Source organism: Inquilinus sp. KBS0705, assembly GCA_005938025.2.
In the GTDB taxonomy this organism is placed as follows: domain Bacteria; phylum Bacteroidota; class Bacteroidia; order Sphingobacteriales; family Sphingobacteriaceae; genus Mucilaginibacter.
In genome coordinates this window covers 228,564-343,906 of sequence record VCCI02000002.1, presented here as the reverse complement: position 1 = coordinate 343,906, position 115,343 = coordinate 228,564, and the positions used below count along the sequence as shown (strand labels likewise).

General features: G+C 42.9%; 111 protein-coding genes and 2 tRNA genes (1 of these 113 only partly in view). 56 read left to right on the top strand and 57 right to left on the bottom strand.

The features are described from left to right. Positions 1-490 carry the beginning of a DUF5009 domain-containing protein gene (locus tag FFF34_012950; protein TSD64802.1) on the bottom strand. The gene continues 692 nt to the left of window position 1, outside the view, so only the first 490 of its 1,182 coding nucleotides appear in the window; its start codon is at positions 488-490; the stop codon falls past the left edge of the window. Positions 491-572: 82 nt separating this feature from the next. Beyond that, positions 573-1,628 (bottom strand): 4-hydroxythreonine-4-phosphate dehydrogenase PdxA, encoded by a 1,056-nt coding sequence (gene pdxA, locus FFF34_012945; protein ID TSD64801.1) that lies wholly within the window; start codon positions 1,626-1,628, stop codon positions 573-575. 207 nt (positions 1,629-1,835) lie between these two features. On the opposite strand from pdxA, the gene rsmA reads away from it, so the two are divergent. Beyond that, positions 1,836-2,615 (top strand): 16S rRNA (adenine(1518)-N(6)/adenine(1519)-N(6))-dimethyltransferase RsmA, encoded by a 780-nt coding sequence (rsmA, locus tag FFF34_012940; protein TSD64800.1) that lies wholly within the window; start codon positions 1,836-1,838, stop codon positions 2,613-2,615. On the opposite strand, the gene FFF34_012935 is transcribed toward rsmA, so the two are convergent. Beyond that, the gene (locus tag FFF34_012935; protein ID TSD64799.1) at positions 2,616-3,176 is read right to left on the bottom strand and encodes a hypothetical protein; all 561 of its coding nucleotides are present in this window, start codon (positions 3,174-3,176) and stop codon (positions 2,616-2,618) included. It abuts the gene before it with no gap. Positions 3,177-3,313: 137 nt separating this feature from the next. On the opposite strand from FFF34_012935, the gene FFF34_012930 reads away from it, so the two are divergent. The 3 genes from FFF34_012930 (at position 3,314) to FFF34_012920 (ending at position 5,422) form a co-directional block, all read left to right on the top strand. Then, positions 3,314-4,249, top strand: a complete 936-nt coding sequence (locus FFF34_012930) for a phosphoglycerate dehydrogenase (GenBank protein TSD64798.1) — start codon at positions 3,314-3,316, stop codon at positions 4,247-4,249. Between the two features lie 225 nt (positions 4,250-4,474). Continuing rightward, entirely contained in the window at positions 4,475-4,948 is a 474-nt protein-coding gene (gene greA, locus FFF34_012925) for a transcription elongation factor GreA (protein TSD64797.1), read from the top strand. Between the two features lie 69 nt (positions 4,949-5,017). Beyond that, positions 5,018-5,422: an HIT family protein gene (locus FFF34_012920; GenBank protein TSD64796.1), complete on the top strand. Its 405-nt coding sequence runs from the start codon at positions 5,018-5,020 to the stop codon at positions 5,420-5,422. A gap of 1 nt (position 5,423) precedes the next feature. Here the strand turns inward: FFF34_012920 and FFF34_012915 are convergent, their stop codons facing one another. The 4 genes from FFF34_012915 to FFF34_012900 form a co-directional block, all read right to left on the bottom strand. Next, a complete protein-coding gene (locus tag FFF34_012915) occupies positions 5,424-6,359 on the bottom strand; it encodes a LysR family transcriptional regulator (protein TSD64795.1) in 936 nt (311 codons plus the stop codon). 101 nt (positions 6,360-6,460) lie between these two features. Next, the gene (glmS, locus tag FFF34_012910) at positions 6,461-8,296 is read right to left on the bottom strand and encodes a glutamine--fructose-6-phosphate transaminase (isomerizing) (GenBank protein ID TSD64794.1); all 1,836 of its coding nucleotides are present in this window, start codon (positions 8,294-8,296) and stop codon (positions 6,461-6,463) included. A 99-nt stretch (positions 8,297-8,395) separates the two neighbouring features. Beyond that, positions 8,396-9,763, bottom strand: coding sequence for a DUF4270 domain-containing protein (locus FFF34_012905; GenBank protein ID TSD64793.1), 1,368 nt, complete (start codon positions 9,761-9,763; stop codon positions 8,396-8,398). Between the two features lie 15 nt (positions 9,764-9,778). Further along, positions 9,779-10,603, bottom strand: a complete 825-nt coding sequence (locus tag FFF34_012900; protein ID TSD64792.1) for a starch synthase — start codon at positions 10,601-10,603, stop codon at positions 9,779-9,781. 153 nt (positions 10,604-10,756) lie between these two features. On the opposite strand from FFF34_012900, the gene FFF34_012895 reads away from it, so the two are divergent. From FFF34_012895 to FFF34_012880, 4 genes are all read left to right on the top strand, one after another. After that, on the top strand, positions 10,757-11,590 hold the full coding sequence (locus FFF34_012895; GenBank protein ID TSD64791.1) for a pantoate--beta-alanine ligase: 834 nt from the start codon (positions 10,757-10,759) through the stop codon (positions 11,588-11,590). A 124-nt stretch (positions 11,591-11,714) separates the two neighbouring features. After that, entirely contained in the window at positions 11,715-12,065 is a 351-nt protein-coding gene (locus FFF34_012890; protein ID TSD64790.1) for an aspartate 1-decarboxylase, read from the top strand. Between the two features lie 26 nt (positions 12,066-12,091). Beyond that, complete coding sequence (locus FFF34_012885) at positions 12,092-13,039, top strand: TonB family protein (GenBank protein ID TSD64789.1); 948 nt, start codon at positions 12,092-12,094, stop codon at positions 13,037-13,039. 99 nt (positions 13,040-13,138) lie between these two features. Then, positions 13,139-14,107 (top strand): TonB family protein, encoded by a 969-nt coding sequence (locus FFF34_012880; GenBank protein TSD64788.1) that lies wholly within the window; start codon positions 13,139-13,141, stop codon positions 14,105-14,107. On the opposite strand, the gene FFF34_012875 is transcribed toward FFF34_012880, so the two are convergent. Further along, complete coding sequence (locus FFF34_012875) at positions 14,108-14,632, bottom strand: hypothetical protein (GenBank protein ID TSD64787.1); 525 nt, start codon at positions 14,630-14,632, stop codon at positions 14,108-14,110. Positions 14,633-14,905: 273 nt separating this feature from the next. On the opposite strand from FFF34_012875, the gene carB reads away from it, so the two are divergent. Then, on the top strand, positions 14,906-17,722 hold the full coding sequence (gene carB, locus FFF34_012870) for a carbamoyl-phosphate synthase large subunit (protein TSD64786.1): 2,817 nt from the start codon (positions 14,906-14,908) through the stop codon (positions 17,720-17,722). Positions 17,723-17,808: 86 nt separating this feature from the next. Then, a complete protein-coding gene (locus tag FFF34_012865) occupies positions 17,809-18,504 on the top strand; it encodes a hypothetical protein (GenBank protein TSD64785.1) in 696 nt (231 codons plus the stop codon). A gap of 55 nt (positions 18,505-18,559) precedes the next feature. Here the strand turns inward: FFF34_012865 and FFF34_012860 are convergent, their stop codons facing one another. After that, on the bottom strand, positions 18,560-19,024 hold the full coding sequence (locus FFF34_012860) for a DUF4920 domain-containing protein (GenBank protein TSD64784.1): 465 nt from the start codon (positions 19,022-19,024) through the stop codon (positions 18,560-18,562). A 125-nt stretch (positions 19,025-19,149) separates the two neighbouring features. Between FFF34_012860 and FFF34_012855 the strand changes: the two genes are divergently transcribed. The 4 genes from FFF34_012855 to FFF34_012840 all read left to right on the top strand — a co-directional run bounded on the left by FFF34_012855 (position 19,150) and on the right by FFF34_012840 (position 22,945). Beyond that, positions 19,150-19,746 carry a ribonuclease HII gene (locus FFF34_012855; protein TSD64783.1) on the top strand — a complete coding sequence of 199 codons (597 nt, stop codon included), beginning with the start codon at positions 19,150-19,152 and terminating at the stop codon, positions 19,744-19,746. Between the two features lie 58 nt (positions 19,747-19,804). Next, positions 19,805-21,001 carry a glycosyltransferase family 4 protein gene (locus FFF34_012850; protein ID TSD64782.1) on the top strand — a complete coding sequence of 399 codons (1,197 nt, stop codon included), beginning with the start codon at positions 19,805-19,807 and terminating at the stop codon, positions 20,999-21,001. A gap of 54 nt (positions 21,002-21,055) precedes the next feature. Next, positions 21,056-22,135: a glycine cleavage system aminomethyltransferase GcvT gene (gene gcvT, locus FFF34_012845; GenBank protein TSD64781.1), complete on the top strand. Its 1,080-nt coding sequence runs from the start codon at positions 21,056-21,058 to the stop codon at positions 22,133-22,135. Positions 22,136-22,225: 90 nt separating this feature from the next. Then, positions 22,226-22,945, top strand: a complete 720-nt coding sequence (locus tag FFF34_012840; protein ID TSD64780.1) for a 2-phosphosulfolactate phosphatase — start codon at positions 22,226-22,228, stop codon at positions 22,943-22,945. Here the strand turns inward: FFF34_012840 and FFF34_012835 are convergent, their stop codons facing one another. The 4 genes from FFF34_012835 to rsgA form a co-directional block, all read right to left on the bottom strand. Further along, complete coding sequence (locus FFF34_012835; GenBank protein ID TSD64779.1) at positions 22,946-23,863, bottom strand: DUF4349 domain-containing protein; 918 nt, start codon at positions 23,861-23,863, stop codon at positions 22,946-22,948. A 1-nt stretch (position 23,864) separates the two neighbouring features. Then, the gene (locus FFF34_012830; GenBank protein ID TSD64778.1) at positions 23,865-24,194 is read right to left on the bottom strand and encodes a nucleotide pyrophosphohydrolase; all 330 of its coding nucleotides are present in this window, start codon (positions 24,192-24,194) and stop codon (positions 23,865-23,867) included. A gap of 23 nt (positions 24,195-24,217) precedes the next feature. Next, positions 24,218-24,676 carry a D-tyrosyl-tRNA(Tyr) deacylase gene (locus tag FFF34_012825; protein ID TSD64777.1) on the bottom strand — a complete coding sequence of 153 codons (459 nt, stop codon included), beginning with the start codon at positions 24,674-24,676 and terminating at the stop codon, positions 24,218-24,220. Positions 24,677-24,782: 106 nt separating this feature from the next. Beyond that, on the bottom strand, positions 24,783-25,700 hold the full coding sequence (gene rsgA, locus FFF34_012820; GenBank protein ID TSD64776.1) for a ribosome small subunit-dependent GTPase A: 918 nt from the start codon (positions 25,698-25,700) through the stop codon (positions 24,783-24,785). A 252-nt stretch (positions 25,701-25,952) separates the two neighbouring features. On the opposite strand from rsgA, the gene thrA reads away from it, so the two are divergent. The 4 genes from thrA to FFF34_012800 are packed head-to-tail and all read left to right on the top strand — an operon-like array spanning position 25,953 to position 31,081. After that, positions 25,953-28,403, top strand: coding sequence for a bifunctional aspartate kinase/homoserine dehydrogenase I (thrA, locus tag FFF34_012815; protein ID TSD64775.1), 2,451 nt, complete (start codon positions 25,953-25,955; stop codon positions 28,401-28,403). Positions 28,404-28,405: 2 nt separating this feature from the next. Then, on the top strand, positions 28,406-29,338 hold the full coding sequence (locus FFF34_012810; protein ID TSD64774.1) for a homoserine kinase: 933 nt from the start codon (positions 28,406-28,408) through the stop codon (positions 29,336-29,338). Positions 29,339-29,375: 37 nt separating this feature from the next. Continuing rightward, on the top strand, positions 29,376-30,683 hold the full coding sequence (gene thrC, locus FFF34_012805; GenBank protein ID TSD64773.1) for a threonine synthase: 1,308 nt from the start codon (positions 29,376-29,378) through the stop codon (positions 30,681-30,683). Positions 30,684-30,685: 2 nt separating this feature from the next. Further along, entirely contained in the window at positions 30,686-31,081 is a 396-nt protein-coding gene (locus tag FFF34_012800) for a hypothetical protein (protein ID TSD64772.1), read from the top strand. Between the two features lie 47 nt (positions 31,082-31,128). On the opposite strand, the gene FFF34_012795 is transcribed toward FFF34_012800, so the two are convergent. Next, positions 31,129-31,311, bottom strand: coding sequence for a hypothetical protein (locus FFF34_012795; GenBank protein ID TSD64771.1), 183 nt, complete (start codon positions 31,309-31,311; stop codon positions 31,129-31,131). A 127-nt stretch (positions 31,312-31,438) separates the two neighbouring features. On the opposite strand from FFF34_012795, the gene FFF34_012790 reads away from it, so the two are divergent. After that, on the top strand, positions 31,439-32,959 hold the full coding sequence (locus FFF34_012790; GenBank protein ID TSD64770.1) for a glutamate--tRNA ligase: 1,521 nt from the start codon (positions 31,439-31,441) through the stop codon (positions 32,957-32,959). Positions 32,960-33,481: 522 nt separating this feature from the next. Here the strand turns inward: FFF34_012790 and FFF34_012785 are convergent. The 4 genes from FFF34_012785 to FFF34_012770 form a co-directional block, all read right to left on the bottom strand. Further along, positions 33,482-33,679: a hypothetical protein gene (locus tag FFF34_012785; GenBank protein ID TSD64769.1), complete on the bottom strand. Its 198-nt coding sequence runs from the start codon at positions 33,677-33,679 to the stop codon at positions 33,482-33,484. A 327-nt stretch (positions 33,680-34,006) separates the two neighbouring features. After that, complete coding sequence (locus FFF34_012780; GenBank protein TSD64768.1) at positions 34,007-35,590, bottom strand: M1 family metallopeptidase; 1,584 nt, start codon at positions 35,588-35,590, stop codon at positions 34,007-34,009. A 368-nt stretch (positions 35,591-35,958) separates the two neighbouring features. Continuing rightward, entirely contained in the window at positions 35,959-36,738 is a 780-nt protein-coding gene (locus tag FFF34_012775; GenBank protein TSD64767.1) for an energy transducer TonB, read from the bottom strand. Between the two features lie 84 nt (positions 36,739-36,822). Further along, complete coding sequence (locus FFF34_012770; GenBank protein ID TSD64766.1) at positions 36,823-38,148, bottom strand: signal recognition particle protein; 1,326 nt, start codon at positions 38,146-38,148, stop codon at positions 36,823-36,825. A gap of 167 nt (positions 38,149-38,315) precedes the next feature. Between FFF34_012770 and FFF34_012765 the strand changes: the two genes are divergently transcribed. After that, complete coding sequence (locus FFF34_012765) at positions 38,316-40,769, top strand: carbohydrate binding family 9 domain-containing protein (GenBank protein ID TSD64765.1); 2,454 nt, start codon at positions 38,316-38,318, stop codon at positions 40,767-40,769. 15 nt (positions 40,770-40,784) lie between these two features. On the opposite strand, the gene FFF34_012760 is transcribed toward FFF34_012765, so the two are convergent. The 8 genes from FFF34_012760 to ruvX form a co-directional block, all read right to left on the bottom strand. Further along, positions 40,785-41,819 (bottom strand): DUF3078 domain-containing protein, encoded by a 1,035-nt coding sequence (locus tag FFF34_012760; protein ID TSD64764.1) that lies wholly within the window; start codon positions 41,817-41,819, stop codon positions 40,785-40,787. Between the two features lie 63 nt (positions 41,820-41,882). Next, positions 41,883-42,206: a hypothetical protein gene (locus FFF34_012755; GenBank protein ID TSD64763.1), complete on the bottom strand. Its 324-nt coding sequence runs from the start codon at positions 42,204-42,206 to the stop codon at positions 41,883-41,885. Then, positions 42,203-42,940 carry a hypothetical protein gene (locus FFF34_012750; GenBank protein TSD64762.1) on the bottom strand — a complete coding sequence of 246 codons (738 nt, stop codon included), beginning with the start codon at positions 42,938-42,940 and terminating at the stop codon, positions 42,203-42,205. Before FFF34_012750 ends, FFF34_012755 begins: the two co-directional genes overlap by 4 nt. A gap of 62 nt (positions 42,941-43,002) precedes the next feature. Further along, positions 43,003-43,833 (bottom strand): LysM peptidoglycan-binding domain-containing protein, encoded by an 831-nt coding sequence (locus tag FFF34_012745; protein TSD64761.1) that lies wholly within the window; start codon positions 43,831-43,833, stop codon positions 43,003-43,005. A 51-nt stretch (positions 43,834-43,884) separates the two neighbouring features. After that, complete coding sequence (locus tag FFF34_012740) at positions 43,885-44,442, bottom strand: hemagglutinin (GenBank protein ID TSD64760.1); 558 nt, start codon at positions 44,440-44,442, stop codon at positions 43,885-43,887. 3 nt (positions 44,443-44,445) lie between these two features. Next, complete coding sequence (locus FFF34_012735) at positions 44,446-45,087, bottom strand: O-methyltransferase (GenBank protein ID TSD64759.1); 642 nt, start codon at positions 45,085-45,087, stop codon at positions 44,446-44,448. 15 nt (positions 45,088-45,102) lie between these two features. Beyond that, positions 45,103-45,531 (bottom strand): GxxExxY protein, encoded by a 429-nt coding sequence (locus tag FFF34_012730; protein ID TSD64758.1) that lies wholly within the window; start codon positions 45,529-45,531, stop codon positions 45,103-45,105. A gap of 73 nt (positions 45,532-45,604) precedes the next feature. Continuing rightward, the gene (ruvX, locus tag FFF34_012725; protein TSD64757.1) at positions 45,605-46,015 is read right to left on the bottom strand and encodes a Holliday junction resolvase RuvX; all 411 of its coding nucleotides are present in this window, start codon (positions 46,013-46,015) and stop codon (positions 45,605-45,607) included. Positions 46,016-46,167: 152 nt separating this feature from the next. Here ruvX and FFF34_012720 point away from each other — a divergent pair, with 152 nt between their 5' ends. From FFF34_012720 to gldH, 3 genes are read left to right on the top strand one after another with little or no spacing between them, the layout of a single operon-like run. Further along, positions 46,168-47,313 (top strand): hypothetical protein, encoded by a 1,146-nt coding sequence (locus FFF34_012720; protein ID TSD64756.1) that lies wholly within the window; start codon positions 46,168-46,170, stop codon positions 47,311-47,313. Positions 47,314-47,315: 2 nt separating this feature from the next. After that, complete coding sequence (locus FFF34_012715; protein TSD64755.1) at positions 47,316-48,674, top strand: hypothetical protein; 1,359 nt, start codon at positions 47,316-47,318, stop codon at positions 48,672-48,674. Between the two features lie 4 nt (positions 48,675-48,678). Beyond that, on the top strand, positions 48,679-49,158 hold the full coding sequence (gene gldH / locus FFF34_012710) for a gliding motility lipoprotein GldH (GenBank protein ID TSD64754.1): 480 nt from the start codon (positions 48,679-48,681) through the stop codon (positions 49,156-49,158). A 1-nt stretch (position 49,159) separates the two neighbouring features. Here gldH and FFF34_012705 read toward each other — a convergent pair whose 3' ends face one another. Then, positions 49,160-49,531 carry a hypothetical protein gene (locus FFF34_012705; protein TSD64753.1) on the bottom strand — a complete coding sequence of 124 codons (372 nt, stop codon included), beginning with the start codon at positions 49,529-49,531 and terminating at the stop codon, positions 49,160-49,162. A gap of 22 nt (positions 49,532-49,553) precedes the next feature. Then, positions 49,554-49,937, bottom strand: coding sequence for a hypothetical protein (locus FFF34_012700; protein TSD64752.1), 384 nt, complete (start codon positions 49,935-49,937; stop codon positions 49,554-49,556). Positions 49,938-50,015: 78 nt separating this feature from the next. On the opposite strand from FFF34_012700, the gene FFF34_012695 reads away from it, so the two are divergent. Both FFF34_012695 and rmuC read left to right on the top strand, forming a co-directional pair. Continuing rightward, positions 50,016-50,258, top strand: a complete 243-nt coding sequence (locus FFF34_012695) for a hypothetical protein (GenBank protein ID TSD64751.1) — start codon at positions 50,016-50,018, stop codon at positions 50,256-50,258. A 71-nt stretch (positions 50,259-50,329) separates the two neighbouring features. Further along, a complete protein-coding gene (rmuC, locus tag FFF34_012690; protein TSD64750.1) occupies positions 50,330-51,706 on the top strand; it encodes a DNA recombination protein RmuC in 1,377 nt (458 codons plus the stop codon). A 110-nt stretch (positions 51,707-51,816) separates the two neighbouring features. Here rmuC and thiL read toward each other — a convergent pair whose 3' ends face one another. Together thiL and nadA are read right to left on the bottom strand one after the other, a co-directional pair. Further along, positions 51,817-52,857, bottom strand: a complete 1,041-nt coding sequence (gene thiL, locus FFF34_012685; GenBank protein ID TSD64749.1) for a thiamine-phosphate kinase — start codon at positions 52,855-52,857, stop codon at positions 51,817-51,819. A gap of 97 nt (positions 52,858-52,954) precedes the next feature. Next, a complete protein-coding gene (nadA, locus tag FFF34_012680) occupies positions 52,955-53,947 on the bottom strand; it encodes a quinolinate synthase NadA (GenBank protein ID TSD64748.1) in 993 nt (330 codons plus the stop codon). A 407-nt stretch (positions 53,948-54,354) separates the two neighbouring features. On the opposite strand from nadA, the gene nadB reads away from it, so the two are divergent. Further along, positions 54,355-55,947, top strand: coding sequence for an L-aspartate oxidase (gene nadB / locus FFF34_012675; protein ID TSD64747.1), 1,593 nt, complete (start codon positions 54,355-54,357; stop codon positions 55,945-55,947). A 143-nt stretch (positions 55,948-56,090) separates the two neighbouring features. On the opposite strand, the gene FFF34_012670 is transcribed toward nadB, so the two are convergent. Next, positions 56,091-56,163 (bottom strand) — tRNA-Gly (locus tag FFF34_012670). Between the two features lie 77 nt (positions 56,164-56,240). Between FFF34_012670 and FFF34_012665 the strand changes: the two genes are divergently transcribed. Continuing rightward, positions 56,241-56,753, top strand: coding sequence for a gamma carbonic anhydrase family protein (locus FFF34_012665; GenBank protein ID TSD64746.1), 513 nt, complete (start codon positions 56,241-56,243; stop codon positions 56,751-56,753). Here the strand turns inward: FFF34_012665 and FFF34_012660 are convergent. From FFF34_012660 to FFF34_012640, 5 genes are all read right to left on the bottom strand, one after another. Next, complete coding sequence (locus FFF34_012660; protein TSD64745.1) at positions 56,743-58,386, bottom strand: hypothetical protein; 1,644 nt, start codon at positions 58,384-58,386, stop codon at positions 56,743-56,745. The two genes, FFF34_012665 and FFF34_012660, sit on opposite strands and share 11 nt — an antisense overlap. Before the next feature lie 115 nt (positions 58,387-58,501). Next, positions 58,502-60,364, bottom strand: coding sequence for a tRNA uridine-5-carboxymethylaminomethyl(34) synthesis enzyme MnmG (gene mnmG / locus FFF34_012655; protein ID TSD64744.1), 1,863 nt, complete (start codon positions 60,362-60,364; stop codon positions 58,502-58,504). Positions 60,365-60,402: 38 nt separating this feature from the next. Beyond that, entirely contained in the window at positions 60,403-60,609 is a 207-nt protein-coding gene (locus FFF34_012650; GenBank protein ID TSD65069.1) for a hypothetical protein, read from the bottom strand. 43 nt (positions 60,610-60,652) lie between these two features. Further along, on the bottom strand, positions 60,653-62,518 hold the full coding sequence (locus tag FFF34_012645; GenBank protein ID TSD64743.1) for an ABC-F family ATP-binding cassette domain-containing protein: 1,866 nt from the start codon (positions 62,516-62,518) through the stop codon (positions 60,653-60,655). Further along, entirely contained in the window at positions 62,518-63,171 is a 654-nt protein-coding gene (locus tag FFF34_012640; GenBank protein TSD64742.1) for an NAD-dependent epimerase/dehydratase family protein, read from the bottom strand. The genes FFF34_012645 and FFF34_012640 overlap by 1 nt, the downstream gene beginning before the upstream one ends. A gap of 104 nt (positions 63,172-63,275) precedes the next feature. Here FFF34_012640 and FFF34_012635 point away from each other — a divergent pair, with 104 nt between their 5' ends. The 4 genes from FFF34_012635 to FFF34_012620 all read left to right on the top strand — a co-directional run bounded on the left by FFF34_012635 (position 63,276) and on the right by FFF34_012620 (position 66,410). Beyond that, positions 63,276-63,986: a pirin family protein gene (locus tag FFF34_012635; GenBank protein ID TSD64741.1), complete on the top strand. Its 711-nt coding sequence runs from the start codon at positions 63,276-63,278 to the stop codon at positions 63,984-63,986. Positions 63,987-64,067: 81 nt separating this feature from the next. Next, positions 64,068-64,844, top strand: a complete 777-nt coding sequence (locus tag FFF34_012630) for an ABC transporter permease (protein TSD64740.1) — start codon at positions 64,068-64,070, stop codon at positions 64,842-64,844. A 1-nt stretch (position 64,845) separates the two neighbouring features. Further along, a complete protein-coding gene (locus FFF34_012625; GenBank protein ID TSD64739.1) occupies positions 64,846-65,631 on the top strand; it encodes an ATP-binding cassette domain-containing protein in 786 nt (261 codons plus the stop codon). Then, positions 65,628-66,410: an MCE family protein gene (locus tag FFF34_012620; protein TSD64738.1), complete on the top strand. Its 783-nt coding sequence runs from the start codon at positions 65,628-65,630 to the stop codon at positions 66,408-66,410. Before FFF34_012625 ends, FFF34_012620 begins: the two co-directional genes overlap by 4 nt. Positions 66,411-66,583: 173 nt before the next feature. Here FFF34_012620 and FFF34_012615 read toward each other — a convergent pair whose 3' ends face one another. The 4 genes from FFF34_012615 to FFF34_012600 are packed head-to-tail and all read right to left on the bottom strand — an operon-like array spanning position 66,584 to position 71,317. Beyond that, a complete protein-coding gene (locus tag FFF34_012615; GenBank protein TSD64737.1) occupies positions 66,584-67,099 on the bottom strand; it encodes a glutathione peroxidase in 516 nt (171 codons plus the stop codon). A 48-nt stretch (positions 67,100-67,147) separates the two neighbouring features. Next, on the bottom strand, positions 67,148-67,573 hold the full coding sequence (gene ybeY / locus FFF34_012610; protein TSD64736.1) for an rRNA maturation RNase YbeY: 426 nt from the start codon (positions 67,571-67,573) through the stop codon (positions 67,148-67,150). Beyond that, a complete protein-coding gene (locus tag FFF34_012605) occupies positions 67,573-67,995 on the bottom strand; it encodes an ATP-binding protein (protein ID TSD64735.1) in 423 nt (140 codons plus the stop codon). The genes ybeY and FFF34_012605 overlap by 1 nt, the downstream gene beginning before the upstream one ends. Before the next feature lies 1 nt (position 67,996). Beyond that, a complete protein-coding gene (locus FFF34_012600; protein ID TSD64734.1) occupies positions 67,997-71,317 on the bottom strand; it encodes a DUF4175 family protein in 3,321 nt (1,106 codons plus the stop codon). A gap of 211 nt (positions 71,318-71,528) precedes the next feature. Here FFF34_012600 and FFF34_012595 point away from each other — a divergent pair, with 211 nt between their 5' ends. Both FFF34_012595 and FFF34_012590 read left to right on the top strand, forming a co-directional pair. Beyond that, a complete protein-coding gene (locus tag FFF34_012595; GenBank protein ID TSD64733.1) occupies positions 71,529-71,963 on the top strand; it encodes a MarR family transcriptional regulator in 435 nt (144 codons plus the stop codon). Between the two features lie 29 nt (positions 71,964-71,992). Continuing rightward, complete coding sequence (locus FFF34_012590; GenBank protein ID TSD64732.1) at positions 71,993-73,252, top strand: MFS transporter; 1,260 nt, start codon at positions 71,993-71,995, stop codon at positions 73,250-73,252. Positions 73,253-73,268: 16 nt separating this feature from the next. Here the strand turns inward: FFF34_012590 and FFF34_012585 are convergent, their stop codons facing one another. Next, positions 73,269-74,291, bottom strand: a complete 1,023-nt coding sequence (locus FFF34_012585) for a hypothetical protein (GenBank protein TSD64731.1) — start codon at positions 74,289-74,291, stop codon at positions 73,269-73,271. A gap of 194 nt (positions 74,292-74,485) precedes the next feature. Between FFF34_012585 and FFF34_012580 the strand changes: the two genes are divergently transcribed. Next, positions 74,486-74,562: transfer RNA gene (locus tag FFF34_012580), tRNA-Pro, on the top strand. 399 nt (positions 74,563-74,961) lie between these two features. Further along, positions 74,962-75,408, top strand: a complete 447-nt coding sequence (locus FFF34_012575; GenBank protein ID TSD65068.1) for a phosphatase PAP2 family protein — start codon at positions 74,962-74,964, stop codon at positions 75,406-75,408. Positions 75,409-75,454: 46 nt separating this feature from the next. Here FFF34_012575 and FFF34_012570 read toward each other — a convergent pair whose 3' ends face one another. Continuing rightward, on the bottom strand, positions 75,455-76,117 hold the full coding sequence (locus tag FFF34_012570) for a hypothetical protein (GenBank protein TSD64730.1): 663 nt from the start codon (positions 76,115-76,117) through the stop codon (positions 75,455-75,457). 246 nt (positions 76,118-76,363) lie between these two features. Between FFF34_012570 and FFF34_012565 the strand changes: the two genes are divergently transcribed. Further along, positions 76,364-76,837, top strand: coding sequence for a rhodanese-like domain-containing protein (locus tag FFF34_012565; protein TSD64729.1), 474 nt, complete (start codon positions 76,364-76,366; stop codon positions 76,835-76,837). 15 nt (positions 76,838-76,852) lie between these two features. Here FFF34_012565 and FFF34_012560 read toward each other — a convergent pair whose 3' ends face one another. Both FFF34_012560 and FFF34_012555 read right to left on the bottom strand, forming a co-directional pair. Beyond that, a complete protein-coding gene (locus tag FFF34_012560) occupies positions 76,853-77,047 on the bottom strand; it encodes a hypothetical protein (GenBank protein ID TSD64728.1) in 195 nt (64 codons plus the stop codon). A gap of 78 nt (positions 77,048-77,125) precedes the next feature. Continuing rightward, on the bottom strand, positions 77,126-77,473 hold the full coding sequence (locus tag FFF34_012555) for a hypothetical protein (GenBank protein TSD64727.1): 348 nt from the start codon (positions 77,471-77,473) through the stop codon (positions 77,126-77,128). Between the two features lie 156 nt (positions 77,474-77,629). Here FFF34_012555 and FFF34_012550 point away from each other — a divergent pair, with 156 nt between their 5' ends. From FFF34_012550 to FFF34_012535, 4 genes are all read left to right on the top strand, one after another. After that, complete coding sequence (locus FFF34_012550; protein TSD64726.1) at positions 77,630-78,013, top strand: VOC family protein; 384 nt, start codon at positions 77,630-77,632, stop codon at positions 78,011-78,013. A gap of 54 nt (positions 78,014-78,067) precedes the next feature. After that, positions 78,068-80,818: a DNA ligase D gene (gene ligD / locus FFF34_012545; protein TSD64725.1), complete on the top strand. Its 2,751-nt coding sequence runs from the start codon at positions 78,068-78,070 to the stop codon at positions 80,816-80,818. A gap of 133 nt (positions 80,819-80,951) precedes the next feature. Beyond that, complete coding sequence (locus FFF34_012540) at positions 80,952-81,314, top strand: BlaI/MecI/CopY family transcriptional regulator (protein TSD64724.1); 363 nt, start codon at positions 80,952-80,954, stop codon at positions 81,312-81,314. Further along, complete coding sequence (locus FFF34_012535; GenBank protein ID TSD64723.1) at positions 81,311-83,530, top strand: M56 family metallopeptidase; 2,220 nt, start codon at positions 81,311-81,313, stop codon at positions 83,528-83,530. The genes FFF34_012540 and FFF34_012535 overlap by 4 nt, the downstream gene beginning before the upstream one ends. 57 nt (positions 83,531-83,587) lie before the next feature. Here the strand turns inward: FFF34_012535 and FFF34_012530 are convergent, their stop codons facing one another. The 3 genes from FFF34_012530 to FFF34_012520 form a co-directional block, all read right to left on the bottom strand. Next, complete coding sequence (locus tag FFF34_012530; GenBank protein TSD64722.1) at positions 83,588-83,953, bottom strand: response regulator; 366 nt, start codon at positions 83,951-83,953, stop codon at positions 83,588-83,590. Between the two features lie 194 nt (positions 83,954-84,147). Next, positions 84,148-84,777, bottom strand: a complete 630-nt coding sequence (locus tag FFF34_012525; GenBank protein TSD64721.1) for an NAD(P)H-dependent oxidoreductase — start codon at positions 84,775-84,777, stop codon at positions 84,148-84,150. Positions 84,778-84,877: 100 nt separating this feature from the next. Beyond that, positions 84,878-87,133 (bottom strand): penicillin-binding protein, encoded by a 2,256-nt coding sequence (locus FFF34_012520; protein TSD64720.1) that lies wholly within the window; start codon positions 87,131-87,133, stop codon positions 84,878-84,880. Between the two features lie 121 nt (positions 87,134-87,254). On the opposite strand from FFF34_012520, the gene FFF34_012515 reads away from it, so the two are divergent. The 3 genes from FFF34_012515 (at position 87,255) to FFF34_012505 (ending at position 89,367) form a co-directional block, all read left to right on the top strand. Further along, the gene (locus FFF34_012515; protein TSD64719.1) at positions 87,255-88,343 is read left to right on the top strand and encodes an Mrp/NBP35 family ATP-binding protein; all 1,089 of its coding nucleotides are present in this window, start codon (positions 87,255-87,257) and stop codon (positions 88,341-88,343) included. A 26-nt stretch (positions 88,344-88,369) separates the two neighbouring features. Further along, the gene (locus FFF34_012510; protein TSD64718.1) at positions 88,370-88,648 is read left to right on the top strand and encodes a NifU family protein; all 279 of its coding nucleotides are present in this window, start codon (positions 88,370-88,372) and stop codon (positions 88,646-88,648) included. Between the two features lie 98 nt (positions 88,649-88,746). Next, positions 88,747-89,367, top strand: coding sequence for a carboxypeptidase-like regulatory domain-containing protein (locus tag FFF34_012505; GenBank protein ID TSD64717.1), 621 nt, complete (start codon positions 88,747-88,749; stop codon positions 89,365-89,367). 97 nt (positions 89,368-89,464) lie between these two features. On the opposite strand, the gene FFF34_012500 is transcribed toward FFF34_012505, so the two are convergent. After that, positions 89,465-90,037, bottom strand: coding sequence for a peptide deformylase (locus FFF34_012500; protein ID TSD64716.1), 573 nt, complete (start codon positions 90,035-90,037; stop codon positions 89,465-89,467). An 18-nt stretch (positions 90,038-90,055) separates the two neighbouring features. Continuing rightward, positions 90,056-91,288 carry an insulinase family protein gene (locus tag FFF34_012495; protein ID TSD64715.1) on the bottom strand — a complete coding sequence of 411 codons (1,233 nt, stop codon included), beginning with the start codon at positions 91,286-91,288 and terminating at the stop codon, positions 90,056-90,058. A gap of 154 nt (positions 91,289-91,442) precedes the next feature. Between FFF34_012495 and hpt the strand changes: the two genes are divergently transcribed. After that, on the top strand, positions 91,443-91,982 hold the full coding sequence (gene hpt, locus FFF34_012490) for a hypoxanthine phosphoribosyltransferase (protein ID TSD64714.1): 540 nt from the start codon (positions 91,443-91,445) through the stop codon (positions 91,980-91,982). On the opposite strand, the gene mfd is transcribed toward hpt, so the two are convergent. Beyond that, a complete protein-coding gene (mfd, locus tag FFF34_012485; protein ID TSD64713.1) occupies positions 91,983-95,333 on the bottom strand; it encodes a transcription-repair coupling factor in 3,351 nt (1,116 codons plus the stop codon). It abuts the gene before it with no gap. 137 nt (positions 95,334-95,470) lie between these two features. On the opposite strand from mfd, the gene FFF34_012480 reads away from it, so the two are divergent. The 6 genes from FFF34_012480 to FFF34_012455 all read left to right on the top strand — a co-directional run bounded on the left by FFF34_012480 (position 95,471) and on the right by FFF34_012455 (position 99,859). Then, positions 95,471-95,884, top strand: a complete 414-nt coding sequence (locus tag FFF34_012480) for a DUF4199 domain-containing protein (GenBank protein ID TSD64712.1) — start codon at positions 95,471-95,473, stop codon at positions 95,882-95,884. Then, positions 95,880-96,185 (top strand): DUF2752 domain-containing protein, encoded by a 306-nt coding sequence (locus FFF34_012475; GenBank protein ID TSD65067.1) that lies wholly within the window; start codon positions 95,880-95,882, stop codon positions 96,183-96,185. Before FFF34_012480 ends, FFF34_012475 begins: the two co-directional genes overlap by 5 nt. A gap of 130 nt (positions 96,186-96,315) precedes the next feature. Next, positions 96,316-96,681 (top strand): TM2 domain-containing protein, encoded by a 366-nt coding sequence (locus tag FFF34_012470; GenBank protein ID TSD64711.1) that lies wholly within the window; start codon positions 96,316-96,318, stop codon positions 96,679-96,681. Positions 96,682-97,017: 336 nt separating this feature from the next. After that, entirely contained in the window at positions 97,018-97,968 is a 951-nt protein-coding gene (locus tag FFF34_012465) for a nitrilase (GenBank protein ID TSD64710.1), read from the top strand. A gap of 47 nt (positions 97,969-98,015) precedes the next feature. Further along, a complete protein-coding gene (locus FFF34_012460) occupies positions 98,016-99,113 on the top strand; it encodes a Nif3-like dinuclear metal center hexameric protein (protein ID TSD64709.1) in 1,098 nt (365 codons plus the stop codon). Then, a complete protein-coding gene (locus tag FFF34_012455) occupies positions 99,113-99,859 on the top strand; it encodes a hypothetical protein (GenBank protein TSD64708.1) in 747 nt (248 codons plus the stop codon). Before FFF34_012460 ends, FFF34_012455 begins: the two co-directional genes overlap by 1 nt. Positions 99,860-100,017: 158 nt before the next feature. Here FFF34_012455 and FFF34_012450 read toward each other — a convergent pair whose 3' ends face one another. Both FFF34_012450 and FFF34_012445 read right to left on the bottom strand, forming a co-directional pair. Then, positions 100,018-101,493: an MBOAT family protein gene (locus tag FFF34_012450; protein TSD64707.1), complete on the bottom strand. Its 1,476-nt coding sequence runs from the start codon at positions 101,491-101,493 to the stop codon at positions 100,018-100,020. 38 nt (positions 101,494-101,531) lie between these two features. Then, a complete protein-coding gene (locus FFF34_012445; protein ID TSD64706.1) occupies positions 101,532-102,557 on the bottom strand; it encodes a hypothetical protein in 1,026 nt (341 codons plus the stop codon). A gap of 275 nt (positions 102,558-102,832) precedes the next feature. On the opposite strand from FFF34_012445, the gene FFF34_012440 reads away from it, so the two are divergent. Then, a complete protein-coding gene (locus FFF34_012440) occupies positions 102,833-103,063 on the top strand; it encodes a hypothetical protein (GenBank protein ID TSD64705.1) in 231 nt (76 codons plus the stop codon). A gap of 1 nt (position 103,064) precedes the next feature. Here the strand turns inward: FFF34_012440 and FFF34_012435 are convergent, their stop codons facing one another. Further along, positions 103,065-104,135 (bottom strand): PA0069 family radical SAM protein, encoded by a 1,071-nt coding sequence (locus FFF34_012435; GenBank protein TSD64704.1) that lies wholly within the window; start codon positions 104,133-104,135, stop codon positions 103,065-103,067. 84 nt (positions 104,136-104,219) lie between these two features. Here FFF34_012435 and FFF34_012430 point away from each other — a divergent pair, with 84 nt between their 5' ends. Further along, complete coding sequence (locus FFF34_012430) at positions 104,220-105,308, top strand: metallophosphoesterase (protein TSD64703.1); 1,089 nt, start codon at positions 104,220-104,222, stop codon at positions 105,306-105,308. A gap of 31 nt (positions 105,309-105,339) precedes the next feature. Here FFF34_012430 and FFF34_012425 read toward each other — a convergent pair whose 3' ends face one another. The 3 genes from FFF34_012425 to rsfS form a co-directional block, all read right to left on the bottom strand. Then, the gene (locus FFF34_012425) at positions 105,340-105,978 is read right to left on the bottom strand and encodes a hypothetical protein (GenBank protein TSD64702.1); all 639 of its coding nucleotides are present in this window, start codon (positions 105,976-105,978) and stop codon (positions 105,340-105,342) included. Positions 105,979-106,055: 77 nt separating this feature from the next. Further along, positions 106,056-108,161: an ATP-dependent zinc metalloprotease FtsH gene (gene hflB / locus FFF34_012420; protein TSD64701.1), complete on the bottom strand. Its 2,106-nt coding sequence runs from the start codon at positions 108,159-108,161 to the stop codon at positions 106,056-106,058. A 52-nt stretch (positions 108,162-108,213) separates the two neighbouring features. Beyond that, on the bottom strand, positions 108,214-108,588 hold the full coding sequence (rsfS, locus tag FFF34_012415; protein TSD64700.1) for a ribosome silencing factor: 375 nt from the start codon (positions 108,586-108,588) through the stop codon (positions 108,214-108,216). Positions 108,589-108,636: 48 nt separating this feature from the next. Here rsfS and FFF34_012410 point away from each other — a divergent pair, with 48 nt between their 5' ends. The 4 genes from FFF34_012410 (at position 108,637) to pfkA (ending at position 112,680) form a co-directional block, all read left to right on the top strand. Continuing rightward, complete coding sequence (locus tag FFF34_012410; protein TSD64699.1) at positions 108,637-109,407, top strand: biotin--[acetyl-CoA-carboxylase] ligase; 771 nt, start codon at positions 108,637-108,639, stop codon at positions 109,405-109,407. A gap of 1 nt (position 109,408) precedes the next feature. Next, positions 109,409-109,861 carry a sugar transporter gene (locus FFF34_012405; protein TSD64698.1) on the top strand — a complete coding sequence of 151 codons (453 nt, stop codon included), beginning with the start codon at positions 109,409-109,411 and terminating at the stop codon, positions 109,859-109,861. A 25-nt stretch (positions 109,862-109,886) separates the two neighbouring features. Continuing rightward, positions 109,887-111,587, top strand: coding sequence for a DUF255 domain-containing protein (locus tag FFF34_012400; GenBank protein TSD65066.1), 1,701 nt, complete (start codon positions 109,887-109,889; stop codon positions 111,585-111,587). A 115-nt stretch (positions 111,588-111,702) separates the two neighbouring features. Then, positions 111,703-112,680, top strand: a complete 978-nt coding sequence (gene pfkA, locus FFF34_012395) for a 6-phosphofructokinase (protein ID TSD64697.1) — start codon at positions 111,703-111,705, stop codon at positions 112,678-112,680. 170 nt (positions 112,681-112,850) lie between these two features. Here the strand turns inward: pfkA and FFF34_012390 are convergent, their stop codons facing one another. Beyond that, positions 112,851-114,758, bottom strand: coding sequence for a flotillin family protein (locus FFF34_012390; protein TSD64696.1), 1,908 nt, complete (start codon positions 114,756-114,758; stop codon positions 112,851-112,853). Between the last annotated feature and the right edge of the window lie 585 nt (positions 114,759-115,343).

The following is a 115,343-nucleotide window of genomic DNA, read 5'->3' as shown; positions in this document are numbered from 1 at the left end:
CCGGGTCGGAGCTTTTGTATACCGCACAAACGGCTATTAGCAGTGCTACGCCAAAACCTTGTAGTAAATAGCGCTTTAGCGGTGTGCTTTTACCATAATCTAAAAAGATAAAAAAGAAGCTAAAGGTGGCCAGGCTTTCCCACACGGGCCGCGGCAAAAGGGTGGTTGCTTCGTTATAGGTTTCCATATTAGCGTGAAAAAAGCCGATAAATACCAGCGCGAAAGAACGGGATATGATGCGGATGGGTATTTGCGTATCATTCTTTTTTAATCGTTTTTCGAAGGCATAGGGGATGGACAGGCCCACTATAAATAAAAAGGCCGGGAATATGGTATCGGCTAAGCCCAATGCATCTTCCATTACGCCGGCGTGTTTGAGCCATTGGGGCGTATTTGGCACCCCATCAAGATCGTTAACAAAGATCATCAGGAACATGGTAACCGCACGAAAAGCGTCAATTGACCGTATACGGTTAATTAAATTACTCATTAAACAGGCTAATGTATTTTACAGATAAATGTTTTAACTAAACGGAAATTTTTTTAAAACATTATGCTGCAAGGCGATATACTTAGTCCCTGTCTCTGCTCAGCTTCGAAAATACTAAGGGGTTTTCGTTTAGGTCGGCTGTTTCGCGGCGGTGTTTTATAATATGTATGGCTGTAAATAATGCCTCACGGAAAGATATATCCGACGCTACATTTTTTCCGGCAATATCATAGGCTGTTCCATGGTCGGGCGATGTACGCACAAAACTTAATCCAGCTGTATAATTTACGCCCGATTCAAAAGCTATTTGTTTAAACGGAATAAGTCCCTGGTCGTGATACATGGCTAAAACAGCATCAAACTGCAAATAGGTGCCATTGGCAAAAAACCCATCAGCAGGGTACGGGCCAAAGGCCAGTATGTCGTTATTTCTTGCTTCTTCTATAGCGGGTATTATAGTTTCGTTCTCTTCGTTACCTATCAGGCCGTTATCGCTTGCGTGCGGGTTTAAACCAAGCACGGCAATTTTGGGCTTACGTATCCAAAAATCATTTTGCAAACTGGCATTCATTAACTTAAGCTTGTTAACAATTTTTTCGCCGGTAATGCTTGCCGCAATTTTTGATACCGGTATATGCCCGGTAACTACGCCAACGCGCAGCGTATCGCTCACTAAAAACATTAACGATTCGTCCTTATTGTCCCTATGCTGCAAATATTCGGTATGGCCCGGGAAGCTAAACTCTTCGTTTTGTATATTGTCTTTATTTATAGGTGCGGTAACCAGCCCATCAATATTGCCGCTCAATAGATCATCAGTTGCTTTTTGCAAGGATATGTAGGCATACTTTCCGCCTTCGGCAGTTACCCGGCCCGGCTCAATGCGTACATCTTCTTCCCAGCAATTGATCATGTTGGGTTTGCGGTGTTGGGCATTTGACGCGTGGTCTATCACATTAAAGCTAAACTCGTTAATATGCGTTAAGCGCCTGTGGAACGATGCAACCTTGGTATGCCCGTAAACAACCGGTGTGCAGTAGTCGTATATCTTACTATCCGATAAGGTTTTAATAATTATTTCTAATCCTATCCCGTTAACGTCGCCTATACTTATGCCTATTTTAGGTTTATCGCTCATGATTATATTTATGGTTGCACCGATATAGTATATGATTACACCGAATTTTGATCGATGGAAAACAAAATAACAACCGGCGGTTTATCTAATTGCCTTATGCTTTGGCTTTGAGCCTTAAGCTAATAACTGCAAATAAAAAGATTTTAAGTTTATAATTCCTTAATAAAGCACAAATATGCCTTAATTTGCTTAAATAACTAAGGGATAATGACATTAGTAAGAGCAAAAAAACATTTAGGGCAACACTTTCTTACTGATAAAAATATAGCTCAAAAAATTGTAGAGAGCCTGCGGCCAGCCGGTAAATATAAACAAGTGCTTGAGGTTGGCCCGGGAATGGGCATCCTGTCTGACTTTTTATTGCAAAAGGCTGAATACGAAACCTTTTTGATAGATATTGATACCGAGTCGTACACGTTTCTCAAAAAAAAATATCCCGATCTGCGCGACCGCTTGATTAACGCCGATTTTTTAGAGCTCGACTTTAAGGCCAAGTTTGATGCCCAAATGGCGGTAATTGGTAATTTCCCTTACAACATATCATCGCAAATACTTTTTAAGATATTAGACCACCGCGACCAGGTGCATGAGGTGGTTGGCATGTTTCAAAAGGAGGTTGCCGAGCGCTGCTCCGCTAAAGCCGGTAGTAAGGAATACGGCATACTCACCGTGTTTTTGCAGGCCTATTATAAGGTAGAATATTTATTTACCGTGAAAGCCGGAGTGTTTAACCCGCCGCCCAAGGTGCTGTCGGCCGTTATACGCCTTACACGCAATGGAACCGAAACTTTGGGTTGCGACGAAAAGCTATTTTGGCAAGTGGTTAAAGCCGGCTTTAATCAGCGCCGTAAAACACTGCGAAATGCGCTTTCATCTTTGATCAATAAGGAAAAAATGACCGATAACAAAACCCTCGACCTGCGTGCCGAACGCTTAACGGTAGACGATTTTGTTAAATTAACCAACGAGATAGTAGCCAACCGCTAATTAATTTATAGGTATAACTACATATTTATCGGCATTCATTTTTTTAACCTGCTCGGCCATACGTTTTACAAACAGGTAATTTGCCGTACCACCAATTACAGCACCCACAACCGGCACTAATCTTTCGGCTGTGCGGACACCAAATGCCAGCAATAGCTTTTCGGCAATGCCTTCCATCATGGTTTTTGTTATCGCTACACCGGCTTCAACCTTAAAAGAGGTGGCAACCAGTACCATAAATTCCTCAAAACCTATTTTATAAGTACCCTTTGTGTGATACATTATAGCCATGGTAACCCGAAATTGTTGGGTTATAAGATTTATAAAATCAACGGGCATACCTACCACCATGGTTAATATACCACCGCTGCCGGCTATAGCCCCTGAGGTTGCCGCCATATAAGCACATTGGCTTATAAATTTATCTACACCCATTTTATCAACCCCTTTTTTAATGCTAAGCTGATCTATATGGTCAAATATTTGTTTAAAGCCATCGTGCGATAGCTTTTCGGTATATGTTTTAATATCTGTACGGGCTTTTTTAAATGGTAATATCATCTGATATAATATTTTAGTTATATGCCATGCTATTTGCGTGCCAGTTATATGTTGCAGGCAATGTGGCAGCGATATTACTTACCCGCCGGAATGCGGCTGTATAAAATTTTGTAATTTCGCCCTAAAATTATCCGGCATTGAAAAAGAGTATTTTAATTGTTGATGACCTGCACCCTATATTTATAGAACAGGCGGAAGCCCTTGGTTACGCTTGCGATTATCAACCCACTATAACACCACAGGCCGCTTATAGCTTGCTTAACAATTATACAGGGCTGGCTATACGCTCGAAATTTCAGGTATCTAAAGAGATAATTGATAGCGCACCCAGCCTGCAATTTGTTTGCCGGGCCGGTGCCGGTATGGATAACATTGACGAGGCCTATGCGCAGCAGCGTAACATACAGCTAATTAACGCACCCGAAGGCAACATGGATGCCGTGGGCGAGCACGCGATTGGCTTATTACTTAATTTAATGAACCATATTAATACTGCCGATGCCGAGGTGAGGGCCGGTAAATGGTTGCGAGAAGCTAACCGCGGGCACGAGTTAAAGGGCAAAACAGTTGGCATTATTGGTTACGGCCATATGGGCAGTAGCTTTGCTAAAAAGCTTTCGGGCTTTGGGGTAAGTATTATTGCTTACGATAAATATAAAACCGGCTTTAGCGACCGAATTGCCCGCGAAGTAAGTATGGAGGAGATAGTTAAACATAGCGATGTACTTAGTTTGCATGTACCGCTAACCGCCGAAACCAACGGCCTGGTAAACGACGAGTACTTGTTTCATTTTAAAAAGCCTATATTTTTTATCAATACATCGCGTGGCAAGGTGGTAGAAACCAGCGCTGTTTTAAATGCCATTAAACAAGGTAAAATTTTAGGTGCCGGGCTTGATGTACTTGAAGTTGAAAAATTTCCGCAATTAACTGAGCAGCCCTGGTTTGAAGAATTGAGCAAAAGCGGCAAGGTTATTTTAAGCCCCCATGTAGCCGGCTGGACCTTTGACAGTTACCGTAAAATAAGCGAAGTAATGGCACGTAAGCTTGCTGATTTGGTTGTTAGTGAGTAGTTGATAGGTGAATGGTTTCATATTTGAGATCAGCCTAAACTCGTGAAATCCTGACATAAAATTTGGATATTAAAACTTAATTCACTTATCTTCGTTTTACACTAAACAAGACTATGCAGGCACAGCCCACGTAGTCTTGTTTGTTTTTAAGGCCATTCGCTCTTCTATAAAAAGTAGTAGGGCGGTTTTTTTTGGCCCTTAATGTATTATATTAATAATTGTATTATGGCAGAGGTATCTTACTACACCAAAGAAGGTTTAGAAAATTTAAAAGAAGAATTACAACGACTAAAAACAACCGGCAGATCTGATATATCAAAGCAAATTGCCGAGGCCCGCGATAAAGGTGACCTTTCGGAAAATGCCGAGTACGATGCTGCAAAAGAAGCGCAGGGATTACACGAAGCTAAAATAGCCAAGATGCAGGAAATGCTTTCGAACGCGCGCCTGCTTGATGAGTCTAAACTGGATGTGTCAAAGGTTTTAGCGCTATCTATCGTAAAAATAAAGAACACTAAAAACGGTGCTACCATGAGCTATCAATTAGTATCAGAAAGCGAAGCCGATTTAAAATCGGGCAAAATATCAGTACTATCGCCAATTGCACAAGGCCTGTTAGGCAAAAAAGTAGGCGATAAAACCGAAATAGCAGTGCCGGCAGGCAAAATGGAATTTGAAATACTGGAGATATCCAGGTAATTATTGAATTATAGAATTATTGATTTTGGTATTCAGTAATTCTATAACTCACCAATTCAAAATTATACTATGAGCATATTCTCAAAGATAATAGCAGGCGAAATACCGGCGCATAAGGTTGCTGAAACCAATGAATTTTTGGCTTTTTTGGATATAAGCCCCTTAGCCGAAGGACATGTGTTGGTTATACCCAAAAAGGAAGTTGATTATATATTTGATATAGACGACGAAACCTACATGGGCCTGCAAATGTTTGCCAAAATTGTAGCCACCGGCATAAAAAAAGCCATTCCTTGTAAAAAGGTTGGCGTAGCTGTTATAGGTTTAGAAGTGCCCCATGCCCACATCCATTTAATACCGATGAACAGGGTGGATGATATGAATTTCGCGCGCCCCAAGCTTAACCCTACTAAAGAGGAACTGGAGGCAACCGCACAAAAAATTGTAACTGCTTTAAGGGAAGTAACCCATTAGGCTATATTTCCATTATCTCTTTTTTCTTTTTGGTACGTAGCCTTTTTGGTACAAATTCAATTATCTCATTTTTTAAGGCTTCTATCATGCGGCGCTTTAAAAAGTTGCGGTGTATCACCAGGCTTATTTCGCGTGCCGGCTCGGGGCTTTTAAAATAGCGCACGCGGTCGCGTTGTTTCTCATTCATGTCTGCAAGTGCAAGCTCCGGCAAAATAGTAGCGCCGTTGTTAGTGTCTACCATGCGCTTTAGTGTTTCTACACTGCCTGTATTATACTCAAAATGCTGAAAACCCTTGGTGGCTTTACGGCGCTGGCATATATTTAGTACCTGCTCGCGCATACAATGCCCCTCGTTAAGCACCCATATTTCTTCCATATCTATATCATCGGGTGTAATGGTTTTCTTTTTAAAAAGCTTGCTGTTTTTTGATGCATAGGCAACAAAATTCTCATAAAATACGGGTATTTCGGTCAAGGTGCTTTCGTGCAATGGAGTGGATAGTATGCCGCAATCTAATGTGCCTTGCTTTAACTGCTGAATTATGTTTTCGGTAGTTTGCTCCCATACTACCAGTTTAACCTGGGGGAATTTGACCATGAAGCCCTGTAATATCTTTGGTAATATGTAAGGAGCTACTGTTGGAATGATACCAACCTTTAATTCGCCTGAAAGATCTTTTTGCCTGTCGGATATAATTTCTTTTATCTTTTCACTTTCGGCCAGCAAAACACGCGCCTGGGCTATTATTTCGGCGCCAATTTCGGTAGGTACTACAGGCTGCCTGCCCCTGTCAAATAGCTTTACGCCCAGCGTTTCTTCCAGCTTATGTATCTGCATACTTAAGGTAGGTTGGGTAACAAAGCACTTTTCGGCAGCAGCCACAAAGCTACGGTAGGTATCTACCGCTATAGCGTATTCAAGCTGAGTTATGGTCATATCAATTAAATCTATATAAAGATAGTAATTAATTGATTTTTCCTATGGCTATTGCCAAACAAATTGTTAATTACGCTTGCTTATACCAGCCTGTGTATAGCCTATTCTACTGTTACGGATTTGGCAAGGTTGCGGGGCTGATCGACATTACAGCCACGTAGCACCGCTATATGATAAGCCAGTAACTGTAGCGGTATGGTAGCTAATAATGGCACAAAGGTCTCACCTGTTAAAGGAATCTCTATGGTGTAATCAGCCATTTCTTTTACCTCGGTGTCTCCTTCAGATACTATAGCGATAACGTGTCCGCCACGAGCCTTAACCTCCTGTATATTGCTTATCACTTTCTCGTAAGATGAGTTTTGCGTAGCAATAAACACCACCGGCATATCGGCATCAATAAGGGCTATAGGGCCGTGTTTCATTTCCGCTGCCGGATAACCCTCGGCATGTATGTAGGATATCTCCTTGAGCTTTAAAGCGCCCTCCAAAGCCACGGGGAACGAGCTGCCCCGGCCAAGGAATAAACAATTGGCCGAGTCTTTAAAACGTTCGGCAATTTCTTTGATCTGATCGTTTGATTTTAAGGCCTGCTCAACCAACTCCGGTATCTCGTCAAGCTCGGTAAGGTATTCAATAAACTTGCTTTGTGTAATAGTACCGCGCTGCTGGGCAATGTAAAAGGCCATCAGCGTTAATACAGTAACCTGCGATGTAAAGGCTTTGGTTGATGCCACGCCAATCTCGGGGCCTGCATGTGTGTAAACGCCCGCGTGAGTAAGGCGGGGTATTGATGCGCCTACTACGTTACATATACCAAAAATGGTTGCGCCCTTTTGTTTAGCCAGCTCGATAGCTGCCATAGTATCGGCTGTTTCGCCCGATTGTGAAATGGCTATTACCAGATCTTTTGATGATATGATAGGGTTACGATACCTGAACTCTGAAGCATACTCAACCTCAACCGGTACACGTGCATATTCTTCTATCAAATATTCGCCTACCAGGCCGGCGTGCCATGATGTACCGCAGGCTACAATAATAATACGGTCTATGTTCTTTAACTTCTCTACGTATTCTTTTATGCCGCCTAACTGCACATTGCCTTGTGCGGGATAAATACGGCCACGCAGGCAGTCGCGGATAGAGCGGGGTTGCTCGTATATCTCCTTTAGCATAAAATGCTCGTAGCCGCCCTTTTCAAGCATTTCCAGCTTAAGTTCAAGCTCCTGTATGTAGGGGGTCTGTACGGTGTTGTTAATATTTTTTACCAACAGGTCGTCGCGCTTTACGTAGGCTATCTCATTATCGTTTAGATAAATCACATTTTTGGTATACTCTACTATTGGGGTAGCGTCTGAGGCAATAAAATACTCACCTTTACCTACACCAATTACCATAGGGCTGCCTTTACGGGCGGCTATTAATTCATCAGGCTCATCGGCGCTCATAATTACTATGGCATAGGCGCCTATCACCCTATTTAGCGCCAGGCGAACAGATTCGCGCAGGTCAAGGGCGGTAACATGCTGTATTTCTTCAATAAGGTGTACCAGCACCTCGGTGTCGGTATCGCTTTTAAAGGAATGGCCTTTTGCTAATAAGGCTTCTTTAAGTACGCCATAGTTTTCGATAATGCCATTATGTATAATGGTTAGCTTACTATCGCCTGATGTGTGCGGGTGCGAATTACGATCACTTGGCGGGCCGTGTGTAGCCCAGCGTGTGTGTCCCATACCGGCGGTGCCTGCAAGGTTGGCCCCTTCTACCGAGTCTTCAAGGTCGCTTACCTTGCCGGCCTTTTTGTAAATATTAAGGGCGTCATCGGCCAAAGCTATACCGGCGCTGTCGTAGCCGCGATACTCTAATCGGTGTAATCCTTTAATTATTATCGGATACGCATCGCGGTACCCTATATAGCCTACTATGCCGCACATAAATTTATATTTAGATGTATTACAAAAATAGTTAGTTGTAGTGCATTAGCAATTATTATCGGTATAAAATACAAATACCCCTTTCGGGGTATTGTACAACTATTTAATTTTTGTGTAAATTATATTGAGCTTTATTCGGCTGGCCGAATTAGAACCGATAGCAATCGTTCGTTGGGCAACGCTTATGTCGGGTACAACGCCTATCACATCGGTTACAGTTGGTGCTGTTGCAGCCAGGAAAGTGCCGTAATCAACAGTTTTACCCCGGTAAAGGTCCTGTATAAACGCTGTTACTATAAAGTGGTACTCGCCTTTTGAAGGAACGTAATATCCACCAAATACGCCGGCGCGCGGGTCGGTACTTGACGCATCCTGCACCTGAACACGCTGTTTGGCAATATCGTACTTATATAAGGTAAGCCTGGTAATAGGTGCATATGGGGCAACACTATTAGGTGCAACCTTAATTACCAGTTCTGCCCTGTTTAATACTACATCGCTTCCCAAAGCCGCAAATGTATTTTTTATATTAGGAAAACTCAATTTCACCCTTGTGCCCGCCAGGCCCTCGATATAAGCAAGACCTGTTTTAGAGGTCCCATTTAATGCTGCCTGTACTTCTGTAGTATGCGTATGTTTAATTTCGGCAATGCGGTTAAATGCCGGCAAACTTATCATAGAAGTATCTGTCGTTGTTCCGTTAACCCTTTTGTAATAAATATTCACCAGTGCTTTATCCGCCGACAACATAACAATGCCACCGGGCCCTGTTGTGGCAGTTTTATCTAAACCAAGATAAAAGCCTCTTATTGTATTTTGGAATATATCCGCAGAACCCAAAACTGTACCGGATGCAGCAAAAAAGTTATTGTTAATAAAGTTTTTAGATATAGGTATGCGTATTTGTGGCATCACCTTTTGCACGGTATCTGTTGAATCTGCTCGGATCTTTGCAATAGTTAAGCTATCATTAGGTCGGGCATAAAATGTTTTTGTGCCCAATAGCGGCGCCTCATGCGAAAAATGGTAAGTGTTGTAATAGGTTTTACTATTTGATACACGCTCGCCTAACTGATACACATCAACTTTATATTTGGATGTAAGCGAATCGCCATAAAAACCGGCTGCATACGGCAAAACCATTACAGCCGAATCAATACTTATCGTTCCGCTTGGTAAGGAAAATGTCGATGCAGTACCCGGAAAAGTGGGTACGATAACCAAATTTGCTTCGGTTGTTCCCAATGCCGGGTCTTTAAAATACGCCAGAGGAGCGGTACCAGCCGACGCGGAGAGTACTGAATCTTCGGGAACGGTAGTAACTGTAATATTGGTATCGGCAATTAAAGTTCCGTTTAACTGGTTCTCTTCATCAACACCCAAACCAATGCCTTCCTGGCGTTTACAGCTATTCAAAATAAAAAGACTTATTAACAGGGTTAATAAGCCTAATTTGGAAAATTTCATATATGTGTTTAAAGCTTATGCAACATTCACCAATTCATCATTGGTAATTTCGTCGTAAAAATTGTAATAATTTTCGAAATCAGAAGTTGAAACGTAATCCATAACCGATTTATTGCTGTTTTTAACATTATTTAACACATCCGCATCAATAGTTGCACTGCCCAACACAATACCGTCGCTGTATTGAATGGCACCTGCATACATGGCAGCATTGGTCCCTTCTTTATAAACCTCGGTGTTAGCCTCGGTCATATCGCCCATTACTGCTTTGCGTGCAAAATCCGCATCCAATTTTTCGGTAAAATCATTTTCGTAAATAGAGTACACTACTTTTGAATTTTTAAAAGTAGGGTCGTCTTTGTAAGTGGTTTTTAAATAAGCGGGTATCAACGCGCTCATCCAGCCATGGCAATGGATAACATCCGGTGCCCAGCCCAGTTTTTTAACGGTTTCTAATGCGCCTTTGCAAAAGAAAATCATGCGTTCGTCGTTATCGGCATAAAACTTACCGTCTTTGTCGTTAAATACGTGCTTGCGTTGAAAGTACTCTTCGTTATCTAAAAAATAAACCTGCATACGAGCCGCCGGGATTGAAGCAACCTTTATGATCAATGGATTATCATTATCGTTGATAATGATGTTCATTCCCGATAAGCGGATAACTTCGTGCAGGCGGTTCCTGCGCTCATTAATGTTCCCGAAACGTGGCATCAAAATGCGAATTTCAAAACCTTTTTCCTGCATTGCTTGCGGAAGCTGGCGTGTTATTTCGGCAATTTTTGTAAGTTCAAGGAAAGGAGACATTTCATGAGTTATGAACAAAAGCTTAGATTTACCCATCACTAATCTGTATTAATAAATGTAAAGAAGTCAAAAAATTTGAGTTTGCAAATATAAGCATTATTATATGAACTGGCAACCACTTATGCAAGTATGTTTTGGTAATTTTTAATGATTTACACACCTTTACCAAATTTTTTGAACCACTTTACCTTGAAGATATTTACCACCCGCACCCAAATTGAGCAATATTTAGCATCGGCCAAGGGAAAAACCGTTGGCTTTGTACCCACCATGGGCGCCTTGCACAGCGGGCACCTATCGCTTATAGCGCGGGCAAAAGCGGGTAACGATATTGTTGCATGCAGTATTTTTGTAAACCCAACCCAGTTTAACGACCCTAAAGACCTTGAAAATTACCCCCGGCCAATTGAGGCTGATATTGCCAAACTGGAGCAAGCTGGGTGTGATGTTTTGTTTAACCCGCCCGTAACCGAAATATATGATGGTAATGAGCATTGGCATTTAAACATTGGCCCGCTTGAGCATTTGCTGGAGGGCGAGTTTCGCCCGGGGCATTACCAGGGGGTTACCCAGGTGGTATATAAACTGCTTAGCATTGTTAAGCCCGATGCGCTTTACATGGGCCAAAAGGATTACCAGCAGTTTATGGTGGTTAGCCGAATGGTTGAGCTGCTCAAGGTGCCGGTTAAAATGGTGATGTGCCCTATTGAACGAGAGACCGATGGACTTGCCATGAGCTCGCGCAATATTCATCTGTCGGCTACCGACCATGAGCACGCATTGGTATTATCCCGTACGCTTAAGTGGGTAATGGAGCACTTTAATAACAACGAGATACCCCAAATACAGCAACAAGCCTTTGATATGCTAAAAGCCGAACCCGGCGTTGAACCCGAATACCTGCGCATTGTAGATGGCCAAACCCTTTTACCGGCCAATGTGGCCACCAAAAGCGTGGTAGCCTTAGCCGCCGCCCGTGTAGGTAAAACGAGGTTGATAGACAATATGTTGATTAGTCAATAGATTATAGTCGATAGACCATAGAAAATCTAAGTGACGGACAATGCCGATAGCCCTCGACTAAATTTTACCTTCGATGGACTATTGACAATGGACTATCGACTAAAAATATTCCTACCTTTGCACCATGATCATTGAGGTATTAAAATCAAAGCTACATCGAGTTAAGGTTACCCAGGCGGAGTTGAACTACGTGGGCAGCATAACTATTGATGAAGATTTAATTGATGCGGCCAACATCATCCCGAACGAAAAGGTGCAGATAGTAAACAATAACAACGGCGCCCGTTTTGAAACCTATGTAATAAAAGGCGAACGCGGCACAGGCACCGTATGCCTTAACGGCGCAACAGCACGTTTAGCGCAGGTGGGCGATATCATCATCATCATGTCGTATGCTTACATGGAAACCGAAGAGGCCCGCGCTTACGAACCCATCCTTATTTTCCCCGACGCAAATAATAAGTTAATTAAGTAAATTAGCGGTAACCTATTACCCTGATTATGCGATTTACGTTTACCCTTTGCTTTTTATTTTGCGTGTTGGCATGCTTTGCGCAAGCTGATAAAATAACTTATTACAAAAATTCAGGCAGGCAGGTTACTATTCCTGATAGTGCCGACTTTATTCGTGTCGTCAGTGCGCCAGATGCGGGTTCTAAGCTTACCTATGTAAAAGAGTTTTACAAAAATGGCAAGCCGAAATTTGTGGGGACAGCTACAGGGTTTGAGTTTTTTTCGCTGGAAGGCCCCGCCGTTTCTTACTTTGAGAATGGGCACCGCATGTCTATAGCGAATTATAAAAAAGGGCGGCTTGTAGGGGATAGTTACGAATATTTCCCCAATGGCAAACCATATCTGTTTAAACAATACATTGATAATGGCCAGTATGCCGTTCCTGATTTCAAGCTGAAAGCCGTATACGATACGCTTGGCAATACAACGGCAGAAGATGGCAACGGAATCCTTACCATTTATTCTGAGGATTATTCTACCGCGATGGAAAGCGGCCCAATTAAAAAGGGTAAGAGGGATGGCTTATTGAAAGGAATAGCCAATCCTGATATAACTTTTGAAGAAACTTACAAAAATGGTTTATTAATAGATGGAACAGCTCTAAAAGATGGCCAGACTGCGCACTATAAACTAAGGGAATCGTCTCCTGAATTTATCGGCGGCACGTTTGCATTTTTAAAATATATTACTAAAAACTTCCGCATCCCTGCCGCCGACAAAGGAAAAAATTTAAGCGGGCGGGTTCTTATAACCTTCGTGGTCGAAAGAGATGGCAAGCTAACTGATATTAAAGTTGTTCGTTCTGTTAGTCCGGCAACTGATGAAGCTGCCGTCGATGTAATAAAAAAATCGCCAGACTGGAATCCTGCGCAATACTTTGGGTTTACGCTCCGTACCAAGTTTACAATTCCGGTAAATGTAGATCCTGAAGAATAACCCCCGCTTACTTAGCCGGGCTGGCACTAATGCCCAAACTACTTTCGGCTCTATTTATTGAAAATAATAAATAAATTAGGGCCCCCATTTACCCTTATTATGAGACTGTTTTTTATCCTCTTCTTTTTATTCTGCTCGAGTTTGAGTTTCGCTCAGTTGCAAAACGTTAAGTTTTTTAAATACGCAGACTACCCGGTCGCTTCTGCAGATAGTGCAGATTATATTTCCATTATATCCTTGCCCGACTCCGGCTCCGTACTTTATAATGTAGCTGAGTACTATAAGAGTGGCAAACCAAAACTTATCGGAAAATCTAAAAGATTTGACTATGTCCAACTTCAGGGCACTTGTGTATCGTTTTTTGAGAATGGGCACCGCAGCGCTATTGCAAATTACAATAACGGCGAACAAGAGGGCGATTGTTATGAATACTTCCCCAATGGGAAGACTTATATGCACAAAGAATACACGGAAAAGCCAAAGACAAGCCTGTTAAACAATTCGTTTGATTATACAATACGCGAAGCGTACGATAGCCTTGGGGTGGTAACCGTCGAAAATGGTAATGGAATACTAACTTTATACAATGCTTTGCGAACAGAAGCCACCGAACAAGGCCCGGTAATAAACAGCCAAAGAGATGGCGATTGGAGCGGTACTATAAGTGACCGGGGAATTGTTTTCAAGGAAACGTATGATCATGGAGTTTTGTTAACTGGTACAGCCACATCTCATGGCGAGACCATTACCTATACCAAAACAAGAACTGTTGCTCCTCAGTTTCCTAACGGAGAAAATGCTTTTGGCCGATTTTTAGCTAAAAATATTCATTATCCATCACAAGATAGGGAGCAACATATACAAGGAAGGGTGATATTGACCTTCTTTGTTGAAAAAGATGGCACTATTACTGGTATAAAAGTTATTCGATCAGTAAGTCCGGGATTAGATAGCGAGTCTATAAAGATCCTTTCGATGTCTCCGAAATGGGTTCCCGGAAAAGAGTTTGGCTTTCCGGCGAGGGTTCAGTACAGCATTCCGGTCAATTACGCTTTGGCAGAAGAGTAGTTACTTCGCCGGGCTGGCACTAATACCCAGCACTACTTTTAAGCTGGCATCTATAGTGCTTTTATTGCGCAATACATAAACCATGCGTATGCGCACGCTTTTTTCGCGCACCAGCTGGTCTAAAAAGTTAGAGTTATCTATATCTAATACAATGTTGTTACCCACATTGGCGCCAATGTCCGATCGTGATGCTACCATTACCTCGCCATCGCCATTAGGCTTGCTCATGTATATTTTGGCCGATACCAGGTTGCCTATGTTATAGTCCGATGGTACGGTGGCCTCCATCTTAGCCGATACGATGCGCACCTCGTTTATACGGCTGCCATTGTTGCCATCTTTGGTAAAGTTTTGATCGAAACTGTTGCCTATACTGGTGGCTGTAAGCGCAGTACCTGTTGCCGCCGATGCCGGGATAACCAAAGTAGCCGTATACGGAAAACTTGATTTAATAATAGATTGCATGGTGCCGCAGCCTGCAAAAACAAATAAAAGCAAGGCCAAAAACAGGGGTGTTTTTTTCATCACAACTGGTACAAATATTGGGTGGTTTAACTGGTAATAATAACTAAATATACAGCTATAGGTTTTAACAAACGGGTATATTGATAATTATATCATTATTTTTTAAAATTAAGATTTCAAATGTCTGTAAATTACTATCTTTGCACCCCGACACTGAGGTCGGGATTTCTCACCTTCAGTGCATAGATTTCAAGTTCTTAGTTATAGCCCCGTACTACTTTGATTGGGAAAAGCTTAATACTTTGAACGTAAGACTTTAAGACTTAAAAAACTATGCCCAAAGACACCTCCATTAAATCCGTATTGATCATTGGTTCAGGCCCTATTATTATAGGCCAGGCGTGCGAATTTGATTACGCCGGTTCGCAAGCCGCACTATCGTTAAAAGACGAAGGGATATCTGTTTCTATCATTAACAGTAACCCGGCCACCATCATGACGGATAAAGTTATTGCCGATCATGTTTATTTGCTGCCTTTAACCTGCGCGTCGATAGAGCAGATACTGCAAGAACAACACATTGATGCCGTGCTGCCTACCATGGGTGGCCAAACAGCGCTTAACCTTTGTATTGAGGCCGACGAGCAAGGAATATGGAAAAAGTATGGTGTTAAAATAGTAGGTGTTGATATTGCCGCAATAGAGAAAACCGAAAACCGGGAAGCCTTCCGCCAGCTAATGGTTGATATAGGTGTGGGTGTGGCAACATCAAAAATTGCCAACTCGTTTTTAGAAGGTAAAGAAGCCGCGCAAATCATAGGTTTCCCGCTGGTGATACGGCCAAGCTATACCTTGGGTGGTAAAGGCGCTGGTTTTGTACATAAAAAAGAAGATTTTGACGCTGCGCTAAGCCGCGGGTTGCAAGCATCGCCAACCCACGAGGTCTTGGTAGAGCAGGCCGTTTTAGGCTGGAAAGAGTACGAGCTGGAGCTTTTACGCGATAATAACGATAACGTTATCATCATTTGCTCGATAGAGAACTTTGACCCGATGGGCATACACACAGGCGACTCGATAACCGTGGCACCAGCCATGACATTGAGCGACCGCTGCTACCAGGAAATGCGCAACCAGGCTATAAAAATGATGCGTGCCATTGGTAACTTCGCGGGCGGCTGTAACGTACAGTTTTCTGTTAACCCGGCAAACGAAGAGATCATCGCTATCGAGATAAACCCACGGGTATCGCGCTCATCAGCCTTAGCATCAAAAGCAACCGGTTATCCAATTGCTAAAATAGCAGCCAAGCTGGCCATTGGTTATAACCTCGACGAGATAGAAAATCAGATCACAAAAACCACATCGGCTTATTTTGAGCCAACGTTAGATTATGTGATCGTTAAAATACCGCGCTGGAACTTTGATAAGTTTAAAGGCGCTAACCGCGAACTTGGCTTAACCATGAAATCGGTAGGTGAGGTAATGGGCATAGGCCGTAGCTTTATTGAGGCTTTACAGAAAGCCTGCCAAAGCTTAGAAATAGGCCGCGCTGGCCTTGGTGCCGACGGCCGCCAAAGCCGCAACCTGGAAGAGATAATGCACAGCCTGGAGCACCCAAGCTGGGACAGGCTGTTCCATATTTATGATGCCATGAGCCTTGGTGTACCTATGGAATCTATCCGTAAGGCAACCAAGATAGACCGCTGGTTTTTAAACCAGATACAGGATGTGGTGAACATGGAGACCGAACTGCGCCGCTACTCGCTGAATAATATTCCCGAAGATTTTTTCTTCACCCTTAAACAACGCGGATTTTCTGATACTCAGATAGCTTATATACTGGGTAACGTAACCGAAGAAGATGTTTACAAACGCCGCAAGGCCTTAAACATTAACAGGGTTTATAAAATGGTAGATACCTGCGCTGCAGAGTTTGCTGCCAAAACGCCATACTACTACTCAACCTACGAGGGCGAGAACGAATCTATTGTATCTGATAAAAAGAAGATAATTGTATTAGGCTCGGGCCCTAACCGCATAGGCCAGGGTATTGAGTTTGATTATAGCTGTGTACACGGTCTGCTTGCCGCTAAAGAAGCCGGTTACGAAGCCATAATGGTAAACTGTAACCCGGAAACGGTATCAACCGACTTTAATATGGCCGATAAGCTATACTTTGAACCCGTATTTTGGGAGCATGTACGTGAAATTATCGACCTGGAAAAACCCGAGGGCGTAATTGTACAACTGGGTGGCCAAACGGCATTAAAAATGGCGCAGAAGCTGCACGAGAACGGCATCAAGATCATCGGTACATCGTTTGATAACATGGATATTGCCGAAGACCGCGGCCGCTTTAGCGACCTGCTAAAAGACCTGGGCATCCCTTACCCTAAATATGGTGTTGCCGAAAGTGCCGAAGAGGCATTAGAGGTTGCCCACGAAGTAGGGTACCCGGTATTGGTGCGCCCAAGTTACGTACTTGGCGGCCAGGGAATGAGCATTGTGATAAACGACGAGGACCTGGAGAAAGCGGTGGTCAACTTGTTGAAAAATTTACCCGGTAATCGTGTACTTATTGACCACTTCCTGGATCGCGCTGCCGAAACGGAATCAGATTCGATCCACGATGGCGACGACGTACACATCATCGGTATGATGGAACACATTGAGCCGGCAGGTATCCACTCAGGCGATTCATTCGCGGTGTTGCCACCGTTTGACTTGAGCGATAGCGTGATAAGCCAGATGGAAGAATACACCGAAAAAATTGCACGCGCCTTAAACGTAAGGGGCTTGTTGAATATACAGTTCGCGGTTAAAAACGACACCGTGTATGTGATAGAGGCTAACCCGCGCGCATCGCGTACGGTGCCGTTTATAGCTAAGGCATACGATGTGCCTTACATCAACATAGCTGCCAAAGTAATGCTTGGCGCCAACAAATTAAAAGACTTTACCATCGAGCGTAAGCTTAAAGGTTATGCTATAAAAGAGCCCGTTTTCTCTTTCGATAAATTCCCGGAAGTGAACAAAGAGCTCGGCCCCGAAATGAAATCGACAGGTGAAGCCATCAGGTTTATACCTGATCTGGAAGACCCTTATTTCAGGCATTTGTATAAAGAAAAATCGATGTATTTGAGCAAGTAATTTAATTACTGGCATCGGTTTTGAATAAAAGGGTTGCTGCTGTGCAATTTTACGGCAGCAATATGGTTGTACTTAGTTGTATTGCATTGAAAGTTAGATTAAAGAATAGTGCACAGGTTTATACTTTAAATAATATAGACCCGGAAGAGATTAGTGACGTTTTATTGAAAATTGAGAAATCGTTTACTATAAAGTTTACTGATACTGAGCTTAAAGAAGCTAAAACATTTGGCGCGTTATGCGATGTTGTTATAGAAAAGGTGAAACAGCACCAGGCAGATAGCTGCACCACACAACAGGCCTTTTACAAGTTACGTAATGCTATTAACGCCCGTAACCCGGTAGAAAAGTACCTGCTAAAGCCACAAACTAAATTGGCCGAGATATTCCCCAGGGATAACCGCATAGAGGTTGTAGCCGATATTGAAAACGAAATGGGTTTTCATATGAATTTGCTGCAGCCCAAGCAATGGATAGTGTGGATGTTTGCCCTAATGCTGCTTGCCTTTATAACTGTTAGCTTTGTTTTTGGCACCATTGGGTATATTGGTATGGTTGTGTCAATAACAGGGCTTATACTTGCGGGCAAGTTTGGCAAAGAGCTTAAGGTAAAAACCCTTGGCGACCTGGCCGAAAAAATTGCCCGCGAGCATTACCTGAAATGCCGCCGCGATGCATCAACCGTTAATAGGGCCGAAGTAGTAGAAAAGGTAAAAGAGTTATTTTCAAAAGACCTTGACCTGGAACCATCGGTATTAACCAAAGAGGCAAAGTTTGCTTAAATAATATTATAGATATACTTGAAAGGCGCTGGCATTAAACCGGCGCCTTTTTTATTTATATATCTACCATTAAGCCCCGCACTTCAAATATTATACGGCGTTTTGGGTCAACTTTTTGGCGGTGTTGTTTAGTATGTGTTACTGTATCACCTGCAAAGTGCTGCAAGTCATCAGCGGTGAGTTTTCGGTCGGCAACGCCTTCAATTATAACCGTTCGGCCTTCAATAGCTACAGGCAAATGAATGTTGTAATTTTTAAAATGTGCCGATATCGTGCGCCCGCGGCCGGCATCCATTTCAAACCATCCACCTTGCTCTTTTGTTACTTTGGTTATTTTACCAATTATTGCTGTGCTTACCCTTATCTTCTTGCCCATAAAGTCCTCAATTTTTGAAGAAGGGACCGGTCCTATGTTGTTGGGTTTATTGCCAAACACCATTCCGTGTGGCAGTGGAGTATGCCTTTGTGCGTAGCTATAAAGTCCGCAAAGAATCAATAATAAGGTTACCATTCGCCGCATACAGTAATAACATTCTTAATTATTGTTAGTTTCATTTATCTGCCCGACGGGTTTATTTTTCAACAATCTTTGCCTTCGGCAGGCTATTTTTAGGATATTTGTAACCTGAATTACTTAACAAAAACATGTTATTAGCCCGGTATCAGTACGAATTTATTGAAGCAGGATGCGATGAGGCCGGCCGGGGCTGCCTTGCAGGGCCGGTATTTGCCGCGGCTGTAATTTTACCCCATGATTTTGACCATCACCTGCTAAACGATTCGAAACAGTTGCCCGAGGAAGTACGATACGAATTACGTATAGAGATAGAGCAAAAAGCGATAGCCCATGCTGTAGCCTGGTGCGATAATGACGAGATAGACGAGATCAATATTCTTAATGCCTCATTTTTAGCCATGCACCGCGCTATAGAAAAGCTTAACCAACGACCGGAGTTTTTAATAATAGACGGCAACCGCTTTAAAAAATATGGCAGCACGCCCCACCAGTGTATTATACAGGGCGATGGCAAATATTTTAGCATAGCGGCGGCATCTATATTGGCAAAAACCTACCGCGATGATTACATGAAGCAAATTGCAGCCGAGCACCCCGAATATAACTGGCATTCTAACAAGGGCTATCCCACTATAGACCATCGCAAAACGGTGATAAAAAAGGGATTTACGCCATATCATCGTAAAACCTTCCGTGTAACCGAGCCTTTACCAATTGTGCTTTAAGGTTGCCAAAGCCTTTAAGGTTTATTAAGTTTGCACTACCAATTATTTACTACTCGTTTTGAGGATCTTAATACTAACACACCGTGTCCCGTTTCCGCAGAATGGTGGCTACCCTATTGTGGTGGGCAATACCATTAAAGGCCTTATCGGCCTTGGTCACCAGGTGTCGTTAATATCCCTTAATGTTAAAAAGCAATCCTACAAAGAGCGCGAACCTGATGAATTATTAAGTAAAATAGCTTATACCGAATATGATATAGATACCCGAGTGTCTATGATAGAGGTGTTCAGCAACCTGTTTACCCAAAACTCATACAACATTGATAAGTACTACAATTCGGGCTTTGAAAAACTACTGCTGAACGACCTGAAAGAGAACAAATATGATGTCATTCAACTCGAAGGAATTTTTGTAGCGCCTTATTTATCCGCTATCCGCAGAGTATCGAAAGCCAAAGTGATTTTTAGGGCGCATAATATAGAGCACCAGGTTTGGCAAAAACTGGCGCAGCAAATGAAAGACCCGTTTAAAAAGTGGTACCTGCGTTTGCTTGCCCGCCGCATTAAAAATTATGAGATTGAGTTACTTAATAAGTTTGATGGAATTGTTGTTTTCACCAGGCAGGATAAAAACTCAATGCTGTCATTCGGCACCAAAATACCCGTTAGCGTTTTGCCCATTGGTGTCGACCTGAATCAGTACAAACCCGATCATATCAAAACAGAATTCCCGAGTCTCTTTTTCCTGGGGTCGCTTGACTGGCTGCCTAATCGCGAGGGTATTGAATGGTTTATTGAAAGTTTTCATAAAGACCTTACCGACGGCGACCTTAAGGTGAGGTTTTATGTGGCCGGCAATAACATACCCGAAGAGTTTGACGATTACGAGGTGCCGGGCAAGGTATTTATACGTGGCGAGGTAGACGATGCGCTGGAATTTGTGAATAGTAAATCTATCATGATCGTCCCGCTATTATCGGGCGGGGGTATGCGGGTAAAAATAGTAGAGGGTATGGCTATGCAAAAATGTATTATCTCCACTCCATTGGGTGCCGAGGGCATTAATTACAGCAATGGCAGGGATATCATCATTGCTAATAATACTGATGACTTTCATGCTGCTATAACAAAATGTATAACCGACGAACATTATTGCCGCGAAATTGGAACAAACGCCCGCCGCTTAATAGAGGATCAGCACGATGTTAATAAGGTAACTGCCGATCTTATTACTTTTTATCAATCAATTAGCTGAACAAGCCCCGCACTAACGCTATTTTACTATTTTTGTGCCGATTAAATTTTACTCATGAAAAACACTGCTTTAACAGACGTACATGCCAAATTAGGCGCTAAAATGGTTCCCTTTGCAGGCTATAGCATGCCCGTACAATATACAGGCATTAATGCCGAGCATGAAACTGTACGCAAAGCGGTTGGTGTATTTGATGTAAGCCACATGGGCGAGTTTATTTTAAAGGGCGAAAAAGCGCTTGATCTGATACAACGCGTTACTAGCAACGATGCTGCTAAATTATATGACGGCAAAGTACAGTACTCGTGCCTGCCTAACCAGGATGGTGGTATTGTTGATGACCTGCTGGTTTACCGCATGGATGAGAAAACCTATATGCTGGTAGTAAATGCATCTAACATAGAAAAGGACTGGAACTGGATAAGCAAATACAACACCGAAGGTGTGGATATGAAAGATATATCTGACCGCACATCTTTATTAGCCATACAGGGCCCAAAAGCCGCCGAAGCATTGCAGAGCCTTACCGACATTGACCTGGCATCAATGGAGTACTACACCTTTAAAAAGGGCACTTTTGCAGGCATTGATAATGTTGTGGTATCGGCAACAGGCTATACAGGGGCAGGTGGTTTCGAGATATATTTTGAAAACGCTAATGCCGAAAAAATTTGGGATGCCATATTTAAAGCAGGCGAGCCATTTGGCATTAAGCCAATAGGCTTGGGCGCTCGTGATACCTTACGTTTAGAAATGGGCTTTTGCCTCTACGGCAACGATATTGACGATAATACATCGCCCTTAGAAGCAGGGCTGGGCTGGGTAACTAAGTTTACCAAAGCGTTTACCAACTCCGAGGCCTTACAACAGCAAAAACAAACCGGCGTAACCCAAAAGCTGGTCGGCTTTGAAATGATAGACAGGGGCATCCCACGCCACGACTATACTATAGTTGATGCCGACGGCAATAACATTGGCCGGGTAACATCGGGCACACAATCACCATCGCTGCAAAAAGCTATTGGCATGGGCTATGTAAAAAATGAATTTGCTAAAGAAGGCAGCGAAATTTTTATCAGCATTCGCGATAATAAAGTAAAAGCAAAGGTGGTAAAACCGCCATTTTATAAATAAGAGCCCTTCGCTCTCATTGGGTCATTATATCTGGGTCGTTTTTAGGGGCGCCTTTGTGACTGCACCAATGACCTAATGTTACCAAGACCAATGACAAAAAGCTTAGACGTTTGCCTTACCCCCGCACTTATACCGCTTTATAATGTAGAAAACTATATTGTGGTGGTTATCGATATTTTTCGGGCCACATCATCTATCTGCTATGGTATCGAAAATGGGGCAGAAGCCATCATTCCGGTATCAGAGGTGGAAGAATGCGCAGCCTACCGCGAAAAAGGCTTAAACTATTTACTGGCTGCCGAGCGCAATGGCGAGGTGGTAGAAGGTTTTGATTTCGGCAACTCGCCATTCTCGTACACTAAAGAAAAAGTGTCGGGCAAAACGGTAGTACTCACTACAACAAACGGTACCCATGCGCTGCATTTATTGCGCAGTGCCAAAAGGATAGTAATTGGTTCTTTTTTAAACCTGACCGCACTTTGCAACTGGCTAAAAACCCAGAACGAAAACATCTTGCTGGTATGCGCCGGATGGAAGAATAACTTTAACCTGGAAGACGCCCTATTTGCCGGAGCCGTTATCGAACAACTTAAAGGCCACGGCTTTGTGATGGACGACCCGGCCATCGCCGCAAACGACCTGTTCCAGTTGGGCAAGCACGATATAGCTCAATACCTCAGCAAAACATCGCATGGCGAACGTCTTAAAAAGTTAGGTATCGAAAAGGATATTGCCTTTTGTTTACAAGTTGACCTTACAACAGCTATACCCGTTTTAGAAGGCGAGAAGTTGGTGAAGCTACAGCAATAGCTATTCTTTGTATGCATTGCTTTTGCCCCAGCGGCGCAACAGCAGAACAACGATGAAGATAGCCAACCAAAGCGGCCATAACGATACAATACCGAAGAAAAGGTTCTGTATAAACAACCAACCACCGGCCAGTGCTTGTTTAAGCTTATAAACAAAACCGTTACCTGCTGCAACCTGGGCCGCTTGTTTGGTATAAAAGGTGATAGACAAGGTGCTATAGTCCACCTGTTTGCTCATATAATTGAGCTGACCTTGAGTTGATTCTATATCACTGCGAATTTCAGTAAGCTTGCTTTCAATCTCCAGCACATCAGACATTTTGGTTGCTTTCTTCAGCAGATCAAGGTAACGCGCTTCTAGTAACTTTTTATTACTAAGCCGGGTTTTAACATCAATGAATTGTGTGGTTACATCGCTTATACGGATATTCTTGCTATCTATCTTTGTGGCAGTTGCCGATACATTGCTCAAAAACGCATCGAAGCTTTGTGCTAGTATCCTTATGTTTAGGGTATAGTCTTTACGGTTTTCCTCACCATTTGTTGATTCGCTATCGTTTTCTATATATCCGCCCAACTTTTTAAGCGTGGCCAATATTTGCTTACGGGTTTCGGCAACATCACCAGTTTCAAAGCTAATATCACCTTCCTTAATTATCTTCTTATCTGTTTCTGAGACATTGTCGAGCAAGTCAGGATTAACGGCGTCATTTGACCCCGTCTTAATACGCACCTCTTTAAGGTTAGCTGAATATCCCTTGTTTTTTGATGTAGGCGGTGGGATATTTAATTCCGTTTCATTATCTGCCTTAGCAATCGGTAATGCGGAGTGTGCTATTTCAACATTTTCTTTATCATACTTGCTCGAGCATGCCACCAGTCCTAATATAGCAACAGCAACAAAAAATAGCTTTTTCATTTTATGGGTTTAACTTCTCATTATTCTTGTGCCTGTCTGCGTCGCGTATACTTTTCTTTTGCATATTTTTTTCAAGCGCGTCAGTCAGGTCTATTCCTGTTTGGTTGGCAAGGCAAATCAACACAAAAAGCACATCGGCCATTTCATCTGCCAGGTTAACCTCGGTATCTGATTTTTTGTACGATTGCTCGCCATATTGCCGGGCCATTATCCTTGCAACCTCACCAACTTCCTCCATTAAAATGGCAGTGTTAGTAAGTTCGTTAAAATAACGGATGCCGGTTGTTTTTATCCAGTTATCAACTAGATGCTGCGCTTCCTTAATTTCCATAAAAGATTATTAAAATATTTTATTTAATGGTTCTCGCGGTCTTTCGTGTCCATAATTATTGTTACCGGACCATCATTCACAAGGCTAATTTTCATATCAGCCCCAAAAATGCCGGTGGCTGTTTTTTTGCCTGTTAGGGCATCAAGCGTGGTTATCATTTTTTCGTAAAGCGGAATAGCCTTATCGGGCCTTGCCGCCTTTATAAACGACGGGCGGTTGCCTTTTTTCGTTTGCGCAAAAAGCGTGAATTGAGAAATCAATAAAATCTCGCCGCCAACATCAGCCAGTGCTTTGTTCATCAATCCGTTTTCATCGCCAAAAACCCGCATGCCTGCTATTTTTTGCGCCAGCCATTGCAGGTCTTCTTCGGTATCGGCATCTTCAATACCTAAAAGCACTAAAAAACCTATACCAATTTGTCCGGTAATGTTGCCTTCGACTTTGCACGATGCTTCTGTAACTCTTTGTAAAATTGCACGCATATAGAAATTGATTCAAGATGTCAAGATACAAGAATCAAGGCTCTTTTAATTTCTTGTTGATAATATTTTCTGTCGTGTTTTTTGGCTCTTATATCCTGGTTCGCTACTAAGCCCTTGTATCGTTTCCGTTATAAATGCTCAGGTAGCTATCGTAACGCGAAAAAGCGATGTCGCCCGCTTCTATGGCCTCTAACACCGCGCAGCCCGGCTCGTTAATGTGCCGGCAGTTGTTAAAGCGGCACTGGTTCATCAGTTCGCGCATCTCGGGGAAAAAGTGACTTAATTCCTGCTTTTCAATATCAATTACCCCTAACTCGCGTATGCCTGGGGTATCAATAATATAGCCGCCCTGTGGCAATTCAAACATTTCGGCAAAGGTGGTAGTGTGCATCCCCTTGTCGCTCCAGTCAGATATCATGTGTGTGCGCAGGTCCAGGTTGGGCAATAAACGGTTAATTAGGCTTGATTTACCTACACCCGAGTGGCCCGAAAATAAGGTCACCTTATCTTTTAGCAGGGTTTGCACCTCATCAATATTCGTCCCCTCTAATGCCGACACCGAGTAACACGCATACCCTATGTTTTGGTAGATTGACTGATAGTCGGCCAATATCTCTAATCCTTCCTCGCTAAACAGATCAAGTTTGTTGAATATTAAGCACGCCGGTATATCGTATGCCTCTGCAGTAACCAAAAAGCGGTCGATAAAGCCTAAAGAGGTGCGTGGCGAAGCCAGTGTTACCACCAGTAAGGCAAGGTCGAGATTAGCTGCTATGATCTGTGCTTGTTTAGACAGGTTAATAGACTTGCGTATAATATAGTTTTTACGCTGGTGCAGGTTGGTTATTACGCCTGTACCTTGCTCGGGCTCCATTTCATAATCTACCACGTCTCCAACAGCCAATGGGTTGGTTGTGGTGATCCCCTTGGTACGAAATTTCCCTTTTATACGGCAATCAATAACCTGGTTGCCGGCTTTTACCTGGTACCAGCTTCCGGTCGATTTTGTTACTAAACCCTGCATACGGCCGCAATTTAGGAAAGATATAAGGCAATGAAAAAATAAAAACGCTTGTGTATTTGTTTATTAGAAAATAATCTACTTACTTTACCGACATTATATATGACAATTAACAACACCATAATTACAACAATTATTACCACCGGGATAAAAGACGGAGGAAGATAATCGTATGGTGTAAAATATAAACAACAAACCAAATGAAGCCTTCCTCCGAAAAGAGGAAGGCTTTTTTATTATTATCACAAACAAAAAATGAAAATTCTAAAGTTCGGCGGCACATCCGTAGGTTCCGTCAAAAGCATCCAAACCCTGCTACAAATACTAAAAGAGCAAGATAGCCCCGGTAACCGGCCCGTTGTTGTACTAAGCGCCATGGGTGGCGTAACCAATTTACTGGTGTCAATGGCCGAAGATGCCGCCAACGGCAAAGAGTTTACCGCTCAACTGGCCGAACTTGAAAAACGGCACTTTGATGTAGTAAAGGCTTTGTTAGATATTCAGAACCAAAACCCTGCGTATACCCGCTTAAAAATACACTTTAATCAACTAGAGGAATTGCTGCAGGGCGTTTTAACCTTACAGGAACTAACACCCAAAACACGCGACCAGATATTGAGTTATGGCGAGCGCTGCTCGGCATTAATGATAAGTAAAATAGCAGCGCAGCATTTTGAGGGTGCAACCTTTGTTGATGCTTCTGAACTAATAAAAACGGATAATGCATTTGGCAATGCCAAGGTGAATACCGGCCTAACCGAACTTTTGATAAAAGGTTATGTGCAGGAAAACAGCGATAAGCTACTATTTGTAACCGGCTTTATAGCAGGCAACGATGCCGGCCAGATAACCACCCTGGGCCGTGGCGGCAGCGATTATACCGCGGCTATATTCGGCTCGGCTTTAAACGCCGATGAGATACAAATATGGACAGATGTTAACGGGATGATGACCGCCGACCCGCGTATGGTTAAAAAAGCATTCCCTTTAGAGGAGCTTTCATATACCGAAGCGATGGAGTTATCGTACTTCGGCGCTAAGGTTATTTACCCGCCCACCATGATTCCGGCCTTTTTAAAGAAGATACCTATTGTTATCAAAAACACCTTTGAGCCTGCCTTTGCCGGCACGGTTATCCGCCACGATTGCAAATCATCAAATTTGCCTATCAAAGGGATCTCCTCTATCAACAACATCAGCATATTAAGCCTTGAAGGTAGCGGTATGGTGGGTAAATCGGGCTTTAGCGGCCGTTTGTTCTCTCTATTAGCCCGCGAGCAGATCAATATCATCCTTATCACCCAGTCATCATCAGAGCACAGTATAACATTCGCTGTACAGCCGCATGATGTAGACAATGCCCGGAAATTAATAGAACAAGAGTTTGAACTGGAGTTATTGGCTAACAAGCTGGAGCCGTTGGTGGTAGAAAAAGGCCAGGCCATATTAGCCATAGTAGGCGAAAATATGAAACAAACACCCGGCGTATCGGGCAAATTATTTCATGCGTTAGGCCGAAATGGTGTTAACGTAAGGGCAATTGCACAGGGCTCCTCAGAGTATAATATTTCCGTTATTATATCGGCACACGATTTGGCAAAAGCCTTAAACGCCGTACACGATGCCTTTTTTATACAGTTAACCAAAACTTTGCATGCCTTTTGCTTGGGTACAGGCAATATTGGCAAAACCCTGTTTAACCAGTTAAACGCACACCGCGATTTCCTTCAAAAAAACAATGGAATACAGGTTAAAATAGCCGGCATAAGCAATACCCGTAAAATGGTTTTTAATGCGGATGGCTTATCTTTAGATACCTGGGAGGACGAATTGCAGCAATCAAATCACGTGGCCGATCTGAAAACATTTATTCACCACATGAAAGAAATGAACCTGCCCAATTGCGTGTTTATTGACAATACTGCCAGCCCCAAACCTATCGAGTTTTACGAAGAGGTGTTTAAATCGAACATATCAGTAGTTACCTGTAATAAAATAGGCAATTCGGCTGCTTACAGCCTGTATAAAACCTTTAGGGATACCGCCCGCAAGCACGGTGTCGACTTTTTTTACGAAACCAATGTGGGTGCAGGCTTACCTATCATCCGCACATTAAAAGACCTGATGAGCAGCGGCGACCGCGTACAGCGTATAGAAGCTATCCTGTCGGGAACTATCTCATTTATATTTAATCACTTCAAGGGTGACGCCAATTTTCATAATGTGGTAAAAGAGGCGCAGGAAAAAGGCTATACCGAACCCGACCCTCGCGACGATTTGAGCGGTAAAGATTTTATGCGCAAAATGCTGATACTGGCCCGCGATGCCGGCTACGAAATGGAAGAAGCTGATGTGGAAATAGAGAGCATGCTGCCAAAAGCATGCCTTGAGGCCCAAACAGTTGATGATTTTTATGCTTCGCTTAAAGCCGAAGATGCTTACTTTACTAACCTAAAGCAACAAGCCGAAAAAGACGGAAAGGTATTACGCTACATTGGCAAGCTGGAAGATGGCAAAGCATCTATTACCCTGCAAAGCGTAGACGACAACCACCCTTTTTATATGCTGTCGGGCAGCGATAATATTATATCGTTTACTACCGACAGGTATAGAGAACGCCCGCTGGTGGTTAAAGGCCCTGGTGCAGGCGCCGAGGTAACCGCTGCGGGTGTATTTGCTGATCTGATAAATGTTGGGGCCAATTAACAATGAAAGAGTCTATAAAAGTTTTTGCCCCGGCGACCGTTGCCAACGTGGTTTGCGGGTTTGATGTGCTGGGTTTCGCGGTGAATGAACCCGGCGACGAGGTGGTAATGCGCCTTACCGAAAAGCCCGGCATCACCATCAGTAAAATAACCGGAGATGACGGGCGTTTACCTATGAACCCGGCAAAAAACACGGTAAGCGTGAGCGTACAGCACTATTTGCAAAGTATTAGCCGTACCGATATCGGTCTGGACATAGAACTGCATAAAAAAATGCCAATTGGAAGCGGCCTGGGCAGCAGCTCGGCCAGTACTGTTGCCGGCCTATTTGCCATTAAAACCCTTTTGGGCGATGATAGCGACGCTGCCAAGTTGTTACCTTTTGCAATGAAGGGCGAAGAGATGGCATGCGGACATGGGCATGCGGATAATGTGGCCCCGGCACTGTTGGGTGGCTTTGTGCTGATACGCAGCTACGAGCCTTTAGATGTTGTGCGTTTGCCGCATCCGGCAGGGTTATGGTGCGCCATAGTTTTCCCGGATGTGGATGTACCTACCCGCGAAGCCCGGCAGATCATCCGCAATAAAATATTAATGAAAGATGCGGTAACCCAATGGGGCAATATTGCAGGCCTGGTAAGCGGCCTGTTTATGCAGGATATTGACCTGATAGGCCGCAGCATGCAGGATGTATTGGTTGAACCCGTACGCAGCATGCTGATACCCGATTTTTACCAAATGCGCGAGATAGCGATGGAATTAGGTGCTGTAAGTTTTGGCATCTCCGGTTCGGGGCCTTCTGTATTTGCATTTACCCGCGATGAAGAAACAGCAAAACGCATTACTGCTAAGCTGCAAACACATTTAACAGGCATTAAAATAGGCTCTAACGGCTATGTATCAACTATAAATGATAAGGGGCCGAGAGTAATTTAAACTACGAATGACGCGATAAAAGATATTAAGTATTAAAATGAAATTCTACAGTACCAACAATACCGACCTTAGAGTAGGTTTTAAAGAAGCGGTTTTTAACAGCATGCCGCAGGATAAGGGCTTATACATGCCCGAGAGCATTCCTAAACTAGATGACAAATTTTTGAACAACCTGGACCAGTACACGCTGCCCGAAATTGCGTTTCATGTGGCGCAAAACCTGCTGGGTGATGATATCCCCGCTGATCACCTCAAAGCCATAATTCAGGATGCTATTAACTTTTATGCACCGGTGGTGCCGCTTGAAAAAGATGTATACGTGTTAGAGCTTTTCCACGGCCCATCGTTAGCCTTTAAGGATTTTGGCGCAAGGTTTATGAGCCGTATAATGAGTTACTTTTTAGAGGCCGGCGAAAAGCAGCTTGACGTACTGGTAGCTACATCCGGCGATACCGGCGGAGCGGTAGCATTGGGCTTTTTAGGCGTACCAAACACCAGGGTAACCATTCTTTATCCAAAAGGAAAAGTAAGCCAGATACAGGAACTGCAACTAACCACCAATGGGCAAAACATACGCGCGCTGCAGATAGACGGCACTTTTGACGATTGCCAGGCACTGGTTAAACAAGCTTTTACCGATGCTGAATTGAACGAAAGGTTCCGTTTAACATCGGCCAATTCTATTAACATAGCCCGGCTTATCCCACAAACCTTTTATTACTTTAATGCCTATGCGCAGCTGCTGCGCGAGGGCATCAATAAAGTCGTTTTCGCGGTGCCAAGCGGCAATTTTGGCAACATTGGTGCTGGTTTATTGGCCTGGAAAATGGGGCTGCCTGTAGCGCAATTTATAGCAGCCACCAACGCTAACGACACCGTGCCTGAGTTTTTAAGAACAGGGGTTTACCAGCCTAAGCCGTCAGTAGCCACCCTATCCAACGCTATGGATGTAGGCAATCCAAGCAACTGGGTACGCATTGCCGACCTGTTTAAAGCCGACCCAGATGCGTTACAGAAGCTTATTGTTGGTTATACTTACACCGACGAGGAAACGCTGGAGGCTATTGATAACATCAACAAGGCCTACAATTACATAGCCTGCCCCCACACGGCCATTGCCTGGAAAGCGCTTAAACAATACCAGCAAGAGCATCCTGCCGATGCTGCAGGCGTGTTTTTATCTACCGCGCATGCCTGTAAGTTCCCGGATGTTTTTACTAAGGAGATAGCTGGTAAAATCGAGATACCCGAGCAGGTGAAGGCCTTGCAGAAAAAAGATCATAGCGCGGTAAGTTTAGGCCCCGATTTTGAAGGATTTAAAGGATATTTGCTTCAAAATAGTTAAGTATGGGCAAGGGTAGTATTTTACGTTATTTTATGGTTTTGGGCCTGGTTGTAGTATGCTTTGCTGGTTGCAAAAACAAGGTGCCATTTACCCCCAGGGGCTGGGATGAAGGCGACGGCATAGACTTCCCTAAACGCTATATGATGGTTGACGACCTGCTGGCTTCGGGCAAACTAAAAGGCCTGAAGTATAAACAAGTGGTATACCTGCTTAAGGCACCCCAACGCAATAGCCATACCGACAGGAGCTTCTCGTACGAAATAACCCGCAAAATGAGCGGCATTGACACCTTATACATCAAAAACCTCGTGATCTATATCAATGCCGATTCGGTGGTGACGGATGCTAAAGTGACCGAGCGCAGCCCCAAGAAGGAAGAGGAACAGAAGAAGAAATAGACCGGATCCAACGAGTCAAAATTCAATTGATCTGGCAAGTTGTTTCTTTAGTATCGTTTTTCTAACAAAAAGTGCCCTCTTGTGCTGTAGGGGCCATTTCTCTTGCACTTTTGGCTATAAATTTTTCGCTTTTTTTGTTGGTCATGCGGGGATTTTTCGTTTTTTTTCGCCACCTCACGCTTACTAATATAAAATTTATTTTCAAAAAAACAAGTTATTTCTTGTTCCATCGGCTGTCCGGTAGTGTCCGGGCTTAGTTGGTAAATGATAATTTGAAAATAATTTTACCGGGGTTGCCCCGTCTTTTACGGCCCATACTTTCGGTGTTATGGTTATTAGGATTATCTTTGCCGGGTAATGTCAGATAAAAAAGTAAGAGTCCGTTTTGCGCCAAGCCCCACCGGTGGTTTACACCTGGGCGGTGTGCGTACCGTTTTGTTTAACTACCTGTTTGCCAAAAAGCACCATGGCGATTTTGTTTTACGTATTGAAGATACCGACCAAACCCGCTATGTGGATGGCGCCGAGCAATACATATTAGAATGCCTTAAATGGTGTGGCATAACGCCCGACGAAAGCCCGGTTGTAGGCGGCCAGTACGCCCCATACCGCCAAAGCGAGCGCAAACCCATTTACCGCCAGTATGCCGAAAAGCTGGTTGCCGAAGGCCATGCCTATTATGCCTTTGACACCCCGCAGGAGCTGGAACAAAAACGTAAGGATATCCCCAACTTTCAATACGGCCATGCGCACCGTTACGAGCTGCGCAACTCGTTAAGCCTGCCTTTGCAGGAGGTTGATGCGCTGCTGCATGCCGGTACCCCGCATGTTATCCGCATAAAAATGCCGGCTGATGATACCATCAACTTTAACGATATGATACGCGGCTATGTTAGTTTTGATACCAACCAGGTAGACGATAAGGTACTGCTAAAGGCCGACGGCATGCCAACCTATCATTTAGCCGTTGTGGTTGACGATTACCTGATGAAGATAACACACGCCTTTAGGGGCGAAGAGTGGCTGCCATCGGCCCCTGTGCACCTGCTGCTGTGGGAGTACCTGGGCTGGAAAGCCGATATGCCACAATGGGCACACTTGCCTTTGATATTAAAACCCGACGGCCACGGCAAGCTAAGCAAGCGCGATGGCGCACGTTTAGGCTTTCCGGTATATGCCATGAACTGGTTTGATGCTAAAAGCAACGAGTTAACCCCCGGTTTCCGTGAGTTGGGTTTTTTGCCCGAAGCTTTTTTAAACCTGCTGGCCATGCTGGGCTGGAACGATGGTACTGATAACGAGATATTTTCGCTGGAAGAACTGATTGAAAAGTTTTCGATAGAGCGAATTAGTAAAGCAGGCGCAAAATTCGATTTTGAAAAAGCTAAATGGTATAATGCCGAGTGGATAAAAAGGTCGAGTGCCGAACGTTTAAAATCGAAAGTCGCTGAGGTGCTGGTTGCCAACGGCATTGTGATAAAAGACGAGGCTTACTTATTAACCATTATAGATACTGTTAAAGATCGCTGCGTATTACTGCCCGATTTTTACCAGCAGGCCGGCTACTTTTTTAAACGCCCTGCCGAATACGACCTGGCTGCCGTTAAACCAAAATGGACCGACGCTAAAACCGACTTTTTTAACACCCTTGCCGGGCAGATAGGTGCTGCGGATACTTTTGAAGCCCCCGAACTGGAAACCCAGTTTAAGGCCCTTGCCGAAGAAAAAGGTTTAAAGCCCGGCGATGTGATGCTGCCCTTCCGGGTGATGCTGGTTGGCGGCAAATTTGGCCCCCATGTGTTCGACATTGCCAAGTTACTGGGCCAAAGCGAAACCATCATCCGTATAGAAAAAGCAGTAGAGGCTTTTACGGCGTAATCATTTTCACGGTCAAGAAAAAAATTAATAAAGCGTCTTTGCGAGGTACGAAGCAATCTCCCTTGATGCAAAGCGTTCATGCAAAGCGCGGAGATTGCTTTGTCGCTATCGCTCCGCGCAATGACATGGTGGAACAGACGCTAAATAACCAAACCGTCTTTGCGAGGAACGAAGCAATCTCCCTTGATGCAAAGCGCGGGAGATTGCTTTGTCGCTACCGCTCCGCGCAATGACGTGGTGGAGAGGTGACGAAGCCGTCGCTGGTGCGCGCGTGTCGCGCGTTCTCCAATATGTCGCATTTCAGCAGGTTGGCGGCATGATTAAACCATTGCCGGGAAGTTCGTTTATACAAAATGTGCTTGGCGGAACGCGCGACACGCGCGCACCAGCACTGGGGAGATGAACATGCCGCCCCTCCAAATCGGCATTGCGAGGTACGAAGCAATCATCGACATGCTTGTAGCCGACTTTTCTATTGATGATTACTTTGTCGCTACCGCTTCGCGCAATGACGTAGTACGATTAATCATCACAATCCAGTATAAAAACTGCTATATTCTTGCCCCTCTTTATTGTAAATTCTTTTTCGCCGGATTTTTTTATGATCGAGTCGCCCACCTGGTAAATATAATCTTCAGGGAAGCCCTTAACTTCCTTTACCGAAGCTATGTTTAAACTAAAGAAAGCGTTTCTGTCTGTGTTTTTTAGGTGGGCTTGCATGTAATTTGACCGTGTGCTGATGTTATCAATAATGCCGCGTAATGCTAATTGTTTTGTTTTGCATTTATACAAATTGTAGTCTGAGTCTCTTTTATATGATCTATACTGAGCATAAAAAGCCATTATTAAAATAAGAAACGCAATTAAGGGTTGGTTTTTGGTGAGTTTGCTCATAAGATTGATAAAAACTTTAAGTCTGATTGGATTCCAATTGGTTATCTGTTGGATCACTCGGATGCAAACTGCAACGCTTTGGTATTTGTCCATCTACAAAGCCAGGTCATGGAACCTTGCGCCTATTACTATTCCCAATTAAATACTCTTACTTTACTTTTTCTCCCCGTTTACTATATAGCTGGCAAATAAATTAACATTAGGGTCAACCAAAACGGTGTTTTGGGCCGTGGTTGAGGCTATTGCAATGGCGGTAGTTTTTTGGCTGATGTCTGATTTGTACACCTTGCCGTTTACGCTTATCTCCAGCGGGAAGGTAAACAACGCATCCTGTTGTTGTTCTACCTGTATATCAACGCTGCTGGTGGCCGGGTTATATTTCCAGTTGATATCCAAATCCGGGTGCCCGGCGGTGCGCAGCCATTGTTTAAAAAACACTTTCAGATCCTGTCCGCTGGCTTGTTCCATGGCTACCCTAAAATCGTCGGTATTGGCATTGGCACCGCTGTATTTTTTGTAATAGGTGCTTATCCCTTTCCAAAAAGCCCCATCGCCAATTTTACGGCGAAGCATGTGCAGCACCCAGCCCCCTTTTTGGTAGGGGTTTGCGCTTAATATATTCATTAGCGCGCCCTTGTATGCGGTGTCAACCACCGGGGCCTTGTATTGCTTCTCAAAGCTTAGCGCCGTTTTTCTATCGGCCCTTTCGGCCGCCTTTAGCGTATCAACACCATAACGGCTCTCCATGTAGCAATTGGTCATGTAGGTGGCAAAACCTTCGCTAAGCCATACATGCGGCCAGTCCTTTTCGCTAACCGCGTCGCCAAAATACTGGTGGGCTATCTCATGCGCCATAAGGGGCTCAATTCCCTGGCCTAAAACCGAGTTTTCATAATAAAAAATAGCCCCGGCGTTCTCCATGCCGCCAAATATGGTTTTCGACTGTACATTCGCCAGTTTTTTATAAGCAAACGGATCTATCTTTTCTGAGTAAAAGGGAATTACTTTAGTGGCTACGGCATAGTTCTTAAAGCCTACTGCCTTATCTTCTGGGAATACATACGTATAAACAGGGATGCCGTTGGGCGTGCCGGGGCGGTCTATGGCAAAATCGGCAACGCCTATTACCATTACTTTGGTAGGCAGCCGGGCGGTTTCTTTCCAGTGGGTTAATTTTTGTTTTTTGGGCAAAGCCTTCTCCTCTGTTTTTAAGCCGTTGGCTATTACCTGGTAGTGGGCCGGGGCAGTCACTATAAACTCTACCGAAGCTTTGTCGGCAGGGTGGTCGGCCAGGGGCAGCCAGTTGTGGCCGCGATTGGGCCAGTTATCGCCAAAAAAGGTACGGTGCCCGTGCTTGTTAGTCGATATGATCAACCCGTCCGACGGGATGCCTTCGTATTTTATCACATAGGTATGCGTGGTGTTTACCTTACCGATGGCGCTTATCTCTACCTTATCGCTATCCTGCACAAAATGCAGTGGCTTGCCGTTCTCTTTTAACGAGGTAATTAGCATGCCTTTACCGGCCGCGTTCTTTTTAGCCAGGTCGAATGTAAACTTATTGGTTGATTTTAAAAACTTTAGGGTTATGCCGGCGGTGCCTTTTATGTTGTTATCGGCATCGTTAAGGGTAATGGCAAACTTATAGTGCTGCACATCAATAACAGCGCCCGGCTGCTGGGCCTTTGCAAATTGTGTAAATGCAAGCACGGTAAGGATAAGGAAGGATTTACGCATAGGTAATGATAGTGAAAATGTTTTAATTATAAATGATAGCAGAGGTATATACATGTTTAGCGAGTGAGTTTTTATTCACCAATACAAAGAAACCAATGTCATCTCGAGCGAGCGCAGCGACGAGAGATCTTGTTCGAAAGACAGGCGGCAAACTTTTCATAATGAACAAGATCTCTCCTCGCCCCCGGTGCCCAGTCCAGCCTTGCTTCGTCGAGATGACACTTCTCCTTAAGACCTCAGGGTCCCGTACCCGGAGACCCTGAGGGGACAAAAGAAATGAGTGGGTTTAGTGGTTCAAGTCGCGAAGTATCGCGCCTCTACAGGGGCCGATACCGGGGATACTAAGGGGACAAAAAGTCTTTTAAATTTTATCGGCTTATTGCGGTTACAACAATTTGGTTCGGCCTGTGAACTACATTTGCAGGCGGATTAATCTCAAACAAAAAAGGCATTTCGCATTCTACAGCCACCGGCTTACCCTTTACCGTTCCCGGTACCCACGCTCCGTCCAACTGCTTCATTACCCTTAGCACCTCGTCATCAATTCCATAGCCTATTTTATTTTTGATTCGATAGTTTCCTGCTGTACCATGTTCATTAATTGTAAAGGTTAGTATTACTTCGCCTTGTTTATTAGCTTCAAGCGCAAGTGCGGGATAGCGGGCGTTTTTCATCAATAAAAGGGTAAACGTGGCCATCCCGTTTATATATATAGGCCACCTGTCTAAGCTTACCGCGCTATTTGTTGTAATGGGCCTAAATAACAATGTGGAGTCAAGCTTAGCCGGGATGTATGTAATTAACGAATCTTTGCTGAAATCGTATTTTAATCGTTCGAAACCGCGGGTGTATCCCGTCCAAATGCCTACTTTCTCTCCGTTCTTATAATGTCCCTCGCCTATTAAAACATTGCTATAAAAGTATTGCCACAGGCTGTCTTTTAAGTTATTGTGATAATAGCCTGCAACAATTGGAGACAACGCGCGCCCGCCAACAAGCCGGGTATATTCACCTTCCCGAATAGCCGTATCTGTTTTTAACACATTATAAACCTCTTTTAGGCTACCATCATTTTTCACCACCGATATAGTCTGGGCATCCAGTTTAGCGGCTACCATTAGGGTAAACGCAAGTAGCAGTATTTTCATAGCCTTAATATACACGTTGTAAATTATTGCCACAAATAAAAAGCCCCAACTACTGTAGGGGCTTCATTATTTTCAAAGGGATATTTACTTAGGCATCCTGCGCATCATGTTGGCCATGGCTGCTGGGTTGCTCATTTGTTTCATCACCTTGCGCATATCGTCAAACTGTTTCATCAGGCGGTTAACTTCCTGCAAATCGGTTCCCGAGCCTTTGGCTATGCGGTTACGGCGGCTTGGGTTTATCAGGTCGGGGTTTTCCTTTTCCTTCGGCGTCATGCTTTGTATAATGGCCTCTATCGATTTAAAGGCATCATCGCTCACTTCTACATCCTTCATCATTTTACCAACGCCTGGTATCATCCCCATCAGATCTTTCATGTTACCCATTTTTTTGATCTGCTGTATTTGCCCGTAAAAATCGTTAAAGTCGAATTTGTTCTTACGTATCTTCTTTTGCAGTTCGGCGGCTTCTTTCTCGTCAAATTGTTGTTGCGCGCGCTCTACTAACGATACCACATCGCCCATGCCCAAAATACGCGATGCCATACGATCCGGGTGGAAAACGTCCAACGCTTCCATCTTCTCGCCGGTACCAATAAATTTAATAGGCTTGTTTACAACCGATTTGATAGACAGCGCGGCACCACCACGGGTGTCGCCATCCAGCTTGGTTAACACCACACCGGTAAAGTCAAGGCGGTCGTTAAACACCTTGGCGGTGTTTACGGCATCCTGGCCGGTCATGCTATCTACCACAAATAAAATTTCGTGCGGGGTAGTGGCTTTTTTTACCTGCTCAATCTCCACCATCATGGCTTCGTCAATAGCTAAACGGCCGGCGGTATCAATAATTACCACGTTGTTGCCCTCGCGCTTGGCTTGTGCAATACCTTCAAGGGCAATAGCTACCGGGTCTTTCGATTCCAGGTTGGCATAAACCGGCACGCCTATTTGCTGGCCCAGTACCTGCAATTGGTCAATAGCCGCGGGGCGGTAAATATCATCGGCAACCAATAATGGCTTTTTGCCCTTTTGTGTTTTTAGGTAATTGGCCAGCTTGCCCGTAAAGGTGGTTTTACCGGCACCATTTAGGCCCGCAATTAAAATGATGGTAGGCGATGCCTTTAGTTCCAGGTCGGCTGTGATGCCGCCCATAAGGGCTGTAAGCTCGTCGTTCATCAGCTTGGTTAATAACTGACCCGGCGAAACGGCGGTTAACACATTTTGGCCTATTGCTTTTTGCCTTACATCATCTGTAAAGCTTTTTGCTGTTTTATAGTTTACGTCGGCATCCAGGAGCGCTTTGCGTATCTCCTTCATGGTTTCGGCCACGTTAATTTCAGTGATCGATCCCTGGCCTTTTAGTACTTTAAACGCTCTGTCGAGCTTATCCGAAAGATTTTCAAACATTATTTTTTATTAATTTTTGAGGACACAAAGTTATGATTTTGAAACAATTCGGCTTAAATAGATTGTAATAAAACACTTTTTAACACTCGTTAACTAACATTTAACAAAATAAACTGTAACGCTTGTGCATTTTCGCGCATCTTATAGCCAACTATTAGCCCCCATTGATGAGAATTTTTACTACCGTTTTATTATCCTTTGTTACCCTATCGGCCCTTGCCCAGGCACCAAAACGTATTATTGCCGTTAAAACCAATACCCCGCCAAAAATTGATGGCGTATTGGATGATAAGGCCTGGGAGAATGTGCCCATAGCTACCGATTTTGTTGAACTACAACCCACCGCCGGTCTGCACGAAAAAAATGAGAACCGCACCGAGGTGAAGTTTATATACGATAACGATGCTATTTACATATCGGCCCGAATGTACGAAAGCGACCCCAGCCAAATTGCCCGCGAGTTTGCTACCCGCGACAACGTAGGCACCGCCGATTTTATAGGGGTGATTTTTGATACTTACAAGGATGGTATAAATGGCTCGGGCTTTTTTGTGACCACAACCAATGGCCAGTTTGACGCCAAGTATGCGCCTAACCCCAACGGCAACATTGAAGACCCAACCTGGAACGCCGTTTGGACCAGCCAGGCTAAGATAGACGCGCAAGGTTGGACCGCCGAAATGCGTATACCTTACTCGGCACTGCGCTTTGCCAAAAAGGATATTCAAACCTGGGGCATGAATCTGATACGCAAGCGCGTAAACGAGCAAAAGCAATTATGGTGGAACGAGGTTGACCCTAAAAAGAATGGCCTTATAAACCAGGAAGGCGAGCTAAGCGGCTTACAAAAACTGGAGCCACCCGTGCGCCTTGCGTTTTATCCTTACTTTTCTACCTATGTAAACCATTACCCATACAATACGGCGGGTGTGGCTAATACCACTACATCGGTTAACGGTGGGATGGATGTAAAATACGGCATCAACGAAAGCTTTACTTTAGACCTTACCCTGATACCCGATTTTGGGCAGGTACAATCTGATAATAAGATATTGAACCTTACCCCGTTTGAGGTAAAATACAACGAAAACCGGTCGTTTTTTACCGAGGGTACCGAATTGTTTAACAAAGGCAATTTATTTTATTCGCGCAGGGTGGGCGGCTCGCCAATTGATTATAGTAATGCCTACGCAGGGCTTAAACCGGGCGAATCGGTTATAAAAAACCCTACCGAAACTAAACTGATAAACGCCTTTAAGTTTAGCGGCCGTACGGCAAAAGGCCTGGGTATAGGCGTATTTAACGGCATTACCAACACCGCGTATGCCACCATTGAGGATAGCATTGGCAACAGGCGGCAGGTACAAACCAGCCCGTTAACCAACTACAACATCATTGTGTTGGATCAAAACTTAAAAAACAACTCGGCGGTTACGTTTATTAATACGAATGTTTACCGCTTTGGTAAAGATTATAATGCCGATGTGGGCGGGTTTGTATTTAACCTTAATAACAAAAAGAACACTTACAACCTGTCGGGTTTTGGTTTTTTAAGTAACAAGTTTTACCAAGCCGCCAGCCAAACGCCTACACAAACCGGCTACAGTTATGAAGTTAGCGGAGGTAAAACATCCGGCAACTTTACCTGGAACGTGGTACAGGACCTTGCCAGCGATAAATATGACGCTAACGACCTTGGCTATTACACCAATGCTAATTACATAGATAACCAGCTTAACCTGCAGTATGCCGAATACAAACCCAAATGGATATTTACCCAATGGGGCATCTGGACCAATACTTATTATTCAGTAAGGTACCAGCCATCGTCATACCAGGCCTTTAACCAAAACTTTGGGGGCTTTGCCAACTTTAAAAATAACTGGTATGCCAATATTAACGGACATGTGCGTTTAAACAGCAACGATTTTTATGAATCACGCACAGCCGGCCTTGTTTTTAAACGCCCGGAAACCTTTATACTAAACTGGAACCTGCGCACCAGCCAGGCTAAACAGCTTTGGGGCGGCTTTTGGCTGGGCAACCAATGGGCTAACCGATATAACGGCACCGGAACTGACCTGGAGTTGTTTTACACCTACCGCGTAAGCAACCGCTTCTCTTTCGGCAGCGATGTTACCATTAGCCCGCGTAACAACAGCGTTGGCTTTGCCACTATTACTACCGATGGTACTGCCTCTGTTTTTGGTTTGCGCGATGTGCGCACTGTCGACAATATCTTTAATGTAAAATATACCTTTAGTAATGTAATGGGGCTTAATTTAAGGCTTAGGCACTATTGGTCTAAAGTGAATTATAAACAATTCTTTTCGCTGCGTAAGGATGGATCCCTTATAGCCCCTACAACTGATGATTTTGACCACGATGTTAACCAAAACTACAACATCTGGAATATTGATATGATATACGTTTGGCAGTTCTCTCCGGGTAGCGAGATCAGTTTGGCCTGGAAACAGTCGGCACAGTCATACAACAACATAGCCGCGCACGATTATTACTATAATTTAAAAGACACGTATAACCAGCCGCAAAACAATAACTTTTCGGTTAAAGTACTGTACTATATCGATTATCAAAGCTTGCGTAAAAAGAAGAAATAATACCGGAGCTATACCTTACGGGAACTTATACAACACCCCCAGCGCCAAGCCTTCGGTAGCCTGAACATCGCGGGCGGTGTTCTTATCGTACAGCATGGTGCCGTTAATAGTTACGTTGATCAGTTTATTTACACGTGCAGATAATATCATATCTACACGGTGGGTAATATACTGCAACGATTGGCCATAGGGGATAAACAATGCGTAGCGGGTGTTTAAATGGATGTTTTTCATGATATCCTTATCAAACAACGCCACTACCTGGAAAGCCAGATCGTTTTTAATAGTGTGTAAGGAGTCTACGCCATAATTATCGGGCTGGTACCTGATGATGTTTTTATCTAAAACAAATGTTTGCCTGGCGGTACCTGTACCTAAACGCAGATCGAAGTAGGTGGTGGGCTTGTATTCAAAACCTATCGACTCGGTTAAATAACCCGGCGACATGAAATTAGAGATCAATACCGGCGTGTTTGATACTATACCAGTTGCCGGGTCGGTATAGACATAGTTAAAACCCTTGTCAAACTGCGACTCGAAGGTTAACGCGCCGAAAAAGTACCAGTGTTTGGATAGTTGTGATGCCAGCTTGTTATCAAAATAAATACGGTCGTTGGTTTTACGCTTGCCCTGGCCTTTGTTTTTTGATACCCCATAGGTTAGGTTAAGTTCGGATACATAACTAAAGGGGGCCTTGTTATACTCGGTATGGTAAATAAAGTTGGTACCCAGGGCTACCGCCGTAACACCACCCGCACTGTAGTTGCTGCTAAATGCCGACTGGCTAAAATTAAGCCCGAATACGATGCTCTTTTTCCAATAGATCATTTTATAATCAAGCATGGTTACCGGTATCAGCTCTTGTTGTATTTGCAGGGGGGTAACCGCTACCGGTATAGCGTTCTTTTTGGGCAACAGCCTCATGTTATTGAGCAGGCCGGTATCAATTTTAACAGTATCTTTTTTTACAGTATCGGTAGTTTGTGCATTTACCGATAGGCTAAATGCAAGCGATACTAAAAAAAACAAACAAGTACCCGTTTTTAACATACAGCAAATAAAACGGAAAAATCTGTTATTTCATTGCACAAATTCAACTTTATAGTTACCGCTTTAAAAATAAAGCCGCCATTTAAACCATTTGCGCTGCTTTAGGTAATTCATATCCGCCTCGTTGGCATAAGCCTCGCGTTCGAAACAAATATTCATGTATGCTTTATGATGGTTGCGGTAACTGATCAAATTTACCAGGTAGTTTAACAGATATAATACATAAAATGGCAGTACCAATAATTCGGCCTGCTGGCGCAAGTGTATTTTTTCGTGGTTTATGGTAACGCTATCGGCCAGTAATGCTTTATGTTTAACCAGTATCACCGGGAACAGCGCCATGCCATTCACATTTAAAAAGGGCACTACAATAACCGGGTATTTCATTTGGCGGGTATTAACGGCGAAAGCTCGTAGGCCCTTGGGTTGCGTAAGTAGCGTTTAAGGCTGGTGCGTATATAGGCAATAAACTCGTAATCGCCGGCGGTAGTAACCATATAATAGCCGGGGCGGTATTTAAACATAAAATCGGTAAGTGCAGGTTCACTAAGGTTGGTTATGCCTTTTACAAAGGTTTTGTTAAAGCGGTAATCAATTACGTTTTGCTTGTAATCGCGCTCAATTATCTCTTGCAGGTGCGCTGCATTGCGGCCGCTTTTGCTAAACATGTTGTAAAGGGCATCAATACTTAGTCCAGCCCCGCCCGGCGATACATTTAGTAAATCGCGGTAGCCTAAAGATCCGTATATCTTGTTGTATTCGCTTTTTGTGGCTGCCAGGCGACTTTGGGGATTTTGTAAGGTATCGCGTATAGTTACCTCGCGCAGGGCTATTGCAAGCGGTTTCATATAAACAGCTAACGCGGCATTGCTTGTAATAATAACCGTATCCGGGTGATGGTCGGGCTTGGTAAAAATAAGTATATCGCCGGTGGTGGCGTTTATTTTAAATTCCCCTTTAAGATTGTTAAATGCTTCGGCCTTGGTGGTGATGTTTTGTACTTTTACTTTGGCAATACGGGCCTTGCTTTCTTTATCAAATACAATACCGCTCACTTCTTTTACCTGGGCAAAAGCTGTTACCGTAACCATACATAATAATAAAGCAAACCATAGTTTCATCAGAGGGTGTAAAACTAAGTATTTGGCCACAGGTGCGCTATTCTTTAACAATATTTAACAAGCTATTTAACTACAACCAGCTTTTGGCCAATTTTTAAACCATTATCGCTCATGTTGTTCAGCGCCTTTAATTCGTCTACTGTGATACCAAAACGTTTTGAAATGTTGTATAGTGTATCGCCCTGTTTTACGGTATAAATTTTGTCGTCGGGCGGGGTTTGGGTTATCGAGTCGCTTGCCGGCTTGCCAATATTATCGTTTATCTGCGATAGCACCCTGTCTTCGCGCTTTATCTTTTGCACTTCGCCTTCGCCGCGGTCATACTGGGTAAGGTCGTACTTATCAATAATATTTAGCAGCAGCTGCGGGTATTTGGGGTTAGTGGCATAGCCGCAGGCTTTTAAGCCGTAGGCCCAGCCTTTATAGTCGTCTTTATCCAGCTCAAACAAGCGGGCGTAGTTCTTTTTCTTTAAAAAGGTAGAGTGGTCGCGAAACGAGTCTTCGGGGTTGCTGTATACCCTAAAGCAATCGTTATCGTTATCATCATCTTTATAGTAAGCCTGCCCTGTCCAGTTGCTACCGCATTTAATTCCGAAATGGTTATTGGCCACCTTGGCCAGATCGCTGTTACCCGAGCCGGATTCAAACAAGCCCTGTGCAAGGGTAATACTGGCAGGTATGCCATAAGTGTTCATTTCCTGTATGGCAATGGCCTTAAAGCGCTCTATATATTCAAGGGAGGTGTACGATTTGTAATTTGCAATGGCCTTGCGGTTGGCTTTTTGTATGCTTACGTTGTTTTTATGCGCCTGGCGACGGCTAATGGTGCTTTTATGCGCCGAACACGACGTAAATATAATGCAGGAAACAAGCAGTATGTAAATTTTGCGCATAACGGGTAACCTCAATAGTTTATTAGCCAAACTTACGGCTAAATATATAAATTATTGATTGTTATCGGCTAAAATCTCCTTTTGTGTTTGGGTAGAGTCGGGGGTAGAATCCAGTTCATTCAAATTGTACTTGCGAATGATGCCTAACACTTGCGATGCCCATTTACGGCTGCTTGCATAACCATTACGCTGTATGCCCAGCGCCCAGCCTTTGTAATCGTATTGCGAAAGTTTATCATTAAGGTGGCTAAACTGTTTACGCTCTGTCATGATGCGGGCGAAGTCTTTAAATGAGTCTAAAACCGAGTCGTAGCGTTTGTATGCCGAGGTTACTTTTTTATTGTGTCTGTAATAAACTACACGTCCTCCGCCTTTTACACCAAACTGATTGTTCAATCCTTGTGCTATGGCGCTTTTACCGCTGCCCGATTCGTGCATGGCTACACCTAAAACGATGCTTGCGGGCACCCCGGTCTCGTGCATTATACGAATGGCATTATCTTTGAACTTCTCGATGTAGGATTGTGAAGCGCTTTGTGCCGATACGGCTGTGGTTGTTGCAACAAGTGCAAATACTAACAGTAGAGTAGCAGTTAAGAGTTTCTTCATAATTTACTTTTTTCTGATGAGCAATAGTCCGTCGCGGACAGGCAGAATTAGCTTTTCGACCTGCTTGTTAACAGTTATGTGCTCATTTAGTTTGCGGAAACTTTCGGTATCGGCGTCATTTCCGTTGCCATCATATACCTTCCCCTTCCACAAAACATTATCAATTATTATTAACCCACCGGGCCTTACTTTGTCTAATACTAACTCAAAGTACGTCAAATTATTTCTTTTATCCGCATCAATAAACACTAAATCGAAGTTATCCCCCTCAAAATCAGCTATTACACTATCAGCAGGGCCGATATGCAGCTTGATTTTTTTTTCCACATTTGTCAGTTTAAAATGTGAATTCAGCATTTCTTCCATTTCTGCGTTCACTTCAATAGTATGCAAAATGCCGCCTTCAACCAGGCCTTCGGCAAGGCAAATAGCCGAGTAGCCGGTAAACGTGCCTATCTCTAAAATAAGTTTGGGTTGCATCATTTTGCTCAGCATGCTCAAAACGCGCCCCTGGTAATGGCCACTTAGCATATTGGGCTTAAGTACCTTTAAATAGGTGTCGCGGTTTATTTTTTGCAAGCCTTCGGGCTCCGCGTCAGTATGCGCATCAAGGTAGTTCTGCAGGTTTGAATCTAAAATCTCCATTGTTGACCGTTGATTTTAATGATTGGATGATACCGTTGATTGATTTCTGAGCTTATACTCGTTAGTAATACGCTTAAACTCCAAACTTTTTGCACCAAAATTTATCAGTAAACCCGTTGCTAATTTATATGCTTCTAAGTAGTTAAGACCCTGGGCAAGATGAACATCTTCCAACTTTACGACAGCTTTTAGTTCAACCATGATCTTATCCTCAACCAAAAAGTCTACCCGCCTGGTTCCAACATCAACACCATCATAAAAAATTGTCATTTCCAATTCTCTGGCAAAGCCCAAGCCCTGTTTCTGCATTTCAATCGCCAGCGAACGCTGATATATTACTTCCTGAAATCCGTTTCCCAGCGCACTATGCACTTTAATCGCACAGCCAATTATTTTGCCTGTAATCTTTGAATGTGAATAAGAGGGGTTAACAATATCTTTCATTAAGGGGGGAATATTTTTGCTACAAAATTACAAAAATCATCAACGAAATCCCCCAATCACAAAAATCAGCGGTTCAGACCGTTTTCCCCATCCAACTTTGCAGTAATATCACGGCCGATATAGTATCTACCAACTCTTTATTTTGCCTGGCTTTTTTGCCCATTCCGCTTTGGGCTATGGCGGCCGATGCCATTTTTGAAGTAAAGCGTTCGTCTAACATTTCCACAGGGATATCGGGGAAGGTCTTTTTTAGCAAATTAACGAAGCCCTTTACATGTATGGCCGATTGCGAGGGGGTATTATCCATTTGTTTCGGTTCGCCCACTATAAAACGCTCCACCTGTTCGGTTTGCAGGTATTTTTTCAGGTAATCGATGATTTTTAGCGGATGTATGGTATCTAACCCGGTAGCGATGATTTGCATAGGGTCGGTAACGGCAATGCCGATGCGCTTGGTGCCATAGTCAAAAGCCATTACCCTCATTTGATTTTTGATTTTAGATGTACGATTGTCGATTGATGCATTGCCTTATATGTAATTGCAAATGTGCGTATTATTTGCGCAGGTGTTAGTAACCGGGCTAAATCTAATATCTAAAATCGTACATCTAAAATCAATTCGTTATTTTGCACCAAATGCAGTTTAAGGATATTATAGGGCAACAGGCTATAAAGCAACGATTGATCAACTCGGTAACAGAGAACCGGGTGAGCCATGCGCAGCTCTTTTTGGGGCCCGAGGGTAGCGGCAGTTTGGCTTTAGCGGTTGCTTACGCGCAATATTTGTCGTGCGAGGATAAGCAACCGACAGATTCGTGCGGGGTATGTTCATCGTGCCGCAAGTATCAAAAGCTTATGCACCCGGATCTGCATTTTAGTTACCCTTTTTTTGCCAAACATAAGGATGATACCGCGCTAACTTTTATTGAACAATGGCGCGAGGCTTTTAACGCTAACCCCTACTTAAACTTAGATACCTGGCGCGGATATTTAGAGGCCGAAAATAAACAGGCCAACATCAACATTGCCGAATGCCATCAAATTATAAAAAAGCTAAGCTTTAAGCCCTTTGAATCAGCCTACAAAATACTGATACTATGGCTGCCCGAATACCTCGACAAAGAGGGCAACGCCTTGCTTAAGGTAATTGAAGAGCCGCAGCCCAATACGCTGTTTTTACTGGTTGCCCAAAACCAGGACCAGATATTGAACACCATTTTATCGCGGACGCAGCTCATAAAAATACCTTGCTTAAATTACGAGGACATTAAACAAGAAATGGTAGCGAATCATAACCAAACAGATACCGCTGCCGCCGAAATTGCCTACCTGAGCAATGGTAACATGACCGAAGCTTTGGGCATGTTATTACACGATACCAAAAGCTATCACGAGTTGTTTGTACAATGGCTTCGTTTGTGCTTTGCCAATAAAGGCCTCGATGTTTTGGCATTTGTAGAACAGACATCAAAAATGGGCCGCGAAAATCAAAAGAACTTTTTACGCTACGGCACCAGTTTTTTACGCGAGTGCTGCCTGCTGCGCAGCGGCGCCGAAAGACTGGTTAAACTGCCTGAACGCGAAATGGAAACAGCCCGAAAAATGTCATCGGTTATTAAAATTTCTGAAGCAGAGGTAGTAATTGACGAGCTGGAAAAGGCCCATTATCATATAGAACGTAACGCAAACCCTAAAATCTTGTTTTTAGACGTATCTTTGCAGATTATAAAAGTATTACATTTGAAAATTGTCCCTTCGGGGAATCATTATATACCAAATTAATTATGGGATGCGGAAGTTGCTCAACAGGGGGCGGTTGCTCACCTGCAGGCTGCAAAAGTAATGGCTCGTGCCTTACTAATGGTTGCAGCAAATTAGATGTACACGATTGGCTATCGCATATGGATATGCCAACAAACTATAAACCTTATCCAATTATTGAAGTAAAGTTCAAAGGATCGAGGAAAGAATTTTATAACAACGTTGATAATATTTACCTGGAAGCCGGCGACTTAGTTGCTGTAGAAACCACTACCGGCGGTTACGATATTGGCCATGTATCTATCACCGGCGAACTGGTGCGCATGCAAATGACCAAGCGCCATGTCAAAGAAGCCGACGTTGTTAAAAAAATATATCGCCGTGCCACACCTGCCGATGTAGACAAGTGGAAGATGGCTAAAGACCTGGAGTGGGAAACCATGCATAAATCGCGCACGCTGGCTTTGGAATTAAACCTAAGCATGAAAATAAGCGATGTGGATTACCAGGGCGATAAAACCAAAGCTACCTTTTATTATACGGCCGAAGGCCGCGTAGATTTTAGGGAACTGATCAAGAAAATGGCGGAATCGTTCCGCATACGTATCGAAATGCGGCAGATAGGTATGCGCCAGGAGGCAAGCCGCCTGGGTGGTATTGGATCATGCGGGCGCGAGCTTTGCTGCAGCACCTGGTTAACCGATTTTAAAACGGTATCAACTTCGGCTGCGCGTTATCAAAATCTATCGTTAAATACACTTAAACTTGCCGGCCAGTGCGGCAAATTAAAGTGCTGTTTAAACTACGAGCTGGATACTTATATGGATGCCTTAAAACACATCCCTGATAATGTAAATATGCTGCGTACAGAGCGGGGCGACGCGCGTTTGCAAAAGACAGACATATTTAAAAAGCTGATGTGGTTTAGTTACCCTCGCGAAGAATCGTGGGTGCCATTGCCTATACATCGCGTTAAAGAAATTCAGCAAATGAACCGTGATGGGGTTATCCCTGCCGATTTGGGCGAAGTTGTTGAAATAGAAACCAAGCCGGTTAAAGTATTGGATTACGAGAACGTTGTTGGACAAGACAGCTTAACCCGCCTTGACGAACGCAGCCGTAATAACAAAAATAAAAAGAACAAAAACCGCAATAAAAATCAGCGCCCCAACGGCGCTCAAAGCCAGCAGCAACAAGCCAACCCGAACAACAGGCCGGCGCCACAGCAGTCGCGACCTGATGGGCAGCAACCAAATGTGAGCAGACCCGATGGTGGTAACCGCCCGCAGGGAAATAACAATAACAGGCGCAATAACAACAGGCCAAGGCCAAACAATAATAATAACCCCAACCGTAACGATAACCCGCCAAGGCCGGAATAAAATAATGCAGCGTTTAAAAATTGTTTTAGGTGTATTTATAGCCCTTGTGCTTTTTACGGCACAAGGTTGCACCGACCCCTTATCGGTATACGACCAAAACCAGGAAGTGGTTAATCACAACTGGTCCTATGTAAACCGTATTAAGTTTGATGTAAAAATAGAAGATGAAACCATCCCCTATAATATTTACTTTAATTTAAGGGTGGCCGGTACGTATAAGTATTCTAATATATTCGCGCTGTTTTTTAGGAGTAATCCGGGCGCTAAGACGCAAGTTACCCGCTTCGAGTTTAAACTGGCAAACGCCGATGGCGAATGGCTGGGCAGCGGAAGCGGCAACTTATACAGTTACCAATTGCCTTTGCTCACCCAATATAAGTTCCCTAAAAAAGGTACCTACCATTTTGAGTTAGAGCAAAACATGCGCGACAACCCCTTGCGCGATGTTACCGATGTTGGCTTAAGAGTAGAAAAGGTTAAATAATCTACTTTACATCAATAGGGATGGATATCCTCGGTGCTGATGACGTTACAGGAACGCCGTAAGCTTTTCCATTGTCGTAAAAGGTGAAGAGCACATTACCAAAATTATTATTCAATACCTCTACCCATAGTTTATCGCCGACATTTAAATCGAGTGAATATTCATAACTGCCGGTAATAGTTTGAGTGTTAACGTACTTTTTATCTGTTTCTCCGCTTTTTATAACGGCCAAATCTACAACTATCTCTTTTTCGGAGGTCGCCGTAATTTTAATAGTATGCTTAGTATTAACAGGGCTTAGGTTATTCTTTTTTGAACACCCCATTATTAACAGACACATAATTAAACCAGTTGATGATAATAGCTTTTTCATTAGCCTAATATACAGTTTAGTATTACTTTACTGTATAACTTATTGTAGCGGTAGTATGCGTTGCAAATATCTTCCCGCTTTCCTGGTCGGCAATGGTGCCATTATTGTATATTTTATAGCTGATACTGTTGCTTACATCAGACGATAACTTCACAAACACATAGCTGCCAACTGCCGCCTGCGTGCTATACTCAAACGATGTACCTTTTGCTACGGTTATGTTTTTTACTTCTGTTTGTGTACCACCAAAGCTATCGGCTGTATAAATGATTACAGCAAAATCTGCCGTGGCCGATGCTGTTATTTTAATAGTATGTGGAGCCTCGGGAGCTGGCTCGCTTTTCTTTGAGCAGGCGCTTACCAGTAAACAAAGTATAATAGCGGTAGTTGTAAATAAGTGCTTCATAACGGTTTATAATGTAATTTTTAAAACATGCAAATATGCTGATTGTATTTAATGTATACCATCAATAACATTAAACTTATGAAAAAGCTATTTGTTTACCTGTTCACCTTAATAGTCATAACCTGCGCGGCCTGCAACGGTACCAAAAAAACCGGTGGCGATAAACCTGACTCGGGCCAAACACACGTGGGAAACTCCGGCCCGGCCGATACCAATAAACTACCTGTTTCGCCTACCGAAACCGGCGGAAAAGATACCAGCAGCAATGGCGTTGGTACTACCAATCCTGTAAAGGATACTACAGCAGCCCCTAAGCAATAATAGCTTTTGCTAATTATTTTATTTTAATACTAAAATACCTACATTCGTTTTGCTAATATTTTTATCAAAACATGAATGAGGCTTTTTTAATTATTGCGGGTGTAGCTGTATTGCTTTTGATTTTTTTTGTGGTGCTTAAAACCACTAATAAAACTAACAGCCCGGCATTTGATGATAATCTTTTAAGATCGGAAAACGAGGCTTTAAAAATTGCCTTGGCCAAGGCCGAACAAAATGCATTAGGATTACAACGCGAGAAAGAAAATATCACTACCCATTTAAAAGATGAGCAGTCGCGTTTGATAGATGAACTTCTGGATGTGCGTACCCAACTGTCCGAGGCTAATCGGTCTTTAGAATCTTCGCGTTCCTTCTTCACGGCCCAGCAGGAAAAACTGACCGAGCAAAAAGAGGAGATAGAACATACCCGACTGCATTTTCAACGGGAATTTGAGAATGTTGCCGAAAAATTATTAAAAGAAAAATCAAAGGAGTTTAGTGATGTAAATAAGCTGAGCATTGATGCTATACTTAACCCGCTGAAAGAGAATATTAAGAATTTTGAGGATAAGGTAGATAAGGTTTACAACATGGAAGCCGCCGAGCGCAATACGCTTAAAGGTGTAATAACCCAATTGATGGATCTTAATAAACTCATCAGTACCGAAGCCAATAATTTGACCAAGGCTTTAAAGGGCGATAATAAAAAGCAGGGTAACTGGGGTGAGGTAATACTGGAAAAGGTTTTAGAACGATCTGGCTTGATACGCGACCGGGAGTACCGTATACAGGCAAGTCTTAACGCACAGGATGGGGGTAGGCTGCAGCCGGATGTAATAATCGACCTTCCGGATGATAAACATTTAATAATCGATTCTAAGGTCTCGTTAATAGCCTACGAACGTTTAGTTAATTGTGAAACCGAAGAAGAGCGCAAATTATTCTCAAAAGCACATGTCGAATCTATCCGCGGGCATGTGCATGGTCTATCATCTAAAAACTATCACGACCTTTACCAGGTAAACTCGCCCGATTTTGTGCTGCTTTTTGTGCCTATAGAATCCTCCTTCAGCTTTGCCGTACAATTGGACGCCGACCTTTTTAGCGATGCCTGGGATAAGCGGGTGGTTATTGTTAGTCCGAGCACTTTATTAGCCACCCTGCGCACCATTGCCAGTATATGGAAACAGGAAAGGCAGAACCGTAATGTATTGGAAATTGCCCGCCTCAGCGGCGAGATGTATGACAAATTTGTTGGCTTTGTTGGGGATATAGAAGCTATAGGTAAAAACATTAAACAAAGCCAGGATAGTTACGATAAGGCATTGAATAAGCTAACCGATGGCCGCGGCAATTTAACCGTAACTGCTGAGAAGATAAAAAAGTTAGGAGCTAAGGCTAATAAGCAGATAGACCAGAAATATATTGGGGAGGAAGAAGCAAATTAATGAAGCTGTCATTGCGAGGTACGAAGCAATCTCTCGACTTTGCAATTCCACTTGTCCTGTGTAGAGATTGCTTTGTCGCTATCGCTCCTCGCAATGACAAATGGGCACTACTACGCCTTAAACGCGTTCCATCCCTGCGCTTTTAACTCGTGCAGGTTGCCGGATTTTGTTATCAAACTACAGCCCTCATTTGGCTCGGTAATATAGCCGATGATGGTAAAATCCAATTTAAATTTTATCTTATCGTAATCAGCTTGTTTTACTGTAAATAGCAATTCATAATCTTCGCCGCCGCTTAGGGCGCAAACTGTTGGGTCAAGGTTAAATTCACGGGCTGTTTCGTAGGTCATTGGATCGATGGGTATCTTTTCCTCGTATAACTTACAGCCTTTATTACTTTGCTTGCAAATGTGTAATATCTCTGATGCCAAACCGTCAGATACATCTATCATGGCTGTTGGCTTAATATTCAATTCTTTTAGCAGATCAACAATATCCTTTCGTGCTTCGGGCTTTAATTGTCGTTCTACTATATAATCTTTCCCCTCCAGGTCAGGTTGTATATTAGGGTTTTCTAAGTAAACCAGTTTTTCACGTTCTAATAATTGTAAACCGGTATAAGCACCACCCAAATCACCGGATACACATATCAAATCACCCTCTTCAGCAGTATTACGGTAAACAATATCCTTTTCGTCAGCATAACCGATTGAGGTTACACTTATTACCAAACCTTGCTTTGATGCAGATGTATCCCCGCCAACTATATCCACATTATAATTGCCGCAAGCCAGGTAAATACCTTCGTATAATTCTTCAATAGCCTCTAATGGGAATTTGCTACTCATGCCAATAGATACCGTTACTTGCGTAGCAGTACCATTCATGGCATATATATCGCTAAGATTTACCTGTATAGCTTTATAACCCAAGTGTTTTAGCGGTGTATAAGCCAGATCGAAGTGTATACCTTCTAACAGCATATCGGTAGATACCAACATCCTTTTACCTTCAAAATCTAATACTGCGGCATCATCGCCCACACCTTTTATACTGCTTTTTTGTACAAGTTTTATATTTTTAGTTAAATGGTCTATTAAACCAAACTCACCTAAATTTTCAATATTGGTTTTCTCTTCGTTCTCGAACATAATTATTATGATTACACTGATTATTGGGACTACACCGATTATTGGAAATTACACCCATTTTAATCAGTGTAATCATTCTAAAATCGGTAAAATCATATCATAAGCCTAAGCTTGCCGATATTTCCAGCATTCTTTCTATCGGTTTCACAGCCTTTTCAATAATGTGCATAGGCACTTGTATTTCGGGCATTTCATTTTTTAAACACAGGTATAGTTTTTCCAGTGTATTACGTTTCATGTGCGGGCAATCGTTACATGCACAAGTATTGTTTGGTGGCGCCGGTATAAACACCTTATCGGGGTTATCCTTTTCCATCTGGTGAATAATACCTGCTTCTGTTGCTACTATAAACTCCTTTTCGGGGCTGTTAGTAGCATATTTTAATATCCCTGTGGTCGATCCTATGTAATCGGCCAGTTGTAATATAACTTCCTCACACTCGGGGTGTGCCAGTATTTTAGCATTTGGATAGCGTTCTTTTAATTTGGTAATTTTTTCACGGCTAAAAATTTCGTGTACCATACAAGCGCCATTCCATAAAACTAAATCCCGGCCTGTTTTTTTAGCTACCCACGCCCCTAAGTTTCTATCCGGTCCAAATATTATCTTTTGGTCTTTTGGTAAGCTTTCTACTATTTGCACCGCGTTGCTGCTGGTGCAAACAATATCGCTTAAAGCTTTTAGTTCGGCCGTGCAGTTTACATAGGTAATTACCAAATGGTCGGGGTAATTCTCTTTAAACTTTTTAAATAAATGTGGCGGGCAACTATCAGCTAATGAGCAACCTGCCTTTAAATCCGGTAGTAAAACCTTTTTATTTGGCGATAATATCTTAGCTGTTTCGGCCATAAAATGTACCCCGGCAAAAACAATAATATCCGCATCTGTTTTAGCTGCCTGCTGAGATAGGCCCAGGCTATCGCCAATATAATCGGCAATATCCTGTATATCCCCTTCCTGGTAATAGTGGGCAAGTATAACGGCATTTTTAGCTTTTTTCAGGTTTTCTATTTCGGCGAAAAGGTCGAGCGACGGATCGATGTATTCGTCGGCAAAACCTTTCACTTTTATTTCTTCGAAGATATCCATTCAACAAATCAATTAATAATAACTTCTTTTTATATATAAAATAAAACTATTGTTATTAAGGTGTTAGTAGTGTTTAAAAGTTGTGATACGATTTACTTAAAAAGTTGTTTTTACATTTTTACTAACATTTTTAAACAGCTTTTTATTTTTTATTTTACTGATTATAAGATTAGTGTGACAAACAAGTTTTAATTTAAATACTTATTTGTGAATAAATACACACTGTATAAAATGTTAGTTACCTTGTTAAATCGTCTTACAAATCGCTCAAAAGTAATTGTTAATTCTGTAAATTTCCGACTTACTAACGTCATGTTTATTTGTTAGCTTTTTACTTACACAAATTTAACATGTTTTATACCGCTTATTAACATAAAGCCTAATTTTACACAATACATATACAAAAAATGACCAAAACTGTTGATTTCCTTGTGGTAGGATCAGGCATTGCAGGTTTAAGTTTCGCACTAAAAGCCGCTAAGCATGGTAAGGTACTGATAGTTACAAAAGCCAACGAAGATGAAAGCAACACTAAATATGCCCAGGGTGGTGTTGCGGTAGTTGTTGATAAAAAAGAAGATTCTTTTGAAAAACATATAAATGACACCTTAATTGCTGGTGATGGCCTATGCGATAGAGAAGTTGTGGAAGCCGTAGTGAAAGAAGGGCCGGAGCGAATAAATGAAATTATTGGCTACGGTACCAACTTTGACATGACCAACGAGGGTATTTACGACCTGGCGAAAGAGGGGGGCCACTCTGAATTTAGGGTGTTACATTATAAGGATATTACTGGTTTTGAGATAGAGCGATCGTTACTGGAAGAGATACACCGGGAACCTAATATTGAAATACTAACGCATTACTTTGCTGTAGATCTGATAACTCAACACCATTTAGGCGAATTTGTAGATAAATCATCAGACAATATTAACTGCTATGGAATTTATGCATTTAATACCGAAAGCAGCCAGGTAGAAAAAATATTATCAAAGGTTACGGTAATGGCAGCAGGTGGAGCTGGGCACATCTATTCGGTTACTACAAACCCAACTATAGCTACCGGCGATGGTGTGGCGATGGTTTACAGGGCAAAGGGTAAGGTAAGGAATATGGAATTTATACAATTTCATCCTACAGCCTTATATAATCCGGGCGAACATCCTTCCTTTTTAATATCCGAGGCCGTACGTGGTTTTGGTGGCATATTAAGGCGCACTAACGGCGAAGAATTTATGCAGGAGTATGACGAGCGTAAATCATTAGCACCACGAGATATTGTGGCAAGAGCGATTGACTCTGAAATAAAGAAATCTGGAGAGGACTTTGTTTACCTTGATATCCGTCACCGTAAAAAGAAAGATATTTTAGCGCATTTTCCTAATATATATGCCAAGTGTTTGGATATGGGTATTGATATGACACGCGACATGATACCGGTAGCACCGGCCTGCCATTATATGTGCGGCGGGGTGTTGGTAGATCATTCAGGACGGTCGACCATAAAGCGCTTATACGCCTGCGGCGAATGTTCATCAACAGGCTTGCATGGGGCTAATAGATTAGCATCAAATTCGTTGTTAGAAGCATTAGTTTTTGCACATCGTATTTACGAGGATGCCGCAGCCAATTTTGAAGCGTTTATAATACCCGATAACATACCCGACTGGAACGAACATGGTGTGCAGTTATTAAATGAGGATATTTTAGTTACCCATAACATCCGCGAAATGCAAAAGCTGATGAATGACTATGTGGGTATCGTCCGTTCTGATTTTCGTTTAGAAAGGGCTATGCGCAGGTTACGTTTGTTATACGAAGAAACCGAAGATTTTTACAAAAAAACCAAGTTGTCTGTTAAGCTTTGCGAGCTGAGGAATTTAATACAGGTGAGTTACTTGGTAGTGAAATCTGCAACTGCACGCCACGAAAGCAGGGGACTGCATTATACTACTGATTACCCGGAACATCAGGAGGTTTTGGAGGATACGGTGTTTTAGATTTGCATTAAAGCATATCGTCATTGCGCGGAGCGATAGCGACAAAGCAATCTCCGAACTGGGCATATGAGCCATAGTAGCGGTTTTGTACAGTCGGGAGATTGCTTCGTACCTCGCAATGACACTTGAAGGGTAATGGAATGAGCGGAAAACGGGATTCGAACCCGCGGCCTTCAGTTTGGGAAACTGACGCTCTACCGACTGAGCTATTCCCGCTTATGAATGCTAAAGTAATATTTTATAGTATATAAATAAAAAAGCTTTTAGCTTTATGCTTTAACCTTTCAGCTATTATGCCTGTTATACTGCCCGTAAAAGATAAATCGCCCCAATGGGGAACCGATTGTTTTATAGCTCCAAATGCTACCATAGTCGGCGATGTGGTAATTGGTAACAATTGTTCGGTATGGTTTAACGCTGTTATACGCGGCGATGTGCATTACATTAAAATAGGCGATAACACCAACATCCAGGACGGCGCCTGCATACACGCCACTTACTTAAAAGCACCTACCAATATTGGCAACAATGTATCTATAGGGCACAATGCCATTGTGCATGGCTGCACGCTGCAGGATAATGTTTTAATAGGCATGGGTGCTATTGTAATGGATGATGCCGTGGTGGAAGAATATGTGATCATAGGGGCGGGATCTGTAGTGTTGGAGCGAACCATCTGTGAGTCGGGTTATTTGTATGCCGGCTCTCCTGCCAAAAAAATAAAGCCTATAACTGATGAGCAAAAGGCTTTATTAAATAAGTTGCCGCAAAACTATATTATGTATAGCGGTTGGTTTAAGGATTAGTTTGCTCCTTCGGTATTTCCAGCGGCTCTTCGGCTTCCCAATTAGGGCGTAGCGTTATTTCTTTATCATATACCCATATGTTTTCGGGCTGTTCGCGCAGTTTAACATTACCGCTATCCCATCGGCCATTTTTATTGGCATCGTATATTACACGCACTTTGTATTTGGCCGTTAATATGTTCCTATAAACAATAGGTCCCGATTTGGTGACAACATCTGTTCGCAGTACATTTTTATCTGCACCAAGCAGTTCTATTACATATTGCCTGGCCGTATCAGGCAATACTACTTTTAAGGTTAGCTGGCTGTAATTCTCCGGTTTATCTGCCTGAAAGGGTATGCCTGCCCGTTTGTTTTTATCGCCGTAAATAGTAGTAAAGGCGCCATCATTAAATATCAACTGATACCGGCTTCCTGCCCGCCAACGATATTTTAAAGTGTAGTTACGTATACCTGATGTATCTTTTTGTATCGTATAATTGCCAACGCTAACAGAATCTTCGGTAAAAGTAATTAATGACCGCTCGAAGTTTTCGCCCGGTAGGCTGGGGGTTATGATAAGGTCGGTACCCGGCTTTAGCTTGTTATCCTTATTGAGGTTATAACTAAAGGAAACAACGCGCTGAAACGACTCTTTACGCTGTTTTAACTGGTATACTGTATCAAGTGGTTTATTATTATCCAGCACGGCAACCCTTAACGAGTCAAAATCCATATTGCGTAGGTAAACGTAGGCGCTATCCTTTGTTTTGCTAAACTCAACAAGCTTTTGGTTGTCCAAATTAGGCGGGTATAATATTTTAACGGATGGTTTTATTAATGGCCGGTTAAACACCATGCTGAATTTGCCATCAGGGTCAAATTTCTTTTCCGCCACCCTAAAGTCTGTGGCCACCTGTTTAAACAGACTTAACTTAATACCGGATGTGTCTTTTGTTAAAACGATGGGGTTCTTTTGAAAGGCGATAAGATCGCCGTCACTATTAAATATTTTATCGGGGCTTGTTTCTTTAAGAGCATAAATGCGATAGGTGTCTTCCCGTAAATTATTAAGCGAAAAATTCCCTGCCGAATCGGTAGTAGCAAAAATGATTGGCTTCTTTTTACCAAAGCGTAACGAATCATCCTTCAAAGTAAATAACATTACCGTGGCGTCTTTTTCCTTTTCCTGGGTAATGCTATTGATTACATTTCCTGAAATACTCAAAGAGTCGATATGATTGCCGGTAGAGAACACATAAGTAAAGTTCTTTAAAACATTTCCCTCGTTAACATCCGAAACGGCTTTACCAAAGTTGATCACATAAGTTGTGTTTTTCAGCAAGGTGTCTTTTAGGTCTATCACCAGGTTTTTCTTTTTCGTCAGGTACTCCGGTGGTTTCTCGGGCGCAGGGCTAATGGTTATTTCCTGGTAGGGGTTGGCCAGTTTAAAAAACTCATCAAACTCCAATACAATTTGTTTGGATTTAAAATTCCGCGTCATGTTTTGCGGCGTGGCCAACAATAATTTTGGTGGGGTAAGGTCGCGTGGCCCTCCCTGCGGTTTTTGCATGCTTGCGCAGCCCGCTACTACAAGTGCTACCAAAAAAAAGAAGGAAATTTTGTGAAAAAAAGCCAGTTTTCGATTTAACATTATTTTTATGCCCTATAAACGATTTTTAACTTTTTATGAATACTGATATTAAAACTTTGAAAAAACGCCTTGAAAACGATATTTTGTAATATCCTGATATACAGATATTTATGCATTATCTTGACACATGAACCATTAAAACCGATACATCCGATGGTGACACGCCCGAAATTCTGGATGCCTGGCCTAAAGTGCGTGGCTTTATCCGCATCAGTTTTTCGCGGGCTTCTTTTGAAAGCGAAACCAGTTGCCGGTAATCAAATTCGGGGTTGATCTCTCTATCCTCCATTTTTTTCATGCGGTCAACAATTTCCAATTCTTTTATAAAGTAACTCTCATATTTGATTTTTATTTCGGCCTGCTCAATTGTTTCTTTATTATAGCCCGATAATTTATCAGCTAATGAAGCATCTACCGATCTTAATTCTTTAAAACCAATTTGAGGTCGGCTTAGCAAATTAAATAATTTAGCGCTTTGGTTAATAGGGCTGGTGCCGCTCTCTTCCAATAGATTATTTACAACACTTGGGTCTATACTTTTAGCGCGGGTAAAGGAGACTATCTCATCGCTCTCTTTAACTTTCTTGTTCACCTTTTCTAAACGCTCATCGCTTATTAGGCCCAGTTCATGGCCCATCGGGCTCAGGCGAATGTCGGCATTATCCTGGCGCAGTAACAAGCGATGTTCCGCACGCGAGGTAAACATTCTGTACGGTTCTTCAGTGCCTTTTGTTACCAGGTCATCAATCAAAACGCCGATATATGATTCCGATCGTTTTAACAGAAGTTCGTGTTTATCGTTAATTTTTTGATGCGCGTTAATACCTGCAACAAAGCCTTGCGACGCTGCTTCTTCGTAACCGGTCGTACCATTTATTTGCCCGGCAAAATATAAATTGCTGATTAATTTAGTCTCTAAAGTTAAACTCAACTGGGTAGGCGGGAAGTAATCATATTCTATCGCATAGCCCGGACGGAACATTTTCGCCTGTTCAAAACCCGGTATTTGGGTTAACGCTTTGTATTGTACATCCTCAGGTAAGGAAGTGGAGAAACCGTTAACATATATTTCAACGGTGTTCCATCCCTCTGGTTCTACAAATATTTGGTGGCGGTCGCGCTCTGCAAAACGGTTAATTTTATCCTCTATAGAAGGGCAATATCTTGGGCCAAGTCCTTTGATGCGGCCAGTAAACATAGGCGATCTTTCAAAGCCTTCTTTAAGTGTTTCGTGTACTTTGGTATTGGTATAAGTTATCCAGCAGCAACGTTGGTTTTCTACTAAAGGGACGTCTGTGTAGGAAAAACGGCCGCGTTCTTCATCGCCCCATTGCTCTTCCATTACCGAATAGTTTAAACTGCGTCCATCTACACGGGGAGGGGTGCCGGTTTTCATCCGGCCCGATTCAAAACCTAAGGTTACTAATTGTTCTGTTAAGCCGGTAGCGGCTTTTTCGCCTGTTCGGCCTCCGCCAAACTTCTTTTCGCCAATATGTATGACGCCGTTAAGGAAGGTCCCATTAGTAAGCACTACTGCATCGGCTTCTATTTCGATTCCAATTGATGTTTTTACACCTGCAATTGTATTTCCCTTTACTAATAACGAGGTAACGGTATCCTGCCAAAAGTCGACATTGGGAGTTTTTTCTAAAGCGATTCGCCACTCTTCGGCAAAGCGTGCCCGGTCACTTTGTGCCCTTGGGCTCCACATGGCAGGCCCTTTTGATAAGTTGAGCATTCTAAATTGCAAGGATGTTTTGTCGGTAATAATCCCCGAGTAACCACCCAGGGCATCAATCTCGCGCACTATCTGTCCTTTTGCCACACCACCCATAGCAGGATTGCAACTCATCTGCGCAATGGTGCCCATGTTCATGGTTATCAGCAAAACAGATGAGCCCAAGTTGGCAGCAGCAGCGGCAGCCTCACAGCCCGCGTGCCCGGCACCTACAACAATTACATTATATTTCTTAAACATACAACCTCCATGTTCCACGTGGAACAATTGAAATATCCTTAATCTGATGTTCCACGTGGAACGTTAATAAACGAGTATAAAGCAAACGACGCCCAAATGAATTCTAATACAACAAACGGGTAAAAATGTATTAAATATGACGAAAAGCAGCACATACCGGCACCTAAACAATTCATCCCGCTGTACCAGCGGCTTTGTGCTGATAGCCTTTTGAACAGATTTAATAAAAAGGCGATCAATAAAATAATGACGCCAATTGATGCGATGATATCTGATGCTTTCAATCTTTTATGCTTCTTTAAGTTCTCCCAATTCAATCCAACGTGCGGATTTTTGATCCAGCTGTTTATTTAAATAAGCGATCTTATCTGTTAACTGGTTTAGCTTTTTAGGATCGATATTAGTAGTATTAAGCTCCTCGGTTGTCTCCTGCAGTTTAGCTTCAATATCGGCTATTTCCTTTTCTAACCCTTCAAATTCTTTTTCTTCCTTAAAGCTCAGCTTCGCCTTTTTAGGTTGTTCCGCAGCAGGCGTTGTAGCAGGGGCCGGTTTTTTGTTTTGCGCCTTGCTTTCTTCAAGCTCTAAGCGGTATGATGAATAGTTGCCGTTATAAACCTTTACATGGCCCTGCGGCTCCATAATAAACAACTGATCGGCCATCTTATCCAGTAAATATCTGTCGTGCGATACCAGCATCAATATACCGGGGTAGGTGGTCAGGAAGTCCTCTAAAACGTTTAGCGTATCAATATCCAAATCGTTGGTTGGCTCATCCAGTATTAAAAAGTTAGGGTTTTTCATCAGAATGCTCATCAGGTGCAACCTTTTCTTTTCGCCACCACTAAGTTTTGATATAAAACCGTATTGCTTTGCGGGAGGGAACAGGAATAAAGTAAGTAGTGCCGATGCCGAAATCATTTTACCATCGGCCATCGTAATAAACTCTGCCACGTTTTTTACTACATCTATTACACGCTCGTCTTCCTTAAAGTTTAAACCAGCCTGGTTAAAATAACCAATAACAGTAGTTTCGCCTTTAATAATCTCCCCACTATCTGGTTTTAACTGGTCGGTTATTAAGTTAAGCAGAGTCGATTTCCCGCTGCCATTCTTACCCGCCAATCCTATCCGATCACCTTTTTTAAATATGTAGTTGAATTTGTTAACGTAAGTATTGCCGTTAAAGGCTTTGCTCACATTATGCATTTCCATTATTTTATTACCCTGGCGCGCAATTTTAACCGATAGTTCCACATCCTGTTTAGGTCCGTTATTTTTGGTTTTGCCCTCCAGGTCATAAAAAGCATCTATCCGCGATTTTGATTTTGTGCCCCTTGCCTTTGGCTGCCTGCGCATCCATTCCAACTCTTTACGTAGTAAATTACTGTTCTTTTGAAAAGTTGCTTCATCAGACGCTTCCCTTTCGGCCTTTTTCTCTAAATAATAGCCGTAGTTGCCAAAATAGGGGATGATTTTTCCTTTATCTATCTCCAATATTTCGTTACACACGTTATCTAAAAAGTACCTGTCGTGCGTAACCATCAAAATGGTTTTGTTCCCTTCGGTCAATAATTTCTCCAGCCACTCAATAGTATCAATATCTAGGTGATTAGTTGGCTCATCTAAAATATATATTTCAGGGTCCTCAATTAATAGTTTAGCTAAAGCTAAACGTTTCTTTTGCCCGCCTGATAGCGTGTTAATGTGCTGGTTAAGGTGGTGTATATCAAGTCGCCCTAAAATTGTCTTTATCTTATATTCATATTCCCAGGCATCTACTTCGCTAAGCTCTTCCATCACCTTTTCCAGATCCTTCATGTTATCCGGGTCGTTCTCCAGCAATTCTTCGTATTTGCGTATCAGTTGCTGCTGAATGTTATCGGCATGAAAGATGTAATCGCTTATAGTTACCGCGTTTTTAAAATGAGGGTCTTGTTCCAGGTAGCCCACATTAAGGTCGCGACTTTGCGCAACCTTACCCTCTGTAGGCTTTAACGAACCCGACAGTATCTTCAACAGGGTTGATTTACCTGCGCCATTAATACCCACAAGGGCAACCCGCCGCCCGCGGTTAATACCAATAGTCAGGTTTTTAAATAACCAGTTGTCATGAAAAGAATGGCCTAAATTTTCGGCCGAAATATATGTACTCACTAAATCGTCTTTATTTTGTCTGATATATGTATATAAGTGCCCGGCGTGTCGTCTAACGATTTTTTATACATCGCCCCGGCAACCTCCGAGCCTTTTATGCTCCTGTATTTTTTCATTCCGCCAATTAGCAGCGGGTTTATTATTTTAAACAAGCCGCCCATCACCTTATCGGCCAATCTTGGCTTATTCCTATGGCCGGTAAGCATAGATGGCTGGTAAATGTGCAACACATCTAAACCTACAGCTTGCAGGTCGTTTTCCAACTCGCCCTTTAAACGTGTATAAAACAACGACGACTTTGCATCCGCCCCTATAGATGACACCAGGTGAAAATGCTTAACGCCATTTTGCTTCGCAATTTTAGCCAACTGCAATGGGTAGTCATGATCTATCTTTATGTATTGTACCTCATCGGGTGTTTGCCCTTTGGTAGTACCCATGCAACTAAACACGGCATGGCCTGTAATGGCTGCCGCATGATTATCCAGCTTATCAAAATCAATAACCAACTGCAATAACTTTTTATGCTGTATGGCAATCTCCTTACGCACTAAAACCAGTACCTCATCATACTCCGGCGCATTTAGCAGTATATTTAATAAATTACTGCCAATAAGGCCGCTTGCGCCCGCTATAACTGCTTTATATGCCATAATGGGAGGTTTAAAGCGCAAAAATACACAATATTAATTTGTGGAATAATAATTGTATGTTTAAACATGTAATTATGACACAAACAAAAAAGGAAAAAAAAATCATGAAAACGGTATTTCATCCCGCTAACGAACGCGGACACAATGACATTGGTTGGTTAAAAGCTAATTTCTCATTCAGCTTTGGCCCGTATTACAACCCCGATAAGGTACATTTTGGTGCACTAAGGGTATTAAATGATGATACGATAGGCGAGGGAATGGGCTTTGGTAGCCACCCGCATGACAACATGGAAATTACCACTATAGTACTGGAAGGAGCAGTTGAGCATAAAGACAGTATGGGCAATAAGGGTATTATAAAACCAGGAGAAGTGCAGGTAATGTCGGCAGGTACCGGTATAGTGCATTCCGAATATAATCCATCTAATACCGAGCCTGCACAGGCTTTGCAAATATGGGTGTTCCCTAAAGTAAAGAATATTACGCCACGGTACGATCAAAAAAACTTTAGCGATAAGTTGGTGCAAAACCAGTTTACCACTTTGGTATCGCCTGTAAAAAGTGATGATACGCTTTGGTTAAACCAGGATACCACCTTTAGCACCGGTAATTTTGATGCGGGCCAGCAGGTAGAGTATACTATAAAAACCCCAGGAAACGGCGCGTATGTATTTTTAATAGAAGGTGGTGCTAATATAACCGGCCAGCAATTAAACAAAAGGGACGCTATTGGTGTTTACGATACAGCATCATTTACGATAGATACTACAGATACCAGCCGAATACTAATTATAGAAGTTCCGATGCTGTAATCAATCAGCGATAAATAATATTTTCCGTATCAAAACAATTCGGTAATTGTTTGTTTATAACTGGCAAGTAATAAATAAGTTATGGCAGAACAGGCGATTACCGGATACAGAAGATGGCTGGAAGGCATTGGAGAACAGATAGTTTTCTTCAGGCAATTCTTCCGTAACATTTTTAAAGGCGGTTTTGAGTGGTCGGAATTTGTACGCCAGTGTTACGAGATCGGTTACCGGTCTATGATGCTGGTAGGTATAACATCATTCATCATGGGATTGGTCTTAATTTTACAATTAAGGCCATCCATGCTTGAAATGGGAGCCGAGAGCATGCTGCCAAAAACACTTGCCGTATCGTTTGTACGCGAAATAGGGCCGGTTATCATCGCCATTATTTGCGCCGGTAAAATAGCATCGAGCATAGGTGCCGAGCTGGGCAGCATGAAGGTAACCGAGCAAATTGATGCTATGGAGGTATCGGGCGCCAGCCCAATGCAATACCTGGTAGTTACCCGTATTATAGCTGTGAGCTTAATGGTGCCACTTTTAACTATTATTGGCGACGCCATAGGGCTGTTTGGCGGCTACCTGGCGCTTAATTTTACCGACGATATCAGTTTCTCTCTTTACTTCACCAAGTGTATATCATCCCTTGAGTTTATTGATTTTTTACCCGCATTGGTTAAAACCTTCTTTTTTGGTTTTGCCATAGGCTTTGTGGGTTGTTATAAAGGCTATAATTCTAACAAAGGGACCGAAAGCGTGGGTCTTGCAGCTAATTCGGCTGTGGTAACGGCATCGCTGTGGATATTTGTTATTGATGCGCTTGCCGTGCAAATAACCAGCTTATTATTTTACAGGTAACATGGAAACAGCAATAAAACATAAAGCCGATAATAAGGTGGCAGATAGCCGGGAGATAGTGGTGGATATTGACCATATATCAAAGGCATTTGGCGATAAAACGGTGTTGAAAGACATCAACTTAAAGCTTAAGCGGGGCGAGAATGTGGTGGTATTGGGTAAATCGGGCCAGGGTAAATCGGTTACTATACAGTGTATAGTTGGCTTATTATACCCGGATAAAGGCTCCGTAACGGTGTTGGGTGATGATGTAGCCAACATGGGCGACGAGCAATTAAAGGAATTACGCACCAAAGTGGGTTTCCTGTTTCAAAGCGGAGCGTTATACGATTCGATGACCGTGCGCGAGAATTTGGAGTTTCCGCTAACCAGAGTGCTGAAATTAAATGACCAAAGCGAGCTAGATAAACGAATAGAGGAAGTGTTAGACGGTGTAGGCCTGCTGGATGCCATTGATAAAATGCCATCGGACCTATCGGGCGGCATGCGTAAGCGCGCCGGCCTGGCACGTACAATGATAGTACGGCCCGAAATAATGCTATATGACGAGCCTACGACGGGCCTTGACCCCATTACGTCGCGAGAGATAAGTGAGCTGATACTGAACATGCAGAAAAAGTATAAAACATCATCCATCATTATTACCCACGATATGGAATGCGCAAAAATAGTTGCCGACCGCGTAGTGATAATGAATGAGGGTGCCTATATAGCCGAAGGCTCATTTGATGAGCTAAAAAACTCGGACGACCAATTTGTAAGATCATTTTTTAACAAAACCAAATGAAAACCACATCATCACAAAAAATAAAAATTGGCGCATTTACAGCAGTTGGCCTGCTGGTATTGTTCCTGGCCGTTTTTTACATTGGCAACCAAAAAAGCCTGTTTAGCTCTACTTTTAGGGTATACGGCACCTTTAAAAACGTAAGCGGGCTTACCATAGGTAACAACGTGCGTTTTGCAGGTATAAACGTGGGCGTGGTTGATGCTATCAATATTGTTACCGATAGCTCGGTACGGGTAGACCTGACACTGAACAACTCGGTAAAAAAATTCATTAAAACCGACTCTAAAATGAGCATTGGCAGCGATGGGCTAATGGGCGATAAGCTGGTGGTAATAGCCCCGGGCGGCATTACCAGCACTAAAGAGGTAGAAGAGGGTAACCAGCTAACCTCTGTTAACCCGGTAGATGTGGATAAGATAATTACCAAACTTACCAAGGTGGCCGATAACGCTGAAGTGCTTACCAGTAACCTATCAGAAATTGTGGAGAAAGTAAACCACGGGAAGGGCAGCATTGGCCGCCTGCTAAACAACGATAAAATAGCCCGCGACCTGGAGGGTACCGTTAGGCAGGCGCAAACCACCATGAAAGGGGTACACTCTACCACAGCCACACTAAACGAGGACCTGAAAGCCGCGCAGCATAACTTTTTGCTAAGAGGTTTCTTCAAGAAAAAAGAGAAAGCAGCAAAAGCTAAACAGGATTCAATTAAAAAAGTGAAGGAAGACGCTCAAAAGGCTAAAGAGAAAGCGGCTAAAAAAGCAGCGGATCAATAATTCGCTGGTGTTATCTCGAACAAGCGGTCGCGAGGAAAAATCCTGTTAGTCAAGCAAAGTTGGCCTCCATTTATCCGAACAAGATTTCTCCTCGTTACTCGTTCGAAATGACACGAAGGTTAAAACAAAAAAGGGCGCTTAATTTAAGCGCCCTTTTTTGTTTAATGCTGTAATTATAAAGCGCCGGTAATGGCCGGGTCTAATGGTTTTGTTTGTGAGCGGTAACGGTGTATTAATTTACCATTCTCGTCAATCAGGAATTTCTCGAAGTTCCATTTGATCTCTCCGGTAAAATCCGGATTAGGTGCCGATGTAAGGTAAGCAAACAAAGGAGCTATATCGTCGCCTTTAACACTTACCTTAGAGCTAAGCGGGAAGGTAACGCCGAAGTTTTTTTGGCAAAAAGTTTTAATTTCGTTTTCTGCACCAGGCTCCTGGCTACCGAAGTTGTTTGCCGGAAAACCAACAACAACGACTTTGTCTTTATACTGATCGGCCAGTTTTTGAAGATCCGCATATTGTGGGGTAAAACCACATTTTGAAGCTGTATTTACAATAAGTACTTTTTTGCCTTTGTATTTGGCCAGCGAAAAAGCGTCGCCATCAATGGTTTTTAATTTAAAATCGTATACAGACGATGGCGCGTTGCTTACAAACAGCAATGCTAATATTAAGGTAAGTGTTTTCATTGTTTTAAAAAATTGGTTATGAATAGTTTATAAACGTAAAATTAGCTATTAAAAGTTTCTTTTACCTAAATAAAAATCTTCTTTTAAAGTCATTTTTTTCTTGTCGGCGGCAGTTTTGTCTTTATAGCCCAGTAGGTGCAGGGCGCCATGTATCATAACCCGGTGCATTTCCTGAGTTTCGGTTACCTCAAACTTGGCGGCGTTTTCTTTAATACGCTCGGCAGATATAAATATATCGCCTACAATAATACCGTCCTCTTCTGAGTTATCAAAGGTGATGATATCGGTATAAGTATCATGATCAAGGTATTGCCTGTTCATGTCCAGCAGGTATGCATCTGAACAAAACACGTAGGTAAGCTCACTTAGTTTATATCCCTCTGCAATTATGGTATCGGCTATCCATTTGCGTACGGCTGTTTTGTTTTTTAGCTTAAAGGTTACGTCCTCTTCAAAAAACTGTATGGCGGCCATTATATTTTAAAGTGCAATTCAACCTCGTTGCCTTTTACGTTAAATACGCATTGGTCGGCAAGGTGCTTAATAATAAACACGCCGCGGCCGGTTAGCTCTTCCAGCTTGTCGGGCGCGGTTGGGTCGGCCAGATTGTTGTAATCAAAGCCCGGGCCTTCATCGGTAATGGTCCACACTATGCGTCTGTTGTCCACTTCGGCATTAACAATAACCAGTTTATCAGGGTCAAGCTTATTGCCGTGAATTATCGCGTTAATAACCGCCTCATTAAGGCAGGTCATCATATTGGCAAAAGTGTCCTCGCTTACTTTATATTTGTCAGCTACCTCTTCTATCAAATTTTCAAGCAGGGTTATGCTTTCGTGTTTTGATGGAAGTTGTAAGGTGTACAATTCTCCGGATTGCACATTTGCCTGTTCCATGTCATTTTGAATTAAGTTGCTCAAAGTAAATCTTGGTTTTTTGTCGGTAATACAAATTAAGCGATGGCGGGACAGTTTTTAGCTGTTCTGTTTGCTTAGTTTTAACTTGTTCATAATCCTTCAAAGCCTTAATATATCCCGGCGGCATATCATTTGCTGCGCGGCTTTCCCTTTTTTGGTCTTGCTCGCGCTGTTGTTCTGCCTTTTCGGCCTCAAGCAGCCGGGTTTGTATTTGCTGCTGTCTTTTTATCGCTTCTTCGGTTATTTTTCTGTTTACGAGATCGTTCTCGGTTTGTTCCATTTCTTTTGAAATTTTGTCCAAATTGCCTAAGCCGCCCGTTCCGTCCTTGTTTTTATCCTGGTTAATTTGCTGCAACGTTTGCCTTATCATCTGCTGCTGCCGAGCCATTTTAGCCAGTTGCTCGCTCATCCCTAGCTGTCCGCTTTTTGCCTGTGGCTGGTTACCCTGCTGCTGCATTTGTTCGCGCGCTTTTTGCATATTTTGGTTAAGCTGCTGCTGCATTTTGCTTAACTGCGACAGCGAAGGCTGGTTTTGCTTGCCTTTGCCCTTACCACTTTTATTTTGTTGTTTTTGTAACTGCTCTAAAGCTTCACTCAGCATTAGTGCCAGGTTGTTCATGGCCGTCATGGCGTATTGCTGGTTGCGTATAGCTTCAGCCGTTTTGCGGTCGCCAAGGTTTTCAAGTGCCTGGTCAACCTGGGTATTAATGCCTGTAATTTCTTTATTAACTGTAGATTGTATTTGTGGTACCCTACGGCTAAGCGAATATAAGCTGTCTTCGGCAGTTTTTAAATTATCTTTTACATCCTTTTGCTGCTGCGCCAGTTTGGTGTAACTCGGGTCGGCAGGGTTTAACCCACGAATGGATTGCATAATTTTTTCTTGGTTAAATGAGCTGTTTACCAGCGACTTAAGCAATTCGCGTAGTTGGCGGGCATCAATATTATTTTGACTCTCTTCGCCCTCGGCACCATCTTGCTGTAGCTGTTTAGCCAATTGCTGCAATTGCTGTGCCGCTTTTTTCTGCGATTCGGCAGCTTGTTTGCGATTGTTTTTTTGCAGTTGATCGGCACTTTGTTTCATTTGCTCGTCAATAGCATTTTTCTCCTTTTCGGGGTTGGTAAATTCTTGCTTAGCTCCGCTTTGTTCGGCGGCCTTTTGCAGATCGTCCAAAGATTTTTTTACGTCCTGAAAATCGTTATTTAGTTTTTTTTGCTGTTCCAGGTCCTGCGCGCTGTTGCCGGCCTTTTGGCCGTTATCTGCAAGCTTTTTTTGCTGATCTGCCAGTTCGTTCAACTGATTAACGCTTTGATTAAGCTTTTGGTCAAAATCAAGCTTTTTATAAAGCTCCAGTATACGGTCAAGCTCTTTTTTAAGCGATTTATTATCCATCTGCATTTTGCTCAATCCGTCGCGTGTTTCGTCTTTTTGGTTTTGCTCCAGCATTTGCTGCAGGCTTTTTAACATATCACGGGTTTTTTCGTCCAGCACATTATTAAACAAGTCTTCTATCTGTTTTTGCTTGTCTAATAGTTCCTGGTTCTGCTCCTGGTTTTCCTGGCGGTTGTATAGATTTTTTTTGTTTTCGGCCTGTATATCCTTTACCAGATCCTCCAGATCTTTACGCCTTTGCAATAGCTCCTCTACTTGCTTTTTTTCATCAAAAGACAGATTATCTTTATCCAGGAGGGTTTGATTAAGTTTTTGTGCGCTGCGCTCTATTTGCCCGGCCAGCTTTACTGCCGACTGCATTTTTTGTTTAACCGCCTGCGTGCCCGCGTTTAGCTGTTGGGCAAGTGCGCCAGCATCAGGGATGTTTATAGTACGCTCGGGCGTACGAGTTGCTTTTGGGCCGGCCACGCCATCATTATCCGCAACTTCAAAGTAATAGGAAACGGCATCACCGGGCTTTATGCCCAGCTCGTTTAGGTTCCAGTAATAAAAAAAGCGGGCCTGATTGGCAGAAAGATCGGCTTTTACCTGTTTGGTGAATGATTTTTGTTGCTGTTTGCCGCCAATTTTATAGTGGAATGTAAGCGACGAAAAGCCATGATCGTCTTGCACCTCACCATTAAAATAAAAAGCTTTCATACTAACCGAATCGGGCTTTTCCTGCATTTCAATGGCGGGGGCTTCATCTGCTATAACCTGTATGCGGTATGCTGCAGGTTCGGCTTTGTTTACCGCTAAATTTACCGGGCTAATATTGTATAAGTTGTTTTTAAATAATCTTTCACGGTGTTCAAAAACATCATCAGCCGCAGGTTGTATAGTTTGGCTTTTATCGCCAAGGGTAAACAATAGCGATGTGGTGTTTTGGGTGTGAATTTTCCAGGTTACAGTAGTGCCGGCCGGCAGGGTTAAGTCCCCCGCGTTGGCCAGGGTCTCGTTTTTTTTATGCAGGTAGGCCGGGTAGTCCAACGCTGCATCAAAATGTAGGATAACCGGGCGCAGGTTTACCTTTATTTGGTATGGTGCTGATGTAAAACCGTTACCTGATAGCTTAAACGTAGTGCTTTGCTGCAAATTAGTAAACAGGTAATGAAAGCGGCTGAGGCTCTCTTTATCCAGTTTAAAAGTGTTGGTTTCCGTTTCGATATAAACATCCGACGGTATTTTATCACCGGTTAGTTTAATGTCCAGTTTAAAGTCGTCGCCTTGTACCGCCGAGAAACTTTTATTCATTACTACAAACTGAAAGGGGGCGACAGGTGCAAAGTATTCGTTGTGCCTAATCAGCCTTTTAGTACTTTCTGTTAAAACAGAGGGCGCTGCAAAAGCAATTATACATATAATTGCCGCCGGCGGGATAACCCACTTAAGATATTTACTATTCTCGCGAATGTTTACAGCCGAGGGGAAACTCACGGGGTTTAAGGTCTGTATCTTTTGGTTGATACTGGCCTCAATCAGTTCGCGGTGTTCGGCGTTATCGGCAGCCTGTTTTTTTAACTGCAGGGTGTTTAACAGTTTATCATGTACATCGTTAAAATGGTGGCCGATAATTTCGGCGGCTTCATCATGGCTTAGTGTTTTGGCCAGTTTTAACCTTGCAAGCAGCGGGGGTAAAACCAGCCATATCATTAAGCCCAGGTTAAGCAATATAAAAAAGTAAAAAAGCAGAGTACGCAGCAGGGTATTAAAGTTGCCAAAGTACTCCATTAGCGTAATAGCAATATAAGCCGAAAATATACCCGCACCCAAAAATATCAGCCCGCGCAGCAGGTTGTTGTAATGATATTTACGAATGAAGGAGTTGATCTTATCAATCAACAGGTCATAATTTTCGGTAGGGGCCATAACCGTTTATAAAGCTATCAACATTGTTGATTTAACGAAAATAACCATTAATTAATATACAAAAATGTTTTTTTGAATTTAGGTAATTACAACATCATATTAAGCCATATAAAATTAAAAACCAAGGGTATAAATGATAATCACATGATAAAAAAAGTAATCAAAGCTTCTATATTTGTAAGGCAAACTTATTAGTTTATCTTACTATAAAATGAGTAACATTAACCCGGATGAAATAGCAGCAGCGCTGCGTACTGTAGTAACAAGGCTTATTAAAAAGCTGCGTAAGCAATCGGCTATTGCCCAGCAGCTTTCGCTTACTATGCGTTCCACCATCGCTATGCTTTATCAAACCGAAATGCTGCCAAGCGAACTTGCCGCCGCCGAAAAGATAACCAATCAATCTATGTCGCAAATTTTGAACCATTTGCAGCAATTGGGGTTTATCAACCGCAAAACATCGGCAACCGACAAGCGTAAGGTGCTGGTAACTTTATCGGCTAAAGGGGAAGATTTTTTATTACAGATGCGCAGTGAGCGTAATATGTGGCTAAGTCGGGCCATAGCCCAAACATGCAACACGCACGAGCAGGAACTTTTATTAAATGCCATTGCCCCGCTAACAAAGCTCATTGATTTTGAGTAACCCGCAAGTTTGCATAAAGGGTTATTAATATGAATATAAGTACATTTAAAGCATTTCGCAGTCGTAACTATAGGTTATATTTTGCAGGCCAGTCTATATCGCTTATTGGCACCTGGATGCAGAAAACCGCAGTAAGCTGGGTAGTTTACACGCTTACACATTCTACATTTATGCTGGGGCTTACACTCTTTGCCAGCCAGTTCCCATCCTTTTTGTTGTCGTTGCTAGGCGGCGTAGTGTCTGACAGGTATAACCGTTTCAGGGTATTACTGGGCACACAAATAGCATCAATGATACAAGCCGTGTTATTAACGGCGCTGATATTTTTTAAACACTACCAGGTGTGGGAAATATTGGCCTTAAGCGTGGTGTTAGGTATCATTAACGCTTTTGATGTGCCTGCACGGCAATCATTGGTGTACGAGATGATAGACGATAAAAGGGATCTGCCAAATGCCCTGGCGCTCAATTCGTCAATGGTTAACCTGTCGCGCTTGATAGGCCCGGCTATTGCAGGGTTTGTTTTAGAGACACTGGGTGACGATGTTTGCTTTGCGCTTAACGCGGTAAGTTTTGTGGCGGTTATAGGGTCTTTGTTAATGATGAGGCTACCCAAGTATGTTGAGCAACCCCATGTTAAAAATGTTTACGACGAACTTAAAGAAGGATTTGCTTATTTAAAGGCCACCCCATCAATTGCCTTTGTTATAATGATGCTGGGGCTAATAAGCCTTTTAGTATTGCCTTTTAGCACCCTGCTGCCCTATTATGCCCGCGAAGTTTTTAAAGGCAACGCTACCACATTCGGGGTGATTGATAGTGTGATAGGCTTAGGAGCCTTTTCGGGGGCTATTTTCCTGGCATCTGTTAAAGCGGGCGCCAATTTAAAAAAGATACTATGTATTAACACCATGGTTTTTGGCGCCGGGCTGATATTGTTTTCGCACGAGCACATTTACCCGATGGCCCTGGTATTTGTTACCATTGCAGGCTTCGGCATGATGTCGCAGATAACCATTAGCAATACGCTCATACAAACAACGGTAGAAGCCGGCATGCGCGGCCGGGTGATCAGCTTTTACGCTATGGCTTTTTTTGGCATGCAACCCGTAGGCGGCCTGTTGGTTGGCGCGGTATCTAAATGGATAGGAGCGCCCAATACAATAATGGCCGAAGGTATTGTGGCATTACTTATTGGGCTGCTACATATTCGTTATCAACGTAAAGAGAAGCTAAAACAACAGCACAACGTAATGGCGGTTGATGAGCATCACCTGCAAACGGTTTGAGTTACAGCATAGGTTATCAAAGCTCTATTTTTGATAACCCTTTTCCTGCTATGTAAAGGGTTTTACCGTTGTTAGAAATGGCCAGCCGTTTTCCGTCAACATTCTCTGTTAGCCGTTTTACAATACCGTCTTCAATTTTAAAAACATTACCAAAACTGTTTACTCCATCAACGTCTTCCTCCTCGCCAAAGCTGCCCGTTTTGTAGTATACAACCTTGCTATTCTTACTCACCGTTATTCCGGAAATTACAGCAAACTCTACCGAATCAATAGGCCCCTCGGTAGGGAAGCTGATATGAGTTGATGGATGCTGGCCATAAAGCTTAGTATTGCCATAAGTAAAGGGAGGTGTAGATACAGTACTTTTTAATAATCCGTCGAAATAGGAGTTCCCGTTGGTCTCTAAATTTCCGCTCCAGATTTCGCCGGTACTTGGGCCCAGCCCAAAGGCTGTAATAAATTGCTCTACTACATTTGGAAAAGTTATATCGCCATAATGCCCGTCTTTTGTGATCTTAGCAATGGCGTAAGAAGTTGAATCGAAGCCAAACCGTACTGTTCCAAAAACAAGAGAGTGATCTGTTTCGTCAACCTCAATTTCGAAATTACCAAAGGTATTGGGTGTAAAGTTTTCAAGCGGAGCCTGGCCGACCTTGTAGTAGCCAATTTCTTTACCCGATTTTATTATCTTGATACCGGTATTGGCCCTCAAATAAAAAGTAAAGTCTTTTGAAATTGTTAAAAATTTGGGATCGAAATCTTTGTATACCGAAGCAGGTAAAGGAACATCAACCAGGTCGGTGCCTACTAACCGTTTCAATTTTCCGCCTTCTAGTAAAAATACTTTGTCATCATAACAAATATGGATGTCGGTAAAATTGTGCAGCCCCGGCGCGAAAATAGTAGTCGGGGTAATAGAGACACTTGTTTTCTCATCGAGCTTTGTGGGCGACTGGGTGTCGACAAATTCTTTTTTACAAGAAAAGATGCAGCAGCTTACCAACAAGACGGCTGCTAAACGTAAAGCTATAACTTTCATATTACAATAAATTAGTTTTACAATTGGTATTGCCAAGCTATGAAGAATATAAATTGTTCATTTTATCAAACCCGCTGTTGTATAGCTATTTGTGAAATGCTGGGCCGTGTTTGTGAAGGGGCGCAAAATTAAACGAACACTTTATAAATTAAATTTCATATTTATATTTGCAGCGTTCGGGTTCCTGAATATTTCGGGATGTAGCGTAGCCCGGTATCGCGCCAGCATGGGGTGCTGGAGGTCGTGGGTTCGAATCCCGCCATCCCGACGAGAAAAGTAAAAAGCCTTGAGCCGTAAGTCTCAGGGCTTTTGTGTGTCGGCCGGCCCCCATTTAAAACTTAACAATTTTATTGTTAAGTTGGCGTTGCATAAGCCAATGCCTTAAGCTGGGCTTTATTATATATAGCTCGTTGATCTCATTATGAAAACAAGCAATTGCACCAGGTTTATAAATGCATTATTTGTTCTGCAAATGTTGTTTGCTATACCTTTTGCAGCAAACGTTGTGGCGCAAATAAAAACAGAGGAGCAACCTAAAGCTCCCGAGCAAACTAAAACCACTACACAAGTAAAGGTTCAGGCAGCGCAGGTAAATAACTTTGTTCAGCGGTTTGATGATAAAGTTTTGATAGACCTGGCGTTGAAACGCAATGATGGCGAAACAAAACAAATGCTGTTTTTATCTAATTCGTTACCCTATGTTTCATACAGCATACCTGTTGCATTATTAGTTGGCGGCATTGTTGGGCACGATAGCCAGATGCGGCAGAACGCCTTATATGTGGGTAGCAGCGCAGCCATTACCCTTGGCGCTACCTTGTTAATCAAAACTATTTTTAAGCGCCGCCGGCCCTTTGTCCAAAATTTAAAAATTGTTGCGGTTTACAATGCGGGCAGTACTTCGTTCCCTTCGGGTCATACATCAACAAGTTTTGCGGTTGCAACGGCATTATCGCGGGCATATCCAAAATGGTATGTAATTGCACCGGCTTATTTATGGGCAGGGTCGGTAGGCTACTCGCGTATGTACCTGGGGGTGCATTATCCAAGTGATGTTTTTGGCGGGGCGGTATTGGGTACCACTACATCGTTGTTATTAAGGCCAGCTATCCATTAAACGTAGTATGTTAACCACATTTTATTACTAAAAAGCGGCCCCGTTATTAGTAGAAACATATCCACAAGAAGTACGCAATAAATACAAATATGAAAACGGTTATAAAGAACTGAAGTATGGAAGCCATAAATCCGGATTCCTTTTTTTGCGACTGCATATTATTTAAAATACGGTTTCTGATCAGGGCAGGGTCTGGCGCTAATGGGTTTACCTGCGGCTGTAGTAAATTAAACAGTTCCGTTGCTTTATTTCTTGATTGTCTTACTTCTGCTTTTATTTGCTCTATTATTGATCGGTTTTTTTGGAGGTAAACCAGCTGATTTAACTTTAAGGCGTTATACAATGCCATAAACCCATAAGGCTTGTTATCGTTATATCCCAGGTATATGATCTGTATCCAGCTATTAATATCGCTTATTATATTATTGTTATAATTACTGCTGTTACCGCCGTCAACTTTATATAAAATCAATGAATTTGCCTTCTCGTTAAAGTCGGTAATATATTTATTAACTGCAGTTGTATAGCCGCCCGCCAGGTCTTCCCGGGTTTCTATGATCTCGATCATCTCATTGATCATAGCTCTTACATTATTTAATTCGGCAGTAACCTGCGCAAAGTCTTGCACTACAGGCTCTTTTTGTTTAAAGTTGAGTATGATACAAGAGTCAAACTGTTGTATATTTTCCAGTAATTGCAGGTCGGCCATGGGTAAATATTGAGTTAACTAATATACATTTTATTGCATAATAAGTAATAAATACTATAATAATAATTAATACGGCATAAGTGACCGCAATGTTACATTATTCCTTTAAGTTTTAAACAAAAAAAGAAATTTTTTTAAATGCTTGATTTTAAGGGTTAAACAGCGCTTTTTGATGTCGTATCATAATTGTATAAAAAATTAACCCGATATTTATGAAACACCTCTTTGAAGAAAAAAATAATACATATGAAAAAACAAATTATAATATTAACTCTATCTTTATTCGTATTAATATTAACGAATAAAAATGTCCAGGCACAAACATCCGCCACTCCAATTACAGCCGGAATAAGTGTGCCGTGGACTGATAACCAGTTAATTGAGCCGGCAGAATTAGATGCCAGGCTTAAAGATGATAAAGCAACGCAACCCATTATATTTAATATTGGAGCGGTAGAGGATATTAAATTTGCGAAACATATTGGCGCAGTAAATAATACCGAAAATTTAGGCAAATTAAAAGCAGCGCTTGCCGGTTTGCCAAAAAGCACCGCTATAGTAATTTATTGTGGGTGCTGCCCTTATACCAAATGCCCCAATATACGCCCGGCATTTTTCGAATTGCAAAAAGAAGGGTTTGCTAATATTAAAGTGTTAAACCTGCCAACCAACTTGCATACTAACTGGACAAGCAAGGGATATCCAATGGCTGATAAATAAAGCACTAATAGCTGTTTAATGTTTAAAGACAGCGTTATATTCTTCTGGCTCTTCATCGTCCTCTTCTTTTTTTATGACTGTTTCTGTATTTATAATGTTGCGGTGTTTTGGTGGAGTAGGCGCGGCACCGGTTATGGCTACGCCGCCTAATGCTAATAATAAAAATAATATTAGCGAGCAAAGCCTCAATATTTTTTTGAGCTTTTTCATAAATATAATATATAGCGTAAGGCCGTGCGTCGCACAGCAAAATGTGTTAAGAAAGAATTAAATAGGAGTAAGCGAAGCTTACGTCAGAGAAGAAGCAGGCATCTCCAGATCAGTACGGGCAGGGCGTTGCCGTAATAAACCGTTTGGCAGTAATTTGACTATTTGCTTTTGATGGTTGTAGTATATGCTTACTAAATGACCATAATTAGCTGTAGCCACAGCATTACTGGTGTTTAAAAACCAAGGATTTTGTTTATGGCTTTTTAAAGAGGCGCTTTTATAGATAACAGCACCTTTTGTATTAGGAAGTCTTTTGTAAAATGCTTCTGTTTGGGTAGCATAGTGTTGTTGTTGAGCAACCGCAACGCCAGAGAACGTAAAGAAACTAAGTAATACAGCCAAAAGCCACAAGCCTTTTTTAGCCATGTTGCAGTACTTTGAGTATGTTTTACTAACCGTCATCCGGGTTAAATATAAGCATTTGGCAGTATGTCTCAAATTTGCACCTAATTGGTCGCGTTTATATACTTATATATTAGTTTATTGGCTGCACATTTGCGGGGTAACTATAAAAGCAATACCATGTTAAAAGATTCAAAAGCATTTAGCGGGTTTTCTGTTGACGATACCCATAAAGCAAAACAGTTTTACGGCGACCTGTTGGGTTTAGAAGTAACTATTGATGAAAAGATGTACGATCTGCTTACCCTGCATTTGCCCGGTGGTAATAAGGTGTTGGCCTATCCCAAGCCCAACCACCAGCCTGCAACATTTACCATATTGAACTTCCCGGTACCAAACATCGAAGAAACGGTAAAGGCCCTTAAAGAGAAAGGCATTCAGTTTGAAACTTACGATATGGAAAACTTTAAAACGGATGAAGACAATATCTTTCGTGGCGGCGGCCCCTTAATAGCTTGGTTTAAAGACCCCGCTGGCAACATCCTATCGGTTATACAACAATAGGTAGTAAAACCATATGGCCGGCACTGTGTTTATTTTAATAATAATCATATTGTCATGAGCCTGGAAAAATACGTCGCCAAACGCGATTTTACTAAGACTACAGAACCTAAAGCCGGCAAAAGCGCGGATAAGGATAAACTGATGTTTGTGATTCAAAAGCACGACGCATCGCGCCTGCACTATGATTTTAGGCTGGAAATGGAGGGCGTATTAAAAAGCTGGGCTGTACCCAAAGGTCCCTCTACCGACCCTAAGGTTAAAAGGCTGGCTATGATGGTAGAAGACCACCCTATGGATTACCGCCAGTTTGAAGGCATCATTCCGCAAGGCGAATATGGCGGCGGCACAGTGATTGTTTGGGACGAAGGCACCTACGAACCGATTGAAGAAATAAAGGGAAAAAAGGCCCAGGAAAAGCACCTGCTGCAACAGCTAAAATCGGGCTCGTTAAAAATAAAACTACATGGCGAAAAACTGGAAGGCGAGTTTGCCCTTGTTAAAACCCATGGAATGGGCGAGAATGGCTGGTTGCTGATTAAGCACAAGGATGATTATGCCTCAACAAAAGATATTACTAAAAAAGACAAATCGGTGCTTTCGGGCAAAACCATCGAAACGATGGAAAAAACCAGTGAGAAGGTTTGGAGGGATGGCGGAGAACAGGACGTAGAAAAGGAAGAGCCCAAAAAGGCATCAAAAAAAAACCCACGAAAGCCGGTTGAAGAATTAACAGAAGAGGCAGAGGAGACTATTCCCAAAGAAAAGGTTGATATTCCGGCGATCTTAAAAAAAGCATCCAAGGGTGATATACCCACAGGTATGAAACCAATGCTTGCTACGCTGGTAAATGAACCATTTGACGACCCAGATTGGGTGTACGAAGTTAAATGGGATGGTTACCGCACGCTGGCTTTTATAAATAAAGGCGAAGTGCAGCTACTATCGCGTAATAACAAATCATTCAACGATAAATATTACCCAATTACCAATTTGTTATCGCAGTGGAAACTAAACGCTGTTATTGATGGCGAAATATTGGTTTTGAATGATAAGGGAGTATCAAATTTTAGTGCGTTGCAAAATTGGCGCAGCGAGGCAGACGGCGAACTGGTACTATATGTATTTGATATTGTATGGTACGAAGGAAAAAATCTGATGGAGCTACCATTAAGCGATCGCCAGGCTATACTAAAAGAAGTACTGCCAACGGATGATGACCGTATACGCATAAGCCAAATTTTTAAAGCCAATGGTACCGAATTTTTTGATGCTGCCGGCAAAATAGGCTTAGAAGGTATTATGGCCAAAAAGGCCGATAGTACCTATTTGCCCAATAACCGGTCTAAAGATTGGTTGAAAATAAAGGTTAACAAACGGCAGGAAGTTGTGATCGGCGGTTTTACAAAAAACGAGGGAACCGCTAAGCAATTCAGCTCGCTTTTGTTAGGCGTTTACGAGAATGGTATTTTCCAATACGTGGGCAAGGTGGGCACAGGGTTTTCTGACAAACTGCAAAAAGAGATGATGTCAGCCTTTAAGCCGTTAATAACAGATAAAATACCATTTGAAAGCGAACCCGATGTAAATAAGCCATCCCGTTTCAGGCCAAACCCGCCTAAGGCAAAAGCAACCTGGCTAAAGCCCGAACTGGTTTGCGAGGTGAGTTTTGCCGAAGTGACCAGCGACGGTGTTTTTCGACACCCATCTTTTGAGGGTATGCGCAGCGATAAAAAAGCAAAGGATGTGGTACGCGAAATGGAGGCGGATACCGCTGATATAGTTGAGAAAGAACCAGAAAAAAACGAAATAGCCCCACAGGAAAAACCAGAAAAAAGTGAAATAATTACAGCGCCAAAAGAGAAAACAAAGCGGACTCTTTTAAACCCCAATGAAGAAACGCAGGTAAAAAAGATCTGTGGCCACGACTTAAAATTTACCCATCTGAGTAAAGTTTACTGGCCCGAAGATGGCATCACCAAGCGCGACATGTTTAACTACTATTACCAGGTAGCCGAGTATATTTTACCTTATTTGAAAGATAGGCCGCAGTCGCTAAACCGTTTCCCTAATGGTATACATGGGCCAAGCTTTTACCAAAAAGATGTTAGGGGAAAATCGCCTGACTGGGTAAAAAAATTCCCTTATACCACCAGCGAGGGCGAGGATAAAGACTATTTAGTGGGCCAGGACGAAGCTACCCTGCTATGGATGGCATCATTAGGCTGTATAGAAATGAACCCCTGGTTTAGCCGCATTCAATCGCCGGACAACCCCGACTATTGCGTTATAGACCTCGACCCGGACAAAAACACATTCGACCAGGTAATTGCAGCTGCACAGGAAGTAAAAAAAGTGCTGGATGCCATAGAGGTACCCGCCTTTTGCAAAACATCCGGTTCAACAGGGATGCACATATATATACCCCTTAATGCTAAATACGATTACGATCAATCGCAGATGTTTGCCCGGCTTATTGTAAATATAGTACATCAGCAAATACCCGATTATACCTCATTAGAGCGTATGGTTAAAAACCGCGGCGGCAAAATGTACCTCGACTTTTTACAAAATCGCCCGGGCGCAACCATAGCAGGCCCGTATTCGCTGCGACCAAAACCTGGCGCAACCGTATCTATGCCGCTACATTGGGACGAAGTGAAGCCCGGCCTAACCATGAAAGACTTTACCATAAATAATTCCATCGACCGGCTAAAAAAAGAAGGCGACCTTTTTAAAGGCGTTTTAGGGAAAGGGATAGATCTGGAAAAAACCATTAAAAAGGCCAAAAGTATTTTCGATAAGTAAAACCTGTAGACGCACAAGCGGCAGTAAAATTATTTACCTCATAATCAGAGTATTAAATTATAAACGAGCAAAATACTAATCAATTAGTTGCAATACTAATCTATTAGTATTAACATTGTTTTAATTTATTGTTATGCAAAAACTGGCCAAGCGCGAAGAGCAAATAATGCAGGTATTTTGGAAACTGGGAAAAGCTTTTATAAAGGAGATCATCCCCGAAATGCCCGAACCTAAACCACACTATAATTCGGTGGCAACCATGGTAAAGATACTGGAGGAAAAAGGTTTCCTGGATCATGATACCATTGGTAACATATATAACTACTACCCTAAGGTAAGCCGCGAAGATTACCAGAAGCATGCCATGAAAGATATTGTAAGCCAATATTTTGATGATTCGTACCCAAGCATGCTGGCTTTTTTTGCCAAAGAGCAAAAAATATCCGAAACGGAGCTGGAAGAGATATTAAACCTTATTAAAAACCAAAAGAAATGATACCATACATATTACATGTTGCGCTGCTTATTGCAGTGTGCCTTTTGTTCTATAAAGTATTGTTGCAAAAGGAGACCTTTTACCACCTTAACAGGTGGATATTGCTGGGTTGTTTGGCTATAACGTTTTTATTGCCGCTTATACGTGTGCCACAGCATTGGGCATTACGTAAAGCCCCCGAGCCAACGGTAAATGTTGTTACGCCTATTAATATCAATCAGCAGGAGGTTCGCTCGCAAGTAACCAGTGTTCCGCAAAAGCAAGGTGCTACAGTTAGTGCCCCTGCAGCAGCAAAAAATGTTACTGAACAAGCGCAAAATATATTACCACAGGTATTAAAATGGGTGGTATATGTGTATTGGTTTGGTGTGGTTGCCTTTGGGTTGAACTTGCTGCTGCAGGTAATTGTATTACTTATGCAGGCGTATAAAAACCCGGTTATAAAAGACGGGCAATATCGCATAATTGAACTGGATGGAGATAAAGCCCCCTGTTCATTTGGAAACAATATTTTTATTAACCCGGCTAAATACGACTGGGAAACCTATAGCCAGATACTACTACACGAGAAGATACATATAAAGCAGGGCCACAGCTTTGATTTATTGATGGCCGAACTGATGCTGATTTTTCAGTGGTTTAACCCATTTGCCTGGTGGTATCGTAAAGAGCTGGAAAACAACCTTGAATTTTTAACCGACAGCGATGTGCTGAACAATAAAGAAGTAGAGCGCGAAGTATACCAAATGAGCTTATTAAAAGTTTCGGTACCGCATTTATCGCTTCGTGTAACTACAAACTACAACCAATCACTCTTAAAAAAACGAATAGTTATGATGAACGCAAAAAGATCAAACATTCATACCAGCTGGAAATACTTTTTTCTGATGCCATTAATGGCATTTATGGTATGTGCATTAAACCAGCCTGTGGCATTAAGCCAGGAGACTGCGAAAAACAAAAATTATAAATGGGAAGATCACAGCACCGGGGCTTGGTTTGCTACTATAAAGGGAGACAAGCTATCGATTCAGTTTAAAAAAGCCGGCGATGACGACGACACATGGATGAATAGCTCGGATTTTAAGGTTAGCGATTTTACCGCACTGCCAACTAACACAAAAGGCGATTTTAAGCTGATACGCGAAGCAGGCACCATGAACTTTACCGGCAAGTTTGAGGGCAACAAAGGATATGGCGATTACAAATTTGTAGCCGATCCATCATTTGCAACCTACTTGCGAAACGAGGGGATCACCAAAATTGATAAAGAGGATGACCTTGCCTTTTTTATGATCAACATTAAAAGAGGGTATGTAACCATGCTAAAGAATAATGGCTACAAAAACTTGTCAAAAGACGACCTGATAGCCGCCGCAGCACTAAAGGTTGATGAACCTTATATAAAGTTTTGGGCACAAAGCGGCTTCCCTAAACCATCTATTAACGATCTGGTATCGGGCAAAGCATTGGGCATTAGCGCGGGCTATTTTGCCGAGGTTAAAAAAGCAGGTTATACCAACCTTACTTTTGATCAGCTGGTTAGCTTTAAGGCCCAGGGAATAACAGGCCAATATCTTAGCAAAATGAACGGTAAAGCCCCTGTTACGGGACGGGAAGCGGCTAAGGCGACAGAAAAAGGAGCAGCGCGCATCCCTGTAGATGATATAATATCGTATAAAGCACTAAATGTTGATGATGCCTATGTAAATGCATTAAAAGCCGAGGGCTATACTAACCTTGAGCGAGGTAAATTGGTAAGCATGAAGGCGGTGGGCGTTGACGCTGCTTATATACGCAGCCTTAAAGCGGCCGGCTACAAAAATGTATCGGCTGATGATTTGATCTCGGCAAAATCGATGGGAATTAAAGGCGACTACGCTAAAGATTTTACAGATGCCGGTTATAAAAACATATCGCTAAGTACGCTGGTATCGTTGAAAGCATTAGGGGTTACCGCCGATTTTATTTCAAGCTTTAAAAAAGCCGGCTACGATATTAATATTAACGACGCAACATCATTAAAAGCATTAGGTATCACTCCCGAATATCTGAAAAGTTTTGGCTCTGTCGGCTTCGACAAGATATCCATTGGTGATGCAACAGCACTAAAATCAATGAATATAACGCCGGAATATATTTCTAAGATGAAAGAGAAGGGGTTTAAGTCAAACGATATTAGTAAATATATCCAGCTAAAGGCTGCGTTTGAGTAATAGGTACAAAAATAAAAAAGCCGGGCATTTATAATGTCCGGCTTTTTTTTCAGTTTATTAGGCGGCTAACTGAAAATTAACCTTTTTAAGAAGATCATTCATATCAAATGGCTTCGGTAATATGTCGTTAGGTGCGCCATCCTGGTACATCGCCTTATGTAAATCATCGCTCGCTGAACAAATAATTACCGGCAAGTGCTCGGTAGCTTTATTTTGTTTTAATAATTTACAAATATCACGGCCATCCATTCCGGGCAGCCAGGCATCTAATATAACCAGGTCGGGGTGATTAATGTTTATTTCATTCACAACCCCTGTGCCGGTGCTAAATGTTATTACTTCGTAGCCATATGCATCCAATATAACACCCATTAATTCTAAAATAAGGGCATTATCGTCAACTATTAATATCTTTTTGGGCATGGCAAATAATTTACATTACTTACGCAAATGCCATGCCGTTAATTAACCTTTGATTAAAAAATATTCAGAAAGCGCAAAATCATGCAAAACGAAAGTTAAAACACAGCAAAGGCGGGGCCTTTGACCATACCAATATACAAACCATGGCAAATTGATATAACCGAACGCACCCGCCTTTGTAGCCAGTTTGGGAATTATATGCGTATAAACAATTCTGCAGCGGGGCGGCGCACCTTTGCAAGTTGTGCGTATGTGTCATCCTCGGCACGGTAGCCAATTGTTGCCATTACGGTTGCCGTTAAGCCTTTTTCTTTTAAGCCCAGTATCTCATCAAATTTACTGGCATCAAAGCCTTCCATGGGACAGCTGTCTATGTCAAGGTCGGCAGATGCAGTAATTAACACCCCTAAGGCAATGTAAGCTTGTTTTTGTGCCCATATTAACAATTGCTCGGGCGTGCGGTTATTAATGGCTCCCATCACCATTGTTTTATAACCTTCAAGGTTTTGGGCACTTGTATTGCGGGTCTCAGCAACAAGGTTAATGTACTTAGAGGCAAAATCCTCATTCATATTGGTTTCAGCTGCAAAAACGATCAGTTGCGATGCATCGGTTATTTGTGACTGGCCATAACCGGCTTCGCGCAGTTTGGCGCGTATAGCGGCATCTTCTATAACCAATATGCGGTAATGCTGTAAACCTAATGATGATGGTGCAAGTTGTAAAGCACTTAATAAAGCCTCTAATTTATCGGCGGCAATTTTTTTAGTGCTGTCGAATTTCTTCGTGGCATATCGCCAGTTTAATTTATCCGTTAATGACATGAGTTTGCGTATTTATATATGGGCAAACATATATGTTTAAACACGCAACCGCGTCATGCTTAGGTAATGTAACTGTCAGTGTAAAATAATAATAAAGTGTTTAAGGCATTTTATCTTTAAGGTCGCGCTCTTTTTGTTTGCTTTCTTCTTTCAAGCGCTTCTTTTCTTCCTTAATTTCTTTTTTGGTTTTGCCTGCCGTATCTATATTATTTATGCGGTTCTTGTAATCGGCTTTAACCTGTTCAATTTCTTGTTTTAGGCGTGTTTTAATAGCCTCGTTGGTCTCTTTAATCTTTTCTTCTACTTTAGCCTGAGTGGTGTCCTTTTTACCAAATAACCGCTGAAAGAAGTTTGGTTTTTTGGTCTCTTCAACTACTGGTATTACCATGTTGTCGTCTTCATCAGTTTGGTGCATCAAACTATCGGCAACGGCGGTATCAATAGGTGCTATTTGCTGGCGAAGCCCCTCGCGAAGGCGTACGCTGTAAAAACCATAGGCATTAGTATCCCGGCTGGTGTACCCCCTGCTGGCCATTAAGCGGCCAATAAGGTTAAAATAGCCATGCAAGCCCTGCCTTAACGTTCCATCGGGCTGAAAAGCATATAAGCCGGCTTTAGGATTAGGCACAATACTGGCCAGATAAATACTTTCGCCAATAGTTAACTCCGATGGTGATTTGCCAAAATAGTAATGCGAAGCTTCGCCAATGCCATAAATGCCACGGCCCCATTCAATTATATTAAAGTATACCTCCAGCATCCTGTTTTTGGTCATGATGCGGTTATTCTCTATCAGCCAAACAATTAATATTTCTTCAATTTTGCGTGAAAGGGTTTTATTACGGCTTAAAAATGAGTTCTTGATCAACTGCATAGATATGGTGCTACCGCCCCTTTTAAATTTCTTCTCCTTTATATCTGTAGCAAATGATTTGCGGATAGACTCGTCAACAAAGCCATGATTGGTATAGAAAGAGGGATCTTCGGCTGTCATCACCGCATTTCGCAGGTTGGGCGAGATGTCTTGTAAAGGCGTAAAATCAGGGTTTTGCGGGCCAACAACAAACGAAGGCATTGGCTTTCCCCTTTCGTATGGGGTATAGGTGAAAACGCCATTTAGCTTGCCCAGGTCGGCTTTGCCGTATTTTAGTATTTTAAAGTTATCCTTGTCTAAACGCGAATCAAACACCATATCATCTATATGTGCCATGTTTAAAAACATGTTAAGGTTATAGTTTAGCTTGCCCGATACCTTCATCCCCTCTAACGACTCAAACATCCCGGTAGGGAAAGAATCAAACACATCCTGGGCATTTATCCACCCTGTGCGTATCTTCATCTCATATATCTTAACAGGGTTAAGTGTATATTTTAAAAATGGGTTAGCCGTAAGCTTTTTTAAGTGTATTACAGACGAACTGTCTAACGAAAGATAGTTAGAGCCTACAAAAACGTTAGCATCAATTGATCCGTTGGGCACTATAATATCACTTACCGAAAGCCCCGGGTGGTTAACCAAAAGGTTGCGCACGGCGCAATAGGTATAAATCTTAGTTTCGCCGTCGCCATGCTTAACCTTTATCAGTTTGGTGGTCAGCGTATCAAAGTTCAGTTTTAGCTTATATTTCTTTTCGATAATGGGTAACTCTACCTTTTTGCCGTCGGCGTAAAGCCTTACATCAATATCTTTATCTGATGGGTGCATTATACCATCAAAATGCCAGGTTGATGCCCCATCATCAACCTTAATGGTCGACGATAACTTACCATCTTTTATCAGTGCGTTTTGGGCAAGCAGCTTAAGATGGGTAGTATCATCGGTAAAAGAAATAAGGAAGTTGTTAAGTGTAAGATTATCCGGTATCTTATACAAAACCTCGTTGATGAGGTTATCGGATACATCCGACAGGTCAATTTTGGTATTTTTGGTAGTATCTCGTTTCTTTTTAAAAAGGAAGTCGAAATTTTTAATACCCTTAATGCTGGTTAAGTTTAAGTGGGCATCCTTAAGAGATACATCGGCCAGTTTAACATTGCCAAATATAAGGGGTAGTATTTTTACGCTTACACTAAATGCCTTTACCGAAAGCAAGCTATCGCGCTGATAAGGCACTACAGCAATATCTGAAAAAGCTACCGAGCTGAGGCCGGTAAAATGTGCCGAACCTATTTTTACATCTAAATTATAATCTCTTTTTGCTTTTGCCTTAGCTTTGTAAATGGCTTTTTGCAGCAATGCTTCGCGTTTAGAATAAGCTACATACCCGCCAATTAAAATAATAACTACTATAACAGCAGCTACTATACCAGCAATACGAATATATTTGGGATTGATGTTGATACGGATCGCGCGCATTTGTGAAATTTACTCCAAAACTAAACTAAATCTAATGTGCTGCAAACGCTTAGTTTCAGCAAATGTTTTCTTAACAAACGCAAGCAGCTACCTGTTTTCGTATTTTTGCAATTAAATAAATATGGAATTTACTAAAGAACAAGTTTTACAAGCCCTGAGTAATGTAGAAGAGCCGGATCTGAAAAAAGACCTGGTGACCCTGAATATGATACAGGACATTGCTATAAACGGCAATAGGCTTAGCTTTTCGGTAGTGTTAACTACGCCGGCATGCCCCTTAAAGGCGCTGATAGAAAATGCTTGCCGCAATGCCATTGGGCACTTTATAAGCAAAGATATTGAGGTAACTGTTAACATGACATCAAGGGTAACCTCACAAAAAAACACCGGGGTGCCGGGTGTTAAAAATATTATTGCTGTAGCATCGGGTAAAGGCGGGGTAGGTAAATCTACCGTATCGGTTAACCTGGCGCTTGCATTGGCAAAAACGGGCGCGAAAGTTGGTTTGATAGATGCCGATATTTATGGCCCCTCTATCCCTATTATGTTTGGCCTGGAAGGCGAACGGCCAAGGGCGAGCCAGGAGAATGGTAAAACCCGGATAGAGCCTATTGAGAAATTTGGCATCAAACTACTATCTATTGGCTTTTTTACCGATCCTAACCAGCCTGTGCCATGGCGCGGGCCAATGGTATCAACAGCTGTTAAACAGCTGTTTAATGATGCCGATTGGGGCGATCTTGACTATTTAGTGGTCGACCTGCCACCCGGCACAGGCGATATACACATTACCATTACGCAAACATTCCCGGTTACAGGAGCGGTAATTGTAACTACGCCGCAAAATGTGGCCCTTGCAGATGCTAAAAAAGGAATTGGCATGTTTATGATGGATGCCATTAATGTGCCTATACTGGGCATAGTAGAAAACATGTCGTACTTTACACCTGCCGAGTTGCCTGAGAACAAGTACTACATATTTGGCCAGGGCGGCGGTCAAAAACTGGCGCAACAACTGGATGTTCCGTTTTTGGGCGATATACCACTTATAAAGGGAATAAGCGACTCCGGTGATGCCGGGCGCCCGATAGTATTAGACGAAGCCGGCGTAATGAACAGCGCATTTATGGAAATGGCCAGGCGCGTGGCGCAGCAGGTATCTATAAGTAATGCCCAAAGGGCAAATAACTTAAATGTGGTAAATAATTAATAACTTTACTTTATAATTTAATTAAAATGAGTTTATTAGATCAGGTGGAAGCAGCGTTAGATACCATTCGCCCTTATTTAGAGGCAGATGGCGGTAACGTTTCTATAGAAGAAATAACCCCTGAAAAAGTGGTTAAGCTAAGGTTGCTTGGCTCATGCGGATCGTGCCCAATGAGCATCATGACCCTTAAGGCTGGTATTGAGCAGGCCATACTGAAGGCCGTACCCGAGATTGCCGGAATTGAGGCCGTAAACCTAACGGATATTGATGACCCTAATGCCGTATTGCCCGAAAACCTGCGATAGTGTTAAGAATTGTTAAATTGAAGACCGGATTATTTCAATAATGTATTTTTACACGTTTATTAAAACCAAACAAGCGTGTTTACAGTACAGGTTATACAATGAAGAAGTTAATAGGTATATTATTTTTATTTGCATCGCTATCTGCATTTGCGCAAAAGGCCGAGAAGCCGCTTGTGCAATTTACGGGTGTGGTATATAATGCCGATAGTACAGGGGTAATTGTACCTTATGTAAATATTACCAATTCAACTAATCATAATGTGGCCAATGTATCCAACTATAAAGGCTATTTTTCTTTTGTAGTACATGAGCAAGACACCCTGCACTTTACAGCTATTGGCTACGCACCTGTAGAGGTGGTTATACCTGCCAATGTTAAAAATAAGAGCTATACCCTGCAGGTAATGATAAAGCCGCAGATAACCAACTTGCCAATGGTAAGAGTATTTCCGTGGGCCACTACGGACGAATTCAGAAAAGATTTTATAACAGCTAAGCTGGCCGACGACGATTTAGAGATAGCCCGTAAAAATATAAGCCGAGCATCAATAGTAGCCATGACCAACACGCTTCCGCGTGACGGACAGGAGCAGCAGGCCGCCAACGCCGCGCAAATGCACACCAACATCGTCAACTCGCACTCAATTACTAATCCCCTGCTTAACCCATTTGCCTGGGGAAGCCTGATAAAATCTATAAGCGACGGCTCGAAGAATTAATGTAAGAGATCAGATAATAACGAAACAAAAAAGGATGTTGGTTACCAACATCCTTTTTTGTTTTCTATACTTAGGCTAACGGCCTAAATAGTGGCCTCTATCTGCCTCTCTTAGCGTCCGGGAATTTCATTCTGTAGTCTACATCAACCAAGCCTTTCGAAATATTGTTCAGCTTTTTCTCTATAAGGCGTTTTCGTAGCGGGTTCAGTTTGTCGGTAAACAGCTTACCTTCTATATGGTCGTATTCGTGTTGTATCACGCGTGCGGCCATGCCTTTAAAAGTTTCTTCGTGGTGTTTCCAATCTTCGTCGTAGTAGCTCAGGCGTACAACGGGCTTGCGTGATACATCTTCGCGAATATCGGGTATGCTTAGGCAGCCCTCGTTAAATGACCAGGGCTCGCCGCTCTCTTCTAACACTTCAGCATTGATAAATGCTTTTTTAAAGTCTTTTAATTCCGGCTCTTCATCATCAAAAACCGAAGCGTCAATAACAAACAAACGCATAGACAGGCCAACCTGTGGCGCCGCCAATCCTACGCCGCGTGCTCCGTACATGGTTTCGAACATATTGCCCACCAATTCTTTTATATGCGGATATTCGTCCGGCTCTATCGAAGGAGCCTTCCGCCTTAAAACTGGGTCGCCATATGCTACAATAGGATATTTCATCGCACAAAAATAAGATTTTTAGTCTTTAGGCTCAAATAATAAGGTTATCATACGGTCATTATCGAAAATTTCGTTGCTTATCTCCAGCAGATCTTCGGCTGTAACAGCATTTATCTTAGCAAAAATGTCTTCAAGCGAATCGATATGATTAAAATCAAGGAGGCTTTTAGCCATTGATATAATAAGGCTCATGCGGTTTTCTTCGGCTAATGCTATTTGGCCAATAAACTTCTCTTTAGCCTGGCGCAAAAGCACAGCGCCTAATTTTTGTTCGCGTAGTTTCTTTAGCTCTTTATGTACCAGCTTTAAAGCCTTTTCGGCCTTGCCTGCATCGGTGCCAAAATATATCGAGAATATGCCTGTATCGGTAAGCGAGGTGTAGTTAGATTCGATGGTGTAGGCAATGCCATGTTTCTCGCGTATTTCAAGGTTCAGGCGGTTGCTCATGCCCATGCCGCCCAAAATATTATTTAACAGCAACAAACCATACTTTTTAGGGTGCGATGAAGGGTAGGCCCTGCTGCCTAATATGCAATGCGTTTGCGCGATAGGCTTTTTAACTACGTGATAACCGCCGGCAATTAATTGAGGCTCCTCGCGGTGCTTAACTGATGTATTTTCTGCTACCGTGCCAAAATACTTGTCGCATAACTTAACCAGTTTATTAAAGTCGTAGTCGCCATATACCGCAAAAATCATTTGATGGGTATTATTATTGGCGGCAATAAACTGTTTAATATCGTCGCCATTTAATACGGCAACTGTTTGCGGAGTGCCTAAAATGTTTTTGCCTATAGGGTGCCCGGCAAAAAGCAATTCTTCAAAATCATCCTGAATGGCCTCTTCGGGCTGGTCCAGGTATGATGCAATTTCGTCCAGTATCACCCCACGCTCTTTCTCCATCTCGTCTGCCGGGAAGGTAGAATGAAACAGGATATCCTCAAACAGGTCTACAGTGCGCTCCAGGTGTTGTTTTAACAACGAGGCGTGTATGCAGGTATATTCTTTAGTGGTATAAGCATTAAGGTCGGCACCCACTAATTCAAGCCTGTTTAAAATTTGTGGGGTGTTGCGCCTTTGAGTCTCTTTAAACAGCAGGTGCTCAATAAAGTGGGCCAGGCCTTCTTTATTGGGTAATTCATCGCGCGAGCCTGCATTAAGCACAAAACAGCAGTGTGTTATGGGCGATGGCGAATGTTTAAATAATATGCGTATGCCGTTGGCTAATGTATGTACCTGGTGATCGATCATGAAGGATGCAAAGATAGTGTTTTATACTTTCTTAACAGAGATAAGGCCTGCTTTGTGCTGATTTTAAACAGATTATACAAATGGCTGCTTATTTTAGGTGAACTTTTACGATAATTTTACAAGCGTTATTTACATATTTATTTATATTGCCCTCATGGAATTACGCATAGCCGACCTTGAATTTGAGCCGCTGTTTTCGCACCAGCAGATACAGGAGCGTATTGTTGAAGTAGCACAGGAGATAAATAAGGATTTTGAAGGCCGTTCGCCGGTTTTTGTGGGCGTGCTTAACGGCAGCTTTTTGTTTATTGCCGACCTGGTAAAAGAGATTGTTGTGCCCTGCGAGGTTACCTTTGTTAAGCTGGCCTCGTATTTCGGTGGGGTATCCAGCACCCGTAAAATACGCGATGATTTTGACCTGACCATTGATATTAAAGGCCGCGATATTATCCTGATAGAAGACATTATAGATACCGGCAACACCATCAAATTTTTAATAGAGAAACTAATGGTGCGCAACCCTGCATCCATCACTGTTTGCAGCCTGCTTTTAAAACCCGACTCGATTGAGCATAGTATAGAAGAACTGCGTTATGTAGCCTTCCAGATACCTAACCAGTTTGTTGTGGGCTACGGATTGGATTACCGCGAGTTGGGCAGAAATTTGAAAGGTATTTATAAAAAGAAGGGATAGTTACACCCCCACCCATGCGATCTCGCTTAATACTTCAACCGCGGCATCAATACTGGTTACATTTTCTACACTTAGGCGCAGGGTGTTTTTAACTTCTTTTAAATTGGTACGTCGCGGGTTGCGCTGCACAAAGCTCAGCACTTCTTTAAATGCATCCGTTTCAAAATAAGCCGACTGCTGGTTGGTGATAAAATAGCCGCGTAGTACATTCTTTTTAAGCGACACTTTCTCAAAGCCGACGGCTTTACCCAGCCACTGCAGGCGCATACTGTTCAACAGGTCGTTTACCTGTGGGGGTATTGGTCCAAACCTATCGTGTAACTGCTGCTGAAAAGCGGCCAGCTCAGTTTCGTTCTCCAGCTTGCTTAGTTCGGTGTAAAGGTTGTAACGTTCTGCTATGCTGGTTACATACTCATCCGGTATTAATATCTCCTGGTCGGTATCAATTTGGGTGAACGAGATAAAAGGCCTCGGCTTGTCATCAGGGAAAACGCCCTTAAACTCATCTTCTTTCAACTCCTGTATGGCTTCGTCCAGTATCTTGTGGTACATTTCAAAACCTATCTCGGCTATAAAGCCGCTTTGTTCAGCACCTAACAGGTTACCGCTGCCGCGAATATCCAGATCGCGCATGGCTACGTTAAAGCCACTGCCCAGGTCGCTAAACTCTTCAATAGCGCTCAATCGTTTACGCGCCTCGTTGGTAAGGGTTGATAAAGGCGGACTTAGCAAATAACAAAAAGCCTTTTTATTACTACGGCCCACACGACCGCGCATCTGGTGCAGGTCGCTAAGGCCAAACATGTGGGCATGATTGATGATAATGGTATTGGCGTTTGGTATATCCAGGCCGGCCTCAATAATTGTAGTAGCCACCAGCACATCGTATTCGTGATTCACAAATTTCAACATCACGTCTTCCAGGGCATCGCCCTCTAACTGGCCGTGCGCGATACCTACGCGGGCTTTTGGTACCAGCTTGTGTATCATCGCGCCCAATTGTGGCAGGTCGGCTACGCGGTTGTGGATAAAGAATACCTGCCCGTCGCGCTCAATTTCGTGCTCAACGGCCTCTTTTATCAGCGTATCGTTAAACACATGCAATTCGGTAACAACGGGCTGCCGGTTTGGCGGCGGTGTTGATATAATAGACAGATCCCTTGCCCCCATCAGCGAAAAGTGCAGCGTGCGGGGTATAGGTGTAGCAGTAAGCGTAAGCGTATCTACATTGGCGCGCATTTGCTTCAGCTTTTCTTTAGTGCTCACGCCAAACTTTTGCTCTTCGTCTATTATCATCAGGCCAAGGTCCTTAAACTTAACATCCTTACTTACCAAACGGTGCGTGCCTATAATGATATCTACCTTGCCCTCTTTTAAATTGGTTAAGGTGTCTTTTATTTGCTTACTGCTTTTAAAGCGGTTTACGTAATCAATATTTACCGGGAAGCCCTTTAACCGGTCGCTAAAGGTTTTATAATGCTGGGCCGCTAAAATGGTGGTAGGCACCAAAATGGCTACCTGCTTGCTATCGGCAACCGCTTTAAATGCCGCACGAACGGCTATCTCTGTTTTACCAAAGCCCACATCGCCGCATATCAGCCTGTCCATAGGGTGCGGCGACTCCATGTCCTTTTTAAAATCAACAGTGGCTTTTTCCTGGTCGGGGGTATCTTCGTATAAAAAGGATGCTTCCAGCTCGGTTTGTAAATAGCTATCGGGCGAGAAGGCATTGCCATCCTGCGCCTTGCGTACCGCGTAAAGTTTTATAAGGTCGCGGGCAATGTCTTTAACTTTTTTTTTTGTGGTTTTTTTTAGCCGTTCCCAGGTATCGGTGCCCAGCTTGTTCATGCGGGGTTGTGTCCCTTCTTTGCCGCTATATTTGCTAATGCGGTTAAGCGAGTTAATATTTACATACAGCAGGTCATTATCAGCATACACAAGGCGTATCATCTCTTGTGTTTTGCCATTCACCTCTACTTTTTCCAGTCCGGCGTATTTGCCAATGCCATGGTCTATATGGGTTATAAAATCGCCCGGCTTTAAGTCGCGCAGTTCTTTAAGAGTGATGGCTTGCGAGCGCTGATAGCCCTTTTTTAGTTTGTATTTGTAATAGCGGTCAAATATCTGGTGGTCGGTATAGCAAGCCAGCTTTTGTTCGCGGTCAATAAACCCCTCGCGTATAGATACGCTGATGGGGGTAAATTTTACGTTTTTGTCCAGGTCTTCTAAGATGGCGTAAAGCCGCTCAACCTGTCGCGCCGAATCGGTAAGTATGTAGTTCTCTATCTTTTCGGCTTCGTTATTTTTAAAGTTATGTATCAGCAGGCTAAAGTCTTTGTTAAAAGACGGCTGCGGGCGCATGTCAAAATTAATGGGGCTGGCTTCGCGGTAAAAAAACTGCTTGCCAAATTCTACCACCGGAAAGTCGTGCAGCTGGTCGGCTATTAATTTTTCGTCGGTAAAGCTAAATTTGGGGTCTATCCAGTCGGGATTTTGGTTTTTCTCGCCGGCAGATAGCGCTTTCCATAACTGAGTTGCTTTTTTGTGGCCGGTTTGTATAATATCAAGCGTAAACTGTACGTCCTTTATCCAAACCTGTGTGCCGGTATCCACATACTCTAAAAGCGATATGTTATTCTCGGTTAAAAACTTCGATTGCACGTTAGGTACAATAGTAATTTGCTTTACCTGTTCAACAGATAACTGGCTTTCTATCTCGAAGGTTCGTATCGACTCAATAAAATCACCAAAAAACTCCACCCGGTAAGGCAGGTCGTGCGAGAAAGAGAAGATATCAACAATACCCCCACGAACAGAGAATTGCCCCGGCTCGTACACAAAGTCTACCCGGTCAAAATCATACTCAACCAAAAACTCAGTAATAAAATCGATGCTCAATTTATTGTTTACCGATATTTCGAGCGTGTTTTTTTCAAGCGACGCACGATCTATTACCTTTTCGGCCAGCGCTTCGGGGTAGGTAACAATAAGCTGCCCATATTCGGTTGAGTGATTAAGCTCGTTCAAAACCTCTGCACGGGCTAAAACGTTGCTGCTATCTGGCTGGGTAAATTCAAATGGTTTGCGGTACGATGATGGGAAAAGCAATACATCCTTGCCGGTAAGATTTTCCAGATCGGCCATAAAGTAAGCGGCCTCTTCACGTTCGGGCAGTACAAATATGATAGGCTTGTGCTGCAAAAAATACAATGCTGCCGCCATGGCCGCATCACCCGATCCGACTAAACCACGCAGCTGTACTCTTGGGTTTTTACCGGCATTTAACGCTGCCGCTAATGCCTTTACCCGTTCGTCAGCTTTATATCGCTCTAATATATCACGGATGTTCAAAACAGTGCAAATATACGTAAAAACGCCTTTTTAATTGGCGCTTGTTAATTATCAAAAAATTATAGCAAACAATTTGCCCTATTGTTTACTTTTAAATGATATTTCGACGACTAAGCATTTACTAAACTTTATACAACATGAAGAACTCGGTAATCTTTGGCCTATTAATAGGCGTTTTAAGTATCATTTGGATATTTGTAATGCGTACCACCGGGTACAACCTTGCAGATAGCAAAACATCGCCTATTGAGTATATATCGGTTTTGATACCGCTTATAGGCCTGTATTTTGGCGTAAAAAACTTTAGGGATGGCGAGTTAAAGGGCCAGATGGGCTTTTTAGAGGCCCTTATACAGAGCTTTAAAATATTATTGGTTGGCGGTGCAATTACTGTATTTGCCGGTATTGTTTATATTAACTACACCTTATCCGGCAACGATACCAGCTTTCAAAGCTTTAGCGGGCGTATTTTTGGTGCATTATTGGTTGGGGTTATAATTGCTTTCGGTGTATCTTTATTGCTGACCACCAAAAGCAACAAGGTTGATTAAAAAACTTTTTAACCGGTACTTTGAATTAATATTCTGGATAGTGGCTTTAACTTGCCTGGCTTTTACCAACCCGGTAGGTAAAAGCCATTTTAGTTTATGCCCCTTAAAAGCCATGGGCATTTCCTGGTGCCCAGGTTGCGGCCTGGGGCATGCCATCGCCTATTTATTTCATGGCGATATTAAAAACTCTTTTCACGCGCATTGGTTGGGTATACCCGCCACCGGCATTATATTATACCGCATAGTCACCCTGCTTCGTAGCCGCCGCTACTTTCCGCCAATAAGTAATATCGGTGAATAAAAACCTGCTGTTTTCACCGTAATATTTCCCCGCTTTACCGATAGTTTATTACTGGCTGCCAGTTTTGTATAGGTTAATTTTTAATCGGATATTAGTTTTACATCATCATTAACAACTAACAATTAAAAAAATGGACACTTACAATCCTTATATGTCATTAGATGGTATCACTACCGAGGAAATGACTTTTTTGTATCAGGCCACCAATGACCTGACTGATGCTCAAAAACAAAACTTTTATATGGTTTATACCAGCAAAAGAAAAAGCCCTCAGGATGTTTTGATATTCTCGTTAGTAGGCATGTTTTTAGTGCCGGGATTACAACGTTTTATGACAGGCCAGGTAGGTATGGGCTTATTGTATCTGTTTACCATAGGCTTGTGTTTTATAGGATCGATAATGGACCTTATCAACCACAAATCACTGGCAATGGAGTACAACCAAAAAATGGCTTACGAAAGCTTCCATGTTGTTAAAATGGGCATTTACCAATAATAATACTTTACATATTTAAAATAAACGATGATGAAAACTTACCAAAAACCAACCACAATAAAATTAGTGTCGAACTTTGATAAACAGCTAATGAGCATTTTATTAAGCGACCTAAAAACCATGAAAGCAAGAAAAGTACATGCTGCATAGTACTGTGCTACACTTGTAACCAAGCAAAGATCAAAACCATTGTAAGCATTGGAAGGCCGTAACCACGGCCGGCGCCAAAGAAAATATTACAATAGTTTTGATCTTGTTGTTTTTAAGCCTTATCAAGTGATAGGGCTTTTGTGTTTATGAAAGCATAACCATTATATTTGTTTTCACTCGTTTAAAATGGAAAACCTAAAAATTGCTACTGCGCAGTTTGAAAATAAAAGCGGCGATAAAGACTACAATTTATCAGTAATTAAGCGGCTGGCAACAAAAGCAGCATCGCAAGGGGCGCATGTTGTTGCTTTTCACGAATGTTCGGTAACCGGCTATAGCTTTGCCCGGCATTTAAATAAACAACAAATGCTTGATTTAGCCGAAGTTATACCTGATGACCCGAGTATTAAAAAACTTACCGACTTTGCACGCGAGCTCGACATTACCATTTTAGCCGGGTTGTTTGAAAAGGATACCGAAGGCAATTTATTCAAGGCGCACGTTTGTGTTAATAAATATGGGCTGGTTGCCAAACACCGCAAATTGCACCCTTTTATAAATCCGCACCTTACACCCGGCGATAAGTATGTAGTTTTTGATATAAACGGCTGGCAGTGCAGCATATTAATATGTTACGATAATAATGTTATTGAAAACGTTCGCGCTGTAAAACTGCTTGGCGCTGATATTGTATTTATGCCACATGTTACCATGTGTACACCCTCGCCACGCCCCGGAGCCGGCTTTGTTGACCCGGCACTTTGGCAAAACCGCGAAACAGATCCAACAACACTTAGGCAAGAATTTGACGGGCTGAAGGGCAGGGCCTGGCTAATGAAATGGCTGCCCGCAAGAGCCTATGATAACGCACTATACGCGGTGTTTTCTAACCCGATAGGCATGGATGACGACCAGGTAAAAAACGGCTGCTCGATGATAATAGACCCCTTTGGCGACATTGTGGCCGAATGCCGTACTTTTGATGACGATATGGTTATAGCAACGGCCACTGCCGATAAATTAACAGATGCCGGTGGTTATAGATATATTAAAGCCCGCAGACCGGCCTTGTACGCAGATGTAATAGCACAGCCTCATCAGCCCGAACAAAAGGTAGTTTGGATGAAGGCGGAATAGATAGCTTACCTGTGCTGAATACAGGGGATAAAAAACTTAGATGAATTATGAAATTAGCACAGCTTACCGCTTACCTGGAAAGCCTGGCCCCGCTGGCCTACCAGGAAGAATACGATAACTCGGGCCTTATAGTAGGGCGGCCGGATATGGACATAGCCCAGGCGCTGGTATCGCTTGATTGCACCGAAGCCGTGGTTGATGAGGCTATTGCTACGGGTTGCCAGGTTATTGTATCGCACCACCCCATTGTATTTAAAGGGCTAAAAAAGTTTAATGGTAAAACTTATGTGGAGCGGGTGGTAGAAAAGGCCATTAAAAACGATATCGCTATTTATGCTATCCATACCAATTTAGATAGCATCCATACCGGGGTTAACGCCCGCATTTGCGAAACGCTGGGTATTGTTAATACACATATACTTGCACCAAAACATAATATCCTGAAAAAGCTGGTTACCTATGTGCCGCTTGCACAAGCCGACCAGGTGCGTAATGCGCTGTTCCATGCAGGGGCGGGTAATATTGGCAATTACAGCGAATGCAGTTTTAACGCCGAAGGCACAGGCACTTTTAAAGGAGACGAGAACAGCGACCCATACGTAGGCGAGCCCGGCATACGCCACCACGAAGAAGAGGTGCGGATAGAGACCGTTTACCCGGCTAATTTGGAGAGCAAAATCATCATGGCATTAGTACTGGCCCACCCCTATGAAGAGGTGGCCTATGACCTGTATGCCCTTACCAACCAGCACCAGCAGGTAGGAAGCGGCATGATAGGCGAACTTGAGCTGCCAATGGAGCAGGACGATTTTTTGGCTGAGGTAAAAGAAAAGATGCAGGCCGCCGTTATAAGGCACACAGCGTTTACTGGTAAGCAGGTTAAAAAAGTGGCTGTTTGCGGCGGTTCGGGTGGCTTTTTATTAAAGCATGCCATAGCAGCCGGTGCCGATGTTTTTATTACGGCAGATTACAAATACCACGAGTTTTTTGATGCCGAAGGAAAGATATTGATTGCCGACATTGGACATTTTGAAAGTGAGCAATTTACGCAACAATTATTGTATGAAATTATTCAGAAAAAATTTGTTAACTTTGCGGTCCGTTTAACAAAAGTGAATACAAACCCCGTCAAATATTTTATTTAATGGAACAAACCGTAGAACAAAAGCTTAAAGCTTTATACGACCTGCAACTCATCCACACCAAAATTGATAAGATTCGCCAGGTAAGAGGCGAGCTGCCTATGGAAGTAGCCGACTTGGAAGATGACGTTGCCGGATTAGAAACCCGCATACAAAAGATCAAAAACGAGCTTGATGACCTTGAGGACGAAATTGTAACCCGCAAGAACCTGATCAAAGATGCTCAATCGAACATAAAAAAATACGAAACGCAGCTTAACGAGGTTAAAAATAACCGCGAGTACGATGCCATTTCGAAAGAAATTGAGATACAAGGCTTAGATATACAAGTAAGCGAGAAAAAAATTCGCGAGTACGGTTTCGAGATCGCATCAAAAACCACCATTTACGAAAAAGCACTTGCCGACCTGGAAGCACGTCGCAGCGACCTTGATGCTAAGAAAGATGAGTTAGGCACCATTACGGCCGAAACTGAAAAAGAAGAAACGGAGTTAACAACACAAGCCGAGAAAGCTACCGCTACTATCGACGAGCGTTTGTTAATTGCTTACAACCGTTTACGCAGCAACGCTAAAAATGGCTTAGCTGTTGTAACCATTCAGCGCGATTCATGTTCTGGTTGCTTTAACCAGATACCTCCACAACGCCAGTCGGATATCCGTCAGCGTAAAAAAGTTATCGTTTGCGAGCATTGCGGCCGTATTTTGGTTGACGAGCAAATGGCTTTGGAAGAAGAAGCTGCTGTTTAATAGCAAACCACATATAAAACTAATACAAAAGCCCCGTTTACGGGGCTTTTTTTTATGCTGTAATTTATATAGGAACCAGCTTGCATAAGCATTCGGGTATAGTTACCTCCACTCGCTGCAAGCCGGTGTAACGCGCTTAAATAGCTACAGCCATATCGTTAAAACTGAAAATAAATAAATGATTTGCTTGACTCCTGGCTTAAGACGATCATGATAAACATTGCCGACCAAACCAAAGCCACGCCCCACCAAGGCAATTTGCCGGCGGTTTTTAAAACAGTTGTATTGCGCATTACCCAGTGAAAAAACAGCATTAGCGGTATAACTACGGCCACTTTTATAATGGCAATACTTGTTAATAGCGGCTTAATACCTGCGCTTTGTGTAAACATTGAGCTAAGAATGTTCCAGGCGCCGGAAAATGTGGCCGAGCGGAAGAAAACCCAGGTAATGCAAACCAGTAAAAAAGTAAATAAGGCCTTCAAAATGTTATCCTTCAACTTTAATTCCGGAACAATAGACGCTGTAGATAAAACAGTTTCGGTATTGCTTGTAGATAATACGGAGGCTTGTTTTCGTTTTTTATCAGCTATGGCTTTCTCTACCCATAAATATAAACCATGAAGGCCGCCCCACGCAACAAACGTCCAGTTGGCACCATGCCACAGGCCACCTATCAGCATCGTGATCATCAGGTTAATATATGTCCTGAATTTTCCTTTGCGGTTACCGCCCAGTGGGATGTATAAATAATCACGCAGCCATGATGATAAGGTAATATGCCACCTGCGCCAAAACTCAGAGAAGCCTGTAGCAGCATATGGATATAAGAAGTTTTGCGGCAACACAAAACCCAGGCATAAAGCCACCCCTATAGCGGCGGTAGAGTAGCCGGCAAAATCAAAGAATATTTGCCCTGAAAAGGCGAGCACACCAGCCCAGGCATCCAGCGAGCCTAACTTGCCTGCAAAGCCAAAAACGGTATCGGCGGTTGCGGCCAGCATATTATCAGCAAGTACCACCTTCATAAAAAGCCCCAGTGTTAATAGCAGCAGGCCATCTAACAGGTTTTGCTTTGTGGCTTTGCGCGGAGTTTCAAACTGCGGCACCAATTGCGGCGGGCGTACAATTGGCCCTGCAACCAAATGCGGAAAAAATGTAACAAAAAGCGAAAAGTCAAGCAGCGATTTTACAGGTTTGCTTTCGCGTTTATACATATCTACAGTATAGCACAGCGTGGTAAAGGTATAAAACGATATACCTGCCGGTAAAATAATGCTTGGCTGCGCGGGGTGATAGTTAAACCCAATGGCGTCGCTTAAAGCTACAAAGTTTTCCAGAAAAAAGTTACCATACTTAAAAAAGCACAACATACCCAGGTTGCCAATTAGGCTAACCACTAATAGCGCCCTGCGTTTAATTTTATTTTGTTGTGTATACAGTGCTCGACCAACAAAAAAGTCGACAACAGTAGAAGCCCATAATAACAGAATGAAGGGCGGGTTCCAGGCCGCATAAAATAAATAGCTGGCCAATAGCAAATTGGTTTTCTTCACCTTCCATGGCAGCGGAAGGTTGTGTAGCACCAGCATAACAGCGAAAAATGCTACAAACGTATACGAATTAAATATCATGATGAAATAAGGATAGATTTTAGGAGATAGATTATGAATTATAATTTCCAGTCGGTTTGTTGTTTAAGGGCATTTAGCATGCCTTTGGTATACAATACAGCATCGCTGGGTTTAAGGTGCGAAAACTCGGGGCATACCAAATTGGCCAGTGCAGGGTAATCTGTAAAGTAGATGCCTTTGCAGCCGGTTACAGCAATTAACCTGTCCCAATATTTAGCCCGAGGATAGCCCATATTTTCGCCCATAAAAAACGGGCCGCTTGATGGCGTGCGTAAAAAAACAACATCGCCGCCCCTTGCTTTTATTTTGTCTACATCATGTTTAACTGATGCAAAAATGGCATCCAATGCTTTACCGCTTACAGGCGGTTCCTTACTCATTTTAGCAACGCAGCCCCATATGCCCCGCACCTGGTTAATGCGATTGGTGTCGGCTAAAAAGGCGGGCGTCATTTTAGTTTGCCTGTTATATAGCGTTTGGCCAAAGCCTACCGGAAAATCCAGTCCTGCATAAACACCCGTGCGGTTGGGTACGCCGGTGTGGTTAAGTAAGCCATTTAACGAATAAAAGTCTTTATTCAGCATGGCCAGGTTGGCTTCAAGGTATTTATCAAATACAAAGTTTGCCTTTTGTGCTGGTGTGCGTTTCTTGTAATAGCTTATACCTTCGCCAGGTGATGCCAAAACGTAAGGAGCATCGTTAAAAAACAGCACCTCTGTTACGTCTACAACAAGTTTCCCTTTAAAGTTAGGGTCGTTTGCAAGGTCGCTAAGAATAGTACGTGGCGACGAACCCACCATGGCTAACTGAATAGCGTGAGTGTGGGCGGAGTTTTCCCAGGTAGGGATATCCAAATCATACTTAATTCGCGATGAGCCGATAAAAACGGTGGCTTTATCAGATGGTTCGTAAACCATGGCGCGCGAATTGGCCCATAATTCCGGGCTGTCGTCAAAGTCGGGCGCAATGCCCTGATTGCGCAGGTGTAGTTCCCAGCAAGCAAGTGCGCTTGCTACAATAACAACCGCAAGTATGAGCGATTTTAGAGATAAATGTATTTTCATTCTTATTGATTTAATTAAAAAATTTAACACAAGTAGTTGCTAACTAACCGCTTGTGTGTTAATTGTGATTATTTAATGGCCATTATAGGAGCACAAGACGGAGGATATAACCAAAATGTTACAATGCGTGTAAAAAAGGTGCCTAAGCACGTGAAAATGCCAGAGATAGCGATGAGGTATTTATAAAGGCAACGACTGGCTTTTTATAATTTTTTCAAATAAAAATGGCCTGTTGGCGTTTAGAGCTTACCTTTACAACAGGAGGATGAAGACTAATGGGACTGCCACTGCGAATAACATTTGATGATAAAGACTATGTTTACCAAATAGTTAATAGTAACTTAATTAACCAAAATACTACCGAACTCGACCTATTACTTAACGGCGAAAAGCTGCAATTAGTGAAGGATAAAACCAAATGGGTGCAAAAAGACGGCCTGCAAACCTTCGACCCTGAATTGATACAGGCACTGGGCAGGTCGGTTTCTTTAAGATTGAGGATGTGAGTTAAAACATACTCGTCTGTTTTCCGTCACGGGGCATAAATAAGCTAAGGTCATACGGCGGCATTTCGCGGCCCGCCAGGAAACGAACGCATGCCATGCGGTATAATTGGTGTATGGAGTTGGCCACATGACCATCGCCGCTCATTCGGCGGCCAAAGTCACTATCGTTAAGGTTGCCGTTGTGGCATGCCTTTATCATGTTCAACACTTTTTCGGCCCTGTCCGGATACGCTTTGTGTATCCAGTCGGTAAATATTTCGGCAATACTGCCGTTAAGCCGCACAATGGTAAACCCTGCCGATACAGCGCCCCTGTCGGCAGCCGCTTTAATAATGTCGGGTATCTCGTTACTATTTAACCCGGGAATAATGGGCGCTACCATTACCCTTACCGGTATACCCTTTTCTGTAAGTTTTTGAATAACCGCCAGGCGGCTCATGCCGGTAACGGTGCGCGGCTCCAGCTTTTGCCTTAACGACTCGTTTAACGAGGTGATAGAGATATTTACATGCGCCAACTTCATGGCTGCCATTTCGCTTAAAATATCCATATCGCGCAGCACCACATTGTTTTTTGTGATGATGCTTACCGGGTGGCGGTATTTTAAAAACACCTGCAGCAAGGCGCGTGTAATTTTTAATTTACGCTCTATAGGCTGGTAGCAATCCGTATTGCCCGATAGCACAATGGGTACAGGTTCGTATCCCTTTTTATTAAAATGTTTTTCGAGCAGTTGCGGCGCGTTGCGTTTAACAATTATCTTCCGTTCAAAATCAAGGCCGGCGCTAAAGCCGTAGTACTCGTGGCTGTTACGCGCGTAGCAGTAAATACAGCCATGCTCGCAACCCTGGTAAGGGTTAATAGAGTGCATGTGGCTAAGATCGGGGCTGTTAGATTCGCTGACTATCTTTTTTGGGTTCTCTTCAAAAAGCTGGGTATGGGTGTTTTCCAGTAGCTGCTCGTCAAGCCCTTCAATATGCTCAAGTACATATTTGCTTTTTAAAAACTTGTTATGGGTATTTACCTGGGCCCCTCTCCCCTTAAAAAATTCCGGGTTATCTGCATGCGACATAACACAAAATTGCTAATATTTTTAGCAAATAGCAATTGTATTGAAAAAATTTAACAAATAGTTATTTCGCCTGTTATCATACCTATGCGCCATTTTTTACAACGCTTATTATACAAACCGCTATCAAAACTGGCCGACAAGTATTCGTCGAGGCCAAACAAGGGGCGTGTAAACAGGGCGTTAAACGCGCTTTACAAAAGCATTAACACCAAGCTGGGTAAAAAGGGCATGGTTATCCCCTTTAACGCGGCCGATGGTAAGTTCATCATCCTGTCCGACCAGCATAAAGGTGCACGGGACGGTGCAGATATTTTTGCTAAATCGGCAGGCAACTATTTAGCCGCGCTCGATCATTATTATAAAGAGGGCTTTACATACATTAACCTTGGCGACAGCGAGGAGCTATGGGAAAACTTGTTTGTAACGGTTAAGCGCCATAATAAAAGCACTTTCGAAAAAGAGAAGCTGTTTATTGATGATGACCGTTTTGTGAAAATTTTTGGCAACCACGATCTGTACTGGGGCAACGACCCATTGGCGGCCGTAAGCCTGATGCAGATATATGGGCAGGCTATAAGGATATACGAAGGCGTAGTTTTGCAAACCCAGCTAAAGGATAAGCAACTGCAGATATTTATGACACATGGCCACCAGGGCGATATGCAAAGCGATGGCAATTGGTTTAGTAAGTGGTTTGTATCTGATATTTGGGGGCCGTTGCAGGGCTACTTGCGTATTAACCCTAATACACCGGCCTACAATAACCAGTTAAAAACAGAACATAACCGTATGATGTATGAGTGGAGCAGCCAGCGAAAAAATATGCTGCTGATAACCGGGCACACCCACCAGCCCGTCTTTCGGTCGTTAACGCAGTTGGAGATATTATACACCGGCCTTGAAAACGCTAAAAAAGCGAAAGACACGGCAAAGGCAGCCGATATAGAGAAAAAGATCACCGCGTTGCACTTAAAGGGCCATACCCAACCCGATTTTAATGGTTACCTGGACACCTATTTTAACAGCGGTTGCTGCTGTTTTGATGATGGTGATATTACAGGGATAGAAATTGAAGGTGGTTACATTCGCCTTATTAAATGGGCAGACCATAAAAAGCTAAGTCAGCGCCAGGTATTAGAAGAATGTGAGCTGGAAGATTTGAAGCTATTATAACAGCTTCTCAGATTAAGCTTGCCGCAGCAAATTATCCGTCCAGTAAGAAAACAAAAAGTTCTTTTGGGCCGTGTGCGCCTAATACCAGGGTTTTTTCGATATCGGCGGTGCGGCTTGGTCCGGTAACGTTGCTTATCATTGATGGCATACGTGGGCCATATTTATCCTTTAGCAGTTTAAAGCCGTCTTTAAGATCGGGCACCAACTGCGATGTATAAGCCAGCACAATGTGCACCGGCGGGTAAATGCTTAACCTACGGCCTGCCGCATTAGCGTTAGAAAGCAATATACTGCCATTACGCGCTATTAAGGCTTCGCAAAGGGTAAAGCCTACTTCGGCCTGGTCAAAGTCTTTATCGGTCTCAAAAAAGGGATATTCGTAGGTTTTGAGCAAGTCTTGCAGGGCGGGTTCCCAGCAATATATTTTATGCCATTTACGTTCTTCGGCAAGTTCAAGCAAGCTCTCAACAAACTGCACTTCGTCTTCGCAAAAAACAAACTGGCCGCTAACTGCTGTAAATTGTTCGGCAAAAACCACTTCCAGCATCTCATCCATCGGCGGATACATGGGCAGTTCTTCCAGGTTTGGATAGGGATTGTCGCGTTTCTCTAAAAGCGCCTTACGCACCTTTTTTAAAAGCTTTTCTTTTGATGTGGTAATATCCCTCATGGTATAGCTTAAAGCAAAAGCTTAAAGCTAAAAGACCCTTTTGATTGATCTTTCCGGCTTTAAGCTTTAGCTAAACATTAGTCTTTAGCAGCGGTATCTGTTGCGCTGTCAATCCTTGATAATTCGGGGTTGATCAGGTTGTCAGGTATCGCGTTATTATCAGGCACCAGCGCAGGCTCGCCGTTTACAAATTTATCGTAAGCGGTACGGTGCTCAAATGGACGTTTACCCAATATTTCTTCCAAATCCGACTGAAACAGCACTTCTTTCTCCAATAATTTGGCGGCTACGTTCTCAAGACCCTCACGGTGTTTGTTCAACAACTCCTTTGTGCGCGAATAAACCGAATCTATCAAATTACGCACCTCGGCATCAATAAGTTCTGCAGTAGCATCCGAGTATGGTTTTACAAACTGGTTTTCGCCCTGCGGGTCGTAGAATGATAGGTTACCCACCTTATCGTTCATACCGTATATCTTCACCATGCCATATGCAAGGCGTGTAATACGTTCCAGATCGCTTAATGCGCCGGTTGTAATTTTACCAAATACAATATCCTCGGCAACACGCCCGCCCATAGAAAGCGTCATATCGTCAATTAATTCCTCTTTGGCCACCAGGAACCTTTCGTTTGGCAGATACTGCGCATAACCCAACGCGGCAACGCCACGCGGCACTATTGATACCTTAACCAATGGGTCAGTATGCTCTAAAAACCAGCCTGCAATGGCATGCCCGGCTTCGTGATACGCAACCACACGTTTCTCTTCCGGAGAGATCAACGTGTTTTTCTTTTCAAGGCCACCAATAACACGGTCAATCGCGTCCTGGAAATCCTTCATATCAACAGCCTCTTTGTTTTGGCGGGCAGCTATCAAAGCAGCCTCATTACAAACGTTGGCTATTTCGGCACCGGCAAAACCAGGGGTTTGGGCCGATAGTTTTTTTGGGTCTACACCGTCGGCTAATTTTATCGGCTTTAAGTGTACTTTAAATATTTGCTCGCGGCCTATCAGGTCGGGTTTGTCAATAGATACTTGCCTGTCAAAACGCCCCGGGCGCATTAAGGCGCTGTCTAATACATCGGGGCGGTTGGTTGCAGCAAGTATAATAATGCCCGAATCGGTACCGAAACCATCCATCTCAACCAGTAATTGGTTAAGGGTGTTTTCGCGTTCGTCGTTACCGCCCATCATATTGTTTTTACCACGGGCGCGGCCAATAGCATCAATCTCATCAATAAAAATGATACATGGCGCTTTGTCTTTAGCCTGGCGGAACAAATCGCGCACACGCGATGCACCCACACCCACAAACATCTCCACAAAGTCGGAACCCGACAGTGAGAAGAAAGGCACCTGTGCCTCGCCGGCAACGGCTTTGGCCAATAAGGTTTTACCTGTACCCGGCGACCCTACAAGCAATGCGCCTTTAGGAATTTTGCCACCCAGGTTAGTATATTTTTTGGGGTTTTTAAGGAAATCTACAATCTCCATCACCTCTTGCTTGGCTTCTTCCAAACCGGCAACATCATTAAACGTAACCGATACCTGGGCTTCTTTATCAAACAAGGTAGCTTTTGATTTACCTATGTTAAATATCTGCCCGCCCGGGCCGCCGCCATTGCCACCGCTCATGCGGCGCATAATAAACATCCATACGCCAACCAGCAACACGGCCATAATTACACATTGTACCAGCCAGTTGCTCAGCAGGTTTTCTTTACCCTGCTCGTACTGTATAGGCGTTTTTTCGGCATCGGGCATATCTTTTTCTGCCGCCTGTACAGATTGCTTAAGGCTTTCGTACGAGGCATCGGTAAAAGTATATTGCGGGCCTTCTGCCTGCATGTTCAGCTTGTTTTGCTGTTTAGGCGCATCGGCATAAATTGGCTTAACCAGGCTATCTTTTTTAATATAAACATCGGCGCTCACCAGGTCGCCATTTTTGTATACCACTATTTTGGCTACATCATGTGCCTTTAGCATGTTATTGCTAAAATATTGGAAGGTAATAGGTTTGCCGCTATTGCCCGAAAAAAGGGTAGGAACTACCAATAAGCCAATTATAAGTATGGCATATAGCCACATTAAACCGTTTTTGGGTGCTTTTGGAGTAATTTTTTTATTCGGTATCTTCCGTAAAGGTTTTGGGCTTTCGGATCTATTCTCGTTATCTTTCATTTTTAAATAAGCTCACTAATCAATAAATAAATTTTAAAGGGGCTTTTTACGCTTAAGCGCTTTTATAGCTTTTTATTTCAGCATCACCCCACAGGTCTTCAACTCCATAAAACTCACGTTTGTCTGTTCTGAAGATGTGTATAACCACATCAATGTAATCCAGCAGTATCCATTCGCCATGCTCAAGCCCCTCTTTGCGCCATGGGTCTTGTTTTATGGCCTTATAAATTTCATCCTCAACACTATTAGCAATTGCTTTTACTTGTGTGGCTGAATCGGCGTGGCAAATTACAAAGTAATCAGCAACCGAACTATTAATATTACGAAGATCAAGCCTTACCAGATCATTACCTTTTTTCTCCTGCATACCATGTATGGCCAGTTCAGAAATGTAGGTAGATTCATTTAACACTTTGCTTTTTACCATCAAAAAGAATTAGTTTTGAAACGATTTCAGGTTAAATTATATTATACGTTGCAAAATAACATATTTTCAGGATTATTTGTTGGACAAAATTTAGTGACACTAAAAGAAGTGGACTCTACCAACAATTTCCTGAAAAATATACTGTCAAATTCCAAGCCAGTACCTGAAGGTACGGTCATTATGGCAGAAGAGCAGTTCGCGGGCCGGGGCCAGCACCAAAATGTTTGGTATGCCCAACCCGGAAAAAACTTAACTTTTAGCATATTATTAAACCCCGGCTTTGTAGACGCGCAGGGGCAGTTTGATGTTACAAGGATCGCAAGTATGGGCGTTTTTGATGCTTTACAGCCATTATTGGGCGATAAACTGAAGATAAAATGGCCCAACGATATTTATTACGGCGATAAAAAACTCGGGGGGATGCTGATAGAGAACATCTTAAAGGGCAGCCAGATAAAAAACTCGGTTATTGGCATCGGTATTAACGTAAACCAGGACGAGTTTCCGGAAAGCGCGGCAAATGCTACATCAATAAAGCAGATATTGCACAAGGATTATGATTTAAAAAATATATTATCAGAGATTTGCAATAATATTGAAGCGTACTACCTGCACCTTAAAGCTGGCAGGTTTTCGTTTGTAAGGAATATATATTTAAGCCGACTATACTGGTTAAACGAACGGCACAGATTTAAGTCGAACGGAGTAGAGTTTGATGGTACCATAATAAATGTACAGGATAATGGTTTGTTAGTAGTAGCAACAGCTGCTGGCCAACAACTATATAATTTAAAGGAAATAGAGTTTTTAAACAAATAAGATGAAGAAAGTATTTTTAGCGATAGTAGCTTTAGTAATAACAATGGGCGCAAAAGCCCAGGTCGAATCGCACGTGCGCTGGTCATACGCTGCCAAAAAGGTAAGCGCTACCGAAGCCGTTGTATTGATAAAAGCAACCATAGATAAAGACTGGCATATATACTCGCAAAATGTAAAGGATGGCGGGCCGGTTAAAACCAGCTTTACCTTTACCCCATCAAAAGACTATGCAATTGTTGGCAAGCCAACCGAGCCTACCCCTATAACTAAATACGAAAAAGTTTTTGGCATGAACGTAGGCTACTTTGAAAACTCGGTTGTTTTCCAGCAAAAGGTTAAAATAAAATCGTCCAATGCTACCGCGGTGAGCGGCAAGCTGGAGTTTATGACCTGTAACAATACCAAATGCCTGCCCCCGGACGAGGTTGAGTTTACTATCCCCTTAGGTAAATAATTGTAAATAAATGAAACCAGCCTCAATGCGCAGCCTATTACGCCGCGCACTATTTTTTGTTTTAGCCATTGCAGCGCTTGCCGCCGTTACACCACAACAGGTAAAGGCGCAAACTACCGATACCGTATCTACCGGCGATGTGCAATTTACGGATGTGCCGTCGGCCTCTCAGCAAATTGCCGCCAACAAAAAAAAGGCTGATTCGCTGGCTAAAGTAAAGGCAGATTCTGTTGCCAAAGCGGCTGCAAGTAAAACAAGTATTAATACAACCGATAGTCAAAAAAGCCTTTGGCAATTATTTATTATCGGTTTCTTAGGCGGTTTTGCGGCGTTTTTGTTACCCTGTGTTTACCCTATGCTGCCATTAACGGTGAGCTTTTTTACAAAACGGGGCGGCACCAGGGCCAATGCCATTTGGCAGTCGTGCCTTTACGGTTTTTCTATCATATTTATATATGTGGTTTTTGGCTTGCTTATTACCATCATATTTGGCCCCGCGGCTTTAAACGGTCTGGCTACCAACGGCTACTTCAACTTCTTTTTCTTTCTAATGCTGGTTGTGTTCGGGGCATCGTTTTTAGGCGCGTTCGAAATAACACTGCCCAGCTCTTTAGCAAACAAGCTTGATGCAAACTCAGATAAAGGCGGTTTTGCAGGTATATTTTTTATGGCAGCTACATTGGTGGTGGTGTCGTTTTCGTGTACCGGCCCTGCTATTGGTGGTGTGCTTTCAAGTGCCTTTACCAAAGGCGACAGGCTTGCCCCGGCAGTTGTAATGTTTGGCTTTTCGTTGGCTATTGCCTTGCCATTTACCATATTTGCTACGTTCCCCTCGGCGTTAAAAAGTCTGCCAAAATCGGGCGGGTGGTTAAACAGTGTTAAAGTGGTGTTAGGATTTATCGAAATAGCCTTCGCACTTAAATTTTTATCGAATGTTGACCTGGCCTACCATTGGAACCTGATTGACCGCGAGGTGGTATTATCTATATGGATAGCCATTGGTATACTAATGAGTTTGTACCTTATTGGCAAGATCAAATTTTCGCATGACAGCGATGTGCCGCATCTATCGGTAACGCGCACATTTATAGCAACGGGCGTAATTGCCTTTACCATCTACATGATACCTGGCCTTTGGGGCGCGCCATTAAAATCTATCAGCGCATTACTGCCACCATTAAGCACGCAGGATTTTGACATATCAGGAGGTAACGCACCAGCCGCACCTGCCCCGGTAAATACAACAACAATTAAAACTAAAAAATACGAAGAGCTTTTTAAAAGCTTACCCAAGGTTAAAGGCATTGACGATTGGTACGATTACGACCAGGCCATAGAAGTAGCCAAACAGCTTAACAAACCCATACTGATTGATTTTACCGGTTGGAATTGCGTTAACTGCCGCCAGATGGAGCAAAATGTTTTCCCCAATCCGGAGGTGTTTAAGCGGCTTCAAAATGATTTTGTAATGTTGCAGCTGGTGATAGACGATAAAACCGACCTGCCTGCAGCCGAGCAGTACACATCGGCAACTACCGGTAAAAAAATAACTACAATTGGCGATAATAACCTTGATAGGGAAATATCAAAATACAACTCCAACGCGCAGCCTTACTATGTTATTATTAACCAAAAAGGCGAAACGCTGGTTGAGCCAATAGGTGCTACAGACATAAAATCCTTTATTTCCTATCTGGATAGTGGGATATCAGCGTATAAAAAGTAGGCGGGGTAAAAAAAATAATGTAAATTCGCCGAACTTTACAGAATTGGGCACAATTAAGCATTTTCTGTAAACCGTCGATTATACATTTTACAAAGCGACAGCGCCTTTTTTTACAATGACGCAGATCAAAAACATAGGAATTTATACTTCAGGGGGCGATGCGCCGGGCATGAATGCCGCTATAAGGGCTGTTGTACGCACGGCTATTTACTATAATTTACAGGTTACCGGTATACGCAGGGGCTACGAGGGGATGATAAATGGTGAGTTTTTCAGCATGGATCAAAAATCGGTTGCCAACATTATTCAACGTGGCGGTACCATCTTAAAAACCGCCCGCAGCGAGCAGTTTAAAACTAAAGAGGGCCGCAGGCTGGCATACGACCAATTAACAAAGCATGGTGTTGATGCACTGGTTGCCATTGGCGGCGACGGTACTTTTACCGGCGCGCGAATTTTTGGTGGCGAATACGATATACCTGTAGTTGGCCTGCCCGGAACAATTGATAACGACCTTTTAGGTACCGATTTTACCATCGGTTACGATACGGCCATTAATACCGTAATTAACGCGGTTGATAAGATACGCGACACGGCCGAATCGCACGACAGGCTGTTTATTGTTGAAGTAATGGGCCGCGACTCGGGTTTAATTGCTTTACGTACCGGTATTGCATCAGGTGCCGAGGCCATATTGATACCCGAAACCAACCGTGATATTAACGCTTTGTTTGAGCGCCTTGAAAATGGTCGCCGCGATAAATCATCAAAAATTGTGATTGTTGCCGAGGGCGAAGAGGCTGGTAATGCTTTTGAGATAGGCCACCAGGTGAAAGAGAAATTCCCTAACTACGATACAAGGGTATCTATACTGGGCCACATACAACGCGGGGGCCGCCCAACCTGTATGGATAGGGTACTGGCCAGCCGTGTAGGTGTTGCCGCTGTTGAAGCGTTAAGAGACGGCCACCGTAACGAAATGATAGGCATCATACACAACGAGATATCTTACACCCCGTTTGAACACGCCTGCAAGCATAACGTAGAAATTAACCCGGGCTTTTTAAAGATAGTAGAGATACTATCGATATAAGGGCTACATGATAAAAAAGAAAAAGCCATCCGAAAGGGTGGCTTTTTCTTTTTAGTGGAATTGTCATTTCGAACGAAGCAATAGCGAGGAGAAATCTTGTTCGAAAGGCAGGTGACGAACTTTGCATTATGAACAGGATTTCTCCTCGTACCTCGTCGAAATGATAACTTTTAATTAATAGGCTCTTCGGGCTTTTTCTTAATGTCCACTTTTTTAGCCTCACCTTCGCGTTGCAGCTTTTTAAGCATTTCGTTGCCTATAAGGGCATCAATTATGCCGCTGCTGCCGCCATCTTTACCGCTAACCAAAATCTCGGGCACCAGTTTAATACCGTTGCTGGCAAGGGCCTCGGCTACACGCACAATGGCATATTGCTCGGTACCCATGGCTTCGGTTTTTTGTTTGGTAACCTCGGCTTCGGCCAAACCTATGGCCTTAATTTTACCCGCGTCGGCATTACCGTTAACTTCGGTTGCGTTGGCATCGGCCTTGGCATTAATGGTTTTTGCTTCGGCATCGGCACGTGCAATAATCGTTTTATTTTCGGCATCGGCCTTGGCATTGATCACCCTCGATTCGGCATCACCTTTAGCAGCAGCTACTTTTGAGGCCGCCATTTGGGTGTTTATCTCAACCTGGCGGGTTGATTTTACCACCTCGGGCTGCATATCGGCACCGGCTTTGGCACTTTCAAATTCCTTACGCTCAATTTGGGCGCTTTTCTGAATTTCGTAGGTAACGCGTTCCTGCTCGGCTATTTTACGGTCGGTAAGGGTCTTCATCAGCGCTTCGGGTGGCACAATGTCACCTATCAGCGTATCTACACCTTCAACGTTATACTCGGCCAATACCTTGCTTATTTGGGCACGGGCATCCTCCTGCCTTTGCGAACGGTTGGTTAAAAACTCGATAACGCCACTTTTTTGCGCCGAGTTACGGAAGTAGTTGGCAATAGTGGGCTCAAGCACCTGCGATACCAGGTTTTTGGTGTTACCAAATCGGGCTATCACTTTTGGCGCATCGTTACGCGGTATGTGGATGATCTGCGAAACGTCCAAATTGAACGTAAATCCATCAGACGAACGCACACTAATGGTACACAGGTTTTTATCCAACTCGTGCGACTCGGTACGGCTATTGGCCCAGTTAAGTACAATATTGGTGGTAGGCACAATCTCTACCGTGTGGGTATAAATGTTTACCGGGTGCTTACCAGGGTCAAGCGGCTCGTCCCAAACACCTTTATCGCCTTTTTTAACAATGTTACCATGTGTAAAGCCCACACCGCTGGTATCCTTACCCTCGGGGCCAACAAACGAGTTGACCACACCCACATAACCAATGTGTATGTGCACCATCTCTACCTGCTCTACAATGGCAAACCATGGGTTAAGGTAATAGGTACCGGCCAGTATCACATCTTCCTGCAAGCCTTTTTTACCGCCGGCCTTAATAAAGGCCATAGGGTCTTGATAGTTACGGTGGCCCGCAACCGAGCCTCCGGCTATCTCGCCTTTTTCCAAAGGCTCGCCGTCAAGCGTGGTAACAATACCCACCTTGTTTTCGTGTATGCTGGTAATGGGCACCATCACAATCTCGAACAGAAAAGTGTTGATACGGTAGCTACCCGGCGTTAAGAAAGCCGCTTGAGGACCTTTTTGGCCGTTGTTTTCTAAAAAAGCCTGCGAATCCTGGAACTTGTCGCAGTCGACAGGTTTACCCAGCACACGGCCGGTATCCATCGGCGCGCCGTCTTTAGCTTTTACCAGGCCAAGCTTATCCTGCTCAACAACGGTAAACTGGCCCATGGTTATGGCATATTGCCATGGCCACATACCCCAGTACAGGCCCGGTGCAAGCGGTTTGGCCTGCATACCGGCCTCGCCGTTTATGGCGATGATACGGCCATCGGGCAGGCGCTTATCCCCGTAAAGGGTAAACTTTTTTACTACTAAACCAATACGGTCATCCGGAACGATGATCATACCAAAAAATACGCGCAGTACAAATTTGTACAATAGCACGGCAGCAATCAGCGGGAATACCCACCAAAATTGGATCAAAATAGATTGAGACATTTTTTTTATGAATTTTTTTAATTAACCGGGGCCCTTAAGGTGCGGGCCCCTCACAAATCTTATAGCTTTATGAGACCTTGGCTATATAGCGTTATATATGATTATCGGCGATTATTGTTGTTACAAATTTTACCGGAAATATTTTTACAGATGGGTTCAGGGTCATTTTTTAACTGTGGGGGTTTAGGGTTTAATCAAGTATTAGGTGCCGCTTTTGTTAACCATTAGCGTTGCTTTAAATATAGGGGATAATTAGGAGGAAAAGAAATAAAGAATAACAATGGGCGGCGTTAACTCACCCCGAATGCGCTACGCTGTTCGACCCTCTCTCCGCTTCGCGGAAAGAGGGTTTAAAAAAGCTCCCCCTCTTTGTCCGTTAGCCAACGGAGAGAGGGGCAGGGGGTGAGTCAACTCGCCGCGGGCATTAGCGACCTGCTCCGCTCCGTTAACTCACCCCGCCGAGGCTACGCTGGGCGACCCTCTCTACGCTGTGCGTAAAGAGGGTTTAAGAAGAAAAAAAGAGCCCCCCTCTTTGCGCGTAGCGGAGAGAAGGGCAGGGGGTGAGTCAATTCGCCGCGCGGGCAT

Coding starts and splice junctions, on each gene's coding strand:
- ybeY (TSD64736.1), bottom strand. CDS start 67,573: ATGGCCGCCATACAGTTTTTTGAAGAGGACGTAACCTTTAAGCTAAAA.
- FFF34_012785 (TSD64769.1), bottom strand. CDS start 33,679: ATGCAAGCCCACCTAAAAAACACAGACAGAAACGCTTTCTTTAGTTTA.
- FFF34_012800 (TSD64772.1), top strand. CDS start 30,686: ATGGGCAAGGGTAGTATTTTACGTTATTTTATGGTTTTGGGCCTGGTT.
- FFF34_012810 (TSD64774.1), top strand. CDS start 28,406: ATGAAAGAGTCTATAAAAGTTTTTGCCCCGGCGACCGTTGCCAACGTG.
- FFF34_012665 (TSD64746.1), top strand. CDS start 56,241: ATGCCTGTTATACTGCCCGTAAAAGATAAATCGCCCCAATGGGGAACC.
- FFF34_012585 (TSD64731.1), bottom strand. CDS start 74,291: ATGAAAGTTATAGCTTTACGTTTAGCAGCCGTCTTGTTGGTAAGCTGC.
- FFF34_012525 (TSD64721.1), bottom strand. CDS start 84,777: ATGTCATTAACGGATAAATTAAACTGGCGATATGCCACGAAGAAATTC.
- FFF34_012440 (TSD64705.1), top strand. CDS start 102,833: ATGGGACTGCCACTGCGAATAACATTTGATGATAAAGACTATGTTTAC.
- FFF34_012445 (TSD64706.1), bottom strand. CDS start 102,557: ATGAAAATACATTTATCTCTAAAATCGCTCATACTTGCGGTTGTTATT.
- FFF34_012860 (TSD64784.1), bottom strand. CDS start 19,024: ATGCGGCGAATGGTAACCTTATTATTGATTCTTTGCGGACTTTATAGC.
- FFF34_012890 (TSD64790.1), top strand. CDS start 11,715: ATGATCATTGAGGTATTAAAATCAAAGCTACATCGAGTTAAGGTTACC.
- hpt (TSD64714.1), top strand. CDS start 91,443: ATGGAATTACGCATAGCCGACCTTGAATTTGAGCCGCTGTTTTCGCAC.
- FFF34_012635 (TSD64741.1), top strand. CDS start 63,276: ATGAAAACGGTATTTCATCCCGCTAACGAACGCGGACACAATGACATT.
- rsgA (TSD64776.1), bottom strand. CDS start 25,700: ATGCAGGGTTTAGTAACAAAATCGACCGGAAGCTGGTACCAGGTAAAA.
- FFF34_012615 (TSD64737.1), bottom strand. CDS start 67,099: ATGAAAACACTTACCTTAATATTAGCATTGCTGTTTGTAAGCAACGCG.
- glmS (TSD64794.1), bottom strand. CDS start 8,296: ATGTGCGGCATAGTAGGCTATATAGGGTACCGCGATGCGTATCCGATA.
- FFF34_012625 (TSD64739.1), top strand. CDS start 64,846: ATGGAAACAGCAATAAAACATAAAGCCGATAATAAGGTGGCAGATAGC.
- FFF34_012765 (TSD64765.1), top strand. CDS start 38,316: ATGAGAATTTTTACTACCGTTTTATTATCCTTTGTTACCCTATCGGCC.
- FFF34_012400 (TSD65066.1), top strand. CDS start 109,887: ATGCGCAGCCTATTACGCCGCGCACTATTTTTTGTTTTAGCCATTGCA.
- FFF34_012885 (TSD64789.1), top strand. CDS start 12,092: ATGCGATTTACGTTTACCCTTTGCTTTTTATTTTGCGTGTTGGCATGC.
- FFF34_012570 (TSD64730.1), bottom strand. CDS start 76,117: ATGGCCGACCTGCAATTACTGGAAAATATACAACAGTTTGACTCTTGT.
- FFF34_012630 (TSD64740.1), top strand. CDS start 64,068: ATGGCAGAACAGGCGATTACCGGATACAGAAGATGGCTGGAAGGCATT.
- FFF34_012780 (TSD64768.1), bottom strand. CDS start 35,590: ATGCGTAAATCCTTCCTTATCCTTACCGTGCTTGCATTTACACAATTT.
- FFF34_012450 (TSD64707.1), bottom strand. CDS start 101,493: ATGATATTTAATTCGTATACGTTTGTAGCATTTTTCGCTGTTATGCTG.
- FFF34_012660 (TSD64745.1), bottom strand. CDS start 58,386: ATGTTAAATCGAAAACTGGCTTTTTTTCACAAAATTTCCTTCTTTTTT.
- FFF34_012770 (TSD64766.1), bottom strand. CDS start 38,148: ATGTTTGAAAATCTTTCGGATAAGCTCGACAGAGCGTTTAAAGTACTA.
- FFF34_012520 (TSD64720.1), bottom strand. CDS start 87,133: ATGCGCGCGATCCGTATCAACATCAATCCCAAATATATTCGTATTGCT.
- FFF34_012590 (TSD64732.1), top strand. CDS start 71,993: ATGAATATAAGTACATTTAAAGCATTTCGCAGTCGTAACTATAGGTTA.
- thrA (TSD64775.1), top strand. CDS start 25,953: ATGAAAATTCTAAAGTTCGGCGGCACATCCGTAGGTTCCGTCAAAAGC.
- FFF34_012565 (TSD64729.1), top strand. CDS start 76,364: ATGAAAAAACAAATTATAATATTAACTCTATCTTTATTCGTATTAATA.
- FFF34_012735 (TSD64759.1), bottom strand. CDS start 45,087: ATGGAGATTTTAGATTCAAACCTGCAGAACTACCTTGATGCGCATACT.
- FFF34_012900 (TSD64792.1), bottom strand. CDS start 10,603: ATGGGTAAATCTAAGCTTTTGTTCATAACTCATGAAATGTCTCCTTTC.
- pfkA (TSD64697.1), top strand. CDS start 111,703: ATGACGCAGATCAAAAACATAGGAATTTATACTTCAGGGGGCGATGCG.
- FFF34_012775 (TSD64767.1), bottom strand. CDS start 36,738: ATGAAAATACTGCTACTTGCGTTTACCCTAATGGTAGCCGCTAAACTG.
- FFF34_012455 (TSD64708.1), top strand. CDS start 99,113: ATGGAACAAACCGTAGAACAAAAGCTTAAAGCTTTATACGACCTGCAA.
- gldH (TSD64754.1), top strand. CDS start 48,679: ATGCAGCGTTTAAAAATTGTTTTAGGTGTATTTATAGCCCTTGTGCTT.
- FFF34_012880 (TSD64788.1), top strand. CDS start 13,139: ATGAGACTGTTTTTTATCCTCTTCTTTTTATTCTGCTCGAGTTTGAGT.
- rsmA (TSD64800.1), top strand. CDS start 1,836: ATGACATTAGTAAGAGCAAAAAAACATTTAGGGCAACACTTTCTTACT.
- ruvX (TSD64757.1), bottom strand. CDS start 46,015: ATGAGGGTAATGGCTTTTGACTATGGCACCAAGCGCATCGGCATTGCC.
- FFF34_012695 (TSD64751.1), top strand. CDS start 50,016: ATGAAAAAGCTATTTGTTTACCTGTTCACCTTAATAGTCATAACCTGC.
- FFF34_012435 (TSD64704.1), bottom strand. CDS start 104,135: ATGTCGCATGCAGATAACCCGGAATTTTTTAAGGGGAGAGGGGCCCAG.
- FFF34_012620 (TSD64738.1), top strand. CDS start 65,628: ATGAAAACCACATCATCACAAAAAATAAAAATTGGCGCATTTACAGCA.
- FFF34_012700 (TSD64752.1), bottom strand. CDS start 49,937: ATGAAGCACTTATTTACAACTACCGCTATTATACTTTGTTTACTGGTA.
- FFF34_012495 (TSD64715.1), bottom strand. CDS start 91,288: ATGATCGATCACCAGGTACATACATTAGCCAACGGCATACGCATATTA.
- FFF34_012790 (TSD64770.1), top strand. CDS start 31,439: ATGTCAGATAAAAAAGTAAGAGTCCGTTTTGCGCCAAGCCCCACCGGT.
- FFF34_012705 (TSD64753.1), bottom strand. CDS start 49,531: ATGAAAAAGCTATTATCATCAACTGGTTTAATTATGTGTCTGTTAATA.
- FFF34_012755 (TSD64763.1), bottom strand. CDS start 42,206: ATGAAATACCCGGTTATTGTAGTGCCCTTTTTAAATGTGAATGGCATG.
- nadB (TSD64747.1), top strand. CDS start 54,355: ATGACCAAAACTGTTGATTTCCTTGTGGTAGGATCAGGCATTGCAGGT.
- FFF34_012605 (TSD64735.1), bottom strand. CDS start 67,995: ATGGAACAGGCAAATGTGCAATCCGGAGAATTGTACACCTTACAACTT.
- FFF34_012555 (TSD64727.1), bottom strand. CDS start 77,473: ATGGCTAAAAAAGGCTTGTGGCTTTTGGCTGTATTACTTAGTTTCTTT.
- FFF34_012840 (TSD64780.1), top strand. CDS start 22,226: ATGACAAAAAGCTTAGACGTTTGCCTTACCCCCGCACTTATACCGCTT.
- FFF34_012795 (TSD64771.1), bottom strand. CDS start 31,311: ATGGAACAAGAAATAACTTGTTTTTTTGAAAATAAATTTTATATTAGT.
- FFF34_012465 (TSD64710.1), top strand. CDS start 97,018: ATGGAAAACCTAAAAATTGCTACTGCGCAGTTTGAAAATAAAAGCGGC.
- hflB (TSD64701.1), bottom strand. CDS start 108,161: ATGAAAGATAACGAGAATAGATCCGAAAGCCCAAAACCTTTACGGAAG.
- greA (TSD64797.1), top strand. CDS start 4,475: ATGGCAGAGGTATCTTACTACACCAAAGAAGGTTTAGAAAATTTAAAA.
- FFF34_012470 (TSD64711.1), top strand. CDS start 96,316: ATGGACACTTACAATCCTTATATGTCATTAGATGGTATCACTACCGAG.
- FFF34_012425 (TSD64702.1), bottom strand. CDS start 105,978: ATGAGGGATATTACCACATCAAAAGAAAAGCTTTTAAAAAAGGTGCGT.
- FFF34_012535 (TSD64723.1), top strand. CDS start 81,311: ATGATACCATACATATTACATGTTGCGCTGCTTATTGCAGTGTGCCTT.
- FFF34_012480 (TSD64712.1), top strand. CDS start 95,471: ATGAAGAACTCGGTAATCTTTGGCCTATTAATAGGCGTTTTAAGTATC.
- FFF34_012760 (TSD64764.1), bottom strand. CDS start 41,819: ATGTTAAAAACGGGTACTTGTTTGTTTTTTTTAGTATCGCTTGCATTT.
- FFF34_012935 (TSD64799.1), bottom strand. CDS start 3,176: ATGATATTACCATTTAAAAAAGCCCGTACAGATATTAAAACATATACC.
- FFF34_012595 (TSD64733.1), top strand. CDS start 71,529: ATGAGTAACATTAACCCGGATGAAATAGCAGCAGCGCTGCGTACTGTA.
- FFF34_012915 (TSD64795.1), bottom strand. CDS start 6,359: ATGACCATAACTCAGCTTGAATACGCTATAGCGGTAGATACCTACCGT.
- FFF34_012715 (TSD64755.1), top strand. CDS start 47,316: ATGGGATGCGGAAGTTGCTCAACAGGGGGCGGTTGCTCACCTGCAGGC.
- FFF34_012460 (TSD64709.1), top strand. CDS start 98,016: ATGAAATTAGCACAGCTTACCGCTTACCTGGAAAGCCTGGCCCCGCTG.
- FFF34_012920 (TSD64796.1), top strand. CDS start 5,018: ATGAGCATATTCTCAAAGATAATAGCAGGCGAAATACCGGCGCATAAG.
- carB (TSD64786.1), top strand. CDS start 14,906: ATGCCCAAAGACACCTCCATTAAATCCGTATTGATCATTGGTTCAGGC.
- mnmG (TSD64744.1), bottom strand. CDS start 60,364: ATGTTTAAGAAATATAATGTAATTGTTGTAGGTGCCGGGCACGCGGGC.
- FFF34_012855 (TSD64783.1), top strand. CDS start 19,150: ATGTTATTAGCCCGGTATCAGTACGAATTTATTGAAGCAGGATGCGAT.
- thiL (TSD64749.1), bottom strand. CDS start 52,857: ATGTTCGAGAACGAAGAGAAAACCAATATTGAAAATTTAGGTGAGTTT.
- FFF34_012515 (TSD64719.1), top strand. CDS start 87,255: ATGGAATTTACTAAAGAACAAGTTTTACAAGCCCTGAGTAATGTAGAA.
- FFF34_012750 (TSD64762.1), bottom strand. CDS start 42,940: ATGAAACTATGGTTTGCTTTATTATTATGTATGGTTACGGTAACAGCT.
- ligD (TSD64725.1), top strand. CDS start 78,068: ATGAGCCTGGAAAAATACGTCGCCAAACGCGATTTTACTAAGACTACA.
- FFF34_012720 (TSD64756.1), top strand. CDS start 46,168: ATGCAGTTTAAGGATATTATAGGGCAACAGGCTATAAAGCAACGATTG.
- FFF34_012740 (TSD64760.1), bottom strand. CDS start 44,442: ATGAAGAAACTCTTAACTGCTACTCTACTGTTAGTATTTGCACTTGTT.
- FFF34_012825 (TSD64777.1), bottom strand. CDS start 24,676: ATGCGTGCAATTTTACAAAGAGTTACAGAAGCATCGTGCAAAGTCGAA.
- FFF34_012560 (TSD64728.1), bottom strand. CDS start 77,047: ATGAAAAAGCTCAAAAAAATATTGAGGCTTTGCTCGCTAATATTATTT.
- FFF34_012430 (TSD64703.1), top strand. CDS start 104,220: ATGCGCCATTTTTTACAACGCTTATTATACAAACCGCTATCAAAACTG.
- FFF34_012530 (TSD64722.1), bottom strand. CDS start 83,953: ATGCCCAAAAAGATATTAATAGTTGACGATAATGCCCTTATTTTAGAA.
- gcvT (TSD64781.1), top strand. CDS start 21,056: ATGAAAAACACTGCTTTAACAGACGTACATGCCAAATTAGGCGCTAAA.
- rsfS (TSD64700.1), bottom strand. CDS start 108,588: ATGGTAAAAAGCAAAGTGTTAAATGAATCTACCTACATTTCTGAACTG.
- FFF34_012600 (TSD64734.1), bottom strand. CDS start 71,317: ATGGCCCCTACCGAAAATTATGACCTGTTGATTGATAAGATCAACTCC.
- FFF34_012730 (TSD64758.1), bottom strand. CDS start 45,531: ATGAAAGATATTGTTAACCCCTCTTATTCACATTCAAAGATTACAGGC.
- FFF34_012835 (TSD64779.1), bottom strand. CDS start 23,863: ATGAAAAAGCTATTTTTTGTTGCTGTTGCTATATTAGGACTGGTGGCA.
- FFF34_012875 (TSD64787.1), bottom strand. CDS start 14,632: ATGAAAAAAACACCCCTGTTTTTGGCCTTGCTTTTATTTGTTTTTGCA.
- FFF34_012640 (TSD64742.1), bottom strand. CDS start 63,171: ATGGCATATAAAGCAGTTATAGCGGGCGCAAGCGGCCTTATTGGCAGT.
- FFF34_012510 (TSD64718.1), top strand. CDS start 88,370: ATGAGTTTATTAGATCAGGTGGAAGCAGCGTTAGATACCATTCGCCCT.
- FFF34_012745 (TSD64761.1), bottom strand. CDS start 43,833: ATGCGCAAAATTTACATACTGCTTGTTTCCTGCATTATATTTACGTCG.
- thrC (TSD64773.1), top strand. CDS start 29,376: ATGAAATTCTACAGTACCAACAATACCGACCTTAGAGTAGGTTTTAAA.
- pdxA (TSD64801.1), bottom strand. CDS start 1,628: ATGAGCGATAAACCTAAAATAGGCATAAGTATAGGCGACGTTAACGGG.
- FFF34_012390 (TSD64696.1), bottom strand. CDS start 114,758: ATGTCTCAATCTATTTTGATCCAATTTTGGTGGGTATTCCCGCTGATT.
- FFF34_012905 (TSD64793.1), bottom strand. CDS start 9,763: ATGAAATTTTCCAAATTAGGCTTATTAACCCTGTTAATAAGTCTTTTT.
- FFF34_012550 (TSD64726.1), top strand. CDS start 77,630: ATGTTAAAAGATTCAAAAGCATTTAGCGGGTTTTCTGTTGACGATACC.
- FFF34_012500 (TSD64716.1), bottom strand. CDS start 90,037: ATGAAATATCCTATTGTAGCATATGGCGACCCAGTTTTAAGGCGGAAG.
- FFF34_012540 (TSD64724.1), top strand. CDS start 80,952: ATGCAAAAACTGGCCAAGCGCGAAGAGCAAATAATGCAGGTATTTTGG.
- FFF34_012830 (TSD64778.1), bottom strand. CDS start 24,194: ATGGAAATTAAGGAAGCGCAGCATCTAGTTGATAACTGGATAAAAACA.
- FFF34_012505 (TSD64717.1), top strand. CDS start 88,747: ATGAAGAAGTTAATAGGTATATTATTTTTATTTGCATCGCTATCTGCA.
- FFF34_012575 (TSD65068.1), top strand. CDS start 74,962: ATGCTGTTTTTATCTAATTCGTTACCCTATGTTTCATACAGCATACCT.
- rmuC (TSD64750.1), top strand. CDS start 50,330: ATGAATGAGGCTTTTTTAATTATTGCGGGTGTAGCTGTATTGCTTTTG.
- nadA (TSD64748.1), bottom strand. CDS start 53,947: ATGGATATCTTCGAAGAAATAAAAGTGAAAGGTTTTGCCGACGAATAC.
- FFF34_012405 (TSD64698.1), top strand. CDS start 109,409: ATGAAGAAAGTATTTTTAGCGATAGTAGCTTTAGTAATAACAATGGGC.